The sequence below is a fragment of the Burkholderia sp. Bp9012 genome (genome assembly GCF_003853825.1).
Lineage (GTDB): Bacteria > Pseudomonadota > Gammaproteobacteria > Burkholderiales > Burkholderiaceae > Burkholderia > Burkholderia diffusa.
The window spans coordinates 1-91787 of the sequence record NZ_QTQA01000028.1; the positions used below are offsets into that span (position 1 = coordinate 1).

The 91787-nt window shown below is 66.6% G+C and carries 83 protein-coding genes and 5 pseudogenes; 47 read left to right on the top strand and 41 right to left on the bottom strand.

The features are described from left to right. The coding region (locus DIE11_RS29605) for an AAA-associated domain-containing protein (RefSeq protein ID WP_185633844.1) at positions 1–557 on the top strand (557 nt) is incomplete at its 5' end. Positions 558–998: 441 nt separating this feature from the next. Here DIE11_RS29605 and DIE11_RS29610 read toward each other — a convergent pair. Further along, entirely contained in the window at positions 999–1877 is an 879-nt protein-coding gene (locus DIE11_RS29610) for a MurR/RpiR family transcriptional regulator (protein ID WP_124628925.1), read from the bottom strand. A gap of 364 nt (positions 1878–2241) precedes the next feature. Here DIE11_RS29610 and ggt point away from each other — a divergent pair, with 364 nt between their 5' ends. Further along, entirely contained in the window at positions 2242–3993 is a 1752-nt protein-coding gene (gene ggt / locus DIE11_RS29615) for a gamma-glutamyltransferase (RefSeq protein ID WP_124628927.1), read from the top strand. A gap of 217 nt (positions 3994–4210) precedes the next feature. Then, positions 4211–5539 carry a dicarboxylate/amino acid:cation symporter gene (locus DIE11_RS29620; RefSeq protein WP_124628929.1) on the top strand — a complete coding sequence of 443 codons (1329 nt, stop codon included), beginning with the start codon at positions 4211–4213 and terminating at the stop codon, positions 5537–5539. Between the two features lie 29 nt (positions 5540–5568). Here DIE11_RS29620 and DIE11_RS29625 read toward each other — a convergent pair whose 3' ends face one another. Together DIE11_RS29625 and DIE11_RS29630 are read right to left on the bottom strand one after the other, a co-directional pair. After that, a complete protein-coding gene (locus DIE11_RS29625) occupies positions 5569–5967 on the bottom strand; it encodes a DUF3331 domain-containing protein (RefSeq protein ID WP_124628931.1) in 399 nt (132 codons plus the stop codon). 44 nt (positions 5968–6011) lie between these two features. Then, a complete protein-coding gene (locus tag DIE11_RS29630) occupies positions 6012–7304 on the bottom strand; it encodes an NAD(P)/FAD-dependent oxidoreductase (RefSeq protein WP_124628933.1) in 1293 nt (430 codons plus the stop codon). A gap of 146 nt (positions 7305–7450) precedes the next feature. On the opposite strand from DIE11_RS29630, the gene DIE11_RS29635 reads away from it, so the two are divergent. Further along, positions 7451–8104, top strand: a complete 654-nt coding sequence (locus tag DIE11_RS29635) for a TetR/AcrR family transcriptional regulator (protein ID WP_124628935.1) — start codon at positions 7451–7453, stop codon at positions 8102–8104. 24 nt (positions 8105–8128) lie between these two features. Here the strand turns inward: DIE11_RS29635 and DIE11_RS37165 are convergent. Then, positions 8129–8417, bottom strand: a pseudogene (locus DIE11_RS37165) (LysR substrate-binding domain-containing protein); the annotation flags it as partial. A gap of 3 nt (positions 8418–8420) precedes the next feature. Here DIE11_RS37165 and DIE11_RS29645 point away from each other — a divergent pair. Continuing rightward, a pseudogene (locus DIE11_RS29645) lies at positions 8421–8714 on the top strand (SDR family oxidoreductase); the annotation flags it as partial. 33 nt (positions 8715–8747) lie between these two features. Here the strand turns inward: DIE11_RS29645 and soxR are convergent. Then, positions 8748–9224 carry a redox-sensitive transcriptional activator SoxR gene (soxR, locus tag DIE11_RS29650; RefSeq protein ID WP_124628937.1) on the bottom strand — a complete coding sequence of 159 codons (477 nt, stop codon included), beginning with the start codon at positions 9222–9224 and terminating at the stop codon, positions 8748–8750. A gap of 79 nt (positions 9225–9303) precedes the next feature. Here soxR and DIE11_RS29655 point away from each other — a divergent pair, with 79 nt between their 5' ends. The 4 genes from DIE11_RS29655 (at position 9304) to DIE11_RS29670 (ending at position 17040) form a co-directional block, all read left to right on the top strand. After that, on the top strand, positions 9304–10512 hold the full coding sequence (locus tag DIE11_RS29655; RefSeq protein ID WP_124628939.1) for an efflux RND transporter periplasmic adaptor subunit: 1209 nt from the start codon (positions 9304–9306) through the stop codon (positions 10510–10512). Between the two features lie 13 nt (positions 10513–10525). Further along, positions 10526–13699 (top strand): efflux RND transporter permease subunit, encoded by a 3174-nt coding sequence (locus DIE11_RS29660; RefSeq protein ID WP_124628941.1) that lies wholly within the window; start codon positions 10526–10528, stop codon positions 13697–13699. Next, a complete protein-coding gene (locus DIE11_RS29665; RefSeq protein ID WP_124628943.1) occupies positions 13696–15192 on the top strand; it encodes an efflux transporter outer membrane subunit in 1497 nt (498 codons plus the stop codon). The genes DIE11_RS29660 and DIE11_RS29665 overlap by 4 nt, the downstream gene beginning before the upstream one ends. A gap of 330 nt (positions 15193–15522) precedes the next feature. After that, positions 15523–17040 (top strand): cytosine permease, encoded by a 1518-nt coding sequence (locus tag DIE11_RS29670; protein WP_260437203.1) that lies wholly within the window; start codon positions 15523–15525, stop codon positions 17038–17040. Between the two features lie 138 nt (positions 17041–17178). Here DIE11_RS29670 and DIE11_RS29675 read toward each other — a convergent pair whose 3' ends face one another. Genes DIE11_RS29675 through DIE11_RS37175 form a run of 3 tightly spaced genes read right to left on the bottom strand, consistent with a single transcriptional unit; the run spans position 17179 to position 18467 of the window. Further along, positions 17179–17934: a glucose 1-dehydrogenase gene (locus DIE11_RS29675; protein ID WP_124628947.1), complete on the bottom strand. Its 756-nt coding sequence runs from the start codon at positions 17932–17934 to the stop codon at positions 17179–17181. A gap of 41 nt (positions 17935–17975) precedes the next feature. Next, the gene (locus DIE11_RS37170) at positions 17976–18161 is read right to left on the bottom strand and encodes a hypothetical protein (RefSeq protein ID WP_260437204.1); all 186 of its coding nucleotides are present in this window, start codon (positions 18159–18161) and stop codon (positions 17976–17978) included. Positions 18162–18218: 57 nt separating this feature from the next. Next, on the bottom strand, positions 18219–18467 hold the full coding sequence (locus DIE11_RS37175; protein ID WP_260437205.1) for a hypothetical protein: 249 nt from the start codon (positions 18465–18467) through the stop codon (positions 18219–18221). Between the two features lie 474 nt (positions 18468–18941). Between DIE11_RS37175 and DIE11_RS29685 the strand changes: the two genes are divergently transcribed. After that, positions 18942–19553, top strand: coding sequence for a cysteine hydrolase family protein (locus DIE11_RS29685; protein WP_059608489.1), 612 nt, complete (start codon positions 18942–18944; stop codon positions 19551–19553). A 73-nt stretch (positions 19554–19626) separates the two neighbouring features. Here DIE11_RS29685 and DIE11_RS37180 read toward each other — a convergent pair. Next, positions 19627–19809, bottom strand: a pseudogene (locus DIE11_RS37180) (hypothetical protein); the annotation flags it as partial. Between the two features lie 612 nt (positions 19810–20421). On the opposite strand from DIE11_RS37180, the gene DIE11_RS29700 reads away from it, so the two are divergent. Beyond that, a complete protein-coding gene (locus DIE11_RS29700) occupies positions 20422–21504 on the top strand; it encodes a porin (RefSeq protein WP_059594819.1) in 1083 nt (360 codons plus the stop codon). Positions 21505–21670: 166 nt separating this feature from the next. On the opposite strand, the gene DIE11_RS29705 is transcribed toward DIE11_RS29700, so the two are convergent. Next, entirely contained in the window at positions 21671–22069 is a 399-nt protein-coding gene (locus DIE11_RS29705; RefSeq protein WP_059608488.1) for a GreA/GreB family elongation factor, read from the bottom strand. A gap of 513 nt (positions 22070–22582) precedes the next feature. Here DIE11_RS29705 and DIE11_RS29710 point away from each other — a divergent pair. Further along, positions 22583–22912: a DUF4148 domain-containing protein gene (locus tag DIE11_RS29710; protein WP_059468447.1), complete on the top strand. Its 330-nt coding sequence runs from the start codon at positions 22583–22585 to the stop codon at positions 22910–22912. Positions 22913–23064: 152 nt separating this feature from the next. Here the strand turns inward: DIE11_RS29710 and DIE11_RS29715 are convergent, their stop codons facing one another. Further along, complete coding sequence (locus DIE11_RS29715; protein ID WP_124628951.1) at positions 23065–23526, bottom strand: CBS domain-containing protein; 462 nt, start codon at positions 23524–23526, stop codon at positions 23065–23067. Between the two features lie 177 nt (positions 23527–23703). Here DIE11_RS29715 and ribA point away from each other — a divergent pair, with 177 nt between their 5' ends. After that, positions 23704–24354 carry a GTP cyclohydrolase II gene (gene ribA / locus DIE11_RS29720; protein WP_059468449.1) on the top strand — a complete coding sequence of 217 codons (651 nt, stop codon included), beginning with the start codon at positions 23704–23706 and terminating at the stop codon, positions 24352–24354. Between the two features lie 352 nt (positions 24355–24706). Here the strand turns inward: ribA and DIE11_RS29725 are convergent, their stop codons facing one another. The 3 genes from DIE11_RS29725 to DIE11_RS29735 all read right to left on the bottom strand — a co-directional run bounded on the left by DIE11_RS29725 (position 24707) and on the right by DIE11_RS29735 (position 26778). Continuing rightward, positions 24707–25465, bottom strand: a complete 759-nt coding sequence (locus tag DIE11_RS29725) for a hypothetical protein (RefSeq protein WP_185633845.1) — start codon at positions 25463–25465, stop codon at positions 24707–24709. Positions 25466–25517: 52 nt separating this feature from the next. Next, positions 25518–26126 carry an acyl-homoserine-lactone synthase gene (locus DIE11_RS29730; RefSeq protein ID WP_124628953.1) on the bottom strand — a complete coding sequence of 203 codons (609 nt, stop codon included), beginning with the start codon at positions 26124–26126 and terminating at the stop codon, positions 25518–25520. A 208-nt stretch (positions 26127–26334) separates the two neighbouring features. Further along, positions 26335–26778, bottom strand: a complete 444-nt coding sequence (locus tag DIE11_RS29735) for a DUF4902 domain-containing protein (RefSeq protein ID WP_124628955.1) — start codon at positions 26776–26778, stop codon at positions 26335–26337. Between the two features lie 73 nt (positions 26779–26851). On the opposite strand from DIE11_RS29735, the gene DIE11_RS29740 reads away from it, so the two are divergent. Next, a complete protein-coding gene (locus tag DIE11_RS29740; protein WP_124628957.1) occupies positions 26852–27571 on the top strand; it encodes an autoinducer binding domain-containing protein in 720 nt (239 codons plus the stop codon). Between the two features lie 49 nt (positions 27572–27620). On the opposite strand, the gene DIE11_RS29745 is transcribed toward DIE11_RS29740, so the two are convergent. The 5 genes from DIE11_RS29745 to DIE11_RS29770 all read right to left on the bottom strand — a co-directional run bounded on the left by DIE11_RS29745 (position 27621) and on the right by DIE11_RS29770 (position 33571). Continuing rightward, on the bottom strand, positions 27621–28328 hold the full coding sequence (locus DIE11_RS29745; protein ID WP_124628959.1) for an MgtC/SapB family protein: 708 nt from the start codon (positions 28326–28328) through the stop codon (positions 27621–27623). A 331-nt stretch (positions 28329–28659) separates the two neighbouring features. Further along, complete coding sequence (locus DIE11_RS29755; RefSeq protein ID WP_124628961.1) at positions 28660–30204, bottom strand: TolC family protein; 1545 nt, start codon at positions 30202–30204, stop codon at positions 28660–28662. After that, entirely contained in the window at positions 30191–32251 is a 2061-nt protein-coding gene (locus DIE11_RS29760; protein WP_124628963.1) for an FUSC family protein, read from the bottom strand. The genes DIE11_RS29755 and DIE11_RS29760 overlap by 14 nt, the downstream gene beginning before the upstream one ends. Next, positions 32232–33281, bottom strand: a complete 1050-nt coding sequence (gene mdtN / locus DIE11_RS29765; RefSeq protein ID WP_124628965.1) for a multidrug transporter subunit MdtN — start codon at positions 33279–33281, stop codon at positions 32232–32234. The genes DIE11_RS29760 and mdtN overlap by 20 nt, the downstream gene beginning before the upstream one ends. Continuing rightward, complete coding sequence (locus tag DIE11_RS29770; protein ID WP_124628967.1) at positions 33278–33571, bottom strand: hypothetical protein; 294 nt, start codon at positions 33569–33571, stop codon at positions 33278–33280. The genes mdtN and DIE11_RS29770 overlap by 4 nt, the downstream gene beginning before the upstream one ends. 470 nt (positions 33572–34041) lie before the next feature. Between DIE11_RS29770 and DIE11_RS29780 the strand changes: the two genes are divergently transcribed. Further along, positions 34042–35190, top strand: a complete 1149-nt coding sequence (locus tag DIE11_RS29780) for a metallophosphoesterase (RefSeq protein WP_059608477.1) — start codon at positions 34042–34044, stop codon at positions 35188–35190. 7 nt (positions 35191–35197) lie between these two features. Here DIE11_RS29780 and DIE11_RS29785 read toward each other — a convergent pair whose 3' ends face one another. Further along, on the bottom strand, positions 35198–35785 hold the full coding sequence (locus tag DIE11_RS29785; RefSeq protein ID WP_059608503.1) for a malonic semialdehyde reductase: 588 nt from the start codon (positions 35783–35785) through the stop codon (positions 35198–35200). Between the two features lie 253 nt (positions 35786–36038). Here DIE11_RS29785 and DIE11_RS29790 point away from each other — a divergent pair, with 253 nt between their 5' ends. The 3 genes from DIE11_RS29790 to DIE11_RS29800 all read left to right on the top strand — a co-directional run bounded on the left by DIE11_RS29790 (position 36039) and on the right by DIE11_RS29800 (position 38487). Further along, positions 36039–36644 (top strand): alpha-ketoglutarate-dependent dioxygenase AlkB, encoded by a 606-nt coding sequence (locus DIE11_RS29790; protein WP_185633846.1) that lies wholly within the window; start codon positions 36039–36041, stop codon positions 36642–36644. Between the two features lie 316 nt (positions 36645–36960). Next, on the top strand, positions 36961–37167 hold the full coding sequence (locus tag DIE11_RS29795) for a hypothetical protein (RefSeq protein WP_059608475.1): 207 nt from the start codon (positions 36961–36963) through the stop codon (positions 37165–37167). A 375-nt stretch (positions 37168–37542) separates the two neighbouring features. Beyond that, on the top strand, positions 37543–38487 hold the full coding sequence (locus DIE11_RS29800; RefSeq protein ID WP_124628971.1) for an IclR family transcriptional regulator: 945 nt from the start codon (positions 37543–37545) through the stop codon (positions 38485–38487). Between the two features lie 112 nt (positions 38488–38599). Here the strand turns inward: DIE11_RS29800 and DIE11_RS29805 are convergent, their stop codons facing one another. Then, positions 38600–39679 carry a porin gene (locus DIE11_RS29805; RefSeq protein WP_124628972.1) on the bottom strand — a complete coding sequence of 360 codons (1080 nt, stop codon included), beginning with the start codon at positions 39677–39679 and terminating at the stop codon, positions 38600–38602. Positions 39680–40124: 445 nt separating this feature from the next. Here DIE11_RS29805 and DIE11_RS29810 point away from each other — a divergent pair, with 445 nt between their 5' ends. The 16 genes and pseudogenes from DIE11_RS29810 (at position 40125) to DIE11_RS29885 (ending at position 54457) form a co-directional block, all read left to right on the top strand. Further along, positions 40125–40442, top strand: a complete 318-nt coding sequence (locus DIE11_RS29810; RefSeq protein WP_006758060.1) for a non-heme iron oxygenase ferredoxin subunit — start codon at positions 40125–40127, stop codon at positions 40440–40442. A 1-nt stretch (position 40443) separates the two neighbouring features. Further along, positions 40444–40755: a recombinase-like helix-turn-helix domain-containing protein gene (locus DIE11_RS29815; RefSeq protein WP_059608472.1), complete on the top strand. Its 312-nt coding sequence runs from the start codon at positions 40444–40446 to the stop codon at positions 40753–40755. Positions 40756–40809: 54 nt separating this feature from the next. Continuing rightward, positions 40810–41886, top strand: a complete 1077-nt coding sequence (locus tag DIE11_RS29820; RefSeq protein ID WP_059608471.1) for an aromatic ring-hydroxylating dioxygenase subunit alpha — start codon at positions 40810–40812, stop codon at positions 41884–41886. Further along, on the top strand, positions 41879–42649 hold the full coding sequence (locus DIE11_RS29825; RefSeq protein WP_124628974.1) for an SDR family oxidoreductase: 771 nt from the start codon (positions 41879–41881) through the stop codon (positions 42647–42649). The genes DIE11_RS29820 and DIE11_RS29825 overlap by 8 nt, the downstream gene beginning before the upstream one ends. Positions 42650–42682: 33 nt before the next feature. After that, complete coding sequence (locus DIE11_RS29830; protein WP_009692519.1) at positions 42683–43210, top strand: cupin domain-containing protein; 528 nt, start codon at positions 42683–42685, stop codon at positions 43208–43210. Between the two features lie 18 nt (positions 43211–43228). Continuing rightward, positions 43229–44125, top strand: coding sequence for an alpha/beta fold hydrolase (locus DIE11_RS29835; RefSeq protein WP_124628976.1), 897 nt, complete (start codon positions 43229–43231; stop codon positions 44123–44125). Beyond that, on the top strand, positions 44122–44979 hold the full coding sequence (locus DIE11_RS29840) for an IclR family transcriptional regulator (RefSeq protein ID WP_124628978.1): 858 nt from the start codon (positions 44122–44124) through the stop codon (positions 44977–44979). Before DIE11_RS29835 ends, DIE11_RS29840 begins: the two co-directional genes overlap by 4 nt. Then, a complete protein-coding gene (locus tag DIE11_RS29845) occupies positions 44976–45773 on the top strand; it encodes an SDR family oxidoreductase (RefSeq protein WP_124628980.1) in 798 nt (265 codons plus the stop codon). Before DIE11_RS29840 ends, DIE11_RS29845 begins: the two co-directional genes overlap by 4 nt. Further along, positions 45766–47436, top strand: coding sequence for a thiamine pyrophosphate-binding protein (locus DIE11_RS29850; protein ID WP_059686269.1), 1671 nt, complete (start codon positions 45766–45768; stop codon positions 47434–47436). Before DIE11_RS29845 ends, DIE11_RS29850 begins: the two co-directional genes overlap by 8 nt. Continuing rightward, positions 47429–48256: an aspartate dehydrogenase gene (locus DIE11_RS29855; protein WP_059608465.1), complete on the top strand. Its 828-nt coding sequence runs from the start codon at positions 47429–47431 to the stop codon at positions 48254–48256. The genes DIE11_RS29850 and DIE11_RS29855 overlap by 8 nt, the downstream gene beginning before the upstream one ends. Positions 48257–48345: 89 nt before the next feature. Beyond that, positions 48346–49836, top strand: a complete 1491-nt coding sequence (locus tag DIE11_RS29860; RefSeq protein WP_124628982.1) for an aldehyde dehydrogenase — start codon at positions 48346–48348, stop codon at positions 49834–49836. 18 nt (positions 49837–49854) lie between these two features. Then, positions 49855–50817, top strand: a complete 963-nt coding sequence (locus tag DIE11_RS29865) for a VOC family protein (RefSeq protein ID WP_124628984.1) — start codon at positions 49855–49857, stop codon at positions 50815–50817. After that, positions 50814–52058, top strand: coding sequence for an NAD(P)/FAD-dependent oxidoreductase (locus DIE11_RS29870; RefSeq protein ID WP_124628987.1), 1245 nt, complete (start codon positions 50814–50816; stop codon positions 52056–52058). The genes DIE11_RS29865 and DIE11_RS29870 overlap by 4 nt, the downstream gene beginning before the upstream one ends. Positions 52059–52086: 28 nt before the next feature. Continuing rightward, a complete protein-coding gene (locus tag DIE11_RS29875) occupies positions 52087–53487 on the top strand; it encodes an MFS transporter (protein ID WP_124628989.1) in 1401 nt (466 codons plus the stop codon). A 206-nt stretch (positions 53488–53693) separates the two neighbouring features. Next, a pseudogene (locus tag DIE11_RS29880) lies at positions 53694–53876 on the top strand (DUF3079 domain-containing protein); the annotation flags it as partial. Positions 53877–54055: 179 nt separating this feature from the next. Beyond that, positions 54056–54457, top strand: a complete 402-nt coding sequence (locus DIE11_RS29885; RefSeq protein ID WP_124628991.1) for a PPC domain-containing DNA-binding protein — start codon at positions 54056–54058, stop codon at positions 54455–54457. Between the two features lie 36 nt (positions 54458–54493). Here DIE11_RS29885 and DIE11_RS29890 read toward each other — a convergent pair whose 3' ends face one another. The 7 genes from DIE11_RS29890 to DIE11_RS29920 form a co-directional block, all read right to left on the bottom strand. Further along, positions 54494–55780, bottom strand: a complete 1287-nt coding sequence (locus DIE11_RS29890; RefSeq protein ID WP_124628993.1) for an NRAMP family divalent metal transporter — start codon at positions 55778–55780, stop codon at positions 54494–54496. Between the two features lie 432 nt (positions 55781–56212). Further along, on the bottom strand, positions 56213–56461 hold the full coding sequence (locus DIE11_RS29895; protein WP_059608455.1) for a hypothetical protein: 249 nt from the start codon (positions 56459–56461) through the stop codon (positions 56213–56215). Between the two features lie 469 nt (positions 56462–56930). Then, positions 56931–57365 (bottom strand): universal stress protein, encoded by a 435-nt coding sequence (locus DIE11_RS29900; protein WP_124628995.1) that lies wholly within the window; start codon positions 57363–57365, stop codon positions 56931–56933. A 429-nt stretch (positions 57366–57794) separates the two neighbouring features. After that, a complete protein-coding gene (locus DIE11_RS29905; protein WP_124628997.1) occupies positions 57795–58601 on the bottom strand; it encodes an oxidoreductase in 807 nt (268 codons plus the stop codon). 32 nt (positions 58602–58633) lie between these two features. Further along, positions 58634–61774, bottom strand: coding sequence for an efflux RND transporter permease subunit (locus DIE11_RS29910; RefSeq protein WP_124628999.1), 3141 nt, complete (start codon positions 61772–61774; stop codon positions 58634–58636). Further along, positions 61771–62892, bottom strand: coding sequence for an efflux RND transporter periplasmic adaptor subunit (locus DIE11_RS29915; RefSeq protein WP_124629001.1), 1122 nt, complete (start codon positions 62890–62892; stop codon positions 61771–61773). The genes DIE11_RS29910 and DIE11_RS29915 overlap by 4 nt, the downstream gene beginning before the upstream one ends. An 81-nt stretch (positions 62893–62973) precedes the next feature. Then, positions 62974–63591: a TetR/AcrR family transcriptional regulator gene (locus DIE11_RS29920; protein ID WP_124629003.1), complete on the bottom strand. Its 618-nt coding sequence runs from the start codon at positions 63589–63591 to the stop codon at positions 62974–62976. A gap of 77 nt (positions 63592–63668) precedes the next feature. Here DIE11_RS29920 and DIE11_RS29925 point away from each other — a divergent pair, with 77 nt between their 5' ends. From DIE11_RS29925 to DIE11_RS29965, 9 genes and pseudogenes are all read left to right on the top strand, one after another. Next, positions 63669–65129 (top strand): efflux transporter outer membrane subunit, encoded by a 1461-nt coding sequence (locus tag DIE11_RS29925; RefSeq protein WP_124629005.1) that lies wholly within the window; start codon positions 63669–63671, stop codon positions 65127–65129. Between the two features lie 89 nt (positions 65130–65218). After that, positions 65219–65743 (top strand): TetR/AcrR family transcriptional regulator, encoded by a 525-nt coding sequence (locus DIE11_RS29930; protein WP_185633847.1) that lies wholly within the window; start codon positions 65219–65221, stop codon positions 65741–65743. 183 nt (positions 65744–65926) lie between these two features. Further along, positions 65927–66120, top strand: a pseudogene (locus tag DIE11_RS29935) (transposase); the annotation flags it as partial. Positions 66121–66473: 353 nt separating this feature from the next. Further along, the gene (locus tag DIE11_RS29940) at positions 66474–67958 is read left to right on the top strand and encodes an amidase (protein ID WP_124629009.1); all 1485 of its coding nucleotides are present in this window, start codon (positions 66474–66476) and stop codon (positions 67956–67958) included. Positions 67959–68204: 246 nt separating this feature from the next. Continuing rightward, the gene (locus DIE11_RS29945) at positions 68205–68897 is read left to right on the top strand and encodes a hypothetical protein (RefSeq protein ID WP_124629010.1); all 693 of its coding nucleotides are present in this window, start codon (positions 68205–68207) and stop codon (positions 68895–68897) included. A gap of 120 nt (positions 68898–69017) precedes the next feature. Beyond that, positions 69018–69851 carry an arylamine N-acetyltransferase gene (locus DIE11_RS29950; RefSeq protein ID WP_059608451.1) on the top strand — a complete coding sequence of 278 codons (834 nt, stop codon included), beginning with the start codon at positions 69018–69020 and terminating at the stop codon, positions 69849–69851. 93 nt (positions 69852–69944) lie between these two features. Beyond that, the gene (locus DIE11_RS29955; RefSeq protein WP_124629012.1) at positions 69945–70121 is read left to right on the top strand and encodes a ribbon-helix-helix domain-containing protein; all 177 of its coding nucleotides are present in this window, start codon (positions 69945–69947) and stop codon (positions 70119–70121) included. A 1-nt stretch (position 70122) separates the two neighbouring features. Beyond that, positions 70123–70473 carry a glyoxalase/bleomycin resistance/extradiol dioxygenase family protein gene (locus DIE11_RS29960; protein WP_124629013.1) on the top strand — a complete coding sequence of 117 codons (351 nt, stop codon included), beginning with the start codon at positions 70123–70125 and terminating at the stop codon, positions 70471–70473. 10 nt (positions 70474–70483) lie between these two features. Further along, positions 70484–71344: a class I SAM-dependent methyltransferase gene (locus DIE11_RS29965; protein WP_124629015.1), complete on the top strand. Its 861-nt coding sequence runs from the start codon at positions 70484–70486 to the stop codon at positions 71342–71344. 25 nt (positions 71345–71369) lie between these two features. Here the strand turns inward: DIE11_RS29965 and DIE11_RS29970 are convergent, their stop codons facing one another. From DIE11_RS29970 to DIE11_RS29985, 4 genes are all read right to left on the bottom strand, one after another. Next, positions 71370–76211, bottom strand: coding sequence for an NAD-glutamate dehydrogenase (locus DIE11_RS29970; RefSeq protein ID WP_124629017.1), 4842 nt, complete (start codon positions 76209–76211; stop codon positions 71370–71372). A gap of 310 nt (positions 76212–76521) precedes the next feature. Continuing rightward, entirely contained in the window at positions 76522–76710 is a 189-nt protein-coding gene (locus DIE11_RS29975; protein ID WP_014898956.1) for a 4-oxalocrotonate tautomerase, read from the bottom strand. Positions 76711–76770: 60 nt separating this feature from the next. Continuing rightward, entirely contained in the window at positions 76771–77547 is a 777-nt protein-coding gene (locus DIE11_RS29980) for a class II aldolase/adducin family protein (RefSeq protein ID WP_124629019.1), read from the bottom strand. Beyond that, entirely contained in the window at positions 77522–78415 is an 894-nt protein-coding gene (locus DIE11_RS29985) for an urea transporter (RefSeq protein ID WP_124629021.1), read from the bottom strand. The genes DIE11_RS29980 and DIE11_RS29985 overlap by 26 nt, the downstream gene beginning before the upstream one ends. Positions 78416–78687: 272 nt before the next feature. Here DIE11_RS29985 and DIE11_RS29990 point away from each other — a divergent pair, with 272 nt between their 5' ends. After that, a complete protein-coding gene (locus DIE11_RS29990; RefSeq protein ID WP_124629023.1) occupies positions 78688–79242 on the top strand; it encodes a putative glycolipid-binding domain-containing protein in 555 nt (184 codons plus the stop codon). Here the strand turns inward: DIE11_RS29990 and DIE11_RS29995 are convergent. From DIE11_RS29995 to DIE11_RS30015, 5 genes are all read right to left on the bottom strand, one after another. Then, the gene (locus DIE11_RS29995; RefSeq protein ID WP_124629024.1) at positions 79203–80117 is read right to left on the bottom strand and encodes an alpha/beta fold hydrolase; all 915 of its coding nucleotides are present in this window, start codon (positions 80115–80117) and stop codon (positions 79203–79205) included. The two genes, DIE11_RS29990 and DIE11_RS29995, sit on opposite strands and share 40 nt — an antisense overlap. A gap of 4 nt (positions 80118–80121) precedes the next feature. After that, positions 80122–81027: a metal-dependent hydrolase gene (locus DIE11_RS30000; RefSeq protein WP_124629027.1), complete on the bottom strand. Its 906-nt coding sequence runs from the start codon at positions 81025–81027 to the stop codon at positions 80122–80124. Next, positions 81024–81962 (bottom strand): SDR family oxidoreductase, encoded by a 939-nt coding sequence (locus tag DIE11_RS30005; RefSeq protein ID WP_124629029.1) that lies wholly within the window; start codon positions 81960–81962, stop codon positions 81024–81026. Before DIE11_RS30005 ends, DIE11_RS30000 begins: the two co-directional genes overlap by 4 nt. A gap of 21 nt (positions 81963–81983) precedes the next feature. Beyond that, positions 81984–83567, bottom strand: a complete 1584-nt coding sequence (locus DIE11_RS30010) for an NAD(P)/FAD-dependent oxidoreductase (RefSeq protein WP_124629031.1) — start codon at positions 83565–83567, stop codon at positions 81984–81986. Between the two features lie 243 nt (positions 83568–83810). Continuing rightward, positions 83811–84485 carry a lysoplasmalogenase gene (locus DIE11_RS30015; protein WP_124629033.1) on the bottom strand — a complete coding sequence of 225 codons (675 nt, stop codon included), beginning with the start codon at positions 84483–84485 and terminating at the stop codon, positions 83811–83813. Here DIE11_RS30015 and DIE11_RS37185 point away from each other — a divergent pair. Together DIE11_RS37185 and speB are read left to right on the top strand one after the other, a co-directional pair. Next, the gene (locus tag DIE11_RS37185) at positions 84475–84597 is read left to right on the top strand and encodes a hypothetical protein (RefSeq protein ID WP_260437206.1); all 123 of its coding nucleotides are present in this window, start codon (positions 84475–84477) and stop codon (positions 84595–84597) included. The genes DIE11_RS30015 and DIE11_RS37185 overlap by 11 nt on opposite strands. A 359-nt stretch (positions 84598–84956) precedes the next feature. Next, on the top strand, positions 84957–85919 hold the full coding sequence (speB, locus tag DIE11_RS30025) for an agmatinase (protein WP_124629047.1): 963 nt from the start codon (positions 84957–84959) through the stop codon (positions 85917–85919). 190 nt (positions 85920–86109) lie between these two features. On the opposite strand, the gene DIE11_RS30030 is transcribed toward speB, so the two are convergent. The 3 genes from DIE11_RS30030 to DIE11_RS30040 form a co-directional block, all read right to left on the bottom strand. After that, complete coding sequence (locus tag DIE11_RS30030; protein WP_175817382.1) at positions 86110–86784, bottom strand: bifunctional 2-polyprenyl-6-hydroxyphenol methylase/3-demethylubiquinol 3-O-methyltransferase UbiG; 675 nt, start codon at positions 86782–86784, stop codon at positions 86110–86112. Positions 86785–87101: 317 nt separating this feature from the next. Then, positions 87102–88172 carry a D-cysteine desulfhydrase family protein gene (locus tag DIE11_RS30035; RefSeq protein WP_124629039.1) on the bottom strand — a complete coding sequence of 357 codons (1071 nt, stop codon included), beginning with the start codon at positions 88170–88172 and terminating at the stop codon, positions 87102–87104. Further along, a complete protein-coding gene (locus DIE11_RS30040) occupies positions 88169–89317 on the bottom strand; it encodes a D-alanine--D-alanine ligase (RefSeq protein ID WP_260437207.1) in 1149 nt (382 codons plus the stop codon). The genes DIE11_RS30035 and DIE11_RS30040 overlap by 4 nt, the downstream gene beginning before the upstream one ends. 67 nt (positions 89318–89384) lie before the next feature. Between DIE11_RS30040 and DIE11_RS30045 the strand changes: the two genes are divergently transcribed. Then, entirely contained in the window at positions 89385–90290 is a 906-nt protein-coding gene (locus DIE11_RS30045; RefSeq protein ID WP_260437208.1) for a LysR family transcriptional regulator, read from the top strand. A gap of 222 nt (positions 90291–90512) precedes the next feature. Here the strand turns inward: DIE11_RS30045 and DIE11_RS30050 are convergent, their stop codons facing one another. After that, positions 90513–91523: a hypothetical protein gene (locus DIE11_RS30050; RefSeq protein WP_124629041.1), complete on the bottom strand. Its 1011-nt coding sequence runs from the start codon at positions 91521–91523 to the stop codon at positions 90513–90515. Positions 91524–91787 lie beyond the last annotated feature (264 nt).

A 91787-nucleotide genomic window follows, 5' to 3' on the forward strand; every position in this document is an offset into this window, starting at 1 on the left:
TCGACGACATCTACGCGAAGATGACCGCGCGCCAGACCGGCGAGGCGACGAAGAAGGGGCTCGAGCTCGGCAGCTGGATGCCGCGCGTGTCGACCAACCTGATGGCCGGCCTGATCGAGACGCTCGCGATGGCGCCGTATCACGGTCGCGCCGACATGCCCGAAATCGCACGCACGCTGCATCTGGAAGTGGACGAACTGTTTCCGATCGCCGAAGTGCTGCAGTACCTCGGCTTCGCCGACGTGCGCGAAGGCGACGTGTTCCTGACGCCGCCAGCGCGCGTGTTCGCGGAATTCGGCACGCAGGAACGCAAGCTGATGTTCGCGGATCACCTGCTGAAGCACGTGCCGCTCGCCGCGCGGATCAGGAAGGTGCTGAACGAGCGCCCCGGCCATCGCGCGCCGCGCGTGCGTTTCGAGCAGGAGCTGGAGGATTTCCTGTCGGATGACGCGGCGGAGGAAACGCTCGACGCGGTGATCGACTGGGGCCGTTACGGCGAAGTCTTCTCGTACAACGACAAGACCGAGGTGTTCAGTCTCGAGGATGTGGAGAGCTGAGATCCGTCGATGGGTAAGGCAGCCCTGGCTTTGATTTGACCGAGCGCCAGACATCGAGGCCAGCAACGGCTGCTTCTTACGATGCGCCTGAGCGAATCGCTCAGGCGCGTCCGTCCGCGTATTCGCTGCCGAACAGCCAAAGGGAAAATACGTCCGCCCCGACAGCAATTCAACGACCTGTTGGTGCGGGCGGCGGTGTAGGCGATGGCGGGAACAACTATGCAACGCATGGCTCAACGAGCGGGAAGAATACCGGTGGCGGCCAGCTGCTCTACGTGAGCGAGAGCGATATCAGCAGCGCGACCGCGAAGCGCGTCATCAGTGCGCGCAACGTTACGATCACGGACGAGGCGAACCGGAAGCAGGATGGGGAGGGCGGGTGGCGGCGCCGGGCGCAGGCGTGTCGGCAAAGCTCGCAACGTCCGAACACGGCCCCAACCATCACTCCGGCAAATCCCACTGATTCGCCTCCCGTTCGACCCCACCCGTACTCAACCCTTCGATCTTCTCCATACGCTGCCGCGCGAGTTCAGGAAGCCGGTTCGTCACGCCGATCACGAGCGCCTCGGCGAGTGCGAGCGCGGGCACGTTCGTCTGCAGCATCGCGAACGGCCGCCCCTGGATCCGCAGCACGATCTCGGCGAACGCGCTGATCGGCGAGCGCCATTCGTCGGTGATCAGCAGCACGCGCACGCCGAGCTGGTGTGCGGCCTGCGCAAACCGGAGGCTGTCCTTCTGATAGCGGCGAAAATCGAAAATGACGAGCACGTCGCCCGGTCCCATATCGGCCAGCGACACCGATGCGAGATTCACGTTCGGCTCGACGTACTGCACGTGCGGGCGCGCATAGGCGAGCGTGAACGAAAACAGCGACGCGAGCGGCGCCGTATAGCGGCCGCCGCCGCACAAAACGCGGATATCGGGATCGGCCAGCAACGCCACCGCGTCGTCGAATGCCGCCGCGTCGAGCCCGTCGATCGTCGTGGCGAGCGCTTGCGAGAGCCGCTGAAAGATCGCCGCATGGCTGTCGCGCATTCCGGATTCCGAGTGGAACGCATCCATTCGCGCGAGCGGCGAATTCATCGCGGTGTCGATCTCGTCGTACAGGGCCTGCTGGAACGACGAGTAGTTCGGAAAGCCGATCCGCACGACGAAGCGAAACACGGTCGGGTCGCTCACTTCGGCTTGCTTCGCGAAGCTCGCGATCGGCCCGAGCCCGAGGCTCGGATAGCGATCCAGCAGTGCATGCGCGACCTTCTGTTCCGACGGCGTGAAGCTATCCATCTGCGATAGCAGCAACACCCTGATGCTTGTCCCCATCGGGCACCCCGACCTTCTCTTGGCTGAATGACAAACGGCAGACGTGCGTCTGCCGGCAACTCCACGCATGTTAGCCCATCGACACCGCGCGACACGCATGCGATCGAAGGTTAGGGGGACGCATCGCACTGCGCGTCGATCATTCATATATGTAATGAAACGAACATTCGGTGGCCGGCCTAAGCGTCGCATTTCGCGAAAAATTCAGTGATAACCCTAGGTTTTGACAGGGAAATGCCGATGCTATGATCGCGGCCTCACCGGAATGTATCGTTTGTTACATGCCGGATCAACAGCGCCGACCAGCCTCCGGGCCAGTCACGCATCCGGGCATGGCCCGGTTACTCGTCTGGAGGATCCCGTCATGAGGCGGCTCGTAGTACTCACCCTGTTGTCGGCGATGAGCGCATGCGCGCTCGCCGCGTCGGAACCCGCGGTGGAAGCGAAGAACGGCATGGTCGTGTCGTCGCAGCACTTCGCGTCGCAGATCGGCGTCGACATCCTGAAGGCGGGCGGCAACGCGGTGGACGCCGCCGTGGCAGTCGGCTACGCGCAAGCGGTGACCAATCCGTGCTGCGGCAACATCGGCGGCGGCGGATTCATGACGCTGCATCTGGCCGACGGCCGCGACCGCTTCATCAACTTCCGCGAGACGGCGCCGGCCGCGGCATCGGCGAACATGTATCTCGATGCGAAGGGCGACGTGATTCCGGGCGACAGCCTGTACGGCTATCGCGCGGTCGGCGTGCCGGGCACGGTCGCGGGCCTCGACCTCGCGCAGCGCAAGTACGGCAAGCTGACGCGCAGGCAGGTGATGGAGCCGGCGATCCGGCTCGCGCGCGACGGCTTCGTACTGACGCGCGGCGATACGGACATCCTCGATACGACGATCGAGCGCTTCAGGAAGGATCCGGAAGCCGCGCGCATCTTCCTGCGTCCGGACGGCTCGCCGCTGCAGCCGGGCGACCGCCTGGTGCAGAAGGATCTGGCGCGCACGCTCGAGCGTATCGCGGAGCAGGGCCCCGAAGCTTTCTATCACGGCGAGATTCCGAAGATCGTCGAAGCGGCGTCGAAGCGCGGCGGCGGCGTGATCACGGCAGCCGATTTCGCGTCGTATCGCGCGCAGGACGTCACGCCGCTGACCTGCACGTATCGCGGCTACGAGTTCGTGTCGGCGCCGCCGCCGAGCTCGGGCGGCGTGACGATGTGCGAGACGCTGAACGTGCTCGAAGGCTATGACCTGCGGAAGCTGGGTTACCAGTCTGCGTCGGTGGTCCATTTCATGACCGAGGCGATGCGTCATGCGTACGAAGACCGCAACACGCTGCTCGGCGACCCGAACTTCATCGACAATCCGGTCGCGAAGCTGACGAGCAAGCAATATGCGGCCGAGATCCGCAAGCAGATCAGCGGCGACATGGCGACGGCTTCGGTCGACGTGCAGCCGGGCGTCGGCGTGCACGAGAAGCCGGAGACGACGCATTATTCGATCATCGACCGCGACGGCAACGCGGTGTCGACGACCTACACGGTCAACGGCCGCTTCGGCGCCGTGGTGATCGCACCGGGCACGGGCTTCTTCCTGAACGACGAGATGGACGACTTCACCGTGAAGGTCGGCGCGCAGAACCTGTTCGGCCTCGTGCAGGGCACGCGCAACTCGATCGCGCCGGGCAAGCGCCCGCTGTCGTCGATGGCGCCGACGATCGTGAAGAAGGACGGCAAGGTGTTCATGGTGGTCGGCTCGCCGGGCGGCTCGCGGATCATCACGATCACGCTGCAGACCGTGCTGAACGTGATCGACTACGGGATGACGCCGCAGGATGCGGTCGGTGCGCCGCGCGTCCATCATCAATGGCTGCCGGACGAGGTCTATTACGAGACCCGCGGCCTCTCGCCGGACACGCTCGCGATCCTGCGCAACATGGGCTACAAGATGGTCGAGCAGACGCCGTGGGGCGCCGCGGAACTGATCCTGGTCGGCCTGCCCGGCACGGAGGCGGTGAGCCATCAGAGTTCGGGCAACGATTCGTCGGTGTCCGGCAACGTGCGGGTCGGCTACATCTACGGCGTCAACGATCCGCGCCGTCCGGCCGGTTCGGCGATCGGGTACTGACCTGATCGCGGTCGCGCCGCGCTGAAGGGCTGCAACCGGCGTTCGCGATCGGGCGAACGCCGGCACGGCGAACAGCGCGTCCGTTCGCGGACTTCCACAGTATCGAGCGTGGCAGGTGCCCGGCATGCCGGGTCCGACCGGCTCGCGGCGCGCATCGTGGCACGGCACCGGCGCGCGCCTTTTTCTCCCACTCCCGTACCGTGCGTCGAGCTCCGTTATGAACAAACGAATGTCTGCGGCAGGCTGGATCCTGCTCGCGATGGCGGCCGGCATCTTCATCGGCTACATGATCTATACGCAGTTTCCGGACAAGCAGTCGGCGACCGAGATCGCCGGCTACATCTCGCTCGTGTCCGACGTGTTCCTGCGGCTGATCAAGATGGTGATCGGCCCGCTGGTGTTCTCGACGCTCGTCGTCGGCATCGCGCACATGGGCGACGCATCGTCGGTCGGGCGCGTGTTCGTGAAGGCGTTCGGCTGGTTCGTCACCGCGTCGCTGATCTCGCTGCTGCTGGGCCTGCTGATGGCGAACCTGCTGCGGCCCGGCGAGAACCTCGGCCTGCCGCTGCCGGACATCGGCGCGTCCGCGCATCTCGCGACGTCGAAGTTCACGCTGAAGGATTTCGTCAGTCACATGGTGCCGAAGTCGATCGCCGAGGCGATGGCGAACAACGAGATCCTGCAGATCGTCGTGTTCTCGATGTTCTTCGGCGTTGCGCTCGCGGCGCTCGGCGAACGCGGCAAGATCCTCGTCGCCGCGATCGACCAGCTCGCGCACGTGATGCTGAAGATCACCGGCTACGTGATGAAGCTCGCGCCGCTCGCGGTGCTGGCGGCGATGGCGTCGACCGTCGCGATCAACGGGCTGTCGATCCTGCTGAAGTTCGCGGTGTTCATGGGCGACTTCTACGTGAGCCTGTTCCTGCTGTGGAGCACGCTCGTGATCGCAGGCCTGCTGTTCCTCGGCCGTCGCGTATTCAAGCTGCTGGTGCTGATCAAGGAAGCGTTCATGCTGTCGTTCGCGACGGCCAGCTCCGAGGCCGCGTATCCGAAGATCCTCGACGCGCTCGACCGTTTCGGCGTGCGCCGCAAGATCTCGAGCTTCGTGATGCCGATGGGTTATTCGTTCAACCTCGACGGTTCGATGATGTACTGCACGTTCGCGTCGCTGTTCATCGCACAGGCGTACAACATCCACCTGTCGCTCGGCACGCAGATCACGATGCTGCTCGTACTGATGCTGACGTCGAAGGGGATGGCCGGCGTGCCGCGCGCGTCGCTCGTCGTGATCGCGGCGACGTTGCATCAGTTCGACATTCCGGAAGCCGGGCTGCTGCTGATCCTCGGTGTCGACACGTTCCTCGACATGGGCCGCTCGGCCACGAACGCGGTGGGCAACTCGATCGCGAGCGCCGTGGTCGCGAAGTGGGAAGGCGAGCTGATGTCGGAAGCGGAAGCCGACGCGAATGCGGCACGACTGGATGCGGAAGCCGAAGCACGGATGAACGAGGCGGTCCGCGACGCGGATCGCGTCACCGCTGCCTGAAGCGCAATCCCGGGTCGAATGCCCGGTCTTCAGGCCGCTTCGGCGGGGCGGGCCGCGTCGATGCACGCCGCCAGCACCATCGCGGCGGCGTTGCCCGGCGCCGAGCCGAGCAGTTGCGGCGCATAGACGCTGTCGCCGATCTCGATCGGCTGCCCCGACAGCGCGCACACGCCGCGCTTGCGCGTGGTGAACAGCCGCCACTTCTGATAACCGTAGTGCCCGGTGCATGCGTCGCGCCACGAAATCATCACGGTGTCGGCCGTGGGCCGCTCGAGCACGCTGATCGTCGGCTTGCTCGTCGCGTCCCACGACGGCAGCCGGTCGCGCGTGACGCTGCGCCGCCGCGGCATGCCCCACGAGACGGACGGCATGTCGAAGCTGCCGATCGCGGCGACGGTCACGAGCCAGGGCGCTAAACGGTTGTTCATGTCAGTTTTCCTCGAAACGTTGCGCGACACCGCCATACGCGGCATCACGACAGGCGGATGCGCGGCTGCGCGCAGCCGTTGATCCGCTCGGCGATCCACAGCAGGGTCGCCTTGGAGAAGCCGTGCAGCGCCTGCTGGTGCCGCCGGTAGAGCATCAGGTGGCTGAACTGCGCGAAGCGCCCCTGGATGAAGCCGCCGCGAAAGAACCCGAACTGCCCGAGCGTGCCGAACGCGTCGTAGTCGCTGATCGACACGAGCGCGCCGAAATCGTGGAACGCGAACGGCGGAATCGGCGTGCCGTCGAGCCAGGCGGGCAGGTGCTTCGCGAGATGCTCGGCCTGCTGCGTCGCGACCTGCGCGGTTGGCGGCAACGGCCGTTCGTGGCCGTCGGGCAAGAGGCTCGCGCAATCGCCGATCGCGAACACGTGCTCGTCGCCCGTGGCCTGCAGCGTCGGCCCGACGACGATCTGGTTCGCGCGGTTCGTATCGAGCCCGTCGAGCGCCTGCATGAAATCGGGCGCCTTCACGCCGGCCGCCCAGACCATCAGGTCCGCTTCGGCGAACGAACCGTCGCCGTAGTGGAAGCCGTTCGCGTCGGCCGACGTGACGCGGGTCGACGTCAGCACGTGAAAGCCGATCTGTTCGAGCCGCCGCTGCGCCGACGCGGAAATCCTCGGCGGAAACGCGGCGAGGATGCGCGGGCCGCTTTCAAGCAGCGTGAGCTGCAGCCGCTCGCGCACCGTCGCGTCGCCATACGCCTGCGCCACTTCCAGCAGGCGGCTCAGCTCCGCCGCGAGTTCCACGCCGGTCGCGCCCGCGCCGACGATCGCGACGCGGAACGGCTCGTCGCGCGCGATGCTGCGAAAGACGCGCATCCGCAACGCTTCGTTGAAGGTCTCGGCCTGCTGCTGGCTGTCGATGAAGTAGCAGTGCTCGCGCACGCCCGGTACGCCGAAATCGTTGGCCTGGCTGCCGAGCGCGAGGATCAGCACGTCGTATTCGAGTTCGCGTGCCTCGAGCACGAGTTCGCCGTCCTGCGAGCGGATCTCGCCGAGCTGCACACGGCGGCGTGCGCGATCGAGCCCCTTCAGTTCGCCGGGCTGGTACGTGTAGCCGTGGTCGCGTGCATGGGCGAGGAAGATCACCTGCTGCTGCTGGACGTCGCGCGTACCGGCCGCGATCGTGTGCAGCATCGGCTTCCAGATGTGCGTCGGACTGCGGTCGACAACCGTGATCTGCGCCCGCCCGGACCGGCCGAGGCGCTCGCCCAGACGGGTCGCGAGCTGCAGCCCGGCGATTCCGCCGCCGACGATGACGATGCGTGTAGGGGTTGTCATGGATAAATCATCACGTGATGAATAAGGTATGATCCTAGCGCTTCCCGGCTTCGCGTGTCAACGGAGCGGGGCGGCCGTCCAATGCCGGGGAAATGAAACCGGGCCCGAACGCGGGCATTCGAACCATTCAAGGGGAGCAGGAAAACGTGGCTGAAGTCACTGAGCGCGCGCCGTCGAAGCGGCGTACGCGCGGGCGGCCGCTGGCGGACGCATCCGTCGGTCCGGACGTGATACTGCGCGCCGCGCGCCGCACGTTTGCGAAGCGCGGCTACGACGCGACGAGCGTGCGCGAAGTCGCGCGCGAGCTGGGCATCGACGCGGCGTTGATCGCCCATCACTTCGGCACGAAGGAAACGTTGTGGCTGGCGGTCGTCGAGCAGATCGTCGAGCTGGCCCAACCGATGTTCGACGCGCTGCGTGCATTGCGCACGTCGTCGCTGCCGCATCGCGAGCGCGTACGGCGTGCGCTCGAGCTGTGCGTCGATCACGAATTCGACGAGCCCGACATGGGCATGTTCTTCTCGACGGCGGCGACCGAGGAGGGCGCGCGGCTCGACCGGCTGCAGGAGCGGCTCGTGCGCCCGTATCACGAGGTGATGTTCCCGCTGCTGGCGGAAGCGGTGGAGGCCGGCGAGATTCGGGCGGCGGACCCGAACGTGCTGTTCTTCATGATCGCGAGCGCGATCGGCATGACTGTGTCGTACAGCCACATGATGCGGGAGTTCACGTCGCTGCCCGCGCGGCAGCACGAATTCAGGCAGGCCGTGCTCGCGGTCGCGCTCAACATCCTCGGCGATTGAGCGCCGCGCGCGCGATGCGCGCGGTCACGTCGCCGCAATCAGCCCAAGTTCGTGTACCGCGTTACGCGCGCTTTCGCGCAGCGCATCGACGAGCGGACGGCGGCGTGCGGTACGCGATCGCCAGCTCGTACGCGAGTGGGCGGCGCGTGTCAGTCAGTTCGCATAGCGAAATATATTGCGGCTGCATCGGCACGAACAGGCGCGGCATCAGCGCGACGCCGATGCCGACCGGGACCAGCCCGGCCGTCGTCTGCATCTGGCGCGGCTGCTGGACCACGCGCGGTGCGAAGCCCGCCTGCGCGCACGCCGTCACGAGTACGCGGCGGCGAAGGCCGGCGTCGAAGGGTTCACCGTCGCGCTCGCGCGCGAACTCGGGCCGCGCGGTGCAACGGTCAATACGGTTGCGCCCGGTTACATCGCCGAGACGCGCTTCTTCGGCGACGGTGGCGTCGCGCCGGCCATCGCGGCGACCATCCGCGAGCAGACGCCGGCCGGCCGCGCTGGCCATCCGGACAACATCGCGGACGCGGTCGCGTGGCTCGCCGGGCCGCGTGCGTCGTTCGTCACCGGCGCGACGATCGCGGTGAACGGTGGTTGGCGCGTCGGTTGAGGTGAGGGGGCAATGTGGTGCCGGCCGCGCGCATCAGTCGAGATCCGGCGGCGCATCGCCGAGCCAGCGCCGCGCGCCAGGCCCGTTGCGGCCCGCGCGGTCTTCCGGGTTCGTCAGCTTGCAGCGCTTCAGCGACAGGCAGCCGCAGCCGATGCATTCGTCGAGGTTGATGTAGAGCCGCTGCAACTCCTCGATCCGGTTCGCGACGCGCTGCTTCCAGCCGCGCGACAGCCGCTGCCAGTCCTTGTTCGTCGGCGCGGTGTCTTCCGGCAGGCTCACGAGTTGCTCGGCGATCTCGTCGAGCGAATAGCCGATCTTCTGCGCGAACACGATGAACGCGATCAGTCGCAGCACCGCACGCGAATAGTGACGATGGCTCGAGCCGTTGCGGTGCGACTTGATAAGCCCGCGCTTCTCGTAGAAGCGCAGCGTCGATGCCGGCACGCCGCTGCGCGCGGCTACTTCGCGGATCGACATCAGCGGCCATTGCGTGGTTTCGTCGATACCCATGACGCCCTCCGGGAAAGCTTGACTTGAAGTTAACTTCAACTTTTATGCTACGCGGCAGTTTAACCCGTCGCGAGGCATCATGCTCTTCTTATCCCCAGGCAGGACGTCGCCTTTGAGCGCCGCCTGCGCATTGCTGCTGACGTTGTCGGGCTGTCATGACGGCAAAGGCGAATCGTCGGTCCATCCTCTGCCCGAAGTCGGCGTGACGACCGTCGCGCCGCGCACGGTCCGCCTCGCGGACGAATTCAACGGACGCGTCGAAGCGGTCGACGCGGTCGAGTTGCGACCGCGCGTGAGCGGCTATCTGCAGCGCATCGCGTACAAGGAGGGCGACCTCGTCGCGCAGGGCGCGGTGCTGTTCGAGATCGATCCACGCCCGTACCGGATCGCGCTCGACCGCGCGAACGCGCAGCAGCAGCGGGCGCGCGCGGCCGCGAGCCTCGCCGATGTACAGCTCAAGCGCGTGCGGACGCTGATCGGCGCGCATGCAACCTCCCAGGAGGAACTCGACAACGCGCGCTCGACCGCGGAGCAGGCGCGCGCCGACCTGCGGGCGGCCGACGCGGCCGTCGCGGACGCGAAGCTCAATCTCGGCTTCACCGAAGTGCGTTCGCCGATCGCCGGGCGAGTCGGCCGCGCGATCGCGACCGCCGGCAACCTCGCGCGCGCGGACGAGACGCTGCTGACGACGGTCGTGTCGCAGGACCCCGTCTACGTCTATTTCGACTGCGACGAGCAGAGCTACCTGCGCTACAACGCGCGGCGCGCCGACCGGAAGATTCGGGCGATCGGCGCGGACCCGGTGCGCGTGGGCCTTGCGAACGAGACGGGCTTCCAGCACGCGGGCACCGTCGATTTCCTCGACAACCGGCTCGATCCGCAAACCGGCACGATCCGTGCACGCGTGCGGCTGCCGAACGCGGACCACACGTTCACGCCGGGCCTGTATGCGCGGGTACAGCTCGTCAGCGGCCGCGACCAGGACGCGCTGCTCGTCGACGACAAGGCGGTGCTCACCGACCAGGATCGCAAGTACGTATACGTGATCGGCGCCGGCGACAAGGCGCTGCGTCGCGACGTGACGATCGGCCGTGTGCTGGACGGCGAGCGGATTGTCGAGAAGGGGCTGCAGCCAGGCGATCGCGTGGTCGTCGACGGCGTGCAGCGGATCTACTATCCAGGTGCGCAGGTGAAGCCGAAGGCGCTGGCCGTGCATGCGGACGCGGGCACCGGGCCGGGCAGCGGCATGCAGGCCGCGGCCGACGCCGGCGCGCCGGTCGCGCAATAACGGGAGCCCTGCGATGGATTTTTCCCGATTCTTCATTGACCGGCCGATCTTCGCGGTCGTGCTGTCGATCGTCATCTTTGCGCTCGGCCTGATCTCGATCCCGATGCTGCCGGCCGGCGAATATCCGGAAGTCGTGCCGCCGAGCGTCGTGGTGCGTGCGACGTACCCGGGCGCGAACCCGAAGGAAATCGCCGAATCGGTCGCTGAGCCGCTGGAGGAAGCGATCAACGGCGTCGAAGGGATCATGTACATGAAGTCGGTCGCGGGCTCGGATGGCAGCCTGCAGGTCGTCGTCACCTTCCTGCAGGGCGTCGATCCCGACACGGCCGCCGTGCGCGTGCAGAACCGCGTGAGCCAGGCGCTGTCGCGCCTGCCCGACGAGGTGCGCCAGTACGGCGTGACCACGCAGAAGCAGTCGCCGACGCCGCTGATGTACGTGAGCCTCTATTCGCCAGACAACAGCCGCGATTCGCTGTACCTGCGCAACTACCTGACGTTGAACGTGAAGGACGAGCTGTCGCGCCTGACCGGCATCGGCGATGTCGGCGTGTACGGCTCCGGCGACTACGCGATGCGGCTCTGGCTCGACCCGAACCGGCTGGCATCGCGCGGGCTGACCGCGAGCGACGTGATCGCCGCGGTGCGCGAGCAGAACGTGCAGGTATCGGCTGGCCAACTGGGTGCGGAGCCGACGCCGAAGAAGAACGACTTCCTGCTGTCGATCAATGTGCGCGGCCGGCTGCGCACGGTGCAGGAATTCGGCGACATCGTGCTGCGCAACGGCGGCGACGGCCAGGTCGTGAAGCTATCCGACGTCGCGCGCGTCGAGCTCGGCGCGGGCGACTACACGCTGCGCTCGTATTTCAACGACCGGCATTCGGCCGTGGTCGGCATCTTCCTGTCGCCGGGCGCGAACGCGCTCGAGGTCGCGAAGGCCGTGTATGCGAAGTTCGACGAGTTGTCGAAGCGTTTCCCGCCGGGCATCGCGTATCGCCCGGTGTGGGATCCGACCGTGTTCGTGCGCGAATCGATCGGCGCGGTGCAGCACACGCTGATCGAGGCCGTCGTGCTGGTCGTGCTCGTCGTGGTCCTGTTCCTGCAGACGTGGCGCGCATCGATCATCCCGCTCGTCGCGGTGCCGGTATCGGTGGTCGGCACGTTCGCGTGGCTCTATCTGCTCGGCTATTCGATCAACACGCTGACGCTGTTCGGGCTCGTGCTCGCGATCGGGATCGTCGTCGACGATGCGATCGTGGTGGTCGAGAACGTCGAGCGCAACATCGCACAGGGGCTGAGCCCGCGCGACGCCGCGCATCAGGCGATGCGCGAGGTGTCGGGGCCGATCGTCGCGATCGCGCTCGTGCTGTGCGCGGTGTTCGTGCCGATGGCGTTCATGTCGGGCGTGACCGGCCAGTTCTACAGGCAGTTCGCGGTGACGATCGCGATCTCGACGGTGATCTCCGCGATCAATTCGCTGACGCTGTCGCCCGCACTCGCCGCGAAGCTGCTGCGCCCGCACGGCACGCCGAAGGATGCGCTCGCGCGTGGGCTCGACCGCGCATTCGGCTGGCTGTTCCATCCGTTCAACCGCTTCTTCGAGCGCAGCTCCGACCGCTATCACGGCGTCGTCGGTCGCGCGCTGAAGCGGCGCGGCGTGGTGTTCGCCGTCTATGCGGTGCTGCTCGCGGCGACCGCGCTGCTGTTCAACGCGGTGCCGGGCGGTTTCATCCCCGTGCAGGACAAGCTGTACCTGTTCGCGGGCGCGAAGTTGCCGGAAGGCGCATCGCTCGCGCGCACCAGCGAGGTGACCGAGCAGATGACGAAGGTCGCGCTCGGCACCGACGGTGTCGAGATAGTGCCGGCGTTCGCCGGGCTGAACGCGTTGCAGGGCGTGAACACGCCGAACATCACGAACTCGTACGTGATCCTGAAGCCGTTCGACCAGCGCCACCGCAGCGCCGCGGAAATCAACGCGGACCTGAACGCGCGCTTTTCGGCCATCGGTGGCGGCATTACGTATGCGCTGATGCCGCCGCCGATCCAGGGCCTCGGCAACGGCTCGGGCTATTCGCTGTACCTGGAGGATCGCGGCGGGCTGGGCTACGGCGCCTTGCAGAACGCGCTCACCGCGTTCCAGGCCGCGGTCGCGAAGACGCCGGGGATGAGCTACCCGGTCAGTTCGTACCAGGCGAACATCCCGCAACTCGAGATGAAGGTCGACCGGTTGAAGGCGAAGGCGCAGGGCGTCTCGCTGACCGACCTGTTCAGCACGCTGCAGGTCTATCTCGGCTCGATGTACGTGAACGACTTCAACCTGTTTGGCCGCGTGTACCGCGTGATGGCGCAAGCGGATGCCGGTCACCGGCAGACGGCCGCCGACATCGCGAATCTGCGCACCCGCAACGCGAAGGGCGAGATGGTGCCGATCGGCTCGATGGTGACGGTCGTGCCCGCGTACGGGCCGGATCCGGTCGTCCGCTACAACGGCTATCCGGCTGCGGACCTGATCGGCGACGCGGACCCGAAGGCGATGTCGTCGTCGCAGGCGATCGCGAAGCTGCAGCAGATCGCGAAGGACGTGCTGCCGCCGGGCATCACGCTCGAATGGACCGACCTCAGCTATCAGCAGGTCACGCAGAGCAACGCGGCGATCGTCGTGTTCCCGCTCGCGGTGATGCTCGTGTTCCTGGTGCTCGCGTCGCTGTACGAGAGCTGGACGCTGCCGCTTGCGGTGATCCTGATCGTGCCGGTATGCATGTGCGCGGCGCTGTTCGGCGTATGGCTTTCCGGCGGCGACAACAACGTGTTCGTGCAGGTCGGTCTCGTCGTGCTGATGGGCCTCGCGTGCAAGAACGCGATCCTGATCGTCGAGTTCGCCCGCGAGCTTGAAATCCAGGGCAAGGGCGTGATCGAAGCCGCGCTCGAGGCGTGCAGGCTGCGGTTGCGGCCGATCGTGATGACGTCGGTCGCGTTCATCGCGGGCGCGGTGCCGCTGTTGATCGGCAGCGGCGCGGGCAGCGAGGTGCGAGCGGCCACTGGCGTCACCGTGTTCGCGGGGATGCTCGGCGTCACGTTGTTCGGGCTGTTCCTCACGCCCGTGTTCTATGTGGCGATCCGCAAGCTCGCGGGCGGCACGCCGGCCGTGTGGAGCGAACAGCACGGCACCCTCGAAGGAGAAAACCGATGAGCGCCGCGTTCCGTCTTTCCGCGCTCGTGATGTCGTTGACGCTCGCCGCGTGCGCGGTCGGCCCCGATTTCAAACGGCCAGACACGGCGGCTGCCGCGCGCTTCGCACGCGACGCGCATCCGGACACGCAGGACGCGACGTCGCCCGACGCGTCGGCTGCTGCCGATGCCACGTTCTGGGGCGGCTTCGGCGATCCGGCGCTGACGCAGCTGATCGACTCGGCGCTCGCGGCGAACCACGACCTGCAGGTCGCCGTCTCGCGCTACGACGCGTCGAACGCGTTGCTGTCGCATGCCACGTTCGACCGCTATCCGACGATTACCGCGAGCGGCCAGATCGGCCACCAGCTAATGAGCAAGGACCAGGCGTTCGGCGCACCGCGCAGCCAGCGCGATACGCCGATATCCAATGTCGGGATCAACGCGGCGTGGGAACTGGACCTGTTCGGACGCGTGCGCAGGTCGATCGAGTCACAGCGCGCGGAAACGGCCGCGAGCGCGGCCGACGTACGCGCGGTGCGTGTCGTGATCGCGGGCGAGGTCGCGAGCACGTACGTGGATCTGCGCGGCTCGCAGGAGCGGTTGCGGATCGCACGCGAGAACGCCGACAACCAGAAGCAGACGCTCGCGCTGATCAATGCGCGCGTCGGCGCGGGGCGCGGTTCCGAGCTCGATGCGGCGCGTGCGCGCGCACAGTACGAATCGACGATGTCGCGGATCGCCGTGTATGAATCGGCGATCGGCGTCGACGAGCACCGGCTCGCGGTGCTGACCGGACAGACGCCGGATGCGCTGATCGGCCGGTTCGACATCCCGAACGACGACGCATCGAAAGGCACGCCGGTGCCGCTGCCGGCGCTTGCCGCCGACATCGATCCCGGCACGCCGGGCGACCTGCTGCGCAGGCGCCCCGATGTCGCGGCTGCCGAGGCACGGCTGCACGCGGCGACCGCGCGGGTCGGCGTCGCGACGGCCGACCTGTTTCCGCGCTTTACGCTGTCGGGGCTGCTCGGCAGCGCGACGAGCAGCTACGGGTTCTTCCGTGCGGGCAGCGACACGAACTTGATCGCGCTCGGCGTCGACTGGTCGTTCCTCGACGTCGGCCGCGTGCGCGCGCGGATCGCGGCGAGCGACGCGGAGGCGGCCGGCCAGCTCGCGCAGTACCGGCAGACCGTGCTCGGCGCACTGGAGGAAACCGAGAACGCGCTGCTGCGCGTTGCCCGCACGCGGGACGAGACCGCGCACCTCGTGCGGGCGGCGGACGACAGCGCACGTGCGGCGCAACTTGCGCAGGCGCGCTTCTCGGCGGGCGCGATCGACTATTACGAAGTGCTCGACGCGCAGCGGACGCTGCTGCAGGCGCAGGACGCGGCGGCCGACGGGCGGATGCGCAGCGCGGCGTCGACGGTCGTGCTGTACAAGGCGCTCGCGGGAGGCTGGCCGGCGGGAACGGCGCAGGCCGCACCGGGGCCGGTCGCGCGATCGGTGCAGTAGCACGCCGGGCCGCGAGGCAGGCTGGCGCGGTTCGTCCGCCCGCCGTTCAACTGGGGGCGGAGCGCCGACCCGGTGTCCGCTGACGGCAGCCCCGCGCCTCGCCGTCGCACCTGCCTTGCATCGCCGGCACCGCAATCGCCCGCACCGCATGCGCGGCGCGGCAAACGGACGATTTCCCGCCGCGAAACATTGTTCTCCTTCGTCGTAAACGTCTCGAATGCGTGATATTTGCGCCGCCCGATCCGGTTTAGAGTGGCCGCAAATTGATGACGATGTGTCGTATGGCCGAAGTCGCTGGCCGTACCGATGCACCAGAGGAGTTGGAGACAAATGGCTGAAGGCAGGATTACGCAAGTTGAATCGTTCGGTTTCGAGCGGATTCCCGACGCATCGCGCTATGCGCGGCCGATCGATCTGTTCCGGTTGCTGTTCGGTGGCTGCAATACGTTTTCCACATCGGTGCTCGGCAGCTTCCCCGTGCTGGTCGGGCTGTCGTTCAAGGCGGGCGTCGCCGCGATCGTGCTCGGCGTGCTCGCCGGCACCTGCATCCTCGCGCCGATGAGCCTGTTCGGCCCGCGCAATGGTACGAGCGACCCCGTGTCGTCCGGCGCGCATTTCGGCATCCATGGCCGGATCGTCGGTTCGTTCCTCGCGCTGCTCACGTCGATTGCGTTCTTCTCGCTCGCGGTGTGGAGCTCGGGCGACGCGCTCGTCGGCGGCGCGCACAACATGGTCGGCGTGCCCGTCAACGGCTTCACGCTCGGCGCGGCGTACATGGTGTTCGCGGTGCTCGTGCTGATCGTCTGCATCTACGGCTTTCGCTTCATGCTGTGGGTCAACAAGATCGCCGTGTGGGCGGCGAGCCTGTTGTTCGTCGCCGGCCTGTTCGCGTTCGCGGGGATGTTCGACATGAACTACGCGGGCAAGCTGAGCCAGGGTGGTTCAGGTTTCTGGGCCGCGTTCGTCGGCGCGGTGCTGGTCGCGTTGAGCAACCCTGTGTCGTTCGCGTCGACGCTCGGCGACTGGGCGCGCTACATCCCGCAACAGACGCCGAAGCGGCGCGTGATGGGCGCCGTGTTCGCTGCGCAGATCGCGACCTTCGTGCCGTTCTTCTTCGGCCTGGCGACCGCGACGATCATCGCGTCGAAGGCGCCCGCGTTCATCGCATCGAACGACTACGTCGGCGGGCTGCTCGCCGTGTCGCCGCGCTGGTTCCTGCTGCCGATGTGCCTGATCGCGATCATCGGCGGGATGTCGACCGGCACGACCGCGCTGTACGGCACGGGCCTCGACGTGTCGAGCATGTTTCCGCGCTTCCTGAATCGTGTGCGTGCGACGCTGCTGATCGGCACGATCGCGATCGCATTCATTTTCGTCGGCCGTTTCTGGTTCAACCTCGTCGAAAGCGTCGCGACGTTCTCGACGCTGATCGACACGTTCAGCTGCCCGTGGATGGCGATCATGGTGATCGGCTACGTGACGCGTCGCGGCTTCTATCTCGCCGACGACCTGCAGGTGTTCAACCGCGGGCTGCGCGGCGGCCACTACTGGTTCACGCACGGGTGGAACCTGCGCGCGATGGGCGCGTGGCTGCCGGCGGCGTTCATCGGGCTGTCGTTCGTGAACCTGCCGGGCCAGTTCGTCGGGCCGCTCGGCAACCTGGCTGGCGAGTTCGATCTAAGCGTGCCGGTGTCGCTGCTGGTCGGCGGATTGCTGTATTTCGTGTTGCTGACGCTGCATCCGGAAGCGGAAGGTGTATACGGCCCGAACGGACGCTTCCTCGTGCGCGGCCGCAGGCAGGCGGCGCGTGGCGTCGGCACGCCGGCGATCCAGCCGAAGGGGTATTGAGCGCCGCATCGCTTGCTGCTTCGTTTCGGTAGTCATCGTGCCGCCGCGCGGGAAAGCCGCTGGCGGCATGATCGTCTTCGGATCCGTGATTGCCGGTGCGGATGAGCGGCCTGACCTGTCCGTCAGCCCCGCAGCGGATCAGTGGAACGTGCTGCCTGCGAGCATCCCGCCGTCGACGATGAATTCCGCGCCCGTGCAATACGCGGATTCGTCGGACGCGAGAAACAGCACGAGGCTCGCCACTTCGTCGGGTTTGCCGATGCGCGCGATCGGCAGCCCGCTGTAGATCGACGATGGGTCGAAATCGGCGTATTCCGGCGGGCGTGCCATCACCGTGTCGATGCCGCCCGGATGGACCGAGTTCACGCGGATTCCATAGCGGCCGAACTCGAGCGCGGCGGCCTTCGTCATCCCGCGCACCGCGAACTTGCTCGCCATATACGCGCTGCCGCCGGCCACGCCTTCCATCCCGGCCGTCGACGACACGTTGACGATCGAGCCGCCGCCCGCGTCCTTCAGCGCGGCCAGTGCCGATTTCATGCCGAGCCAGCAGCCGACCTGGTTCACGTCGATCACCTTGCGATAGTCATCGAGCGAACAGGACTCGATCGGCACGAGCTTCAGGATCGCCGCGTTGTTCACGAGGATATCCAGCCGGCCGAAGTGCGCGAGCGTCGCATGAACGGCGGTGTGCCAGTCGTCTTCGTTTGTCACGTCGAGATGCTGGTAGCGCGCGGCGTTGCCGAGTTCGGCCGCGACGCGTTGTCCGGCGTCGTCCAGAACGTCGGCGATCACCACGCGTGCGCCTTCGGCGACGAACCGGCGTGCCTCCGCCTCGCCCTGGCCGCGGGCACCGCCCGTGATCAGCGCCACCTTGCCTTCGAGTCGTTTCATCGTGTTTTCTCCTGTGAGTGAAAGGGGACGCACGAGCCCGCTCATGCGGCGGCCGACGCGTCGATGATGCGGACCGGATCGGCGCCATCCCGTGCGCGTGCTTCGGCGATGCCGCGTGCGATCGAGTCGCGCACGCCGGCGCGTTCGATCACTTCGACGCGCACGCCGGGATCGTCGGCGTCGTCGAGGAGGGAGACGCGCGTGTCCGGGTTGCGCGCTTCGAACACGACGCGCAGATCAAGCGCCGTGAGCTGCGCAACCGCGGCATCGAGATCGTCGACCGCTCATGCGACGTGATGCAGGCCCGCGAGCGGTTGCCCGTGCATGTCGCGGTACGGCGACGGTGCGTCGTTCGTCACGTGGATCAGTTCGATCTGCAGGTTGCCGGGATACGCGAGCCCGACATCGATCGTGACCGTCACCGCTTCACCGAGGTAGCAGCCGTCGAGACGCACGTCGCGGGACACGGTCGACGGGACCGCATCGTAGCGGGCGCCAGTGCGCGATGCTGCGGTCGAGATCGGCAACCACATGGCCGATCTGGTCGACGGCGCCGAGGACGGGGGCGTTCATGGTGTCTCCATGGCGGGGGCGCGAGCGTGCGCGGCGCCGTTCGATGCGACATGCGACGAATGACGGCCATGATGACAACAAACCTGGCGCTTCGTGCCATCCAAACGGACGAGCCGCGGGGGCGCGGCGCGATGGGGGAGAGGCGAGTGGGCGCCTCCGCGCGTTATCGCGCGTTCGGGCCCTCGACCGTCACGTATCCGTTGTCTGCGTGGCGGGCAGCCGCGCTGTCGTGGACGGTTGCGCGCAGGTTGGCCCGATCCTGTCGGACGTTGTCCCGCGGTCCGCTGTCGCGCAGGGTCGCACGGCCCGACACTGGCGCATCGTGGTCACGGCAGCCGGTTCACGACTGCAACCTGCCTTGACCGCGTGCGGCGGCGCGGCTGTGCCGGGCCGCCGTTCCGTTCGGTGTGCCAACCTTGAGTAGAGAGCGACCCATGCAACATCCGACCATCCGTACCCTGGCCGGCGCGAGCGCGCCGAGGTCGATCGACGCCGCCCGCACCGCGCTGCTGGTGATCGATTTCCAGAACGAGTATTTCAGCGGCCGCCTGCCGATTCCGGAAGGACCGCGCGCGCTGGGCAATGCGCGACGCGTGATCGCGTTCGCCGATCGCGCCGGCATCCCGGTATTCCACATCCAGCACGTCGGCGCTGCCGGCGGCCCGCTCTTCGCCGACGGCAGCGACGGCTTCCGCTTTCATGCGGACCTGCTGCCGGCGCCGCATCACGCGGTCGTGAAGAAGACGTCGGTGAGCGTGTTCCCGACGACGGACCTCGACGCTCGCCTGAAGGCGGCCGGCATCGACACGCTGATCGTCACCGGGCTGATGACGCATGCGTGCGTCGCCGGCGCGGCCCGCGATGCCGTGCCGCTCGGCTACGCGGTGATCGTCGTCGACGACGCGTGCGCGACGCGCGACCTCGATGTCGCGGACGGCGGCACGGTGCCGCACCGCGATCTCCATCGCGCCACGCTGGCCGCGCTGTCGGACACGTTCGGCGACGTGTTGACGACCGGACAGGTGCTCGCGCTCGACGTCGCCTGATGCGCGTGCGGCCGGGCTCGAGCCGTGTGCGGCGGCGCGCAGGCGGACGACGGCCCTGGCGCGGTCAGGCGGCGCGAGGCGGCATGGCGGCGAAGCACGGGCGATCGAGATGAGGCGGCCTGCCGGGGCCCGGAGGCGGGCCGGGAGGCCTATACCTGGGCGGTGCGGGTTGGGCCGAGGCGGGGCGCAGCCGATCGGCGGTGGCGGCGACGGCGGCGGTCAGTCCGATGGCGCGCAACAGCGAACGCCGATTCATGGCGAGTCCTCTATCTAATATGTAATCGGGGCGCCTTACGTTAGTCTGCTGGTCCTGCGACCGGGTTACGCGGGTCATCAAGGCTGTTACCGCATGTCACGACGGCTTGCGGGCAGCCGGGGCGCCTGCCGCCGGTCCCACGCTTCAGACGCTGACGGCCCAATAGGGTCGGCCACGGCCACACAGGCATGTGTTTACAGTTCGGTCGCAGCGTTTTAGGCGAGCAGGCCCAATATTTGAGACTGATCTGGGTAAAAATTACCGTTTTTGCGTGGTTCCATCGATTCCGTTTGTTGTTTCTATGCAACCGTCAAGACGATGACACGAAAGAATGGTGGGATGAAAGCCTCCAAAAAGCATCCGTCAATCAGTCAAAAAAAGACGTTAAAACAAATACTTATAACGTTCACCCACTTTCATTATTTCTAGTTCTGGAAAAGCTTATTTCTTTATTTGCGGATCGCGCCCCTAGGGTACACCCCTAAACTCACGGTTCCCAAACGGGCAACTATCCGGGCGCGGCCAGAAGGACCGATGGCGTTCCCGGGCGGTTGCAGACCGTTTATGAACAAGGTCGCGAGACCTGCCTCTTTTTAGAAGGGAGCTCCACGAATGAACAAGACTCTGATCGTTGCAGCAGCTGCAGCATCGTTCGCTACCGTCGCTCACGCGCAAAGCAGCGTCACGCTGTACGGCGTGCTGGACGCAGGCATCACCTACCAAAGCAACGTCGCCGGCAAGTCGCTGTGGTCGATGGGCTCGGGTATTGACCAGAGCCGTTTCGGCCTGCGTGGTTCGGAAGACCTCGGTGGCGGCCTGAAGGCAATCTTCACGTTGGAAAGCGGCTTCGGCATCGGTAACGGCAAGCTGGGCAACAACGGCGGCATGTTCAACCGTCAAGCATTCGTTGGCCTGTCGAGCCAGTACGGCACGGTCACGCTGGGCAAGCAGTACGACGCAACGCAAGACTACCTGGCGCCGCTGACGGCAACGGGCACGTGGGGCGGCACGTACTTCGCGCACCCGGGCAACAACGACCGCCTGAGCACGAACGGCGACGTCGCACTGAACAACTCGGTCAAGTTCACGAGCGCTAACTACGCTGGCCTGCAGTTCGGCGGCACGTACTCGTTCTCGAACAACCAGAACTTCGGCAACAACCGTGCTTACAGCGGCGGTCTGTCGTACCAGTTCCAAGGCCTGAAGCTGGGTGCAGCGTACTCGCAAGCCAACCTCGGTGACGGTACCAACGCCAACGGCGCAACGAACATTGCTTCGCAAGGCCGTATCCGTACGTACGGTGCTGGTGCTGGCTACGCATTCGGCCCGGCACAAGTCGGTGCTGCATGGACGCAATCGCGTATCGATAACGTCCCGGGCCTGACCGGCGCGTTCCGCACGGACAACTACGAAGTCAACGCAAAGTACAACCTGACGCCGGCTCTCGGCCTGGGCGCAGCTTACACGTACACGAACACGAAGGTCGACGGTGGCAGCTCGCACTGGAACCAGTTCGGCGTGCAAGCTGACTACTCGCTGTCGAAGCGCACGGACGTGTACGCACAAGCTGTGTACCAGCGTGGTGCGAAGGGCAACGCGATCGGCACGTCGATCTACAACGGCGACAACACGACGCCGGCAAGCTCGTCGATCAACCAAACCGCAGCAACGGTTGGTCTGCGTCACCGCTTCTAAGCGTGACGGCTGGGTAACCAGCTTCGCAGCATCGAAAAAGGCGCCTTCGGGCGCCTTTTTTTTCGCCTGTGAAATGCGATGACGACAATCCGGATCGTCGGGATGAAAAAAGCGAGGCACAGGCCTCGCTTTTTGCATTCCGCGCAGGTTGCGGCTGACTGACGGATCAGCGCGTGTATTCGCCGTTGGCTTCCGGCTGGAACACGATCGCCGCGACCTTCATCAGCTTTTCGACGCCACTCGGCTGCAACACCTTCACCAACTGACCGCGTTGCGTGCCCAGCAGCGCCATGCCGACCGGCGAGAACACGTTCAGGCGCCCGAGTTCGAGATTGGCGGCATCCGGATAAACAATCGTCCAGGTGGCCTGTTCCTGGGACGCTTCGTCGAGCAGCGTGATCTGCGAGTTCATCGTGACGACGTTCGCCTTGATGGCGTCGGGCTGTACGATATCCGCGCGCTCGAGCAGCGTGTCGAGCATCGTCTGGAAGCGCGGGTTGTGTTCGGCGTGCTTCTCGAGACGGGCGACGTCGAGTTCGGTCAACTGGTAAAGGCGTTGTTTCATGGCAGTTCTCCAAATGATCGGCATGGGGCAGGCATGGCGTGCCTATGGGGATCGCCCGGAGCCTGTCTGACCTGGCTCCGGGAGGAGGCCGTGCTGTCAGATCAGGCGCCGGGCAGGGGCGAGCGGTGCCTGGGCCGTGCGTCGAAGGCAGGGGTGCGCCGGATGGCCGGCGCGCGCACGCACGCCGGCCGGGCCGGACAGCGAAACCGAGAGAGGCGTGGGCGCGTGCATGGTGAATAGGGTATCGACGGGCGAATAAAACCTTACGATTCTACAACACAACCTTCCGGATCGGTGATTAGGCTGTCGGCCTTTCGTCAGGCATTGTTGTGGAAATGATTTAAGTAATGACGATATCGCGCGGTGTCACCGGTCGATTTTTTCCGAAAATGCAACGCTGTATGTTCAAACCAAGGGTTTCCCCTTGGTATTGCGAGCACTACACTTGATCCATCGCTTCAGACAGTCCCGCCGGAAGCGACGCCAAAAGAGAACATATTTCGGAGGTCCACCATGAAGTCGATCATCTACGCAGCGATCGCTGCATCCGTGCTTGCCGCCCCGATCGCATCGTTCGCGCAGTCCGAGCAGGGCTTGACCCGCGACCAGGTCCGGGCCGAACTCGTGCAACTCGAACAGAACGGCTACAAGCCGCTCGCGAGCGATGCGCAATATCCGCAGAACATCCAGGCCGCTGAACAACGCATCCAGCCGAACCAGCCGATGCTCGCCCAAGCCGACACGAGCGGCTATGGCGCGGTAGCGACGGGCGCAGGCCAGTCGGGCCGCCGCATGACGCGTGAAGCCCCGAATCCCGTGAACTCCGTCTACTTCGGCAACTGAACATCCCGGGTCTGCCCGAGCACAGCATGTGACCGACGGGACGCGCGCTACTCGCGCGCGTCTGCGTCAGCAGAGCAGAACCTCCGTCGCCGCATTCCGGCGGCTTTTCCGCCCAGACGCTCGCGCGTTTGGGCCTTTTTTGCTGGGATGGGTCAGACGGACGTGACCGCCGGGGTGCCGTGGATATAGTGTTCGAGCTGGCTGATCGTGAATTGCTGATCGGCAATCACACTCTTCACGAGGTCGCCGATCGAGATCAGGCCGATGAGCTTGCCGTCCTGGAGGACGGGCAGGTGGCGCATCCGGTGTTCGGTCATCAGCGCCATGCACTCGTCGGTGGATTGCGAAGGTTCGACGTAGCGCACCTTGGCCGTCATGATTTCCTCGACGCGGGTGGCCTTCGACGAACGGTCCTGCAGCACGACCTTGCGCGCGTAGTCGCGCTCGGTGACGATGCCCGCGATGTCGTCGCCCTCCATGACCAGCAATGCGCCGATGCCCTTTTCCGCCATCAGCTTGACGGCGTCATAGACGAAATCGGCTTTCGTGACGGTGTAGATCGTGCGGCCGGAATCCGGCTTGGCTTTGAGAATTTGCGCGACAGTCGTGCTCATTTGCTTTCTCCGTGTGCGGGACGATGCAGGGAAGGCAGGGCGTGATGCGCGGCACCCGATGGGCCCAGTATAGCCGGGCCTGCTACGGCAGTCGCGTGACGTTTCCAGATTAGCGGTAAACTCCGGGCACGCACTATCCACACAACTCCTACATTCCTGATCGTTTCGATTGAATTCATGATGTCTTCGCGTCCCCAATCGCCCACGCAGGGCAATGGCCAGGCCGACGAGTGCGTGACACTCGTCGCCACCGCGTCGCTGCCCACGCGCTACGGTACGTTCACGTCGTACGCATTCCGCGTATCGGGCAGCGATGCCGAACATCTCGCGCTCGTGATGGGTGACGTCACCGGCGAGCAGTCCGTGCTGACGCGGCTGCATTCCGAATGCCTGACCGGCGACGTGTTCGGCTCCTACCGCTGCGATTGCGGCGAGCAACTCGATCTCGCGCTGCGTTACATCGCGGCGGAAGACCGCGGCGTGCTGCTGTATCTGCGTGGCCACGAAGGGCGCGGCATCGGCCTGAGCAACAAGATCCGTGCATACGCGTTGCAGGAGCAGGGGCGCGACACCGTCGAGGCGAATCTCGATCTCGGCTTGCCCGACGACGCCCGCGAATACGACTCGGCCGCAGCGATCCTCCGGATCCTCGGTGTGACGTCGGTGCGACTGATGAGCAACAACCCGAAGAAGTTCGACACGCTCGTGAAGCACGGCATTCCCGTCTGCGAACGCGTGGCGCTTGCGGTACCCGTACGCGAGGAAAACGAGCGTTACATCCGGACCAAGCAGGCGAAGTTCGGGCATTACTTCGAAGAAAACGAGTAACGAAAACAAGGGGCTCTTCGGAGCCCCTTGTCTCATCTGGATTTCGTGCCTTGCAGCCTTTTCGGTAGCCGTCTGCTTCGTCGAGCGTCTGTCCGGATGTATCCCAATACTGCTGTCCGGGGCCGGCCAGGTGTGCGGACCATGGGCGGATAGCGGAGATGATGTGTCCCCGATAAATTATCGCGGGCAAGAAAAAGCCCGCTACTGGAGCGGGCTGAATCCATGTTTGGAGACATGGAGGAGACGGATGTAATTTTAAGGGAAAACCCGAGGGCTGGCAAGCCCTAGTTGTAATTGTGCAACGCAACGTTGGTGAGTTTTCCTGGCTGTGTCCGCGAAGCCGCTGCCGCTCTCACATTCCGGCCACCCATGCATGCGCCGCAAACGCGCCGAACCGCTCCTGCGCAACCGGCACCGCGTACTTGTCGCGCATTTCCATCTCGATCCACGCACAGGCCTCGCGCGCGCAGTCGGTCAGCGCGTGCCGCGTCGCGTGTCCGTCGATGTCGTAGACGAAGCGCACGCCCACCTCGTCGTCGGTGACTTGCCGCTGCAACTGCTTGAGCTGCAATTGCGGCCCGTGCCGTTGCGACAGCGCGCGCAGCTCGTCGAAGTGATATTCGAGCCAGTCGGCGAAGAACAGCGCATCGCTGCGGCAGCGCAGACGGAACGCCGCACTGCGCGACGGACGCCGCGTGGCGCCGGCGGCCTGCGGCTCGCCGTTCGGCGCCATGGCTGCGTCGACGGGCGCAAGCGGCTGCCCGATCTGCCGGTACGGTTCGCGGTCGCGCAGCGCGTGCCACAGTAGTTCGTCGCCGGTGGCCCCGGACGGCTGCATCGTCAGGTCGTGCTGGCCGTCGCCGATAGCGGCGACGTCGCGGATCACGAGGCGCAGCGAGCAGAGCGGCTCGTCCGCAACCAGTAGCGTCGCCGCGCGCGGCAACCCGCACACGAGCGGTGCCGCGCCGGCCGCCCGGAACACGAGCCCGTTGCGATCGAGCCGGACGAGCGGCAGCGGCCGCGGAAACGACGGGTAGGTGACTGTGATGCGGGCGCCGCCGGTACCCGTCAACCCGGGCATCATCGCGCGAAAGACCTGAGACTGGTCCACGGTGGTTCTCCTTCGTTACGGTTCCGCCCGGCCGGACTACGCGCGTTCCGGCTCAGGCGGCGATGGCCTGCCGGGCAGCCCGTCCCGGCTCAATTCCAAGTGCGGCAAACGTTTGCGGATCGATGTCGATCCAGCACGCGACAACCAGACGACCGTCCACCGGTTTCGGGGGGCCTGCCCGGTGCGCGTGCACGCCGATCCGGCGGAACAGCCTCTCCATGCTCGCGAACGTCACGCCGATCAACTGCCGCGCGCCCAGTTGCGCCGCGCATTCGACGACCGCGGCGAGCATCGGGCGGACGGCCCACTCGGCATTGCCCGGAGCGCCTTCGTCGCTGGTTGCAGCGAACCGCGACAGCTCCCAGACGGCTGCCGATTCCGGCAGCGCGACGTCGTCGGCGATCAGGTCGGCGAACAGCGACTTCAGCAGATACGGGCGCGTGGTGGGCAACAGGCGCGCACATCCGCACACGTCGCCGTCGGCGTTTCTCGCGAACACGTAGACGGTATCGTCGCGATCGAACTGGTCGCGCTCGAAACTTTCGTTCGCCGACGGGAGCGCCCAACCGAGCTGTTCGACGAACACGCGGCGCCGATAGCGCCCGAGATCCGCTGCAAGTTCGTGTGGCAACCGCCCTTCCTCGTGAACGAAGGTCCGCATGGTGTCCTCGGATCTGTACTTTGGTATGCACGCATTACAGCGCGCGTCCCGAGGGGGCGGTAACTAGTAACTCTTACAGGGTGAGGGTGGCCGATACCATTTGACCGATGGTATCGGTTTCCTGATCGGCGGGATTGAAATGCGGGCGGCTTTTGCTTATAAAGAGCGCCAGTCGTACGGAAATGTCAGAGGAAAGCGCGGCCGGTTGTCACTGGAGCGTGGGACCGGCATGATAGGCGTCGTTGCGACCGAGCAGCGACGATGCGACCGCGGCCGGCCAGTCGACGTGTGCGAGCCGCGCGGCGAGCACGGCGGCGGTGCGGAACATGCCGAGATCGGCGCCGGTGGCGTCGACGGCCATGATGTTGCTGCGCACGTCGCCGCCCGCGATCACGAACGTGCCCGTCGCGCGCTCGAGATACCAGTCCCAGCCGACCGTCAGGTATGCGACGCCGGCACTGGCCGGGCGATGCCATTCGGTGTAGCCGGCCAGGCGCGCGTCGATGGCGCTGTCGCGTAGTTCCGCGAGCAGCGATGCATCGAGGCCGCTCGCGACGTGGTCGAGCACGAGCGCGGCCAGTGCGCTTTCGGACAGGCGCACGTAGCCGTCCGGAGACGGGCCGCGGACCGGATGCAACAAAGGTGAAGTCATGCGCGGAATGTATCAGCCCCGAACCGGCGCTGGCACCTGACAGGTATGACAGCGTAACGTTGTCGGAGAATGAATGGAACTGCGCTGGCAGGATGCCTACCAACAATTCAGCGCCGCGGAAGACGAGCAGCAGCTCTTCCAGCGGATCGCCGCTTATTCTAAACGCCTCGGCTTCGAATATTGCTGTTACGGCATTCGCGTGCCGCTGCCGGTGTCGAAGCCGGCCGTCGCGATCTTCAATACTTATCCGGACGGCTGGATGGCGCACTATCAGGCGCAGAACTACATCGAGATCGACTCGACGGTTCGCGACGGCGCGCTCAGTACCAACATGATCGTCTGGCCGGACGTCGACCGGATCGATCCGTGCCCGTTGTGGCAGGACGCGCGCGACTACGGACTGTCGGTGGGCGTCGCGCAGTCGAGCTGGGCGGCGCGCGGCGCGTTCGGGCTGTTGAGCATCGCGCGTCACGCGGACCGGCTCACGCCGGCCGAGATCAACATGCTGACGCTGCAGACCAACTGGCTCGCGAACCTGTCGCATTCGCTGATGAGCCGCTTCATGGTGCCGAAGCTGTCGCCCGAGTCGAGCGTCACGCTGACCGCGCGCGAGCGCGAGGTGCTGTGCTGGACGGCCGAGGGGAAGACCGCATGCGAGATCGGCCAGATCCTCAGCATCTCGGAGCGCACGGTCAACTTCCACGTGAACAACATCCTCGAGAAGCTCGGCGCGACCAACAAGGTTCAGGCGGTCGTCAAGGCGATCGCGGCCGGACTCATCGATACACCCTGATCCGGCGCTGGCGGCGGGGCGATCGTGCCGCGCCGGCCGCCGCCGCCGCTCACTCCATCATCGGCTCCGCTTCCTTCGCGGTCCAGCTCACGCTGGAAATGCTCTTCTCCATGCTCATTCGGCTCGCGATCTGCTCGAGCTTCTGCTGATCCTTCGGGTGCAGCTTCAGCGTCGCCGTCACTTTCAGGCGGTCCGGCTGGTCGGGCACGTCTTCGCTCGTCAGGCTCTGGAACGACAGCGGCTTCGCGTACATCGAATTCGACAGCAGCGTGCGGATGTGCACTTCGTCGGCGTCCAGGCAGATCACCGTGATCTGGTATTCGCGCACGAGGTCGGCGTTCGACACGGGGGTTGCGTTGATCGCCTGGCTGACGCCGCGCAGCACCGTGTTGGTGAGCAGCACGACGCCCGTGCCGGCCAGTGCCGGCACGAAGTGCCCGGAGCCGGCCAGTACGCCGACGGCGGCCGAGCACCACAGCGTCGCGGCCGTGTTGATGCCCTGGATCGAGCCCTTGTCGCGCATGATCACGCCGCCGCCGAGAAAGCCGACGCCCGACACGACGTACGCGGCGATCTGCGTGACGCCGGCCACGCCGTTGCCGGTCAGCACGCCGAGCGTGACGAACAGGCAGGCGCCGCTCGCGACGAGCGTGATCGTGCGCAGGCCGGCCGTGCGTTGCCGCATCTGGCGTTCGAGGCCGATCGCGACGCCGCAGGCGAACGCAGTGAAAAGACGGAGTGCGAAATCGAGAGTCATGTTTGTTCTGCCGTGCCAAGTGCGCATGCCGGCCCGCGTCGCGGCGGCGCGAGGCCGAACGCGGCACGATGGCCGTCATCGCGCGGTACTGTACCGCGCGAATGCGTCATTCAGTGTGAAACGGATGGCATGCGGGCTCGCGGAACGCGAGCCGCGGCAGGAGAACTGCGTCGGACAGGCGTTCAGGCGGCAAGCGGCGCACGCAACGGAGTGCTGCAACTGTCCACGATGGTTCCTGAAGGAAGAATGGGCGGCATTCTAGTGGGCCGCCCGCGCAGGCGTCAACCCGTCCGGTGGCCGGCCGCGAACGGCCGGTGCGTCACGGCGACGGCTACTGCGACGCGCCGATCGTCCCCGTCGCGAGCGCGAGTGCGGCGGCGGCCGACAGCGCGCCGGCGTAGCTGTCGACTTCCGCGTTGCGGGCCGCGAGCAGCTGGCTTTGCGCGATCGTCGCATCGGTGACCGAGCCGACACCGTTGCGGTACGCGGTCAGCGCCGCGTCGTAGCTCGTCTGGGCGGCATCGACGAGCGCCTTGGCCGCGTCGTGCGACGCGAGGCTCGTCTGCACCGCGTTCTGCGCGGCGACGACCTGGCGCACGGCTTCCTCCTTGGTCCGCGTGAGGCGCGCGGACGCGCTTTGCGCGTCGTTGCGCGCCTGCATCAGCACCGCCGAGCGCAGGCCGCCGTCGTACAGCGGAATCGTCACGCCGAGGAACACGCCGCCGCCGTAGCGGCTGCCGTTCAGGTTGACGGTCGGCGCCTGGTCGCCGATCGCAGGCAGTGCGGTGATGGCCGTGCCGCCGCTTGCATACGACGTCGAAGCGGACAGGAAGACTTTCGGCATGAACGCGGCTTCCGCGGCCTTGATCTTTGCGCGATTGGCCTGTTCGAGCGCAAACGCGCCCTGCAGGTCGGGGCGGCGCGCGATCGCGTCCGACACGATCGCGTCGACCGACGAACCGAGCGCGGGCGGCAGCGGCCGTTTCGGCAGCGCGGCGATCGTCGGCTTCGACAGCGGCGAGATGCCGAGCGCGGAGACGAGGGCGAGGTAGCTGTCGCTTTCCGCGCCGCTCGCCTGCACGAGCGCGAGGTTCGCCTGCGCACGGTTCTGCGTGGCCTGCGCAAGCTCGACGACCGTACCGATGCCATGCTTGAGCCGCGCGCGGGACGCCGCGAGGATCGCGTCCGCGTTCGCGAGGCCCTGCTGCGCGCTGACCGCGCGCGAGCGGGCGGCTTCGTACCGGTAATACGCGACGGTCACGTCGTGGATCACCTGCTGGTGCACGGCCGTGAACGCGACGTTCGACGCGATCGACGCCTGCTCGGCCGCTTCGACGCGCGCCGCGCGGCCGCCGAAATCGAACAGCAGCCATTGCAGCGACAGCGCCGAGATCGTGCCGTGCACGGTCGTGTTGCTCGACGCGTCGCCGAGGAGCGTCGACGTCGAGCCGTGGCTCGTCTGGTACGCGCCCATCGCGGTCGCCGAAAGGTTCGGCAGGTACGCGGCCTTCGCGATGCCGACCGCGAGCGCCGCGTTGCGCGCGTCGTTCCATGCGATGCGCGTCAGCGGGTTCGCCGACTCGGCGAGATCGATCAGCTCGGGCAGCGTGTACGCATGGGCGGCATCGAGCGTGGCAGGCGGCGATACCGACGCGAGCGCGGGCGTGGCCGGCAGCGTGTAGTCGTGCGCGCCTTGCGCGGTCGTGAGCGGCGGTGCCGGCACGATGTCGCCCGCGGCCGATGTTTGCGGCTGCCACGGGCGGTCGGACGCCTCCGGCGCCAGATCGATCGACGACGTCGCGCAGCCGGCCAGTGCGACGGCGGTCGCGAGGGCGGCGGCGGCGATCGAGGCGGCCGGCGGTTCAGGTAGGCGCATGGGGAACAGGCTCCTTCGGTGTGGCTTGACGGGCGGCGTCGGCGATGTGCGCGAGCCGCGTGTCGATCAGGTTCAGCAGCGCGTCGCGTGCGGGGTCGATGGGGGCAGCGGGGGCGGCGCCCGGCGGTGGGGCCGGCGGCGCGGGGGAGGCCGCATGAGGCGCGGCTTCGCCGTCACGCAGGTCGACCACGCGTGCGAGCCGATCGCCGATCGCCGCGTCGCCCGGAGCGCGTTCGGCGAGCAGGAACAGCGGGCCTTCGAGCGCGCCGAGTTCCGCGAGTGCGCGCCGTCGCGCGGCGAGCCACGTGGCGGCCGGCCTCACCCACGACGGTTCGTAATGGATCAGGCCGAGCTCCTGCGCGATCGCGCCGTGGCGTGCGAACGCTTCGGCGGCCAGTGCGCGCCGCTCGGCCGGCTGCGCGATCTGCGCGAGGCGCCGCCACTGGTCGAGCAGCGCCGTAAGCGCCGTGTCGATCTGCTTGCCGATGCTGACCGGCCAGATGCGCGTGAACACGAGATACACGACCACGTTGCCGAGCAGGATGCCGATCGTGCGATCGCGCGCGAGCGTGAGGTCGAAGCCGGGGCCCGCGCCCTGGATCACGCACAGGAAGAACGCGAAGGCGACCTGGAAGCCCGCGTAAGCGATGCGCGGCGATCCGAACGCGACCCACGCGGCGAGCCACGCGCCGGTGAACACGAGCGCCATCAGCTCGCCGATCGACGACAGCGACGGCACGACGAACACGAGTGCGGCCGTCCCGATCAGCGCGCCGACGATGCAGCCGGCGATGCGCAGCGTCAGCTTCTCGACCGTTTCGGCCGTCGAGCCGAGCGACACCATGTAGCAGGTGATGAAGCAGGTGTGGATGCCCGGCCAGTCGAGCTGGGAGTACAGCAAGTAGCAGAACATCGCGGCGACCGTCGTTTTCAGCGCATAGCGGACGTGGTCGGGATTGGTGCGCGCATCGGGCAGGAAGAAGCCGCCGCCGGGGGCGGGCGGCGCAGGCGGTGCGGCGGGCTCGGCACGGGTGTCGGCGGTGGCCGTATCGGCCGATGCGTCCTTCAAGGCCGGTTCCGCGAAATGCGTGATCGCCGTGTGCAGATCCGTTGCGACGACGCGCGCGAGCGGCGGCAGCGTATCGGCTGCCGGCAGCGCGAGCGTCACCTCGACCGGATAGCCGCCGCGTTCGAGGATGGCGGCCATGTCGTCGAGCGTCGTTGCGATCGGCTCGACAAACGTGTCGGGCAGCCTTGCGTCGGGTTCGCGGTCGGCGAGCGCGACCGCGACGAGCAGCGCGGTGCTCGATGCGATGGCCTGCCGCAGCGCGACGACGTCGACGGCCGCCGACGAGCCTTCGAGCTTCGATAGCTTGAGCCACGTGAGCAACTGCTTGTCGCCTTCGCGCAGGCTCGCGTCGAACGCGGCGAGCGCGTTGTCGCCGTCATCGCCTCGCAGCCGCCGGGCGGCGAGCCGCAGCCGTTTCGCGAGCTGCGCCTGCGCGAGCTTGCGCGGCGACGGTGCGATCAGCAGGTTGACGACGATCGCGACGCCGACCGGGATCGCGACCATCAGCCACGCATAGAGCAGCGCGCGCGTCGCGGCTTCGCCGAACGGCGCCAGGCCGAGCTGGTCGAGCCCGAAGCCGACGATCATCGCGAGGATCGCGCCGACCGGGCGCAGCTTGCTTGCCGACGTCAGGTAGAGCAGGCCGACCGACAGCACGGCCATGCACGCGACGCGGAGGATCGAATAGTCGATGCTGAAGATCGCGACGCCCATCACGAGCGCGATGACGACCGTGACGAGCAGCAGCATCGCGACCGCGAGCACGACGCTCGTCACGCGGTCCGCGCGGTTCAGGAAGAACACGACGTATACGGAGATCGCGGCCTCCGGCGTGCCGTACCCGCTCGTCACCAGTACGACGAGCGCGCAGATCAGCGCGACGCGCACGGCCATCGCCGTGCGCCCGGGAAACGGCGCGAGCAGTCGCAGGACTTCGCGCGGGCCCGGCGAGCGGACCTCAGCGGCAGGCTGAGCCATGCCGGACCTCGACGATCGCACTGGCGCCGACGCGCACGAGCTTGCCGTCGGGTTCGTCGAGCTTCACGCGCACGGGGAAGCGTTGCGCGACGTGCACCCAGTTCACCGAGTTCTGCACGATCGGCAGCGAGCGCGGCAGGTTGATGCGAGCACTGTCCGCGATGCCCGCGCCGATGCCGACGACCTTGCCCGTCATCGGGCGGCTGCGGTCGATCATCGAATAGACGGTCGCGCAGTCGCCGAGCTCGATGCGGTTCAGCGACGTCTCGCGGAAATTGCCGACGGCGAACCATTCGCTTGCGTCGATCAGCGTGAAGATCGACTGGTTCGGTGCGAGGGTTTCGCCCGCGAGCACGCTCAGGCCCGTCACGAGCCCGTCGTGCGGGGCGCGCACGACCGTGTCGTCGAGCGCGTGCTGCGCGCGGGCCAGCGCGGCCTCGCGCGCATGCAGCGTCGCGATCGCGTCGGCGTCGTCGCCGATCGTCTGCGCGGACGCGCGCTGCTGCTCCTGCGCCTGCGCGAGCGACACGGCCGCGTCGCGCTGGCGGACCTTCGCCTGATCGAACTGCTGCGCGCTGACGTAGCCCTGCGCGGCAAGCGGTGCGAGCCGGTTCACGTCGCGCGTCGCGAGGTCGGCGTTCTGCGTCGCGCGCTTGACCTGCTCGGCGGCGACCGCCGCGTTCGAGCGCTCGCCGATCAGCGACCGGCGGCGCGTGTCGAGCGATGCGCGTGCGAGCTCGAGATCGGCCTGCGCCTGCGCAACCGTCAGCCGGTACGGCACCGGATCGATTTCATACAGCAGGTCGCCTTTGGCGACGCGCTGGTTTTCATGCACCGCGAGCCGCACGATGCGCCCGCCGACAGGCGATGCGACATGCACGACGTCCGAGTCGATCGACGCGTCGTCGGTGGACGGGTAGGCCGTCGTGCGGTGGTACGCGTATGCGAGCGCCGCGATGCCGAGCGCGACGATCGCGAGCGCGATCGCACGGCCTTTGATGGACGGGCGGGCAGTTCCGGCGGCCTTCATGCGAACGGCCCCGTGCCGGTGAGCCAGACGATCACGGCGACCACGAGCCCGATCGCGGTGCAGACGGCAAGCTGGTAAGGGACCGTGGCGGCCCAGCCGGTCGCGACGAATATGCGGTGCGCGACGATCGCGCCGACGATGCCAATGATCGCGCTGACGAGCCAGAGCGGGAAATACGCGCCGAACAGCACGTACGACGGTGCGCCGCGCGATGCGCAGCCCGCGAGCGGCAGGGCGGGCGCCAGGGCGGCGGCGACGCGCAAGGGCGCGCGCGGCATTGTTTTTCTCATGGTGTGGCGAGCTCGACGATGGGGGTGGATGCCGGGCGCGGCGCAATGCGGTTCGCCGCCGCGACGACGATTCCGCGATACGGAGCCGATAATAAAGCAGCACGATGCGGATCGCCAGCCGTCCGTCCCGCATGTGCGGCACGCCCCGTGGCCGGAATCGCGTTTCGGCAGCGGCGTGCGGATCGTCGCGATTCTGCCAGCGTGCGCTCGTGTAGGGTTGCTAACGGACTGTAAAGGATCGTCAGATTAAAGAGGGCGCGCTGCATTTCTCGTGCCGACGCGGCGGAATCGGCGTGGAAACGGCGCGATCACCGCCCGAAGCCACGCGAACCTCCACCCGTGGTCGCGACCGGTCGTCGTAGCCGGGATCTGTGTACCATCGTACGTATGGCGCGAAGCGCGGCATGGGGCGTCACGGCCCCGTGTGACGGATTTCGCGGAAGCCGTATTGCAACGAAGGTGAGCGCTCCATGCGAAGTTTCTTTGTCCGGTTCATTGCAATCGGCGTGTTGTTCCATCTGTACGTCGGGATGCGGATCATTCCCGACGCATTCGCGTCGCCGGCGGCGCGCACGATCGCGGCGCTCGTGCTGGCGAGCTTCGTCGTGCTGATTCCGGTCGGCATGTTCTCGCGCCGCTTCGACGAAGGCTGGGCCGCGACGCTGGTCGGCTGGGCCGGCTCGCTCGTGATGGGCTTCTTTTCGTCGCTGCTCGTACTGACGTTCCTGCGCGAATTCGTGCTGCTCGGCGTGTTCGCGTGGCGGCATCTCGGGCACGACGGCGCGTGGAGCGGCGCTGCAGCCGACACGGCGCTCGGCGTCCTGGCGGCTGCGGTGCTCGTCACCGCGATCGGGTTCGTCGGCGCGCGCCGCACGGCGGCGGTCAAGCGCGTGTCGATTCCGGTCGACGGGCTGCCGGCCGCGCTCGACGGGCTGACGATCGTGCAACTGTCCGACATCCACGTCGGGCCGACGATCAAGCGGCCCTATATCGAACGGATCGTGCGCGCGGTCAATGCGCTCGAGGCCGACCTCGTCGTCGTGACGGGCGACGTGGTCGACGGCTCGGTCAAGCGCCTGCGCGAGCATACGGCGCCGCTCGGCCGCATGCGGTCGCGGCACGGCAGCTTTCTCGTGACGGGCAACCACGAGTATTACGCGGGTGCGCACGAGTGGATCGACGAATTCCGGCGCATCGGGCTGACGGTGCTGCTGAACGAGCACGTGCTGATCGAGCACGACGGCGCGCGCGCGGTGCTCGCGGGCGTGACCGACTTCACCGCCGGCGGGTTCGATCCCGCGCATCGCAGCGACCCCGAGCAGGCGCTGGCGGGCGCGCCGCGCGACGTCGGCACGAAGATCCTGCTCGCGCACCAGCCGCGCAGCGCGGAAGCGGCGAGCCGCGCGGGTTTTACCGTGCAGTTGTCGGGGCATACGCACGGCGGCCAGTTCCTGCCGTGGCCGCCGTTCGTACGGATGCAGCAGCCGGTGATCGGCGGGCTGAGCCGCTTCGGCGATCTGTGGCTCTATACGAGCCGCGGCACCGGATACTGGGGGCCGCCGAACCGCTTCGGCGTGCCGTCCGAGATCGCGCTGATCCGGCTGACGCGCGGCGGTTAGCGAGGCGTCACTCGATGCGCGCGATATCGTCGAAGTCGAAGCGCGGGCTGCGCGGGAACAGGCCGGCCGGGTCGCCGTAGCCGAGATTCACGAGGAAATTGCTCTTGATCGCGGTGCCCGCAAAGAATTCGGCATCGACCTTCGCGCCGTCGAAGCCCGACATCGGGCCCGCATCGAGGCCGAGCGCGCGCGCGGCGAGGATCAGGTACGCGCCCTGCAGCGACGCGTTGCGGAATGCGGTGGCCTCGATCAGCGCAGCGTTGCCGGCGAACCAGCTCCGTGCGTCGGCGTGCGGAAACAGGCGCGGCAAGTGATCGTAGAACGCGAAGTCCATGCCGACGATCACGGTGACGGGCGCGGCCATCGTCTTCGCGAGATTGCCTTCGGACAACGCGGGCTTCAGGCGCGCCTTCGCCTCGGGCGACTTGACGAACACGAAGCGCGCCGGGCTCGAGTTCGCCGACGTCGGGCCGAATTTCGTCAGGTCGATCAGCCGGTGCAGCAGCGCGTCGTCGACGGGTTTGTCCTGCCACGCGTTGTGCGTGCGCGCGGTGCGGAACAGTTGATCGAGGGCGGCATCGGAGAGCGTCGTCATGATGGGATCCGGAAAGAAAGCGGCCGGGTCGCGCCGGCCGGCATGGCGGAAGAACGCAGCGCCCTGGATAAGGGCGCGCTGCGACACGGCGCGATGATAGCGTGGCGCGCGAAAACGCACCGGCGTCGCAATCGGCGATTCGAGCGCTCGGGCGTGTGACGCGCCGGAATGACAGCGCATGGCGGCGCGCGTCGCCGTTGGCTACCATGCAGACATGGTTCGCCCGCATCGTTCACCCCTGCCTGATTCCGACATGTCGACGCCCGATCTTTTCCCCGATACGCCCGCGCCCGACGTGGACTGGTACCCGGACTGGCTCGCGCCGGCCGAGGCCGATCGCGTGCTGGCCGCGCTGATCGACGAGGTCGCGTGGCGGCAGGACACGATCCGCACGCCACGCGGACGCATTCCGCTGCCGCGGCTCACCGCGTGGCAGGGCGAGCCCGACGCCGTCTACGTGTATTCGGGAATCCGCAACGTGCCCGCGCCGTGGACGCCGGCCGTGCTCGACCTGAAGCACGCGGTCGAGGCGACGTGCGGCGCGCGTTTCAACAGCGTGCTGCTCAATCGTTATCGCAACGGGCAGGACAGTCTCGGCTGGCATGCGGACAACGAGCCGGAGCTCGGCGACGCGCCGGTGATCGCGTCGGTGAGCCTCGGTGCGATGCGCGTGTTCGACCTGCGTCATCGTGTGACCGGCGTCGTGCATGCGTACCGGCTGACGCACGGCAGCCTGCTGGTGATGCGCGGCCGCACGCAGGCCGAATGGCAGCACCGAGTGCCGAAGGCGCCGGCCGTGCAGGGCGAGCGCGTCAACCTGACGTTCCGGCGGGTGGTGACGGCGGAGGCGGGCCCGTAGCCGCGCCGATCGGATGGTTCGCCACCCGGGGTCGCGACCCGTTTTCAACCGATCCAGCCCATCGGTCGTCCATGCGGCACGTTGCCGCACACGTTGTGTGCGCGCGGAGGGAATAGGCCCGTAAGGCCCGTGCCATAAGGATTTCAGGTGGATTTCATCGACCGCCCGGTTCTGATAGGCAGGTGTAAGCCCTGATGGTGCGTCGCAACATTCCTTGACTAGACTGTCGAAAAGCTGAAACGCGCCGCGAGCCGGCGCATCTTTTCGACATGTCCGACGCGTTGCCGATGCGGCGCGCAGGGCAGGAGCACAACCCGTGACCGTACTGGACTCATCCCTCGAACCCTCGCTGCACGTCTTCGAACAAGACGGCGGATGGCAATGGGCGCTGACGGTGAAGCGGGCATCTGGCGTCGGTGTGAAAGTCGTTGCATTCAGCACGGACGGCTTCCGCGGCGAAGCCGACGCCTATGCCGCCGGTCAGCTCGCGCGCGTCGAGTACGACGCCGCCGTGACGGCCTGACGCCGTCGCGCCGATCCCGTTCGCGGATCGGCGCGGTCGTTTATTTCCATCCGCTTTTCCATCCGTTTCCTTTCGTGCATCGGTCGGGACTATGCCGCCCGATGCCGCGCACGACGCACCCGAACGCATATCGAGCATTGCCGGCAGGCCGCCGTCATACCCGGCGACGTTCCGATGGGCAGTCCTGTCTATCGCTGTTATCCTTCCGATCGCATCAGGCTATATGAAGGCCCCGCGGTCCGGTCGGGCGCATCGGGCCGCCGGCCGCATGAGCCGGATCGTGTTGATCCGGTCCGGTCGAAAATCCATAATCAAGCATTGCGGGTCTTTCTTGAACGCTTCCATTCCGTCCATGTGCAGAGGGTCAATCCAACGATGAGCGGCGCATCGAAACCGCCGGCGAAGCCGGCAAGCGCGCCGCGTGCGACTGCGGGCGAGGACGTCGACCACGACGCGCCGAAGCAGGGCGCCGGCGACGACGAATCGTCCGGCGGCGCGTCGTCGTATCTGGTGCCGGGCCTCGAACGCGGGCTGCGGATCCTCGCCGAATTCTCGGCGCGCGAACCCGTGCTCGGCGCGCCCGAGCTGTCGAAGCGCATCGGCATCCCGCGCACGACGACCTTCCGCCTGCTGCAGACGCTCGAGGCGCTCGGTTTTCTCGAACGCGTGAACGGCGACCGCCATTTCCGGCTCGGCGTCGGCGTGCTGCGGCTCGGCTTCGAATACCTGAATTCGCTGGAACTGACCGATCTCGGCACACCCGTGCTCGAACGGCTGCGCGACGCGACGGGCCTGTCGACGCACCTGCTGATCCGCGACCAGCGCGACGTCGTGTTCGTCGCGAAGGCACAGAGCAACACGTCGATGTTCGGTTCGGTGAAGGTGCACGTCGGCACGCGGCTGCCGGCGCACGCGACCGTGCACGGGCACGTGCTGATGGGCGACCTCACGCGCGACGCGTTGCGTCAGCTGTATCCGGAAAAGCGGCTCGAACAATTTACCGAACGCACGCCGGGCACCGTCGACGAACTTTACGAGCGCGTGCGTCACTATGCGCGGCTCGGCTACGCGGTCAGCGAGGCCGCGTTCGAGAGCGGCATCTCGGCCGTGACCGCACCCGTGCGCGACCATTCGGGCGCGATCGTCGCGGCGATCACCGCGACGGTGCCGCGCTCGGAGATCGGCGAGGCCGGCGAGAAGGAGCGGCTCGTCGAAGCGGTTTGCGGTGCGGCGGTCGACCTGTCGCAGCGCCTGAACTACCGGCCGCTCGAAAGCGACCCGACGTTCGCGCACGCGCGCCGCCGGGTCGCGATGTTCTGATCCGTCGCACGCGCCGCGTCGTGCGGCTTTATCCATCCATCGCCAATGAAAAAGAGCAGCCCGCGGGCTGCTCTTTTCGTTTCCGGCCTCGGGCGCGTGCGCCCGTCGCCGCTCAGAACGAATGGTGGATGCCGGTCAGCACGATCACCTGGTTCGCGGTGCTCGAAGCGCCGGCCGTGAAGAACGCGGCCTTCGCGCCGCCCGAGCCGTGCTCGTACAGCACGTTCGCGTACAGCTGCGTGCGCTTGGACAGCGAATAGATGTCCCCGAGCTCGACCTGCGTCCAGCGGCGGCCGGCCAGCGTCGTGGTCGCCGCGCCGCCCGCGATCGTGTTGAACGCGCTGCTGCGGTAGTTCACGCCCGCGTCGTAGCTCTGGAACGTATCCGAAAAGCCGTTCGACTGCATCTTCGTGCGCGTGTACAGGCCGTGCACGAGGAAGTCGCCGAACTGGTAGGACGCGCCCGCGCCGATGTTCTCGACCTTGCTCGCGATGTAGCCGTTCGCGGTGTTCTGCCCCTGGAACGACGTGATGCCGGTCGTGCCGATCAGGATCGAGCGGTCATGCTCGTTCGAGTACACGGCGGACGCCTTGAACGGCCCGTTCGCATAGTTCAGCGCGACGCCGACCGACTTGCCGGTCGAGAAGTTCGTCGTGTTGCCGAGCGCCATCGTCGCCGCGGCCGAGAAGCCCGCGAAGCTCGGCGAACGGTACTTGACCGAGTTGTTGTACGGCACGTTGCCGGTCGCGGCGAGCCCGTCGATGTTGCCGGGGTGGAACGCATACCAGCTCATCGCGAGGTAGGCCGTGCTGAGCGGATCGAGATAGTCGAACGTCAGCGGCGTCTGCCGGCCGAGCGTCAGCGTGCCGTAGCGTTCCGAGCTGAGGCCGACGAATGCCGCGCGGTTCCAGATCGTGTTCGCAGTCGCGAACTGGCCGTTGTTCGTATAGAAGCCGTTTTCGAGCTGGAAGATCGCCGACAGGCCGTCGCCGAGGTCTTCTTTGCCCTTCAGGCCCCACCGATCGGGCTGCGTATTGCCCTGGATCATCGCCCACTTCGCATGGCCGCCGACGTTGTTCACGTACGCGACGCCCGCATCCATGCTGCCGTACAGCACCACGCTGCTCTGCGCCCACGCGCCCGACGCTGCGCCCAATCCGATCACTGCTGCTGCTACCGCATGCTTGACCATTTGATCTCCTGAATCTCCAACCTGATGAAAACGTGCCGTGGCGGCACGCGCGGGAACGGCCGGCCGTCGCGCGTTTTCGCCATCGAGTGGGCATTCGTATGTTCCATATAAGGAACAATGTGCCTCTGATGGAATGGAGTATAGAGGCGTCCAGCACCGGATCAAAAATAATTTTTTCGGGACGGATGGGTTTCTGACCGATGCCCGGTCTCGGTGCGCGAAGCCCGCGTAAACCCGGTAAATCCCCGCCATATAACAAAAAAATTCGTTTGACGAGATCGGCGCGCGAGAGCGCCGACCCGACGGTCAGTGTTTTCCCTAGGACGTGCAGCTTTTTGTTTTACTCGCGGAAAGTCGCTCCTATAATCACCATCCATAAACTGCTGTTCCGGGTATGGAACAAATCCGGAGCGAACCGAGAGTCGATCAGAAGGAAAGGTGTGAGATGTCTGAACAATGGGTTTGTGCCGGGCACGCCGGCGCGCTGTCGGAAGACACGCCGATCGAGTTCAAGCGGACCGACGGCGTCGAAATCGGGATCTACCGCGTCGGCGACGAGGTGTATGCGCTCGAGAACGTGTGCCCGCATGCATACGCGCTACTGACGCAGGGGTTCGTCGACGAAGGCACTGTCGAATGCCCGCTGCACGAGGCCGTGTTCGACATCAAGACGGGCGAATGCCTGAAGGGTCCGGGCGGACGCGCACTGAAGCAGTACGCGGTGCGGCTGGCCGGCGAGGAAATCCAGATCAAGGTGGAATGACATGAAAGAAGCGACCGTCAACTTCAATCCCTTCCTGAAGCCGTGGGTGGCGCCGCAGCCGAACAACGTCGCCGGCAAGGGGCAGATCGAGATCCCGGGCCAGGTCGAGAACCAGGTCTGGCAGAACCGCAAGGCCGAGCCCACCCAATATGAAAACGACCTCGGCGACGCGCTCGAACGCGTGTTCGAGAGCGGGGCGACCGAGCTGGACGATGTCGTCGCGGGCCTGAACCGCATCGGCTTTCGCGCGCCGGACGGCACGGCGTGGACGCCTGAGCGCTTTCGCGCCGAAATGGCCTCGCTGGCGGAATGAGCGCGCGCACCGCGTGACCGCCGACCCGACGACAACCGCATCCGGAGCACACTGATGACGTCCCCCGCACAACACGAAACACAACACGACCCGGTCCGCGCGTATCTCGACCGCGGCATCAAGAACTACTGGTATCCCGTCGCCCCGAGCTGGCAGGTGTCGAACGCGCCTGTCGGCCTCACGCGCCTGTCCGAGCAGATCGTGCTGTGGCGCGATCACGAAGGCAAGGTTCACGCGCTGGAAGATCGCTGCCCGCACCGCGGCGCGCGCCTGTCGCTCGGCTGGAACCTCGGCGGCAACATCGCCTGCTGGTATCACGGCATCGAAGTCGACGGCGGCGGCACCGTCAATCGCGTGCCGGCGGTCGCGAACTGTCCGCTCGAAGGCATGAAGTGCGTGAAGTCCTATCCGGTCGAAGAGAAGGCCGGCGCGATCTTCCTGTGGTTCGGCGATGAAGCGCACGGCGAGCCGGCGCCGCTGAACCTGCCCGAGGAACTGGTCGACGACGCATACGGCCACTTCCTGTGCGTGTCGAACTGGAAGTGCAATTACCAGTACGCGATCGACAACGTGATGGACCCGATGCACGGCGCGTACCTGCATGCCACCTCGCACTCGATGGCCGAAGGCGACAAGCAGGCCGACATGCGCGTACGCAAGACGGAAACGGGCCTGATGTTCGAGAAGATCGGCCAACGCGACGTGAACTTCGACTGGGTCGAGCTCGGCGAAACGGGCTGCCTGTGGATGCGCCTCGCGATTCCGTACAAGCAGAAGTTCGGCCCGGGCGGCAACTTCGGGATCATTGGCTTCGCGACGCCGGTCGACGGCGACAACTGCCAGGTCTATTTCTGGCGCACCCGCAAGGTCAGCGGCTGGCAGCGCGACGTCTGGCGCTTCATGTACCGCAACCGCCTCGAGGGCCTGCACTGGGACGTGCTCGAGCAGGACCGCTACGTCCTCGAAAGCCTCGCGCCGAATGCGCGCGATCACGAATACCTGTACCAGCACGACGTCGGCATGACGCGTGTGCGCCGGATGCTGCGCACGCGTGCGCAGGAGCATCTTTCCGCACTCGACGCGCATCGCGCGGCGCAGGCGCAGGCCGCATCGGAGCCGGCAAATGGCTGAGCGCGCTCCGGTCGTGTCGCTCGCGGGTCGCCGCGTGCTCGTCACGGGCGGCGCGCGCGGGCTCGGCGCGGCGTTCGTGACGGCGCTCGTCGACGCGGGCGCGCAGGTCGCGTTCGGCGACGTGCTGGCCGACGAAGGCCGTGCGCTTGCCGCGCAACTCTGCGAAGCGGGCCACGTCGCGCATTTCTTCGCACTCGATCTCGCCGATCCGGCGAGCGTCACCGCGTTCGTCGCGCAGGGCGCGGCGGCGCTCGGCGGCATCGACGCGTTGATCAACAACGCGGCGATCACGAACTCCGGCGGCAAGCTGTCGACGGAACTCGACGTGTCGACGTGGGACGCCGTGATGAACGTGAACGTGCGCGGCGTGTGGCTCGTCAGCAACGCGGCGCTGCCGTACCTCGCGCAGTCGGGCCGTGGCGCGATCGTGAACCTCGCATCGGATACCGCGCTGTGGGGCGCGCCGAAGCTGCTCGCGTACGTCGCGAGCAAGGGCGCCGTGATCGCGATGACGCATGCGCAGGCGCGCGAGTTCGGCGCGCACGGCGTGACGGTCAACGCGATCGCGCCGGGGCTGACCGAAGTCGAGGCGACGGCCTACGTGCCGGCCGAGCGCCACGCGTTCTACATGCAGGGCCGCGCGCTGACGCGCGCGCAGGTGCCCGACGACGTGACGGGCCCCGTGCTGTTCCTGCTGTCGGACGGCGCGCGCTTCGTGACGGGTCAACTGCTGCCGGTCAACGGCGGCTTCGTAATGAATTGAATTGAAGTTTCACTCTGAATGAAGGAGAGGACGATGGCGGATGCAGATCTCGAACGCAAGTCGTGGGACCAGCCGGAAGGCGCAAGCTTCGGCGACTGGATGGAAGGGCGTGTCGCGCGCTACGCGACGCGGCGCTACGACTGGGATGCGCTGAAGTTCCAGGCCGACTACGACCCGAAGTATCGCCGTGCGCAGATGCGCTACGTCGGCACGGGCGGCACGGGCGTCGCGAAGGACGTCAACACGGTGCCGGCCGGCAACTTCACGTTTTCGACGATGGTCATCCCGGCCGGCAACATCGGCCCGAGCCACATCCACATCGACGTCGAGGAAATCTTCTTCGTGCTGCGCGGCAAGATGAAGGTGATCTGCGAGCGCGACGGCGAGACCTGGGAAGCGATCCTCGGCGAGCGCGACCTGATCTCGGTGCCGCCGGGCGTGTATCGCACGGAAATCAACATCGGCGAGGAAGACGCGCTGATGTGCGTGATGCTCGGTTCGCCGAAGCCCATCACGCCGACGTATCCGCCGGATTCGCCGCTCGCGAAGATCAAGCGCTGAGACGGGGCGGAACAAGCAATGAGTGTCATCGACAAACGTGAACGCGACCGCACCGCGGCGTTCGCCGCGCTGCTCGGGCAGTTTCCCGAACGGCGCTGCGCGGCCGGCGCGGCGGGCACGATCGGTTTTCGCGAGGCCGGCGCGCAGCATGCGGGCCACGCGCTGCCCGTCGTGCTGCTGCACGGGATCGGCTCGGGCGCAGCATCGTGGGTGCGCCAGCTCGACACGCTCGGCGCGTCGCGACGCGTCCTGGCGTGGGATGCGCCCGGCTACGGCGTGTCGACCCCGGTGCACGGCGCGTCGCCGGCGGCCGCCGATTACGCGGCGTCGCTGAACGCGTGGCTCGAGGCACTCGGCATCGAACGCTGCGTGCTGGTCGGGCATTCGCTCGGCGCGATCGTCGCAGGCGGGTTGGCCCGTCTGATGCCCGCGCGGATCGCCGGCCTGCTGCTGATCTCGCCCGCGGGCGGTTACGGCAGCGCGCCCGCGGAAACGCGCGACACGCGCCGCGATGCACGCCTTGCCATGCTCGAGGAACTCGGCCCGGCCGGACTCGCCGAGCAGCGCAGCGGCAACATGCTGTCGGGCTTCGCGAGCGAGGATGCGCGTGCGTGGGTGCGCTGGAACATGGCGCGCATCGTGCCGGCCGGCTATGCGCAGGCCACGCATCTGCTCGCGAACGCCGATCTCGCGTCCGATCTCGCCGGCTTTCGCGGTCGCACGGCGGTGGCGGTCGGCGCGAACGACGCGATCACGCCGCCTGCCGCGTGCGAGCGCATCGCCGCGGCAGCGCACGTCGGGTTGCAGGTGATTCCGCAGGCAGGTCATGCGGGTTACGTGGAAGCACCGGGGGTTTATTCGTCGCTGATCGACGCGTTCTGCCGTCAGTGCGATCGTCAACGGGGGCTGGAATGAGAGAACCGTTGCAGCAGCAGGATGCGGACTCCGCGAAGTCCGAGGCCAACTACGTGGTGCCGGGCCTCGAACGCGGTTTGCGAATCCTCGCCGAATTCTCGCCGCGCGAGCCGGTACTGGGCGCGCCGGAGTTGTCCAAGCGGCTCGGCATTCCGCGCACGACGGTGTTCCGTCTGCTGCAGACGCTCGAATCGCTCGGCTTTCTCGAGCGCGCGGACAAGGATCGAAACTACAAGCTCGGCATCGCCGTCCTGCGGCTCGGCTTCGAATACCTGAGCTCGCTCGAGCTGACCGATCTCGGCCTGCCCGTGATCGAGAGCCTGCGCGACGCGACCGGTTTCACGACGCACATCGTGATCCGCGACGGCCGCGACGTGGTGTTCGTCGCGAAGGCGCAGAGCCAGTCGCCGGTGTTCAGCTCGATTCGCGTGAACGTCGGCACACGCTTGCCCGCGTATGCGACGACGCACGGCCACGTGCTGATGGGCGACCTGTCGTTGAATGAGCTGCGCGCGCTGTATCCGGAAGGCACGCTGAACCGGATGACGAGCGCGACGCCGGAGACGGTCGACGCGCTGTACGAAGTGATCCGCGAGGATGCGCTGCGCGGCTACGGCGTCAGCAATTCGTCGTTCGAACGCGGCATTTCGGTGGTCACGGCGCCGGTGCGCAACGACACGCAGAGGATCGTCGCGTGCATCACCGTGACGGTGCCTCGGCCGGAGATCGACGCGGCGCTGATCGCCGACGGCCTGATCGACAAGGTGCAGCGCGCGGCGGCGGAACTGTCGCGGCGGCTCAATTACCGCTCGGATGACGAGCACACGTTTATGAAGGCTTTAGGACTCCGATGATTGAGATCGATCTGACGGGGCAGGTGGCGGTGGTGACGGGCGGTTCGTCCGGCATCGGCCTCGCGACTGCCGAACGGTTCCTGCAGGCCGGCGCGTCGGTCGCGATTTGCGGCCGCGACGGCGAACGCCTCGCGCGCGCGCAAGCGCTGCTCGGCGAGAAATACCCGGACGCGCAACTGCTCGCCGTGCGCTGCAACGTGCTCGACGAAGCCGATGTGGCCGCGTTCGCGCAGACCGTGTCCGACCGCTTCGGCCGCGCCGACATGCTGGTCAACAACGCAGGCCAGGGCCGCGTGTCGACCTTCGCGGACACGACCGACGACGCATGGCGCGAAGAGCTCGATCTGAAGTACTTCAGCATCATTCGCCCGACGCGCGCCTTCCTGCCGCTGCTGCGCGACGCGCAGGCGCCGACGATCACCTGCGTGAACTCGCTGCTCGCGCTGCAGCCGGAGCCGCACATGGTCGCGACGTCGTCGGCGCGCGCGGGTGTGCTGAGCCTCGTGAAGTCGCTCGCGACCGAACTCGCGCCGCAGCGCATCCGCGTGAACTCGATCCTGATCGGCATCGTCGAGTCGGGTCAATGGCGCCGCCGCTACGAAGCGCAGGCGCAGGCCGGCGAAAGCTGGGAGGACTGGACGGGCGCGCTCGCCCGCAAGAAGAACATCCCGCTGAACCGCTTCGGCAAGCCTGACGAGGCAGCCTGGGCACTTTTTTATCTCGCAACGCATCTGTCGTCCTACACGACGGGCAGCCATATCGACGTTTCTGGAGGCTTTGCACGCCATGTCTAAAAAAACCACGGTTGGCGAGCTGATTGCCGCCTTTCTCGAGCAGTGCGACGTCAAAACCGCATTCGGTGTCATCTCGATCCACAACATGCCGATCCTCGACGCGATCAACTCGCGCGGCAACATCCGGTATGTCGGCGCGCGCGGTGAAGCGGGCGCGGTGAACATGGCCGACGGCCTCGCCCGCGTGTCGGGCGGCCTCGGCGTCGCGTTCACGAGCACCGGCACGGCGGCGGGCAACGCAGCGGGTGCGATGGTCGAGGCGCTGACGGCCGGCACCGCGCTGCTGCACATCACGGGGCAGATCGAGACGCCGTACCTCGACCAGGATCTCGCCTACATCCACGAAGCGCCGGACCAGCTCACGATGCTCGACGCGATCTCGAAGGCCGCGTTCCGCGTGCGCACGGTCGAGACCGTGCTGCCGACGATCCGCGAAGCGGTGCGCATCGCGCAGACCGCGCCGACGGGGCCCGTGTCGGTCGAGATTCCGATCGACATCCAGGCTGCCGAAATCGAGTGGCCGGAAGATCTCGCGCCGGCGCACGTCGCGGTGCGCGAGCACGACGACGCACGCGTCGCGAAGCTCGCCGATGCGTTGGCGGCCAAGCGCCGTCCGCTGTTGTGGATCGGCGGCGGTGCGCGCCACGCCCGTGCGGAAGTCGAACGCCTGGTGAAGCTCGGCTTCGGCGTCGTGACGAGCGTGCAGGGGCGCGGCGTGCTGCCGGAGGATCACCCGGCGACGCTCGGCGCGTTCAACGTGCATGCGTCCGTCGAAGCGTTCTACAAGACCTGCGACGCGCTCGTCGTGGTCGGCTCGCGCCTGCGCGGCAACGAGACGCTGAAGTACAAGCTCGCGCTGCCGCAGCCGCTGTTCCGCATCGACGCCGACGCGCTCGCCGACAACCGCGGCTATCGCAACGAGCTGTTCGTGCACGGCGATTCGAAGCGCGTGCTGGCCGAGCTGGCCGATCGCCTCGAAGGCCGCCTGTCCGTCGATCCGCAGTTCGCGGCCGATCTCGCGGCGGCACGCGAGCAGGCCGTCGCCAGCGTGTCGGAAGGTCTCGGGCCCTACAAGAAGCTGGTCGATACGCTGCAGGGCGCGGTGGGCCGCGACTACAACTGGGTGCGCGACGTGACGATTTCGAACAGCACGTGGGGCAACCGCCTGCTGAAAATCTTCGAACCGCGCGCTGGCGTGCATGCGCTCGGCGGCGGCATCGGCCAGGGCATCCAGATGGGCATCGGCGCGGCACTGGCCGGCGCGGCGGCGAAGACGGTCTGCCTGGTCGGCGACGGCGGCCTGATGGTCAACGTCGGCGAGCTCGTGACGGCCGTGCAGGAAAACGCGAACGTGATGATCGTGCTGATGAACGACCAGTGCTACGGCGTGATCCGCAACATCCAGGACGCGCACTATGGCGGCCGCCGCTGCTTCGTGCAGCTGCACCAGCCGGATTTCGCACAGTTCTGCGCGAGTTTCGGCCTCACGCACTACCGGATCTCGTCGCTCGACCAGGCCGAAGCGATCGTGCGCGAAGGGATGGCGAAGGAAGGGCCGGTGATGGTTGAAGTCGACATGCTGTCGGTCGGCTCGTTCGCATCGCAGTTCGCAGGCCCGCCGGTGAAGAAGGAAGAAACGCCGTCGGAGCGGCAGTATGCGTAACAACCACGCCCACGGGCATGCGCCCGTCGACATCGCGATGATCGGCTTCGGCGCGATCGGTGCGGCCGTGTATCACGCGGTCGAGCACGATGCATCGTTGCGCGTCGCGCACGTGATCGTGCCCGAGCACCAGCGCGACGCGGTGCAGCGTGAGCTCGGAAGCGCGGTGGAGGTCGTATCGTCGGTCGATGCACTGGCCCACCTGCCCGAGTTCGCGCTCGAATGCGCGGGGCACGGCGCGCTCGTCGATCACGTCGTGCCGCTGCTGAAGGCCGGCACCGATTGCGCGGTCGCATCGATCGGCGCGCTGTCCGACCTTGCGCTGCTCGACGTGCTGTCGCAGGCCGCCGACGAAGGCGACGCGACGCTGACGCTGCTGTCCGGCGCGATCGGCGGAATCGACGCGTTGGCGTCGGCGAAGCAGGGCGGCCTCGACGAGGTGCTGTACGTCGGCCGCAAGCCGCCGCTCGGCTGGCTCGGCACACCTGCCGAGGCGTTGTGCGACTTGCGTGCGATGACCGAAGAGAAGGTGATCTTCGAGGGCACCGCACGCGACGCCGCGCGGCTGTATCCGAAGAACGCGAACGTCGCGGCGACGGTCGCGCTCGCGGGCCTCGGCCTCGACGCGACGCGCGTGCGCCTGATTGCCGATCCGGCCGTCGCGCGTAACGTGCACCGCATTACCGCACGCGGCGCGTTCGGCGAAATGTCGCTCGAAATGAGTGGCAAGCCGTTGCCCGACAACCCGAAGACGTCCGCGTTGACCGCGTACAGCGCGATCCGCGCGCTGCGCAACCGCGCGGCCCGCTGCGTGATCTGAGCGTGCGACGCAGCCATTCGGGCCATTGAACGGCCGCCGGCGCCACGGCGCGGGCGGCTGCGCAGAGACAGATTAGTGGGACTTGTGACATGACTCCATTCGATACGAGCCTCGTACCCAACGGCGACATCCTGATCGGCGGCGAGTGGCGGCGCGGTCGCGGCGCGCCTTACGCGAGCATCTACCCGGCCGACCAGTCGCTGAACATGGAAGTATCGACGGCGAACGCGGAAGACGCGGCCGAAGCCGTCGTGGCCGCCGACGCCGCGTGGCGCCGCGCCGACTGGGCCGGCCTCAAGCCGCACCAGCGCGCGCTGGTGCTGTACCGGATCGCCGACCTGATCATGCAGCGTCACGAGGCGCTCGCGAACCTGCAGCGCCGCGACAACGGCAAGCCGATCGGCGAGACGCGCGTGCTGGTGGCGAGCGCCGCCAACACGTTCCGCTATTTCGCGGCGTGCCTGGAAACGCTCGACGAGGAACTGACACCGTCGCGCGGCGACTACCTGACGATGAGCGTGCACGAGCCGATCGGCGTGATCGCGGCGATCACGCCGTGGAATTCGCCGATCGCATCCGACGCGCAGAAGCTCGCGCCGGCGCTCGCCGGCGGCAACGCGGTGGTGCTCAAGCCGGCCGAAGTCACGCCGCTCGTGTCGCTCGCGCTGGCCCGCATCTGCGAGGAGGCCGGCGTGCCGAAGGGCGTGCTGAGCGTGCTGCCGGGCAAGGGCTCGGTGATCGGCGACGTGCTCGTGCGCCATCCGCTCGTGAAGAAGGTGTCGTTTACCGGCGGCACCGAAGTGGGCCGCGGCATCGCGCGCATCGCCGCCGAGAAGCTGATGCCCGTGTCGCTCGAACTCGGCGGCAAGTCGCCGACGATCGTGTGCGACGACGCCGATCTCGATCACGCGGTCAACGGCGTGCTGTACGGCATCTTCAGCTCGTCGGGCGAGGCGTGCATCGCGGGTTCGCGCCTGTTCGTGCAGCGCGCGATCTACGACACGTTCATGCAACGCCTCGTCGAAGGCGCGCGCAAGCTGCGCGTGGGCGACCCGACGCGGCCCGACACGCAGATGGGCCCGCTGATCACCGCGAAGCATCGTGAATCGGTGGAGCGCTACGTCGCGCTCGGGCTGGAGGAAGGCGGCCGCCTGCTGTGCGGCGGCGAGCGGCCGTCGGGCGACGGGCGCGAGGACGGCTTCTTCTACCAGCCGACGATTCTCGAAGGTTTGCCGAACACCGCGCGCATCTGCCAGGAAGAAATCTTCGGACCGGTGCTGGTCGCAATGCCGTTCGACGACGAAGCGTCGCTGATCGCGCAGGCGAACGACAGCGTGTTCGGCCTTGCCGCCGGCATCTGGACGCGCGACTACAAGCGCGCGTGGCGCATTGCGCGCGCGCTCGAGACGGGCACCGTCTGGATCAACACGTACAAGCTGTTTTCGATCTCCACGCCGTTCTCGGGCTGGAAGGAGAGCGGGATGGGCCGCGAGAAGGGCCGTCTCGGCATCCGCGAGTACATGCAGCAGAAGAGCCTCTACTGGGGCTTGAACGACGCGCCGCTGCCGTGGGCGAACTGAGCGAAGGGGAATGACGCAATGAGCATCTTGGGTATCGAGCAGATCACGTACGGTGTCGACGACCTCGCGACGTGCCGGCGCTTTTTCGCCGACTGGGGGCTGAAGGAAGTCGCGCACGACGACACGCGCGCACGTTTCGAAACGCTGAACGGCTGCACCGTGCTGGTCGCCAAGGCCGACGATCCGTCGCTGCCGCCGGCGTTCGAGGCGGGTCCGACGCTGCGCGAGGTGACGTGGGGTGTCGCGACGAAGCTGGAACTCGACACGCTGCGCACGAAACTGGCTGGCCAGCCAGGCTATTACGCGCACGACGACGCGGTGGGTTGCATCGATCCGAACGGCATGGCGATTCGCGTCGAAGTCACGCGCAAGCGCGAACTCGACATCACCGGCTCGCCGTCGAACGTGTGGGGCCAGACGCTGCGCGTCGACCAGCCGAGCCCGATCTATCCGCGCGCGGAACCGGTCGAGGTCGGCCACGTGGTGTTCTTCACGAACTGCCTCGACGCGCAGGAAACGTTCTATCACGAGCTGCTCGGCTTCGAGACGTCGGATCGCTATCCGGGCCGCGGCGCGTTCATGCGTTGCGCGCCGCATGGCGGCCACCACGACCTGTTCCTGCTCGCGTTGCCGAACGGCAAGCGCGGCCTGAACCACGTCGCGTTCACCGTGCGGGACATCCACGAAGTGTTCGGCGGCGGCATGCACATCGACCGCTGCGGCTGGGAAACGCAACTCGGCCCGGGCCGTCATCCGGTGTCGTCCGCGTATTTCTGGTACTTCCAGAACCCGGCCGGCGCGCTGATCGAGTACTACGCGGACGAAGACGTGCTGACGCCCGAGTGGCAGCCGCGCGAATTCGAACCTGGCCCGACCGTGTTCGCCGAATGGGCCGTCGACGGCGGCCTCGACGGCAACACGCGCCGGCAGAAGAACGCGAAGGCGCCGGAAGGCAAGTTCATGACGGAGCGCAAATCATGACCGAAGCGAACTCGCAGGCGTCGGCCGTGCCCGGCACGGTCGTCGTGATCGGCGGCGGCCAGGCCGCCGGCTGGGTGCTGAAGACGCTGCGCGCGGAAGGGTTCGCGGGCCGCCTCGTGATGATCGCCGACGAGCCGCACCTGCCGTACGAACGCCCGCCGCTGTCGAAAGCCGTGCTGGCCGGCGATGCCGACATCGAAACGGTGCGCGTCGTGCGTCCCGACGAATTCGACGCGCTGAACGTCGAGGCGTGGCAGCCGGAACGCGCGGTGTCGATCGACCGTGCGCGCCGCGTGGTGAAGACCGAAAGCGGGCTCGAGATCGAATACGACCGTCTCGTGATCGCCACTGGCGGCACGTCGCGTCGCTTGCCTGATGCAATCGTCAGGACGCCGAACCTGCACTACCTGCGCACGCTCGACGAAGCGGCCGCGCTCGGCGAAAAGCTGCGTGCGAGCCGGCGCGTGCTCGTGATCGGCGGCGGCTGGATCGGCCTCGAAGTCGCTGCGACCGCACGCAAGCTCGGCGTCGAAGCGGTCGTCGTCGAAGGCGCTCCGCGTCTGTGCGGGCGTTCGGTGCCGCAGATCGTGTCGGACTTCCTGCTCGACCTGCATCGCGCGAACGGTGTCGACGTGCGTCTCGGCGCGGCGCTCGCATCGCTCGACGCGCAACCGGACGACGCGTCGAAGGTGCGCGCGACGCTCGCCGACGGCACGACGATCGACGCCGATTTCGCGGTGGCCGGCATCGGCCTTGCGCTGAACGCGACGCTGGCGAGCGACGCGGGCCTGGCGATCGACGACGGCATCGTGGTCGACGAATTCGGTGCGACCAGCGACCCGGCGATCTTCGCGTGCGGCGACGTCGCGAACCATCACAACGGCTGGCTGAAGCGGCGCGTGCGGCTCGAATCGTGGGCGAACGCGCAGAACCAGGCGATCGCGGCAGCGAAGGCCGTGCTCGGCGTGCGCGAGCCGTACGCGGAGATTCCGTGGTTCTGGTCCGATCAGTACGACGTGAACCTGCAGATCCTCGGCGATCTGCCGGCCGATGCGCAGCTCGTCGTGCGCGGCGATCTCGCCGCGCGCCGCGCGACGCTATTTTTCGTAGGCGATGGGCATGTGAGAGGTGTCATCGCCGTCAACAACGCACGTGAGCTCAAGCTCGCACGCAAGTGGATGAACCAGGGCCGGGCAGTGGATACGGAAGCCCTGGCGGACACGACCAAACCGCTTGCCTGACCGGCGAACGATCCAGGAGACACCCCGCATGAGCACTTTCGACAACGTCGTGGCCGGCAGGGCCACGATGGAAGCTGCCGCCTCCACGCCCGGCGCGATCATCGCGCGGCTCGAGCGGCTCCCGGCCAACGCGATGCAGATCCGTGCGCGCGTGCTGATCGGCACCGCCACGTTCTTCGACGGCTTCGACGTGATCACGATCGCGGCGACGCTGCCGCTGCTGATTCACAAGTGGGGGCTGTCGCCGACGCAGATCGGCATGCTGATCGCGTCCGGCGCGATCGGCCAGCTGATCGGTGCGTTCCTGTTTCCCGCGCTCGCGGAAAAGCATGGCCGCGTGAAGGCGATCGCGTGGAGTTCGGCCGTGATCGGCATCACGAGCATCGCGTGCGGCTTCGCGCCGACGTTCGAGATATTCGTGCTGCTGCGGATTTTGCAGGGGCTCGGTCTCGGCGGCGAACTGCCGGTCGCGGCCACGTACATCAACGAAATCACGCGTGCGCACGGTCGCGGCCGCTTCGTGCTGTTGTATGAAATCGTGTTTCCGATCGGTTTGCTGGTGTCGATGGCGCTGGGCGCATGGCTCGTGCCGCGGTTCGGCTGGGAGATCATGTACTTCGTCGGCGGGCTGCCGTTGATCCTCGCGCTGGTGCTCACGCATCTCGTGCCGGAATCGCCGCGCTGGCTCGCATCGCGCGGGCGCCTCCCCGAAGCCGGGCGCGCGGTCGGTGTGTTCGAATCGTCGGTGCGCGGCGAACTGCCGCCGGTCACGCAGGTGGCCGCGTACGACGAGATGGTGCGCCAACACCCGAAGCGCCGGATGAGCGACCTGTTCAGCGCCGCGTATCGCAAGCGCACGCTTGCCGTGGCGACGCTCTGGGCGACCTGCGGGTTTATCCAGTACGGGCTGTCCACGTGGCTGCCGACGATCTACAAGAACTTCTATCACGCGCCGTTGCAACTCGCGCTGAATCTCGCGGTGATCGGCTCGGTGATGGGCGTGCTCGGGTCGCTTGCGTCGGCGCTGCTCGTCGACAAGCTCGGACGCAAGCCGGTGATCGTGTGGTCGTTCGTGCTGTGCGCGCTGTCGTTGGCGTTCGCGGGCCTCTATCACGCATCGTCGGTGTATGTCGTCGCGGTGTTCTGCTCGCTGTCGCTGGGGCTGATGGCATCGGGCTTCATCACCGCGTACGTCTATACGCCGGAGCAGTATCCGACGAGCATCCGTGCGTCGGGCTGCGGGCTCGGCAGCGCGTGGCTGAAGATCGCGTCGTTCGCGGCGCCGATGATCGTGCCGCACGCGATCATCGGCGGCAGCCTCGCGCCGGCGTTCTACCTGATCGGCATCGTGCCGCTGATCGCGGCGGTGACCGTGCACTTCGTCGGGATCGAGACGAAAGGCAAGGTGCTGGAGGCGCTCGAAGCGTAAGCGCGGCTGGCAGCAACGGCTGACGTGGAAGGCCCGGACATCGTCCGGGCCTTGTTGTTTTCCGGCGATCGCGTTCGGCGCTCGCGAGCGAGCGGCGCGGGTAGTGCGGTGCGTCCGGTGCGAACGAATGTCGCATCGGCATCGTTTCGCGGTGGACGTAGAGTCGAACGGTAGCGAACGCAACGATACCGGGAGGATGACGAACGATGGCCAAGACATTTCCGCTGCATCCTGGGCATCCGGAGCGGATTTGCTGGGGATGCGACAACTACTGCCCGACGCATGCGATGCGGTGCGGCAACGGCTCGAGCCGCACGCAGCACCCGAGCGAACTGCTCGGCGACGACTGGTGTCGATACGGCGACTGGGGCATCGACTGTGCGGACGCCGGCAACGAGAACGACAACGGGAATCGCAACGACAACGAATGCGCGACCGCGGCCGGCGATGTGCGTGCCGCGCGTTGCCGTGACGCAGGCGCGGTGCGCGATCCGGCAGGCGGCTTGCCGGATGGCCCGGTCGAACGTACGCTTTGTCGACACCCCGGCCCACCAGCAGGTTATCGACCATGCAAGACCATCCTTTGCGTCTTTCCCCCGGCGACGATCTGCGCGCATCGATCGAGCAGGCATTGTGCCGGCTCGACGCGCACGCGGCATTCGTGATCCAGGGGATCGGCAGCCTGACCGTCGCGCAGTTGCGCTTTGCCGGTGTCGACGCGCCGACCGAACTGCGCGGCGACCTCGAGATCCTGACGCTGGCCGGTTCCGTCTCGCCGGACGGCGCGCACCTTCATATGTCGGTGTCCGATGCGAACGGCCGCGTGTCGGGCGGACACGTCGCGAGCGGTTGCGTGGTGCGGACGACGGCCGAGATCCTGCTCGTGCTGTTGCCCGCACATCGTTTCTCCCGTGAACCCGATGCAGGGACCGGGTTCAACGAGCTGGTGATTCGTCCGGAGTCAGGCTGATCGTGCGCACGGTCTGGCGCAGGTGACCGATGCGGCTTACCCCGGCACGAACACCCCCATCGCCGCGATCGCCATCGCGACCGTCGCGGCCCAGCCGCCCCACGCCAGCGCGCCCGTCACGGCGAACTTGCCCATGATGCGTCGGCTGCCGGCCATCAGCATCATCACGATCATGATCGGAACCGCGGTCACGCCGTTGATGACCGCACTCCAGTAGAGCGCGCGGATCGGGTCGAAATGCATGAACGTGATCGCGACGCCGCCCACGATCGCCAAGGCGATCACCGCATAGAATTCGGGCGCGACACCGAGCCGAAGCGCGAGGCTGTTGCGCCAGCGAAAGCTGCCCGAGGCCGCATAGGCGGCCGATCCGGCGAGCACCGGCAACGCCAGCAGGCCGGTGCCGACGATCCCGAGCGCAAACAGCATGTACGCGAAGTGCCCGGCAATGGGCTCGAGCGCGCGCGCGGCATCGGCGGACGTCTTCACTTCGATGTGGTGCATGTTGAGCGTGGCCGCTGCGGTCAGCGTGATGAAGAACGCAATGACGTTCGATACGCCCATGCCGACCCAGGTATCGAAGTTGATTCGTCGCAACTGCGCGGGTGCCTGACGAGGTGCGCGCCGCAACGCGTGCTCGTTCGGCTTCGCATGCAGTTCCTCGACTTCCTGCGACGCCTGCCAGAAAAACAGATAAGGGCTGATCGTGGTGCCGAGCACGGCGATGACCGTGGTCAGGTAGGCGGCGGTCAGCTGGATATGCGGCCACACGATCGCGCGGCCGACCTCGCCCCAATGGACGGGCACGATGAGCGCCACCGCGACATACGCGAGCAGGACCAGCGCGATCCATTTGAGCAGGCGCGCATAGCGGTCGTACGGCACGAAAATCTGCAGCACTGCCGACACGCCGCCCAGACAGACGACATAGAGTTCCTGAGGGCCGTGCAGCAGAAGATTGACCGCTGCGCCCATCGCCGACAGGTCGGCCGCGATGTTGATCACGTTCGCGATCAACAGCAATGCCACTGCGCTGTAGAGCAGCCATGACGGGTAGTGCGCGCGTATGTTCGACGCGAGGCCCTTGCCCGTCACGCGGCCGATGCGCGCGCTGACCAGCTGGATCGCCGTCATCAGCGGATAGGTCAGCAGCAGCGACCAGAGCAGTTCGAATCCGAACTGCGCACCCGCCTGCGAATAGGTTCCGATGCCTGACGGATCGTCGTCGGCGGCACCGGTGACGAGGCCCGGCCCGAGGCGCCGGAGCCACGTTACCGCGCGCGGACGAGGCTGCGCGGTATCGAGGGACTCGTTGTCGTTCATGTCGGCGGCCCGTGGGAAGGGGGCAACCGAGTCGCAATCGGCGTGCCCGGGCCATGGGACGGGCGGCGCCGGTCGGCTGATGCGTGTCGAACGCCGAGCGCGGCGCAGCAGAAAACCGGCTTGGCCGAGGCGCGGGAAGCGGGGCTGCGGGAGAAAACGGACCGGGTGCTCGCGAACGAGGGCGGCCGGTCCGCGGCGCGAAGGGCGCAGCAGCGGCGATACGCGTCGGCGCGGGCGACTGGGCGTGCCAGACGTGCCGTGTCGGCCGCTCGACGGTTGCATCGCGCGCCGGATTGGCGGCGTGTCGTCGGCTGTCGGCGGCACGTCAGTGCCGGCGGTGCGGAATGCAAAAGACGGAAAGCCCCGGGTGTGACCGTCTCCGGGTCAGGGGCGCGCCATGAGCGCAACCGGTCCGGCGGCGCCCGTTCGGCGTCAACGGTCAGTCATTGCAACATCCCGATTGCTGCGCCCGGTCACCAGGCAGCCGGACATGAACGCCTCGCTCTGGCTGCTGGCGGCCGCGTTGCCGAAGCCGCGACTGAGCGCATCGTATTTCACCTGCTCGGCACCCTGCGAACACGCCATCGGGCTGGCGTCGCGGCCTTGCGCGTGCAGCAGCGCCCGATCGCCGATCAGGTAGGCCAGCAGCGCGAAAAACGCGATGTGTACCACTCGTCTCATGATTCGTCTCCTCGTTGCCGAAGCGTAACGCGGACACGTTTCGTGAAGCACTTGGGGCTTCCCCCGGTAAACGTCTGCTGAAACGGCGACATGCCTGTTGTAATTGCGTCCCGTTCTTGTGCCGCGCGAACGCGGAAGGGGCAGTGGCCGGCCGCACCGGCGCGCGATTGACGCGAGTTTGACGAATGTCAGGGTACGGGCAGGGCGAGACGGTCGCGCCGGCACTCAAAGCGATAGCATCAATGCATGTTTCAACGGAACGCAATGCGCGCAAGCGATGGGCGCAGCGGATCCGAACGCAACAGGCACGTGCCGAACATCGCTGTCGAAATAGTGAGGAATCCAAATGCTTAACGTCTCTTCCGTGCTGATCAGTCTCGCGCCGATGTGGGCCATTCTGCTGATTGCGTCTTCCGCCGCGACCTATCTGGTGTTCTGGCGCAAGGTCATCAAGTAAGCGCCGCACCGTTCATCGCACTGCCGTCACCGGCACATTCGAGATCCGCACGAGCCGATCCATCACGCTGCGACGGAACATCGACAGCATCGCGTGAAACGGATCCTGCCGCGGCGCGACGACGACGATTTCGTCGCAGCCGGTCTCGGCCGCGACGGCCGCGATCGTGTCGGCCACCGGCCCGACCTTCTTCAAGATGCTGTACCGGACACCGGCTTCCCGCAACACCCGCTCCGCCATCGCCAGGTCGTCGCACGCGAACTTGTCTTCGATCGACTGAAGCCTCGACAGCGGGTGAAACGCCTCGAGCCGCGTCGCCTCGAGCGGCGCCTGCACGTTGATCAGCACGATCTCGGATGCGCAGCGTTCGCGATACAGGAAGGTCGCGTGGCGAACCGCCTGCAGCGAGCGAGGCGAATGTCCGACCGGAACCAGCAGTTTGAGCATGGAAAATGCCCCGTAGTCGAGATGTTCCCAGCGTAGTGCGCCGCCGGATCGCGCGACCTAAAGAGATTGGGCGGCCGCGTAAAAATGTCGTTAACGTCCGCCGCCTCGTGTTGCGCCTATTAGAAATATAAGAAATTTTAGTTTATGCGCATAAACGTTTACACCAGTCGAACGAGTGGCAGCCCGACGCGGTATGGGCGTACAACAAAGTCTGCGGCAACGGGATAAAGCATGCTGCGGCACGGCAATATTTGTGGGCTACGGTCAGGTGGTCCAATGGGCAAAGAACGTTTCAGCGATTTCAATGGGCGTTCGGGGCATCGTTAGTTTCTTGACGAAGGTAAAGGAGCAGGTGCCTGAGCCACGGCGACGATCGAGCCGGCAGCAACCCGGCGGCTCGTGTTCAAGGCCATTTCGTTTCCGACCGTGTCACGCGATCCGGAATTTTTTCCGCAGGCTCGAATCGACCGGGCCGGCCGGCATGAAGCGACGCAACTTGCGCAACAGCGACGCCTCGCCGTTCGGCGTGCTGCGCATCCGCCATGCGCCGAGCGCCGCGTCGACGATGGTGGCGGCCACCCCCTCGGGGTGCGGCGCGGCTTTCACGCTGTCGACGACGGCGCGCGACGCAAGCGTTCGCTCGCGGTCGTAATCGGCGATCGGCGCGCTTGCCTGCGGGGCATTGACCTCCAGGTTGGTCCGCGTAAACGATGGTTCGACCAGCGTCGCGCGAATGCCGAACTGGCGCAGTTCGTGATCCAGCGATTCGGTCAAACCCTCCACCGCATGCTTGGATGCAGAATAGAGTCCCATATAGGGCGCCGGCAGGAAGCCGAGCACCGAGCTGACATTGACGATCCGGCCGCGCCGTTGCGCGCGCATGTGCGGAAGTGCCGCATGGGTCGTACGCAGGATGCCGAATACGTTGGTGTCGAACAAGGCCGCCGCTTCGTCCACCGAGGTTTCCTCCACCGCGCCGATCAGGCTCATGCCCGCATTGTTGACGAGCACGTCGATACGCGCGGCGCGATCGACGATCGTTTGCATACCCGATCGAACAGACGCGTCGTCACGCACGTCCATCTCGACCAGCTCGACGCCGGCGACGGGCGCCGTTCGCGCGACGCTGCGCACGGTGCCGAACACGCGGCATCCGCGTTTTGCGAATTGTTCTGCTGCGGCGCGCCCGATGCCCGACGACACGCCGGTCACGACGACAACTGTGGAGTTCGACATGGCTGTTTCCTTCGATATGGTGAATGGGGATGTCAATCGCGCGTGTCCAGCGCGGGCTGAAGCGCAGGCTCGGCAGGCGATGCCGGCGCATGCCGGCCGTGGCGTGCACCGGCGGAATGGCCGGGCCGGATCCTGTACCAGATCGCGTACATCGCCGGCAGGAATACAAGCGTGAGGATCGTCCCGGCGAACGTGCCGCCGATCAGCGTGTACGCGAGCGTGCCCCAGAACACCGAATGCGTGAGCGGAATGAACGCGAGCACGGCCGCCATCGCGGTAAGGATCACCGGGCGCGCTCGCTGCACGGTCGCTTCGACGACTGCATGGAACGGATCCAGCCCCGCCAGTTCGTTCTGGTGGATCTGCCCGATCAGGATCAGCGTGTTGCGCATCAGGATGCCCGACAGCGCGATGAGGCCGACCAGCGCATTGATGCCGAACGGCTGCCGGAACAGGATCAGTGTCGGCACCACGCCGATCAGCCCGAGCGGGCTTGTCATGAACACCATCACCATCGCGGAGATCGAGCGCACCTGGAAGATGATGATGACGAGCGTGATCGCCAGCATGATCGGGAACAGCGGCAGCATCGCCTTCGTCGCCTTGCCGGATTCCTCGATGGAGCCCGCTTCCTCGATCCTGTAGCCGCTCGGCAACCTCGCCATGATCGGCTGAAGCTGCTTCGTGATCGCGGCCGATACGTCCGGCGGCTGCAAGCCGTCGGCGATGTCGCCGCGCACCGTGATCGTCGGCACGCGATCGCGCCAGCGCATGATCGGTTCCTCCATCCGCACGTCGACCTTGCCGACCTGCGACAGCGGAATGCGCTGCCCGTTCGCGCCGGCGAGCGTGAAGTCGTCGAGCCGTGCGGGGTCGAGCCGCGCCTCGCCGCCCGAACGCGCGATCACCTGCACGGTCCGGATGTCCTCGCGCACCGCGGTGACGGGTACCCCGGTCAGCAGGAACTGCAGCTGCTGCGCAACCGCGCTAGACGTCAGCCCGACCGCCTGCAGGCGATCCTGCTGCAGCGTGAAGTGCAGCGTCGGCGCGCGCGTGCCCCAGTCGGCATTGACCGTGCGCATCATCGGGCTGGCGGTCATCACGTGCCGTACCTCGGCCGCGATGCCGCGCAGCGTGTCGGGATCGGGGCCGGTGACGCGATACGCGACCGGGAACGGCGAATACGGGCCGAACACGAGTTGCGTCACACGCACGCGTGCTTCGGGCGCAAGGCCGTCGGCGACGGCTCGCCGCAGCCGCGCCTTCAACGCGTCACGCTCGTCCTGGCTGTCCGTGCGCACCACGATCTTCGCGAACGACGGATCGGGCAGCTCCGGCCCCATCGCCAGATAGAAGCGCGGCGCACCCTGGCCGACATACGCGGTGACGATGCGCGCTTCCTTCTGCTTCGCGAGCCACGCTTCGACCTTCGACGTCGCGGCGCTCGTTTGCGAAATCGACGTGCCGTACGGCATCTGCACCTCGATCAGCACCTCGGGGCGATCGGAGATTGGAAAGAACTGCTTCTTGACGATCGCCATCCCGAGGATCGCGAGCACGAACAGGCCGACGACCGACCCCGCGACGAGCCATTTGCGTGCGATGACACGCGCCAGTACCTGACGGAAGCGGTTGTAGCGCGGGGTATCGTACAGCGCGTCGTGGCCGCCTTCGACCTTCCTGAACTCGGGCAGCATCTTCACGCCGAGGTACGGCGTGAACACCACCGCGACGACCCACGATGCGATCAGCGCGATCCCGACGATCCAGAACATGTTGCTGGTGTATTCGCCGGCGGTTGAGCGTGCGAAGCCGTTCGGCATGAAACCGACCGCGGTCACGAGCGTGCCGGCCAGCATCGGCGCGGCCGTATGGCTCCACGCATAAGCCGACGCGGCCACGCGGCCGTAGCCTTCCTCCATCTTCACGACCATCATTTCGATCGCGATGATCGCGTCGTCGACGAGCAGGCCGAGCGCGAGGATCAGCGAGCCGAGCGTGATGCGATCGAAGTTCTTGCCGGTCGCGGCCATCACGACGAACACCACGGCCAGCGTCAGCGGCACGGCCGCGGCGACCACCAGCCCCACGCGCCAGCCCATGCTGACGAAACTCACGAGCATGACGACCAGCAGCGCAGCGAAGAACTTGACCATGAACTCGTCGACGGCCGAACTGATGTTTACGGCCTGATCGGTCACCTTGGTGAGGCTCATGCCGAGCGGCAACGCTCGATTGATCGCGCCGACTTCGCTGTCCAGGGCCTTGCCGAGATCGAGCCCGTTCCAGCCGTCGCGCATCACGATACCCAGCAGCAGCGCGGGTTCGCCGTTGTTGCGGATCATGAACGTCGCCGGATCCTCATAACCGCGCTCGACGGTGGCAATGTCGGACAGCTTCAAGGTGCGACCCTGAGCGACGACCGGCGTGTCGCGAATCTTCTGCAGTTTGTCGAAGGCGCCGTCCAGCCGGATGAACACCTCCGGCCCGCGGGTTTCGACGGAACCCGCCGGCGTCAGCGCGTTCTGGCCGTTGAGCGCGGCGAACACGTCCTGCGGGCTCACGCCGAGCGTCGCGAGCCGGTCGTGCGACAGCTGCACGTAGATGCGCTCCGGTTGCTCGCCGATGATGTCGACTTTCTTCACGCCCGCCACGTGCAGCAGCCGCTGGCGCAACGCCTCGGCGTCGCGCACCAGCAGGCGCTGCGGTTCGCCCTTGGCCTTCAACGCGAACAGCGCGAACGTGACGTCCGCGTATTCGTCGTTGACCATCGGCCCGATCACGCCGGACGGCAGATCGTTCGCCACGTCGCCGATCTTCTTGCGCGCCTGATAGAACTGCTCCTGAACGTCGGACGGCGGCGTGCTGTCGAGCAGTGTCAGCGTCGTGATCGCGAGGCCGGGGCGCGTATAGGTTTCGGTGCGGTCGTACCAGCGCAGCTCCTGCATGCGCTTCTCGATCTTTTCGGCAACCTGATCGTGCATTTCCTGCGCGGTAGCACCCGGCCATGCGGTGACGATCGTCATCACCTTGATCGTGAATGCCGGGTCTTCCGCGCGGCCCAGCTTGAAGAACGACACGAGTCCCGCGAGCGAGATCAGGCAGATCAGGAACAGCGTGATCGCGCGCTCGCGCACGGCAAGTGCCGACAGGTTGAAGCGACGCTCGCTCACGGCCGTGCTCCTTCGCTCGCGACCGTGGCGGCCTGCGGGGATACGCGAACCGCTTCGCCGTCGCGCAGCAACTGGGCGCCGAGCGCGACGACCCGGTCGCCTTGCCGAAGTGTGCCGGACACGCGCGCGCTGTCGTCGCCCAGATGCTCGACCGTGACCGGCCGCCATCCCACCTTGGCGGGGTCGCCCGCGACGACCCACACGCCGGGCCCGTTGCCCGTGTCCAGCAGCGCGCCGATTGGCACCTGCACGCCATGTTGCGGTGCCGCGCGCGCATCGTCCGGGATGCGGACCGTGACGGTTGCGCCCAGCGGTGCGTTGGCCAGCGCGCCCTGCAGCACGTAGCGGGCTTCGAACGTGCGCGTTCTCGGATCCGCGGTATCGGAGAGCTGGCGCAGCGTCGCGGGGACGCTTACGCCCTGCTTGCCGAACAGCTCGGCCTGTGCGACTGACCCGGCCGCGGGGCGCAGGGTTTCCGGCAGCTGGATCATGGCTTCCCGGCTGCCGGCGTGCGCGAGCCGCACCACCGGCTGGCCGGCGCTGACGACCTGGCCCGGTTCCGCGAGCGTTTCCATCACGACGCCGTCGCCGTCCGCGATGAGTTCCGCATAGCCGGTCGCATTGCGCGCGACGTCGGCATCGGCCTCGGCGGCGCTCAACTGCGCTTTCGCGGCATCGGCCGCTGCCTTGATCTGGTCGTAGGCCGATGCCGATATCGCGCCGGTGCCGCGCAGGTCGCGATAGCGGGTTTCATCCTCGGCGGTCTGGCGCGCGCGTGCCCGTGCGGCGGCCACGGCCTCGTCGCGTGCGCGCGCCGCGAGCTTGAGGTCGACGGGATCGATCCGCATCAGCGGCTGGCCGCGCCGGACGGTTTGCCCGGTATCGACGAGGCGCGCCAGCACCTTGCCGGACACCCGAAACCCGAGGTCGCTCTGCACGCGTGCGGCGACGGTGCCGGTAAATGCGTGCGACGCGGGGACCGCCGCCTGCACGATGGCGGTACGCACGAGCGGCGCTTCCGTGCGTGGATCGGAAGGCGCTTTTCCGCTGCAGGCGGCTAGCGCGACGGGCAGTGCGGAAGCAACTGCGAAGAGAAGAAGGGGGCGACGCCGGACCATGAAAGACCCACTGACGAAGTGATCGGGGCTTTCATTGTGGTTCTAGTGACTAAAATAGTCAATGGTCACAACTGGGCCGGTTCACGGCGCGAGGCTGCGCAGCACGAGGCTCGACAATTGGGCGGGCGCGGCGTCGGTCGTGTCGAGGTTGTACTGCAGCAGCAGCGGATTAAGGTACGGTCGCATCACCAGGTAGATCGCCGTCGCGGTCTCGTCCAGTGGCGTCTTGCGCTCGAACTCGCCGCTTTGCCGGCCTTCCTGCAGCACGTCCTGCAGCAGGTTCTGCACGCGCGCTTCGTAGGCCTGCACCGACTGCCAGTTCCCGGTGGCGGCCGATGCGGCGATGTCGTACAGCTTGCGGTCGCGGAAAAACAGCCGCAGGCTCGCTTCGGTGAAGACCTTGAACATCCGTCGCAGCTTTTCGGTCGGCCGCTCGGCGTCGGCGACGGCCGCGCGCACGTCCGTCTCGATCTCGCGCAGGCAGTTCGCGCAGATCATTTCGCCGATCGCCTGTTTCGACTCGAAGAACTTGTAGATATAGGCCTTCGAGAAGCCGATCGCCTTCGCCAGGTCGGACACGGTCGTCTTTTCATAGCCGTACCGGCTGAAGTGCTCGGTGGCGGCGGCCACGATCTGATCCCGCACGTCGTGCTCGGCCGGGCCGCGCGCGGGCGCCGCGGAAGGGAGGGTTTTTTTCATGGGCTGCAGCTGACAGGAATGGACAACGAGTGACTATTTGGTATTATAGTCACAATCGCGTTCTTGCTAAAACCGTCATGCTACCCAAACCCATCGTTGCCGCGGTGCTTGCCGCGATCTTGTCGGCCGGGTGTGCCGTCGGCCCCGATTACGTGCGGCCGGAGGTCGCCATGCCGCAGCGGTTCCAGGGCCAGAGCACTGTCGATCAACGCCATGCGGCTGCCGAAGCCGACCTCGCGACGTGGTGGGCCGGCTTCGGCGATCCGCAACTGACGCGCTTCATCACGCTGGCGCTCGCGCAGAACCTCGATCTTGCGCAGGCCGCGGCACGCGTCGAGCAAGCGCGTGCAGGACTCGGCGCGGCGAATGCGGCGCTGCTGCCGTTGGGCAGCGTGAGCGGGCAGGCGGCGCGGGTCTACCAGTCGGTCGAAACGCCGTTGGGGCGTGTGCTGAATGCGACGCCCGGTTTCGATCGCCACGGCAACGACTACGAGGCCGACTTGAACGCGAGCTGGGAGCTGGACGTATTCGGCGGATTGCGCCGCGCCCGCGAAGCCGCACTCGCAGACTATCAGGCATCCGAAGCAGCGGCGGTCGCGACGCGGCTCGCCGTCGCCGCGCAAACCGCGGACGCGTACATCACGATCCGCGGGCTGCAGGGCCGGCTTAAGGTCGCGCGGCACCAGGTGCAGACCGAGCAGGACCTGCTGTCGACCCTCAATCTGCTGTATGAAAAGGGGCTCGCGGCGGAGCTGCAGGTCAGGCAGGCCGAAGGCGCGCTCGCGCAGGTGCGCGCGACGGTGCCGGTGCTCGAAGCGGCGCTCGACGCGGCGATGAACGCGCTCGACGTGATGCTCGGTTCGCAGCCCGGCACGCATCGGGCGGAATTGCTCGACGGCGGCGACGTGCCAGTGGCCCCGCGGATTGCGGCGACAGGCACGCCCGGCGAACTGCTCACGCGCAGGCCCGACCTGATCGTCGCCGAGCGGCGCGTGGCGGCGTCGAATGCGCGCATCGGCGTGGCGATTGCAGAGTATTACCCGAAGTTTTCTCTGAGCGGGTTGCTCGGCAGCGCGACGACGATGGGCGCGGGCAACCTGTTTGCCGGCGGCGCGAACCAGGCTGCCGGCGTGCTCGGCCTGCGCTGGCGCCTGTTCGACTTCGGCCGGATCAACGCGCAGATCGCGCAGGCGAATGGACAGGATGCCGAGATGCTGGCCGCGTACCGGCTCGCGGCGCTGCACGCGACCGAGGACGTCGAAAACGCGTTCTCGGCGCTCGTCAAACGCGACGAACAAGCCACCGTGCTCGCCGACGGCGTCGCTTCGCTCGGCCGCGCGCGGGCCGCGTCGTTTGCAGCGTACCAGAAAGGCGTCGTCAGCCTGATCGAAGTGTTGCAGGCCGACGAAAGCCTGCTGCGCGCGTCCGACCAGCGCGTGCAGGCGCAAACCGAATCCGCACGCGCGGCGGTCGCCGCGTTCAAGGCGCTCGGCGGAGGTTGGCAAGCGCCGGTGTCCGAAGCCGTCGCCAGTCGATAACGGTCGTACGTACCGACGCCTTGGCCGGAGTGGCTTCGTTGTCCTTGTTCCTTGTGCGATGAGTGCTCTGCAACATGCGCCCTAAGCGGATGACACGTGCGGAAAGCCGCGAACACACCCGTCGCGGCTTGCTCGACGCGGCAGCGCTGTGCATTGCCGAGAAGGGACTTGCGGCGTCGAGCGTCGAGGACATTGTCGCGCGCGCCGGGTACACGCGCGGCGCGTTCTATTCGAACTTCAGAAGTAAGCACGAGCTTTTCGTCGAACTTCTTCGCGTCAAGCATCGCAGCATTCAAGAAAATCTGGAGGCACTCTTGCAGGATCCCGCGGTATCGTCCGACATTGTTCAACAGCAGTTCGCTTTGCTGTATGCGTGTTGCTATTCGAGCAGTGTCGATTACGTCGTTTGGGCCGAGGCCCGCCTGCAGGCGGAGCGCGATGCGCACTTGCGCGAGTATGTGAAGGCCATGTGTATTGAACGACGTGACGTGATTGCGCGCTTCTTTAATCGAGGTTGCGTGGGTCGTCGCACAAGAAAAGCGGCCTCGTCCGCCGATCGCGCGCTTATTGTGATCGCGATCATGGATGGCCTGCGGTACTTGGGTAAACCGTAATTTTCATGAATGCTTTCGGTTTGAGCAATCCAGACCGAATGCGGCTTCGCAGGTTGCCTCCATAAATATCGGTTTGCAATGTTGCCTGAGTGCCAGGCCAACGCTTTCCTCGCTGACTCCCAGAAAAACCGAGGACGAGTATGTCCCGGAACGGTCCTGGCGTTTCCGGCATAAGTCCACCGCATGGACGCGCTCAAGCGCGTGGAATCGGGCTGTCGGTGCCGGACCAGTGCCGGGAGCTGGGTATCAGCACGGCGACGTCGTTCTACAAATGGCGCTCGAAGTTCGGCGGCATGCACGTCTCGCTGATCGCGCGGATGAAAGAGTTGGAGGCTGAGAACGCCTGGCTGCGCGGACAACCATCGGAACTGGGGCTTCGGGCTGTGGAATCAAAGGTTGGCTCATCCTCGACGATCAATGCGCAGACTTTGTGAATTCCCTCGGATTATTGGCGAAAGGGTTACTGCGGCGTTTCGATCGTTTTTTGGCGGCAGACTTTGATGTCTCCACATGCGCGGCCCATCGAGCGGCGCACCAGGCCGATTTAGTCGAATCCTCAATGAATCGCGGCGGAAAATATCGGAGGTTGGCCATCCGGCGTCGCGTAGAGTAGAGCATCGACCGCGGCGCGGCCGCTTTCCGGCGCCTTCCCGGCGCCTTCCCGGCCGTTCGGGACGGACTGCCGCCACCGCGCGGCCCGCCATTCCATTCCGATTCCAGGAGACCTCGCATGCCGCACGGCGCCCCGCAGCTTCTCGCTCCCGCTTCCATCACCGTCGACCCGATCGTGCGCCTGTCGGCCGGCGAGCTCGCGTCGGCGATCCGTGGCAAGGCGGTGTCGTGCGTCGAGACGATGCGTGCATATCTCGATCACATCGAGCGCGTGAACGGCGCGGTGAACGCGCTGATCTCGCTGCGCGATCGCGCCGTGCTGCTCGCCGAAGCCGCGGAAAAAGACGCCGCGCTGGCCCGCGGCGAGTATCACGGCTGGCTGCACGGGATGCCGCAGGCGCCGAAGGATCTCGCGATGACCAAAGGGCTGCGGACGACCTACGGCTCGCCGATTTTCCGCGAAAACGTGCCGCAGGGCGATTCGGTCGGCGTCGGCCGAATGCGTGCGGCGGGCGCGATCTTCATCGGCAAGACCAACACGCCGGAGTTCGGCCTCGGCTCGCATACGTTCAACGAAATCCACGGCGCGACACGCAATCCGTACGACCTGACGAAGAGTGCCGGCGGCAGCAGCGGCGGCACGGCGGCGGCGCTCGCCGCGCGCATGCTGCCGGTCGCGGATGGCAGTGACTTCGGTGGCTCGCTGCGCAATCCGGCCGCGTTCTGCAACATCTACGGGTTCCGTCCGTCGCAGGGCCGCGTGCCGCGCTGGCCGGGCGTCGACGTGTTCATGCAGCAGCTCGGCATCGAAGGGCCGATGGGCCGCACGGTCGGCGACGTCGCGCAACTGCTCGCGATCCAGGCCGGCTACGACCCGAACGATCCGCTGTCGCTTGCGGAGGATCCGGCCGAGTTCGCGAAGCCGCTCGACAAGGACCTGCGCGGCGAGCGCATCGCGTGGGTCGGCGACTGGAACGGTTATCTCGCGACGGAGCCGGGCGTGCTCGCGCAGTGCGAAACGGGCCTCGCGACGCTGCGCGAGATCGGCTGCGACGTCGATGCGGCGCTGCCGGCGTTCGCCCCCGAGCGCATCTGGCGCCTGTGGCTCGCGCATCGACATCTGTTGTCCGGTGGCGGGCTGCTCGCGCACTATCGCGATCCGGCACGGCGCGCGCTGCTCAAGCCCGAGGCGATCTACGAGGTCGAAGGGCTGCTCGCGATGCAGGGTGCCGAGGTGTTCGACGCGAGCGTCGAGCGCACCGCGTGGCACCAGGCGGTGCTGAGCTTCTTCGATCGCTACGACTTCATCGCGGCACCGACCGCGCAGGTGTTTCCGTTCGACGTCGAGCAACGCTGGCCGAAGGAAATCGCGGGCCGCGCGATGGACACCTACCACCGCTGGATGGAAACGGTCGTGCCGTGGACGCTGGCCGGCTGCCCGGTGATCAGCGTGCCGGTCGGCTTCAACGACGCGGGGCTGCCGATGGGGATGCAGCTGATCGGCCGGCCGCGCGCGGACCTCGCGGTGCTGCAGCTCGCGCGTGGCTACGAGCAGGCGGCCGACTGGGTCGGCCAGCGTCTGCCGGCGTGGATGGCTGCGTGATGCGTGCCGCGGTGTCGATCGCGGATGTCCGGAACAAGCGCTATTGATGCGGAAAAGGAACGAATCCGGACGCGTGCCCGACATCGCGCGGCAATCGCGGACGAATGCGCGCGGCGAGTCGCGACGGCCGCGCAATTGCAAGCGGCTGCGGCGCGCGATTTCGTTTCGATGTGTTTCAGTCGTTGCGGCGGCGCGCGACGCGCTTCGACAATATCGGCCTCAATCATTCGGGTACGAGGCAAACAGATGAAGCATATTCGCGCGACGGGCAAGCACCTGGCATCGGCGGGCATCGCATTCGGCATCCTGCTGGGGGCCAACGGCGCCGCGCATGCGCAGCTCGACTTGCAGTCGATCGGCTCGGCGCTGCTCGGCGGCGGGCAGCAACAGGCCGCACCCGCGCAGGGCGGCGTCGCGCAGCTGATGCAGGCGTACGTCGGCGCGAACCAGCAGGTGCTGGCCGGGCAGTCGTCGCTCGCGTCGGCGATGGGGCTCACCGGCGCGGCCGGGCAGGCGCAGCAGGCCGCCAGCCTGCTCGGTGGCGGCAACGCGTTGACGCCGGCCGTGCTGTCGCAGGTGGGCGGCGCGCAGCAGTCGGTGTCGCAGGCGCTTGGCCAGGCGTTCGCGAGCGGCGGCCCGACCCACGGCCCGATCGACAAGCAGGCGTTCAGCAACGGCCTCGCATCGCTCGGCCAGGGCCTCACGCAGTATTCGCAGCTGCAGTCGGGGCTTGGCAATCTCGGTTCGACCAGCGCCGCTTCGCTGCTGCAGTCGGGCCTGAATCCGCAGAACATGCAGGCCGCGTCGTATATCGCGCAAAGCGCGCCGGGCCAGTTGCAGTCGCTCGCGTCGACGCTCAGCCAGGCCGTGCAATTCGCGACGAGCCAGGGCATTTCGGTGCCGGCGGTCGCGTCGTCCGCGCTGAAGCTGCTGCCGTAACGCAGCCGCACCCCGCGCGCCGCGGTGCCGGCGGCGCGCGGCGATCCGGGATGGCCCCGCGCAACATGGGGATATCGCGCGATGCTATCGTTGTGCGTTTCCCGTTCCCGGTGCCGGTTCATGACTGACTCGTTCGACCTCCCGCGCTACTTCGCCCGCATCGGCTACGACGGCCCGGCCGAGCCGACGCTCGACGTGCTGCGCCGGCTGCATCTGCTGCACCCGCAGGCGATCCCGTTCGAAAACCTCAATCCGCTGACCGGCGCGCGTGTTGCGCTCGACCTGCCCGCGATCGTCGACAAGGTGATCGGGCGCCGCCGCGGCGGCTACTGTTTCGAACTCAACAAGCTCTTCCACACCGCGCTTACGACGATCGGTTTTCGCGTGACGCCGCTGATCGCGCGCGTGCGCTGGATGCGGCCGCCCGAGGTCGTCACCGCGCAGACGCACATGCTGCTGCGCATCGATCTCGATGGCGCGACGTGGCTCGCGGACATCGGCTTCGGCAGCGCGACGCTGACCGCGCCGCTGCGCTTCGTGCCGGGCGAGCGGCAACTGACGCCGCACGGCGCGTTTCGCATCGTCGGCGCGCCGGTCGACGGCGAGTTCGACATGCAGTTCGAGATCCCCGACGGCTGGCAGACGACTTACCGCTTCTCGCTGAAACCGGCCGAGTGGATCGATTACGACGCCGCGAACTGGTTCACGTCGACCTATCCCGAATCGATCTTCGTGAACGACCTGATCGCGTGCCGCGTGCTGCCGGACGGCCGCGCGGCGCTGTTCAACACCGTGCTGACGGTGCGCGACGCGGCGGGCGCGGGGCGCACCGTCACCTTCGACGACGCGGCCGCGTGGGGCGCGTGCCTGCGCGACACGATCGGCATCGATACGAGCGGCTTCGATCTCGACGCGCTGTTCACCCGGATCGCAGCGCGGGTGAACCCGATGTAAGCGCATGGCGAGCGGCGGGGCGTCGACGTCCGCCGCGCCGCCAGTTCCGGTCTCCCGATTGACATTTGCTAGATTGCTAGCATACTAGCCGACATGACCGACGAAGAAGTGAAGCAATTCAACGTGTACCTGCCGCTGAGCCTGATCCGGCAGGTCAAGCATCGCGCCATCGAAACGGAGCAGTCGCTGTCCGCGCTGGTGGCCGACGCATTGCGCGCGTATCTGGCCGCTCCGCAGCCGGGGGCCGGGCCATCCACCACGGAGGAATGACATGTCATCCGAGCGAATCGAAGCCGTGTACCTCACGACGCACAACTGGGGCAAGTCCGCAAAGTTCTTCCAGGCGCTGGGCTTCACGCTGGAATTCGAAACCGATCACAACTCGGGCCAGCTGAGAAACGGCGACGGCCCGTTTCTGTTCATCGCCGAAGTGCCGGCCGGCGAGACGCCTGCCATGCAGGTCGTGCTGAAGGTGCCCGACGAGCAGGCGGTCCGGCCGCAGCCGATCGTCGACGTGGTCACTCCGTTCGAGGATACGCACTGGGGTACGCGCGACATGACCGTGCGCGATCCCGACGGCCGCATCTGGCGCCTGCAGGCGCCGGGCAAGCCGGGCGCGTGAGGCCGCGGCGATGACCGACCTCCATCGGGACGCCCCCGACAGCACCGCCGAACGCGTCGCGCTGTGGCGCGCGCTGCACGTCGAACTCGATGCGCCGCCGCACGTGCTCGCCGACGAAGTCGGCCTGCGCCTGCTCGCGCCGGCGCCCGGCTGGCATCAGCGCGGCGACATGGATCCGCGGTTCACGCAGCCGTTTCGCGCATCGATCGTCGCGCGGGCGCGCTTCATCGAGGATCTCGTCGTCGAGCAGGCCGCGCGGGGCGTGAGCCAGTACGTGATCCTCGGCGCGGGCCTCGACAGCTTCGTGCAGCGCCGGCCGGAGATGGCGTCGCGCCTGACCGTCTTCGAGGTCGATCCGCCCGCGCCGCAGGCGTGGAAGCGCCGCCGGCTGACCGAGCTTGGCTTCGGCGTGCCGGACTGGCTGCGGCTCGTGCCGTTCGATTTCGAAGCGAAGCAGTCGTGGCGCGACGCGCTCGTACGCGCTGGCTTCGATCCGGGCAAGCCGGCGGTCGTCGTGTCCACCGGCGTCAGCATGTACCTGACGCGCGACGCGAATGCGGCGGCGTTGCGCGAAGTCGCGTCGCTCGCGCCGGGTTCGACGTTCGCGATGACGTTCCTGCTGCCGCTCGAGCTTGCAGATCCGAGTGTGCGGCCGGGGCTCGAAATGGCCGCCAAAGGCGCGCGCGCGAGCGGCACGCCGTTCATCAGCTTCTTCATGCCGGAGGAGATCCGCGCGCTCGCGACGGAGGCCGGCTTCGCACGGGCCGAGCACGTGTCGGCCGCGGAGCTTGCACGTCGCTACTTCGCCGACCGCAGCGACGGTCTGCGTCCGCCGGACAACGCGGAAGAGCTGCTCGTCGCGACGGTGTGATCCCGGCGCGACCCGGGCTCACCCGTCACGCGCGTTCGAGCACGGCCATCTCGCGCACGACCACGAGCAGCACCGCGAGGCTCGCGCCGCCCGACGCGCGCAGGTCGGCGAGCAGGTGCTCGTAGCGCTGCAGCGCGGCGTCGCGGCGTTCGCGCCACGCATGGACGATCGTCTCGGGCGCCGTCGAGTCGGCCGATTCCGCGAGCGCGCTGGTGGCGAGCGTGCGCTTGAGCCGCGCGACTTCCGCGAGCGCGGCCGCGCGCGCCAGCATGTCCCAGTGCGTCGGGGTCGGCAGCGTGGCCGCGCGTTCGCCGATCCACCCGTAGTTCAGCAGCGTGCCGAGCGAGAAGTAGACGCCCGCTACTAGTTCGAGACTGCGATCGCAGGTCGCGGCCACTTCGGCGATGTCGAGCAGCGCGGCGGAGATGTCGCCGCTCGCGACGCGCACCGCGAGCGCGCTGTCGACGCCGGCATCGACCAGCACGCGCTGCCGCTCGGACAGCGCTTCCAGATCGTCGGCCGGCAGCAGCGACGGCAATTGCGGCGCAATGCGCTGCACCGCGTCGCGGCAGCGCGCGATCAGTCCGGCGACGCCGCCGTTGGCCACCGCGCCCGACTGAAGCTGCCGCAGGAACCACAACGCCGCGCGTTCCAGCAGCCGCGCGACGTCGACGAACATGCGCGCCTGCACGTCGTCGGCGACGCGGTTGTCGAGTGCGTCGATGTCACGCCATACCGCATCGAGATCGAACACGTCGCGCGCCATGATGCAGGCGCGCACGATGTCGCCAGGCTTCGCGTCGGTTTCCTCCATCAGCCGGTGCACGAACGCGCAGCCGACCCGGTTGACGAGCGCGTTGGTCAGGTGCGTCGCGAGGATCTCGCGGCGCAGCGGGTGGCGATGCATCGGTTCGCTGAAGCGCTGTTGCAGCGGCTTCGGGAAATAGTCGACGAGCATCGCGGCGACGAGCGGATCCTCGGGCACGTCGGATTCGAGCAGCGCGTCGTACAGCCACATCTTGCTGTAGGCGAGGAGCACCGCGCGCTCCGGCGACGTGAGCCCCTGTTTCGCGGCCTGCCGTTCGGCGATCTCGTCGTCGGTCGGCAGGAACTCGATCACGCGGTTCAGGCGGCCCGCGCGTTCGAGCCAGCGCATCAGGCGCGCCTCGGCGTCGAGCAGATCGACGCTGTAGCGGCCCGCGATCGACAGCGCCTGCGTCTGGTAGTAGTTGTCGCGCAGCACGAGCAGCCCGACTTCGTCGGTCATTTCCGCGAGCAGGGCGTTGCGCTGCTTCTCGGTCATCTCGCCGTCGGTGACGACGAGCCCGAGCAGGATCTTGATGTTGACTTCGTGATCCGAACAATCGACGCCGGCCGAGTTGTCGATCGCGTCGGTGTTGATGCGGCCGCCGCGCTGCGCGAACTCGATGCGGCCGAACTGCGTGCAGCCGAGGTTGCCGCCTTCGCCGACGACCTTGCAGCGCAGGTCCGCGCCGTTCACGCGCACCGCGTCGTTCGCGCGATCGCCGACCTGCTGGTGGGTTTCGCGCGCGGCCTTCACATAGGTGCCGATGCCGCCGTTGTAAAGCAGGTCGACAGGCGCCTGCAGGATGGCGCGGATCAGCTCGGTCGGCGGCAGCGCGTGCGCGTCGATGCCGAGCGCGGCCTGCACGGCCGGCGACAGCGGGATCGTCTTCGCGGTGCGTGGGTAGACGCCGCCGCCCGCCGAGATGACGGATGTGTCGTAGTCGGCCCAGCTCGAGCGTTCAAGCGCGAACATCCGCTGGCGCTCCGCGAAGCTCGTCGCCGGATCGGGGTTCGGGTCGAGGAACACGTGCCGGTGATCGAACGCCGCGACGAGCCGGATATGCGGCGACAGCAGCATCCCGTTGCCGAACACGTCGCCCGACATGTCGCCGACGCCGACCACGGTGAAGTCGGTCGTCTGCGTGTCGATGCCCATCTCGCGGAAGTGCCGCTTGACCGATTCCCACGCGCCGCGCGCGGTGATCGCCATCTTCTTGTGGTCGTAGCCGACGGAGCCGCCGGACGCGAATGCATCGTCGAGCCAGAAGCCGTATTCGTGAGAGATCGCGTTCGCGTAGTCGGAGAACGTGGCCGTGCCCTTGTCGGCCGCGACGACGAGATACGGATCGTCGGGGTCGTGCCGCACCACGTCGGGCGGCGGCACGATTGCGTTGCCGGCGAGATTGTCGGTCAGGTCGAGCAGGCCGCGCAGGAACGTCTGGTAGCACGCGACGCCCTCGCGCATCCACGCCTCGCGATCGCTCGGCGGCGGCGGGTTCTTCACGACGAAGCCGCCTTTCGAGCCGACCGGCACGATCACGACGTTCTTCACCATCTGCGCCTTCATCAGCCCGAGCACCTCGGTGCGGAAGTCCTCGCGACGGTCGGACCAGCGCAGCCCGCCGCGCGCGACGCGCCCGCCGCGCAGGTGCACGCCCTCGACGCGCGGCGAGTACACCCAGATCTCGAACATCGGCTTCGGCTCGGGCAGGCCGGGCACTTTCGCCGGATTGAACTTGAACGACAGGTACGGCTTCGGTTCGCCGTTCGCGTCGTGCAGGAAATAGTTGGTGCGCACGGTCGCGTTGATCACGCCGAGGAACTGGCGCAGGATCCGGTCCTCGTCGAGGTTCGGCACCTGGTCGAGCGCCGTCTCGATCGCCTTCAGCAGGTGTTCGACCTGCACGTCGCGCGTGCCGCCGGTGGCCGGGTCGAAGCGCAGCAGGAACAGTTCGACCAGTTGCCGTGCGATCGCCGGGTTGCCGGTCAGCGCGCGCTCGATATAGGCATCGCTGAACGTCGAGCCGACCTGCCGCAGGTATTTCGCATACGCGCGCAGGATCGTGACCTCGCGTGCGCTCAGGTGCGCGCGCAACACGAGACGGTTGAAGTCGTCGTTCTCGATCCGGCCGGTCCAGATCCGGTCGAACGCGTCCTCGAACAGGCCCTTCACGCGCTCGATGTCGAATTCGGTATCGTCCGCGAGTTCGAGGCCGAAGTCATGCACCCACGCGGGCGCGGCATCCTGCGTCTGGATCCGGTACGGCCGCTCCTCGTCGACGCGCACGCCGAGATGCTCGAGCATCGGCAGGCTGCGCGACAGCGCGATCGGGTCGCCCGCGCGATACACCTTGAAGCGGAATGCGCGCGCCTCGGCCTCGATCGGGCGGTACAGGTTCATTGCGAGCTGGCCCGACTCCTTCACGCGCTCGATCAACTCGATGTCGCGCACGGCCGTGCGCGCCGGGTAGTCGTCGCGATAGCCGGCCGGGAACGAGTCCGCATAGCGCTGCAGCAGGCGGTTGCCTTGTTCTTCTCCGAAGGCGTCGAGCAGCGCGTCCGCGAGATCGTCCTGCCAGCGGCGCGTGACCTGCACGAGCCGCGTTTCGAGCTCGCGCGTGTCGACGTCGGGCATCGTGCCCGGTTCCGCATGGACGACGAAATGAATTCGTGCGATCGCCGATTCCGACAGCAGCGGCGTGAACTCGACGGTCACGCCGTTGTACGCGTCGACGAGCAGCTTCGCGATGCGGCGGCGCAGGTCGGTGTTGTACTTGTCGCGCGGCACGAACGCGAGGCACGACACGAAGCGGTCGAAGCGGTCGCGCCGCACGAACAGGCGCGTGCGCTGGTGTTCCTGCAGGCGCAGGATGCCGAGCGCGATGTCGTAGAGCTGATCCTCGTCGGCCTGGAACAGTTCGTCGCGCGGATAGGTTTCGAGCACCGTCACCAGCGACTTGCCGAGATGTCCCTTCGGCAGGAAGCCCGCACGCTTCACGATGTTCGCGCATTTGCGGCGCACGATCGGGATTTCGGTGTACGAACCGAAATACGACGTCGACGTGTACAACCCGATGAAGCGGCGTTCGCCGGTCACCTTGCCGTCGGCGCCGACCAGTTTGACGCCGACGTAGTCGAGATAGCCGGGCCGGTGCACGGTCGCGCGCGAGTTCGCCTTGGTCAGGAAGATGGGCCAGGGGCCGGTGACGATCTCGGCGGCGGCCGGCGGCAGCGGCGTCACGTCGGGCGCGCCGGGCGTGCGCAGTGATTCGCGCAGCAGGCCGAAGCCGGAGCCTTCCACGCCGCGCAGGCCGAAGCCCGTGCCGTCGGACACGAGCGCGTAGTCGCGCTGGCCGAGAAACGTGAAGTGATCGGCGGCCATCCACTCGAGGAACGCGCGCGCCTCGATGTCTTCCGCGGTGGATTCGCGGGCCTTCATGTCCTTGATCGTCGCGCGCGCGATGTCGACGATCTTCGGCCAGTCCTCGACCGACGCGCGCACATCGCCGAGCACGCGCGCGATGTCGTCGCGCAGCGTGTCGAGCAGCGCGGCGTCGCCGCAGCGGTCGACTTCGAAGTGAATGAACGACGCGAGTTGCGAATGGCCGTCGCCGGGCGTCGCGCCACCGGCGTCGACACGCTCGATCCCGCCGTTGCCGGCGCGCCAGATGCGGAACACCGGGTGCAGCGCGGAGTGCAGCGCGAGCCCCAGGCGATTGACGGCCATTGTCACCGAATCGACCAGGAACGGCATGTCGTCGTTGACGATCTCGATCACCGTGTGGTCCGAGTGCCAGCCGTGCTGTTCGAGGATCGGGTTGTAGACGCGCAGCCGCTCGCTGCCGGGCACGAATTTCTGGGCGGTCTGCCAGTGCGCCATCGCGGCGCCGTAGAGGTCCGCGATGCCGCGATTCTGCAGATCATCGGCGTCGACGAAATCGTAGTAATGACGCAGGAACGGTTCGACGATCCGGAACGTGGCTTCGGGCAGCCGCCCGCGCGCGAATTCGACGACATCGGAGAGCAGGTGTGCGACGACTTCCTCGTTCTTCGCTTCCATGGCGGTCTCCCGGGTGGCCACTGGCTGCTGCGTGTGTTCGGCATTATGCGCCGATTGATGTGCCGGTTGCGTGACGGAGCGATGTGCGGGCGCACAACGCGGGGCAGGGAAGGGAGGCCGCATGCAACGCCTGGCGCCGGCGTCGTATGGGCGGTCGGGCCAGGTGCGGCGGCGATACGGCTGTCGTCGATCATGCGGTCTTCCTGACGCACCGCATCGTGCGGCGCGTGCGTCCGGATGTCCCCGCAATCTCACCGCGATTCGAACGCACGTCGCCGGGCAGGTTGCACCGGCGCCGAAGTTGCCGGAATCAGCGCTCGTCGCTCCACAGTTTGCCGGCCGTCGCCCAGTTTTCCTTCTTCACGTCGGCGAGGATGATGTCGACCGAGCCCGGGTCGCAACCGAGCGTCTCGCACGTGACGCGCGTGATCGCTTCGACGAACGCGCGCTTCTGCTCGACCGTGCGGCCTTCGAACAACTGGATATTGAAAGTCGGCATGACTGAATGCTCCGATGGTTGGGGTGAACGATTCGTAGAGAGCGTGGCGATGGTGTCGGTTCAGTCGCGATACGACGGATCGATCCGGTCGAGGCGGCGCAGCAGCGCCGGCCATTCCAGTTCACCCTCGATCGCGCCGCCGTCGCGCAACTGCTCGGCCGTGCGGTCGGCGACGGCCGGCTCGGGCAGCACGAGCGGCCCGCCGCCGGCCTGCGCGCGTATCTGGATGTCGCAGGCCTTGATCAGCGTATCCATCAATACATACGCCTCGGCAACGGTCCGGCCGACCGTCAGCGTGCCGTGGTTGCGCAGCAGCATCGCGGATTTCGCGCCGAGGCTGGCGGTGAGCCGCGCACCTTCGGCCGGCGAGAACGCGAGCGCCTCGTAGTCGTGATACGCGAGATCGCCGTGAAACCGCAGCGCGTGCTGCGACGCGGGCAGCAGCCCGTCGCGCTGGATCGACACGGCGATGCCCGCCGTATTGTGCAGATGCATCACGCAGACGGCATCCGGCCGCGCGGCATGCACGGCCGCGTGGAGCGCGAAGCCGGTCACGTTGACGGCGTGTTCTCCGTCGCCGATCCGGTTGCCGGCCAGGTCGATCTTCACGAGATTCGATGCGCGAACCTCGTCGAACGTGAGGCCGAACGGGTTGATCAGGAAATGCCCGGGTTCGTCCGGCACCGTCGCGGACAGATGCGTGTAGATCAGGTCGTCCCAGCCGTTCAGCGCGACGAGGCGATAGGCGGCGGCGAGATCGACGCGCAACCGGCGCTCGGCGTCCGAGATCGGGCCGCCGGGCTTCACGGTGTCAGGACGGTGTGCGAATGACGACATCGGGTTCTCCGAGGGTGAAGCGGCGCGCGAGGAGCACCGTGACCCACGACGCGAGTGCGAACGGGGCCGTGAACGCGGCTACGCCCGCGCGCGTCGCGAGCCACTGGATCAGCGCGGCGAGTGCGGCGGCCGCGAACGCCGCGCGCGGGCCGCGCGACATCAGCGCGAGCGCGGCGAGCGCGCCGTTGAAGCCGAGCAGGCCATCCGCGAACGACGCACCGTTCGCGCCGGACGCGACCAGCAGCACGGTCGACACGATCGCGCCGCCGAGCGCGAATGCGGCCGCGCGGCACGACGCGACGGCGAGGCCGGCGACGATCAGCATGCCTGCCCATGGGCCTTGCGCGAAGGTGGTCTGTGCAATGCCCGAAAGCAGCGCGTCGGCGATGGAAGGCAACGTAAGGGGGGCACCTGCCGTCGCGTTGCTTGCATGCTGCGGTGCGACAAACGGTAGCCACAGCGCGGTGATGACGAGGCACGGGCTCGAATACGGGCACTGGCGCCAGCGGGCGAGCGGCACGCGCATCGCGCGCTGCACGAGTGCCGCGCCGATCGAGACCACCGGCACCAGCGCGATGGCGGCGAGCGAAGAAGGTGCGAACAGCACGGCGATCAGCGCGGCGAGCGCGCCGTTGAAGCCGTGCAGCCCTTGTTCGACGTCGCGGCGCTCGGCGCCCGTGAGTACGGCGGTCATGCTGGCGGCGGCCGAGCCGACCAGTGCGGCGGACGCGAGCCGCAAGTCGGTCAGTGCCAGCGCGGCGAGCAGCAGCGCGCCGCTGACTGCATTCGCCTGCAGGACGATCTGCCCGATGCCGCGCAGCAGCGTATGCAGGTCGATCGTCGGCGAGGCAGGGCGGGCGGTAGGCATGGCGGCGGTAAGGCAGGACGAGCCGCGAGCATAGGACACAATCCCGTGCACCGGAATAGGGAATTCTGGATAGTCAGGATTTGTGGCGGATGCCCCGAATTGGGGAATGCCCGGGGGACTGCGCATTGGCGTTTTCGGGCTAATTGTTGGTTTCGGTCGCGAATTCGGGCAATGGCCGGTTTTTTGGGGCCCAAGTACGCGTCGTGATTCACGTCTTCGAGCGGGGATTCGTGCGACGATGTCCGGCATCGGACCAACCGGGAGGCGAAGGAATGCGCGCGGTGCGTTGGGCGTCGCTCGAGGGCGACGGCGTCGAACATCTGACGTTCGACCGGAGTGGCGGCGGCATCGTCGTCGAAAGCGCGGTGGTCGGCCAGCGGTACGGCCGCGCTTACGGGCTCGCGTATCGCGTCGAGTGCGATCCGCACTGGCGTGTGACGTACGCAGTGCTCAAGGTGATGGGCGGCGGCACGCTGGCGTTGCACGGCGATGGCGCCGGGCACTGGCGCGACGGTTCAGGGCGTGTGCTGCCGGAACTGGACGGTTGCGTCGACATCGACATCGCGGCGACGCCGTTCACGAATTCGCTGCCGATCGGCCGCCTCGGTCTCGCGCGCGGCGAGCGGCGGCCGATCGACGTCGCATACATCTCGACGCCGGACTTGGAGGTGACGCCGGTCAAGCAGGCGTACACGTGCATCGAGCCCGGCCGGCGCTACCGCTACGAAGGCATTTTCCGGAATTTCACGGCGGAAATGGACATAGACGCCGACGGGCTCGTGATCGACTACGAAACGTTGTTCAAGCGCCTGCCGGCATTGCGCTGAACCGCCGCTCGCGTTGCCGCCGCGACGGCCGGCCTTTCATGCGCCGCCGCGAACCGGTCGATCCGCGCCGCGATCAGCTCCGGGTTGCGCATGACGATCCAGTGCGCGCCGTCGATTTCCTCGCGCACGTGTTCGCCGAGCCAGCGATCGAGATCGACCGACATCTCGGGCGTCACGTAGCGGTCGCGCACCGGCACGAGGATCTGCACCGGCGCTTGCGCGTACCGCTCGCGCGGCTTTCTCGCCCGCGCGAGGAAGTTCGCGCGGTAGAGCTGCAACCCGTTCAGCGCGTTCTTCAACTGCGCGGGGTCGCGTTCCGGCCGCACGCGCTCGGTCAGCTGCAGCCAGCGCGGCCACAGCGCGGCGCCGCCGAGGCGCCAGACCAGCGACGGCACGACCGGCAGGTGGAAGAACGCGATGTACCACGACTTCAGGCTCTGCCTGAGCCGCATCTTCGCGCGGAACACGTGGTCGAGGCACGGGCCGGAGATCGACGTGTAGGAGGCAATCCGGCCGCGGAACGCGGGGTCCGTCACGGCCTCCCAGCACTGGATCGACCCCCAGTCGTGGCCGACCAGATGGAACGGCCGATTGCCGCAGGTCGCGTCGGCCACCGCCTTCAGGTCCTCCGCGAGCCGCGCAAGTGTGTAGTCCGCGCGGCGGCGCGGCGCATCGGATGCGCCGGCGCCGCGCACGTCGTACGCAATCACGCGATAGCGCTTCGCGAGCCGCGCGCGGACCGGCGCCCACACGGACGCCGAATCGGGATAACCGTGCACGAGGATCAGCGGCGGCGCGCGCCGCGGGCCGCTGACGTAGACGGCGAGTTTCACGTCGCCGGAGCGGACGGTCAGCATCTCGTGTGCGCGCGCCACGACGTCATGCCTGCGGAACCGGATGCAGCGGCACGCGGCGCGGGGCGGCCTGCGCGGCATGGCGCGCGTTGGTCGCGTCGATGTTCGCGAGCAGCGTGTCGAGCTCCTGCAGGTACTGATGGTTGTCGTGGTCCCACGGATGGAAGCCCGGACGGAAGTAGTCGAGCCATTCGCGGGCGATGCTCGGGAACACGCCGTGCCTCGGGCTGTACAGATACTTCACGAGGCGCCACATGCCGCCGAACCTGCCGTGTTCGCGACGGTGCGCACGCATCAGGCGAACGTGGAAGTCGAACACGATCGCCCAGAACAATACCGTCGTCGTCAGCATCGTGCCCGTGCGCAGCAGGTAGCTGCCGAGGCCCGGCTTCATCACGGCGTTCCAGACGTCGTACGACACCGCCTTGTGCTCGGTTTCCTCCATCGCGTGCCACATCCACATCTGCTGATAGCCTTCGACCGATCCGTCGATCCGGTGTTCGTGGCCCGACAGCAGCTGGTTCGCGAGGATCGCCGTGTAGTGCTCGAGCGCGATCGTGATCGCGAGCTGCATCGAATGCGGCAGCGTCTTCTTGAAGAAGCCGAGGATCGTCCACAGCCGCTTGTCGAGCTTGTGCGCGGGCAGGCCGGACGACTGCAGCAGGTCGTTGTACTCGATGTGCTCGCGCGTGTGCATCGCTTCCTGGCCGATGAAGCCGAGCACCTGCTTCTTCAGCTCCGGATCCTCGATGCGGTCGCGGTAGTTGCGCACCGAATCCATGAAGAAGCGCTCGCCGGCCGGGAACAGCAGCGACAGCGCGTTCATGAAGTGCGTGACGGGCACGCCCTGGACGTGCCAGTCCTTCGCGCGTTCGGGCGGCAGCGCGAAACGGATGTCGCGCCGCACCGGCATCATGTTCGGGGTCTTCATGATTGTTCTCCTCCCTGATTGCCTGCATTGTTGTAGGTGGCGTGAAGCGGCGTGGCCGCCGGCGCGCCGTAGCGCGCGGCCGCGCGGCGGGCCTTCGCGGCCTCGCGGCGCGTCGCGAGCACGACGAGCGCCTGGTACGCGGCCGGCAGGATGCGCGCCATCCAGTCCGCGCCCTTCGCGTCGCGGCCGATCAGCACGCGGCGCTTGTTCTTGCGCACGCCGGCGAGGATCGTGCGCGCGGCGTCGTCGGCGGTCGTGATGAAGAACTTCTCGAAGCTGTCCTTGCCCTGCTGCTCGCTCTCGACGATGAAGCCGACCATGTTCTTCGCGACGCGGCTCGATTGCGCGATGTTGGTGCGGATGCCGCCCGGATGCACGCAGGTGGCCGACACGCCGCACTTCATCATGTCGAGTTCCTGCCGCAGCGATTCGGTGAAGCCGCGCACCGCGAACTTGGTCGCGTTGTAGCCGCTCATCCCCGGCTGCGCGAAGATCCCGAAGATGCTCGACGTGTTGATCACGTGACCGTCGCCCGATGCTTTCAGGTGCGGCAGGAACGCCTTCGTGCCGTGCACGACGCCCCAGAAGTTGATGTTCACGATCCACTCGAGATCGCCGTATTCCATGCCTTCGATCGTGCTCGACAGCGCGACGCCCGCGTTGTTGAAGATCAGGTTGACCTTGCCGTGTTCCTTCGCGGTGTCGTCCGCCCACGTGAACATCGCGTCGCGGTCGCCGACGTCGAGCACGCGCGTCGACACGCGCACGTTCGGCGCGATCGTACGGACGATCCGCTCGGTTTCGGCGAGGCCGACGCCGTTCTTGTCGGCGAGCGACACGTGGCAGCCGGCCTGCGCGAGCTGCACGGCGAGCGAGCGGCCCATGCCCGAGCCTGCGCCCGTGATCGCGGCGACCTTGTTGGCGAAATCTCTCATGTCGGTGGCTCCTTGTCTGGCTCAGACCGCTTCGGCGGAAGTGGATGCGGAAGCGGCGGGCGCGACGACGGGTCGCGCGCTCGTGTCGTGATGCGGCGCGCGATACGCGTGGTAATCGGCGATCGAGAAGTGCGCGGTCGCCTGGCGGAAGCGCCAGGTGAAGCCCGGCCACAGGGTCGTGTTCTTGCCGGTGCGCGGGTCCAGGTACCAACTCTTGCAGCCGCCCGTCGACCAGATCGCCTTCTTGAGTCGGCCCTGCAGGTCGCTGTTGAACTGCGCCTCGACGAGCGGGCGCACCTCGATCGCGTCTGCACCTTCGCGGCGCATCGCCTGCAGCGCGCCGAGGATGTATTCGATCTGCGACTCGATCATGAACACCATCGAGTTGTGGCCGAGGCCGGTGTTCGGACCGACGATCATGAAGAAGTTCGGGTAGCCCGGCAGCGTCGTGCCGAGATACGCGTGCGCGCCGTCGCGCCAGGCGTCGACGATGTCGAGGCCGCCGCGGCCGATGATCGCGCCGCGCGGATACGGATCGGCGACCTGGAAGCCCGTGCCGTAGATCAGGCAGTCGACGTCATGGCGCTTGCCGTCGGTCGTCACGACCGCGTCGGCTTCGATGTGGTCGATGCCGGTCGTGATCACGTCGACGTTCTTGCGCGACAGCGCCGGGTAGTAGTCGTTCGAGATCAGCACGCGCTTGCAGCCGAGCGTGTAGTTCGGCGTGACGGTCTTGCGCAGTTCCGGATCGGGAATCTGCTTGCGGATATGGCGCAGCGCGAGCTTCTGCACGTTCTTCATCAGCGACGGATGGATCGCGAAGCCGAGCACGCGCGATTCGAGCATCCAGTAGATGCTGCTGCGCACCGCCTTCTGCGTGAACGGCAGCGTGCGGAACAGCCATTTCTCGAAGCCGGTCAGGTTGCGGTCGGGCTTCGGCATGATCCACGGCGGCGTGCGCTGGAACAGCGCGAGCTGCTTCACGCGCGGCGCGATCTGCGGCACGAACTGGATCGCGCTCGCGCCGGTGCCGATCACCGCGACGCGCTTGCCTTCGAGCGCGTAGTCGTGATCCCACTGCTGCGAATGGAACGCGCGCCCCTTGAAGTTCTCGACGCCGGGAATCGCCGGCAGCGCGGCGCGCGACAGCCCGCCCATCCCCGACACCAGCACACGCGCCGACAGCCGCTTGCCGTTCGCGAACGTGAGGCGCCAGCGTTGCGCGGCCTCGTCGTATTCGGCGCGCTGCAGTTCGTGGTTCAGACACAGGTGCGGGCCGACGCCGAAGCGCTGCACGCAGTCTTCCAGGTATGCGCGGATCTCCGGCTGCGGCGCGAACATGCGCGTCCAGCGCGGGTTCGGTGCGAACGAGAATGAATAGACGTGCGATTGGACGTCGCAGGCACACCCGGGGTAATGGTTGTCGCGCCACGTGCCGCCGACCGACGCGGCCTTCTCGAGGACGACGAAGTCGGTCACGCCTTTCTGCCGCAGGCGGATGGCCATCCCGAGACCGGCGAAGCCGGTGCCGATGATGGCGATGTCGATGGTTTCGTCCAGGCCGTCGTGGCCGGGCGGGCCGAAAGGCAACGTGCGAGCATTCATCCGGGTGTCTCCGATTTGGCTCATTTTTTAATGTTACATTGGTTGATGTAACGATAGTGGGTGAGCCGGGAAACCGCAAGAGGCTAGAAGCGGCGCTCTAAGGGCCAGACGCCGCGCGGGAAAAGGCTGAGCGGGGTTTGGAACGGGACGGCTTCCGCATTGCGGGATGCGCGGAAACGGCCGTCGGCAGGGCGGGAGAAGCGGGAGGCGGGGCCGCCGGCGCGCGGCGGCCTGTTTGAAACGCTATCGGGGACGGATCGGGCGGGCGACAGTCTCATGGAAAACCCCGGCGACGATCGTGACCTGCGCGAGCGCGTAGAGGCCCCAGATCAGGTAGTCGATGCCGGGAAAGCCGCCGAGGAAGCGTCCGACGCCGATCAGCGTGTCGGAGCCCACGAAGATCAGGCTGCCGACGGCGACCAGCGGGCCGCGCGTGCGGGCCGCGAGCGCGAAGCTCGCCATCGCGCACAGCACGAGCATGTAGACGGCGACCGGCGCGAGCAACTCGCCCAGGTGCGGAAGGAAGGCCACGTAGAACGCCGGCGCGGCGATCCAGAGCCCGATCAGCGCCGCGATGCGCCAGCCGTGCGGCCGCGCGCGCCAGCGCACGAAGATCGTGCAGTAACACAGATGAGTGAGCAGGAACGCGCCGAGGCCGAGGACGAACGACAGCGGCCAGTCGGGCAGCGCGAGCAGTACGTCGCCGAGCACCGCCGTGGCGAGCGCCGCGCACAGCCACGCGCGTTCGCGCGGTGCCGCGCAGGTGCTGCCGGCCGCGAGCAACAGGATGCCCATCGCGGCTTTCGCGGCGGTCTGGCCGGGATAGGGCGCGGCGGCGAGCGACAGCCCGTATAGCAGCGCGGCGGCGACGGCGAGCGGCCAGAGCCGGCGATAGGTGGCGGGAAGCGTGGCGATCAAGGCGGGTGTCTCCGGATTGTCGTGGTCCGCGATGGACGGCGCGCCGTCGTGGGCGCGGCTGCTGGCCATTATCCGGAAGAACGGCCGGGTAAAAACCGGCGAATCCTTCTAGGCGCGGCATGGTGACGGTGCGGCGGTGCGGCGGTGCGGCGGTGCGGCGGTTCGGCGATGTGGCGATGTGGCGATACGGCGGCGCCGGTTCGGGCCATGCGGCGCCGGTACAGCTGCCGCCGCGCCGGTTATTCCGATGCGTTTGCCCCGGTCGAACCGGGGCAACGTTGAGGTTTCGGCTTGCTATCATCGCCGCGTATCGACGTTGTCCCGCCCGGCCGCGCTACAGGGTTCGCAGGCCGGCGCGACGGCCGCGCCCGGCGAGGGCATGCCGCCGCGTTTTCAATGAATCCGTGCCGGGTCCCGCCAGCGCACCCGATGCAGAGGCTGCGTGCGGTCCTCATGACCAACAGGTTCGACATGACCGAACTGTTCCACGGCGACGGCGCGATCCGTCGCACGACGCCATACGGCTCCTCGATCGAAAACACCTATGCGGGCGTGCTGTCGTTCATGCGCCGCACCTATTCGCGCGCGCTCGACGGTATCGACGTCGCGATTTCCGGCGTGCCGCTCGACCTCGCGACGACCTATCGCTCGGGCGCGCGGCTCGGGCCGGCAGCGATCCGCGCGGCGAGCGTGCAGCTCGCGGAGCTCCATCCGTATCCGTGGGGCTTCGATCCGTTCGACGATCTCGCGGCTGTCGATTACGGTGATTGCTGGTTCGATGCGCACAACCCGCTGTCGATCAAGCCTGCGATCGTCGAGCATGCGCGCACGATCCTGCGCTCGGGCGCGAAGATGCTGACGCTCGGCGGCGACCACTACATCACGTATCCGCTACTGGTCGCGCACGCGGAGCGCTACGGCAAGCCATTGTCGTTGATCCACTTCGATGCGCACTGCGATACGTGGGCCGACGACGAGCCGGACAGCCTCAATCACGGCACGATGTTCTACAAGGCGGTGAAGGAAGGGCTGATCGATCCGGCGACGTCGGTGCAGGTCGGCATCCGCACGTGGAACGACGATTTTCTCGGGATCGAGCGGCTCGATGCCGCGTGGGTGCATGAGCATGGTCCGCGCGCGGCGGTGGAGCGGATCGTCGACATCGTCGGTGCGCGGCCCGCGTACCTGACGTTCGATATCGACTGTCTCGATCCGGCGTTCGCGCCCGGCACGGGGACGCCGGTCGCGGGCGGGTTGTCGTCCGCGCAGGCACTCGCGATCGTGCGTGGGCTCGGTGCGGTGAATCTGGTTGGCGCGGATGTCGTCGAGGTTGCGCCTGCTTATGATCACGCGGACATCACCGCAATTGCGGCAGCGCATGTCGCGTGCGATTTGCTGTGCCTCTGGCGGCAGAAGAAGGTGGTGGGGGGCTGAAGCGGGTAGGCCGACGTGCACGGCCATGTCATGCAAAAGGCCGGCGGGACGGGTGCCTGCCGGCCTTTTTTCATGCGCTGCGCGCAACGTCGACGGATCGATGGCCGTGGGTGGATTGCTTGCCGTGGGGGGAGCAGAGAGACTCGTCGCGCGCTTTCGTGGATGGTGTCTCTCGACCCGAAGCCGGCATTCACCGCGCCTGATAGCGGTAACCCGTGCGGGGATTCCAAGCTTCCCGGCAGCCCTGTGCGCCGTCCTTGACGAAAGCAAGGCGACTCCACATCACGCGCATGCGCCGATTTCCTTGCTGAGAAGATTCGGTCCGAACGTTCATGACGGTTCGCAGGCCATGAGCATTCGCGAGTTGCATCGTCTCCTCGGCCCGAACATCGAACATCCGTCGGCCTTCCGGAACGGGGCCGTGACGCAGGGACATGACCAGTACCGCACCATCGCAAAGAAGAGCACTGACATTCGGCATCGCGCGGCGACGTTCGTGCTCGTCAAGGTGCATCCAAACAGCGGACAGCAGTACAAAGTGGAATTCTTTTCGTCTGGAACGCAGTAGCGCGAGATCCGGAAGGCTATCGTCCAGCCATTCAATCCGGGGAGACGGATACTGCCGGATTCCTGCAACTCGCAGCGCGTCCACCGGTTCGACGGCTACGACCGAATGCCCCATCGTCGCAAACGCAGCAGCGTCGGTTCCGATACCGGCTCCGACGTCGAGAACGCAGGACGGCGCCATCGGCACGAGATGCATGATGGGCGCGTGATGCTCCGCAAACGAAATATGTTGCCATTGCTCGATGAGCAATGGCGCATTCTCCGCGTAGCCCTCCGTTCCGCTGACATTAACGGACACGCAGCCCTCCATGCGCCGGTGTTTCGGAAAGTTTGCCAGATTGTCGTCGATTCAGCGCCAGTGACCCAATGTGCGGAACTGGCCGAAACCGGAAGTTTGCCTCAGGTTCATGTTTCGCTCGCTGGGCTGCAGCGTCGATATTCCGTTGTCGACCCGAAGCGGACTACGGCAAGCGAGCGGTGTCGATGGCCGCTTTCAGCGGGAAAGCAGTCATCGTCAAGGCTGCTGTAAGATTTCCGGAAAATGCCAATTGTCGAACATTCCTGCTCTGTCTCCAGAAGTCATGTCTGGCATCCTGGCTGGCTCACCGGGCCACCTTAGGCAGCCTGAAACTCTTGCCGGTAGGCGAATAAGCCGGGCAACCCTCCAGTCATGACAAAGAGAATGTTTTTGTCTGATGCATAACGACCTGACGTGATACCTTCAATCAGCCCCGCGAACGCTTTACCGCTATAGACAGGATCGAGCAGTAGCCCCTCTTGCGAGGCCAGCAACCGGACAGCGCCGCGCATCGAGTCCGTTGGTAATCCGTAGCCCGAGCCGAGTTGCGATGAGTCGACGCGAACGGCATCAGGTGGAATCTCCCCCTGAAAATTGATGATGCGGGCCGTCTGTCGCGCCTTTTCGAGCGTGATGCGATAAGCGTCTGCGGCTGGGGCATAAACGGTGTAGGCGTCGATTTCGATTGTGCCGTTGCCGAGCGCGGCGAATCCGGCAACCAGCCCGGCATGCGTGCCTCCACTTCCATTAGGCACAACGATGCGATCGAAGTGCAGGCCGAGTACCTTGGACTGTTGTGCGATTTCGGCTGCGCAAGCCGCATAGGCGACACAGCCAATCGGACTCGATCCCCCGAACGGGCAGACATAGATCTGGCGGCCGGCGGCGCGCAATTCGTCCGCGCGTGCGATCGCGTAGGCGATCGCATCGGCAGAGGACGGCAAATCGTGCACACGCGCGTTGAACAGGCCATCGAGCAGGACGTTGCCGCTTTCGGTGTAGTCGGCGTCCTCGCGCGGTACCGACCGTACGAGAACGACCTCACATCGCATGCCAGCGCGGGCTGCCGCGGCCGCGGTCAGCCGCGCGTGATTCGACTGCCTCGCGCCCACCGTGATGACCGTGTCGGCGCCGGCCTGCAATGCTTCGCCAATCAATAGTTCGAGTTTCCGCAACTTGTTTCCGCCACCTCCTATGCTGCCCAGGTCGTCCCGCTTGACATAAATGTTCGCACCTCCGAGATGCGCGCTGAGGTGCGGCAGAGCGTGAATGGGTGTAGCGCCGTCGAGCAGACGATATTGCGGTACCCGGATTGAATCGAAGCCGAACAAACCCTCGGGACGCACTCGTGCATTGCGCGCGAAAGCGGCTGACCTGTCGATACTCATGCAAGCACCTTGTGACGATTAATGGCTGCGAAACAGATCTGCTCGCATAGTTTCGAGAACTGAATACCGGATGCCGCTGCGGACTGCGGGAGCAGGCTCGTGGCGGTCATGCCTGGCAGCGTATTCACCTCAAGACACCAAAGATTTCCCTGCGCATCGAGTCTGAGGTCGGTGCGGCTGTAGCCGTCGAGTTCCAGTAGTGCATGAGCCCGCAAGGCGATGCGTTGCGCTGCTTCCAGCGTGTCTGCTGGCAAGTCGGCTGGAAATTTTTCGAGCACATGGCCTGCCTGATATTTCGACCGGTAGTCAAAAACCTCACCAGCCTTCACGAAGATTTCACCGACACTCAACGCGTGCGCACCCAGTACGCCGACCGTAAGTTCTCGGCCCTCGATGAACTGCTCCACCATCACTTGGGTGTCGAACCGGCGAGCGAGGTTCACCGCGTCTTCCAGTGCTTCGGGCGCGCGCACCAGCGACAGTCCGACCGTCGAGCCTTGCCGATTCGGTTTGACGATGAGCGGATAGCCTACGCGCCAGCGTATGTCATCGGCGTCGCCCGGCAGCATCAGCCAGCGCGGCGTACGGATGCCGCATGCGGAGAACAGGCGCTTTGTAACGTTCTTGTTCATGGCAATCGCGCTACCGACGTGCCCGCTGCCTGTATAGGGCATGCCCGCCATGTCGAGCATCGCCTGAATCGTGCCGTCCTCGCCTGTACCGCCGTGCAGTGCGAGAAACACGACATCGGCATCGGTCAGTTCGCGAAAGCGGAGCAGATCGAAAGCCGCCGACGGTAATTGGGCCATTACGTTGGGCGGCGGCGGGGTGTCGTTCACGCTCGACGTCAAGATGCGCGCGTCCTCTTCTGGCGAGAGTGGGCCGAATGCCGTGTCTATGGCGACCACGCTGTGACCGACGCTTCGCAGTGCCTTAATCACTTGAGCGGCGCTGGAAATCGAAACCTCTCGCTCTTCGCTGGTGCCGCCGAAAAGTACCGCGATCGTAAGTTTGGAGTCGTGCATCGTTCTCTTCACGCGATGAAAAGTAGTGGGGGGCAGCGCAGACGGTCCTTCTTGCGAAAAGTAGGGGGAAATCCGTCCGATCTGTTGCTGCTGGCTGGCCACTGTAAGTTGCAATTTCATTCACGTATATTTATTGTTTTTGGTGTAATGCATTAGCCGATCTTAATGATTTATCGGGTGGAGGTGAGTGTTGGAGGTTGGGCGACTGAAGGCACTGCTGGAACTGGCGAGGTATGGGACGATGGCGGCCGCTGCGGAGGCTTTGCACCTGACGCCATCGGCAGTTTCACAGCAGATCACGCAACTGGAGGAGGATGCGGGCGTTCAACTTACGGAACGAATCGGCCGCGGCGTCAGGCTGACGCCGGCCGGTCACGCATTGGTCACTCATGCCGAACGGGTGATGGTTGTTCTGGATGAGGCGCGCTCGGAACTGGCGGAGTTGCGGCGCGAGATCGTCGGAGAACTTCGTATTGCTGCGTTTCCTTCGATTGCTTCTCTCGTCCTGCCTGATGCGGTCAAGCGGTTGCGCCTCGCGTATCCGCGGCTGGAAATCGGACTTGAGGAACTGGAGCCCATTGACGCAGTTGCGGCGCTGCGGGCGTGGCGAACCGACATCGCCCTGATCGACGATCTTTCGATCGAAGCCGGCAAAGACCGGGAGAACATAGAGCTGGTCCCGCTCGCGGAGGATGTCCTTTACGTGGCGGTCGCGACGGATCATCCGTTGAGCAAAAGGCGATCGCTGGGTGTTGCAGATCTCCGGGACGAAACATGGGCGATGGAATCGACGTGGAGCACCTTCGGCGGTTTCGTCATCGAATTATGCCGCCGCGCCGGTTTCGAGCCGCGTATCAACGCTAAATGCCGCGGCTCCGAAATGGTCGAAGCAATGGTGGCCTCCGGCTGCTCGGTGTCGGTTGCCCCTGGCCTGCGAGTTAAGCGGGCGCCAGCCGGCGTGGCGTGGATCAAGTTGAAGCCAGAGGTACGGCGCAAGATATATGCCGCTTATCGCCGCGGAGAACGTAACCATCCAACGATCAAGGTGTTCGTCGAGGAAATCGTTCGGGCCGTATCGAGCATTCCCGGCTAGTTGAGTCGAAGGCGGATACCCACTAGCTCTCTTCCCAACCGCATCGGCGCATCAGACGTCGTGAATTGCAACGGCGTCGGCGTGGATCGTCTTTCGGGTTGGCCGCGACGATCGCCGCCGCGAATGTCCGCTAAGCGATGCGGATTCAACCCATAAGAGTCTTTCATAACGACGCGAAAGCGGACACATTCGGTCCAGTAAAGAGAGCCCATCGGACGTGTCTTACTGGCCGTGCGTCGACGCGAATGCGAACGCGCCCTGGGGATACGATTCGAATGGGGTTTCGTCGGCGCAGTATGGAAAATTGACTTTCACCCGCCCGTCGTCGCCATAGATCTTCGACAGTACTTCGCACATCCGCTTCGGATGAAGACTGACTATGCCGAATGGAGGCGCGCCACTCTGCACTTGTCTTCCCATGAGTCTAATGATCGGTGTTACATGGTCCTTCGCTGATTCACCTGAAAAATAGATTCCCCACGCTAACTCATAGAGTCGATCGCGGGTCGCCAGTGGAATAGGCTTGTCGTCCGGAACCGTGGCAAGAAGCTGATTCATAAGTGACTCTATCCGTGAAAGCGCCCCTGGATGTCCCCCAGCGGCTGCCACTTGCGCTGCGCCAGTGCCAATGGAACTGGCGCTCGAAATTTGCTCAAACGCAGTACTCGCGTATCGCGCCGACTCGTGTCCAAACCCTGCCAATGTAGTTCTCGCAATCGGCCTAATATCGCCCTTGACCTGTCCATCAATGCCGTCGCCTATCACAGGCCGGGGATCAAACGCCACTCGTGCCACGGCATCAACTACTTCGGCGGGCGGAGATTGCATTCGCGAGGCTAGCTCGACTTCATAGAAATCAAACGCGCCCTTGATAGGTTTCCCTGCAAAGGCGGCAGCAACACGGGCATATATAGCTGGCGGACTACACACCCTCGGGCCGAGCTGGCCCGGACTACTGCGGTGTAGGTCTTGACTGAGAGCGCGTTCGGCCCCGATGGCGAGCCAGTCAGGGGAATGCGGGTCGATATGTTCGAGAGTCGAAGCGGCGATTTCAAAGTGCTCGCTTTCTTTGATATTCGCTGAAACGCATTGGGGATTTTTCCAGATGGGCATGGCTGGCATCGCCCTGAGCTTCCGGATTTCCGTCTTCCGAGCGGCTGCCCCATGATCTCCCACCCAGAAGCCTGCAAGGAACGTCAGTACGAATCCAACCAGCACATATCTGCGGTCCATTTCCCCGTTGCTCCGACAAGAGTTAGTTTTTCGTTTTTGCAGTTCGGTCTAGCGCGATTTACGTCCGTGTCGGACGGCAGAACTGCTTTCTGCCCGTGGTGATCTCGCGCGGGTGCGTGCGCAAGATGAGCGGAATTGTCAACGATTCAGATGCTGAAGTCGAGTGACGGCTTCTGGCCGAATACTGCCCAATTAGCCGTCAATTCATGAAGCAGTCGATCAAAAAACCTCCCCCGAAGTTGGCACCGATCGCGTTCGAGTTCT

What these genes read in the sequence shown, in the direction of transcription:
- DIE11_RS29610 (WP_124628925.1), bottom strand. Translation starts at nt 1,877, where the DNA reads ATGGGGACAAGCATCAGGGTGTTGCTGCTATCGCAGATGGATAGCTTC.
- ggt (WP_124628927.1), top strand. Translation starts at nt 2,242, where the DNA reads ATGAGGCGGCTCGTAGTACTCACCCTGTTGTCGGCGATGAGCGCATGC.
- DIE11_RS29620 (WP_124628929.1), top strand. Translation starts at nt 4,211, where the DNA reads ATGAACAAACGAATGTCTGCGGCAGGCTGGATCCTGCTCGCGATGGCG.
- DIE11_RS29625 (WP_124628931.1), bottom strand. Translation starts at nt 5,967, where the DNA reads ATGAACAACCGTTTAGCGCCCTGGCTCGTGACCGTCGCCGCGATCGGC.
- DIE11_RS29630 (WP_124628933.1), bottom strand. Translation starts at nt 7,304, where the DNA reads ATGACAACCCCTACACGCATCGTCATCGTCGGCGGCGGAATCGCCGGG.
- soxR (WP_124628937.1), bottom strand. Translation starts at nt 9,224, where the DNA reads ATGGGTATCGACGAAACCACGCAATGGCCGCTGATGTCGATCCGCGAA.
- DIE11_RS29655 (WP_124628939.1), top strand. Translation starts at nt 9,304, where the DNA reads ATGCTCTTCTTATCCCCAGGCAGGACGTCGCCTTTGAGCGCCGCCTGC.
- DIE11_RS29660 (WP_124628941.1), top strand. Translation starts at nt 10,526, where the DNA reads ATGGATTTTTCCCGATTCTTCATTGACCGGCCGATCTTCGCGGTCGTG.
- DIE11_RS29665 (WP_124628943.1), top strand. Translation starts at nt 13,696, where the DNA reads ATGAGCGCCGCGTTCCGTCTTTCCGCGCTCGTGATGTCGTTGACGCTC.
- DIE11_RS29670 (WP_260437203.1), top strand. Translation starts at nt 15,523, where the DNA reads ATGGCTGAAGGCAGGATTACGCAAGTTGAATCGTTCGGTTTCGAGCGG.
- DIE11_RS29675 (WP_124628947.1), bottom strand. Translation starts at nt 17,934, where the DNA reads ATGAAACGACTCGAAGGCAAGGTGGCGCTGATCACGGGCGGTGCCCGC.
- DIE11_RS37175 (WP_260437205.1), bottom strand. Translation starts at nt 18,467, where the DNA reads ATGTGGTTGCCGATCTCGACCGCAGCATCGCGCACTGGCGCCCGCTAC.
- DIE11_RS29685 (WP_059608489.1), top strand. Translation starts at nt 18,942, where the DNA reads ATGCAACATCCGACCATCCGTACCCTGGCCGGCGCGAGCGCGCCGAGG.
- DIE11_RS29700 (WP_059594819.1), top strand. Translation starts at nt 20,422, where the DNA reads ATGAACAAGACTCTGATCGTTGCAGCAGCTGCAGCATCGTTCGCTACC.
- DIE11_RS29705 (WP_059608488.1), bottom strand. Translation starts at nt 22,069, where the DNA reads ATGAAACAACGCCTTTACCAGTTGACCGAACTCGACGTCGCCCGTCTC.
- DIE11_RS29710 (WP_059468447.1), top strand. Translation starts at nt 22,583, where the DNA reads ATGAAGTCGATCATCTACGCAGCGATCGCTGCATCCGTGCTTGCCGCC.
- DIE11_RS29715 (WP_124628951.1), bottom strand. Translation starts at nt 23,526, where the DNA reads ATGAGCACGACTGTCGCGCAAATTCTCAAAGCCAAGCCGGATTCCGGC.
- ribA (WP_059468449.1), top strand. Translation starts at nt 23,704, where the DNA reads ATGATGTCTTCGCGTCCCCAATCGCCCACGCAGGGCAATGGCCAGGCC.
- DIE11_RS29730 (WP_124628953.1), bottom strand. Translation starts at nt 26,126, where the DNA reads ATGCGGACCTTCGTTCACGAGGAAGGGCGGTTGCCACACGAACTTGCA.
- DIE11_RS29735 (WP_124628955.1), bottom strand. Translation starts at nt 26,778, where the DNA reads ATGACTTCACCTTTGTTGCATCCGGTCCGCGGCCCGTCTCCGGACGGC.
- DIE11_RS29740 (WP_124628957.1), top strand. Translation starts at nt 26,852, where the DNA reads ATGGAACTGCGCTGGCAGGATGCCTACCAACAATTCAGCGCCGCGGAA.
- DIE11_RS29745 (WP_124628959.1), bottom strand. Translation starts at nt 28,328, where the DNA reads ATGACTCTCGATTTCGCACTCCGTCTTTTCACTGCGTTCGCCTGCGGC.
- DIE11_RS29755 (WP_124628961.1), bottom strand. Translation starts at nt 30,204, where the DNA reads ATGCGCCTACCTGAACCGCCGGCCGCCTCGATCGCCGCCGCCGCCCTC.
- DIE11_RS29760 (WP_124628963.1), bottom strand. Translation starts at nt 32,251, where the DNA reads ATGGCTCAGCCTGCCGCTGAGGTCCGCTCGCCGGGCCCGCGCGAAGTC.
- mdtN (WP_124628965.1), bottom strand. Translation starts at nt 33,281, where the DNA reads ATGAAGGCCGCCGGAACTGCCCGCCCGTCCATCAAAGGCCGTGCGATC.
- DIE11_RS29770 (WP_124628967.1), bottom strand. Translation starts at nt 33,571, where the DNA reads ATGAGAAAAACAATGCCGCGCGCGCCCTTGCGCGTCGCCGCCGCCCTG.
- DIE11_RS29780 (WP_059608477.1), top strand. Translation starts at nt 34,042, where the DNA reads ATGCGAAGTTTCTTTGTCCGGTTCATTGCAATCGGCGTGTTGTTCCAT.
- DIE11_RS29785 (WP_059608503.1), bottom strand. Translation starts at nt 35,785, where the DNA reads ATGACGACGCTCTCCGATGCCGCCCTCGATCAACTGTTCCGCACCGCG.
- DIE11_RS29790 (WP_185633846.1), top strand. Translation starts at nt 36,039, where the DNA reads ATGTCGACGCCCGATCTTTTCCCCGATACGCCCGCGCCCGACGTGGAC.
- DIE11_RS29800 (WP_124628971.1), top strand. Translation starts at nt 37,543, where the DNA reads ATGAGCGGCGCATCGAAACCGCCGGCGAAGCCGGCAAGCGCGCCGCGT.
- DIE11_RS29805 (WP_124628972.1), bottom strand. Translation starts at nt 39,679, where the DNA reads ATGGTCAAGCATGCGGTAGCAGCAGCAGTGATCGGATTGGGCGCAGCG.
- DIE11_RS29810 (WP_006758060.1), top strand. Translation starts at nt 40,125, where the DNA reads ATGTCTGAACAATGGGTTTGTGCCGGGCACGCCGGCGCGCTGTCGGAA.
- DIE11_RS29815 (WP_059608472.1), top strand. Translation starts at nt 40,444, where the DNA reads ATGAAAGAAGCGACCGTCAACTTCAATCCCTTCCTGAAGCCGTGGGTG.
- DIE11_RS29820 (WP_059608471.1), top strand. Translation starts at nt 40,810, where the DNA reads ATGACGTCCCCCGCACAACACGAAACACAACACGACCCGGTCCGCGCG.
- DIE11_RS29825 (WP_124628974.1), top strand. Translation starts at nt 41,879, where the DNA reads ATGGCTGAGCGCGCTCCGGTCGTGTCGCTCGCGGGTCGCCGCGTGCTC.
- DIE11_RS29830 (WP_009692519.1), top strand. Translation starts at nt 42,683, where the DNA reads ATGGCGGATGCAGATCTCGAACGCAAGTCGTGGGACCAGCCGGAAGGC.
- DIE11_RS29835 (WP_124628976.1), top strand. Translation starts at nt 43,229, where the DNA reads ATGAGTGTCATCGACAAACGTGAACGCGACCGCACCGCGGCGTTCGCC.
- DIE11_RS29840 (WP_124628978.1), top strand. Translation starts at nt 44,122, where the DNA reads ATGAGAGAACCGTTGCAGCAGCAGGATGCGGACTCCGCGAAGTCCGAG.
- DIE11_RS29845 (WP_124628980.1), top strand. Translation starts at nt 44,976, where the DNA reads ATGATTGAGATCGATCTGACGGGGCAGGTGGCGGTGGTGACGGGCGGT.
- DIE11_RS29850 (WP_059686269.1), top strand. Translation starts at nt 45,766, where the DNA reads ATGTCTAAAAAAACCACGGTTGGCGAGCTGATTGCCGCCTTTCTCGAG.
- DIE11_RS29855 (WP_059608465.1), top strand. Translation starts at nt 47,429, where the DNA reads ATGCGTAACAACCACGCCCACGGGCATGCGCCCGTCGACATCGCGATG.
- DIE11_RS29860 (WP_124628982.1), top strand. Translation starts at nt 48,346, where the DNA reads ATGACTCCATTCGATACGAGCCTCGTACCCAACGGCGACATCCTGATC.
- DIE11_RS29865 (WP_124628984.1), top strand. Translation starts at nt 49,855, where the DNA reads ATGAGCATCTTGGGTATCGAGCAGATCACGTACGGTGTCGACGACCTC.
- DIE11_RS29870 (WP_124628987.1), top strand. Translation starts at nt 50,814, where the DNA reads ATGACCGAAGCGAACTCGCAGGCGTCGGCCGTGCCCGGCACGGTCGTC.
- DIE11_RS29875 (WP_124628989.1), top strand. Translation starts at nt 52,087, where the DNA reads ATGAGCACTTTCGACAACGTCGTGGCCGGCAGGGCCACGATGGAAGCT.
- DIE11_RS29885 (WP_124628991.1), top strand. Translation starts at nt 54,056, where the DNA reads ATGCAAGACCATCCTTTGCGTCTTTCCCCCGGCGACGATCTGCGCGCA.
- DIE11_RS29890 (WP_124628993.1), bottom strand. Translation starts at nt 55,780, where the DNA reads ATGAACGACAACGAGTCCCTCGATACCGCGCAGCCTCGTCCGCGCGCG.
- DIE11_RS29895 (WP_059608455.1), bottom strand. Translation starts at nt 56,461, where the DNA reads ATGAGACGAGTGGTACACATCGCGTTTTTCGCGCTGCTGGCCTACCTG.
- DIE11_RS29900 (WP_124628995.1), bottom strand. Translation starts at nt 57,365, where the DNA reads ATGCTCAAACTGCTGGTTCCGGTCGGACATTCGCCTCGCTCGCTGCAG.
- DIE11_RS29905 (WP_124628997.1), bottom strand. Translation starts at nt 58,601, where the DNA reads ATGTCGAACTCCACAGTTGTCGTCGTGACCGGCGTGTCGTCGGGCATC.
- DIE11_RS29915 (WP_124629001.1), bottom strand. Translation starts at nt 62,892, where the DNA reads ATGGTCCGGCGTCGCCCCCTTCTTCTCTTCGCAGTTGCTTCCGCACTG.
- DIE11_RS29920 (WP_124629003.1), bottom strand. Translation starts at nt 63,591, where the DNA reads ATGAAAAAAACCCTCCCTTCCGCGGCGCCCGCGCGCGGCCCGGCCGAG.
- DIE11_RS29925 (WP_124629005.1), top strand. Translation starts at nt 63,669, where the DNA reads ATGCTACCCAAACCCATCGTTGCCGCGGTGCTTGCCGCGATCTTGTCG.
- DIE11_RS29930 (WP_185633847.1), top strand. Translation starts at nt 65,219, where the DNA reads ATGACACGTGCGGAAAGCCGCGAACACACCCGTCGCGGCTTGCTCGAC.
- DIE11_RS29940 (WP_124629009.1), top strand. Translation starts at nt 66,474, where the DNA reads ATGCCGCACGGCGCCCCGCAGCTTCTCGCTCCCGCTTCCATCACCGTC.
- DIE11_RS29945 (WP_124629010.1), top strand. Translation starts at nt 68,205, where the DNA reads ATGAAGCATATTCGCGCGACGGGCAAGCACCTGGCATCGGCGGGCATC.
- DIE11_RS29950 (WP_059608451.1), top strand. Translation starts at nt 69,018, where the DNA reads ATGACTGACTCGTTCGACCTCCCGCGCTACTTCGCCCGCATCGGCTAC.
- DIE11_RS29955 (WP_124629012.1), top strand. Translation starts at nt 69,945, where the DNA reads ATGACCGACGAAGAAGTGAAGCAATTCAACGTGTACCTGCCGCTGAGC.
- DIE11_RS29960 (WP_124629013.1), top strand. Translation starts at nt 70,123, where the DNA reads ATGTCATCCGAGCGAATCGAAGCCGTGTACCTCACGACGCACAACTGG.
- DIE11_RS29965 (WP_124629015.1), top strand. Translation starts at nt 70,484, where the DNA reads ATGACCGACCTCCATCGGGACGCCCCCGACAGCACCGCCGAACGCGTC.
- DIE11_RS29970 (WP_124629017.1), bottom strand. Translation starts at nt 76,211, where the DNA reads ATGGAAGCGAAGAACGAGGAAGTCGTCGCACACCTGCTCTCCGATGTC.
- DIE11_RS29975 (WP_014898956.1), bottom strand. Translation starts at nt 76,710, where the DNA reads ATGCCGACTTTCAATATCCAGTTGTTCGAAGGCCGCACGGTCGAGCAG.
- DIE11_RS29980 (WP_124629019.1), bottom strand. Translation starts at nt 77,547, where the DNA reads ATGTCGTCATTCGCACACCGTCCTGACACCGTGAAGCCCGGCGGCCCG.
- DIE11_RS29985 (WP_124629021.1), bottom strand. Translation starts at nt 78,415, where the DNA reads ATGCCTACCGCCCGCCCTGCCTCGCCGACGATCGACCTGCATACGCTG.
- DIE11_RS29990 (WP_124629023.1), top strand. Translation starts at nt 78,688, where the DNA reads ATGCGCGCGGTGCGTTGGGCGTCGCTCGAGGGCGACGGCGTCGAACAT.
- DIE11_RS30000 (WP_124629027.1), bottom strand. Translation starts at nt 81,027, where the DNA reads ATGAAGACCCCGAACATGATGCCGGTGCGGCGCGACATCCGTTTCGCG.
- DIE11_RS30005 (WP_124629029.1), bottom strand. Translation starts at nt 81,962, where the DNA reads ATGAGAGATTTCGCCAACAAGGTCGCCGCGATCACGGGCGCAGGCTCG.
- DIE11_RS30010 (WP_124629031.1), bottom strand. Translation starts at nt 83,567, where the DNA reads ATGAATGCTCGCACGTTGCCTTTCGGCCCGCCCGGCCACGACGGCCTG.
- speB (WP_124629047.1), top strand. Translation starts at nt 84,957, where the DNA reads ATGACCGAACTGTTCCACGGCGACGGCGCGATCCGTCGCACGACGCCA.
- DIE11_RS30035 (WP_124629039.1), bottom strand. Translation starts at nt 88,172, where the DNA reads ATGAGTATCGACAGGTCAGCCGCTTTCGCGCGCAATGCACGAGTGCGT.
- DIE11_RS30040 (WP_260437207.1), bottom strand. Translation starts at nt 89,317, where the DNA reads ATGAAATTGCAACTTACAGTGGCCAGCCAGCAGCAACAGATCGGACGG.
- DIE11_RS30050 (WP_124629041.1), bottom strand. Translation starts at nt 91,523, where the DNA reads ATGGACCGCAGATATGTGCTGGTTGGATTCGTACTGACGTTCCTTGCA.